This is a genomic window from Paenibacillus gallinarum, from assembly GCF_014836635.1.
In the GTDB taxonomy this organism is placed as follows: domain Bacteria; phylum Bacillota; class Bacilli; order Paenibacillales; family Paenibacillaceae; genus Paenibacillus; species Paenibacillus gallinarum.
Map to the genome: position 1 here is coordinate 288357 of NZ_JACSQL010000002.1, position 112844 is coordinate 401200.

The 112844-nt window shown below is 41.6% G+C and carries 140 protein-coding genes, 3 tRNA genes and 1 other annotated feature (2 of these 144 cut by a window edge); of the genes, 130 read left to right on the forward strand and 13 right to left on the reverse strand.

Annotated features, from left to right (window positions below; translation table 11 throughout):
- From murG to H9647_RS06285, 17 genes are all read left to right on the forward strand, one after another.
- Positions 1-316, forward strand: partial view of an undecaprenyldiphospho-muramoylpentapeptide beta-N-acetylglucosaminyltransferase gene (gene murG / locus H9647_RS06205; RefSeq protein ID WP_191798894.1) — the 3' portion only. Its footprint begins 791 nt before the window's first position; 316 of the gene's 1107 nt are visible here — the last part of the coding sequence; its start codon lies off the left edge, out of view; its stop codon occupies positions 314-316.
- A 337-nt stretch (positions 317-653) separates the two neighbouring features.
- Complete coding sequence (gene murA / locus H9647_RS06210; RefSeq protein WP_191798895.1) at positions 654-1925, forward strand: UDP-N-acetylglucosamine 1-carboxyvinyltransferase; 1272 nt, start codon at positions 654-656, stop codon at positions 1923-1925.
- A gap of 131 nt (positions 1926-2056) precedes the next feature.
- Positions 2057-2821 carry a cell division protein FtsQ/DivIB gene (locus H9647_RS06215; protein WP_191798896.1) on the forward strand — a complete coding sequence of 255 codons (765 nt, stop codon included), beginning with the start codon at positions 2057-2059 and terminating at the stop codon, positions 2819-2821.
- 358 nt (positions 2822-3179) lie between these two features.
- Positions 3180-4451 (forward strand): cell division protein FtsA, encoded by a 1272-nt coding sequence (gene ftsA / locus H9647_RS06220; RefSeq protein WP_191798897.1) that lies wholly within the window; start codon positions 3180-3182, stop codon positions 4449-4451.
- A gap of 152 nt (positions 4452-4603) precedes the next feature.
- Positions 4604-5728, forward strand: coding sequence for a cell division protein FtsZ (ftsZ, locus tag H9647_RS06225; protein WP_191798898.1), 1125 nt, complete (start codon positions 4604-4606; stop codon positions 5726-5728).
- A 207-nt stretch (positions 5729-5935) separates the two neighbouring features.
- On the forward strand, positions 5936-6904 hold the full coding sequence (spoIIGA, locus tag H9647_RS06230) for a sigma-E processing peptidase SpoIIGA (RefSeq protein WP_191799435.1): 969 nt from the start codon (positions 5936-5938) through the stop codon (positions 6902-6904).
- Positions 6905-6916: 12 nt separating this feature from the next.
- Complete coding sequence (gene sigE, locus H9647_RS06235) at positions 6917-7639, forward strand: RNA polymerase sporulation sigma factor SigE (protein WP_160034229.1); 723 nt, start codon at positions 6917-6919, stop codon at positions 7637-7639.
- A 102-nt stretch (positions 7640-7741) separates the two neighbouring features.
- On the forward strand, positions 7742-8524 hold the full coding sequence (gene sigG / locus H9647_RS06240; protein ID WP_191798899.1) for an RNA polymerase sporulation sigma factor SigG: 783 nt from the start codon (positions 7742-7744) through the stop codon (positions 8522-8524).
- Positions 8525-8739: 215 nt separating this feature from the next.
- Entirely contained in the window at positions 8740-9084 is a 345-nt protein-coding gene (locus H9647_RS06245; RefSeq protein ID WP_191798900.1) for a YlmC/YmxH family sporulation protein, read from the forward strand.
- A gap of 106 nt (positions 9085-9190) precedes the next feature.
- Positions 9191-10096, forward strand: coding sequence for a peptidoglycan editing factor PgeF (pgeF, locus tag H9647_RS06250; RefSeq protein WP_191798901.1), 906 nt, complete (start codon positions 9191-9193; stop codon positions 10094-10096).
- 5 nt (positions 10097-10101) lie between these two features.
- Positions 10102-10791, forward strand: coding sequence for a YggS family pyridoxal phosphate-dependent enzyme (locus H9647_RS06255; protein WP_191798902.1), 690 nt, complete (start codon positions 10102-10104; stop codon positions 10789-10791).
- Positions 10792-10795: 4 nt separating this feature from the next.
- A complete protein-coding gene (locus H9647_RS06260) occupies positions 10796-11266 on the forward strand; it encodes a cell division protein SepF (protein WP_191798903.1) in 471 nt (156 codons plus the stop codon).
- Positions 11267-11279: 13 nt separating this feature from the next.
- On the forward strand, positions 11280-11543 hold the full coding sequence (locus H9647_RS06265; protein WP_191799436.1) for a YggT family protein: 264 nt from the start codon (positions 11280-11282) through the stop codon (positions 11541-11543).
- A 61-nt stretch (positions 11544-11604) separates the two neighbouring features.
- On the forward strand, positions 11605-12387 hold the full coding sequence (locus H9647_RS06270) for a YlmH family RNA-binding protein (protein ID WP_191798904.1): 783 nt from the start codon (positions 11605-11607) through the stop codon (positions 12385-12387).
- 217 nt (positions 12388-12604) lie between these two features.
- Positions 12605-13126 carry a DivIVA domain-containing protein gene (locus H9647_RS06275; protein ID WP_191798905.1) on the forward strand — a complete coding sequence of 174 codons (522 nt, stop codon included), beginning with the start codon at positions 12605-12607 and terminating at the stop codon, positions 13124-13126.
- Positions 13127-13244: 118 nt separating this feature from the next.
- Positions 13245-13561 (forward strand) — a binding site (T-box leader).
- A gap of 64 nt (positions 13562-13625) precedes the next feature.
- Entirely contained in the window at positions 13626-16715 is a 3090-nt protein-coding gene (gene ileS, locus H9647_RS06280; RefSeq protein ID WP_191798906.1) for an isoleucine--tRNA ligase, read from the forward strand.
- 215 nt (positions 16716-16930) lie between these two features.
- Complete coding sequence (locus tag H9647_RS06285; protein ID WP_249716865.1) at positions 16931-17206, forward strand: DUF5665 domain-containing protein; 276 nt, start codon at positions 16931-16933, stop codon at positions 17204-17206.
- A gap of 20 nt (positions 17207-17226) precedes the next feature.
- On the opposite strand, the gene H9647_RS06290 is transcribed toward H9647_RS06285, so the two are convergent.
- On the reverse strand, positions 17227-17961 hold the full coding sequence (locus tag H9647_RS06290; RefSeq protein WP_191798908.1) for a TraR/DksA C4-type zinc finger protein: 735 nt from the start codon (positions 17959-17961) through the stop codon (positions 17227-17229).
- A 232-nt stretch (positions 17962-18193) separates the two neighbouring features.
- On the opposite strand from H9647_RS06290, the gene lspA reads away from it, so the two are divergent.
- The 10 genes from lspA (at position 18194) to pyrE (ending at position 30844) form a co-directional block, all read left to right on the forward strand.
- The gene (gene lspA, locus H9647_RS06295) at positions 18194-18682 is read left to right on the forward strand and encodes a signal peptidase II (protein WP_191798909.1); all 489 of its coding nucleotides are present in this window, start codon (positions 18194-18196) and stop codon (positions 18680-18682) included.
- Positions 18683-18684: 2 nt separating this feature from the next.
- Positions 18685-19626 (forward strand): RluA family pseudouridine synthase, encoded by a 942-nt coding sequence (locus H9647_RS06300; RefSeq protein ID WP_191798910.1) that lies wholly within the window; start codon positions 18685-18687, stop codon positions 19624-19626.
- 275 nt (positions 19627-19901) lie between these two features.
- Complete coding sequence (locus tag H9647_RS06305; protein ID WP_191798911.1) at positions 19902-21155, forward strand: LL-diaminopimelate aminotransferase; 1254 nt, start codon at positions 19902-19904, stop codon at positions 21153-21155.
- An 829-nt stretch (positions 21156-21984) separates the two neighbouring features.
- Positions 21985-22539 carry a bifunctional pyr operon transcriptional regulator/uracil phosphoribosyltransferase PyrR gene (gene pyrR, locus H9647_RS06310; RefSeq protein ID WP_191798912.1) on the forward strand — a complete coding sequence of 185 codons (555 nt, stop codon included), beginning with the start codon at positions 21985-21987 and terminating at the stop codon, positions 22537-22539.
- Positions 22536-23450 (forward strand): aspartate carbamoyltransferase catalytic subunit, encoded by a 915-nt coding sequence (locus H9647_RS06315; protein WP_191798913.1) that lies wholly within the window; start codon positions 22536-22538, stop codon positions 23448-23450. The genes pyrR and H9647_RS06315 overlap by 4 nt, the downstream gene beginning before the upstream one ends.
- Before the next feature lie 115 nt (positions 23451-23565).
- Positions 23566-24888, forward strand: a complete 1323-nt coding sequence (locus H9647_RS06320) for a dihydroorotase (RefSeq protein ID WP_191798914.1) — start codon at positions 23566-23568, stop codon at positions 24886-24888.
- A gap of 102 nt (positions 24889-24990) precedes the next feature.
- Positions 24991-26133, forward strand: a complete 1143-nt coding sequence (gene carA, locus H9647_RS06325) for a glutamine-hydrolyzing carbamoyl-phosphate synthase small subunit (RefSeq protein ID WP_191798915.1) — start codon at positions 24991-24993, stop codon at positions 26131-26133.
- Position 26134: 1 nt separating this feature from the next.
- A complete protein-coding gene (gene carB / locus H9647_RS06330; protein WP_191798916.1) occupies positions 26135-29353 on the forward strand; it encodes a carbamoyl-phosphate synthase large subunit in 3219 nt (1072 codons plus the stop codon).
- A 121-nt stretch (positions 29354-29474) separates the two neighbouring features.
- Entirely contained in the window at positions 29475-30209 is a 735-nt protein-coding gene (gene pyrF, locus H9647_RS06335; protein ID WP_191798917.1) for an orotidine-5'-phosphate decarboxylase, read from the forward strand.
- Entirely contained in the window at positions 30206-30844 is a 639-nt protein-coding gene (gene pyrE, locus H9647_RS06340; RefSeq protein ID WP_191798918.1) for an orotate phosphoribosyltransferase, read from the forward strand. Before pyrF ends, pyrE begins: the two co-directional genes overlap by 4 nt.
- 74 nt (positions 30845-30918) lie before the next feature.
- Here the strand turns inward: pyrE and H9647_RS06345 are convergent, their stop codons facing one another.
- The 3 genes from H9647_RS06345 to H9647_RS06355 all read right to left on the reverse strand — a co-directional run bounded on the left by H9647_RS06345 (position 30919) and on the right by H9647_RS06355 (position 33924).
- On the reverse strand, positions 30919-31572 hold the full coding sequence (locus tag H9647_RS06345; RefSeq protein WP_191798919.1) for an ABC transporter ATP-binding protein: 654 nt from the start codon (positions 31570-31572) through the stop codon (positions 30919-30921).
- A gap of 28 nt (positions 31573-31600) precedes the next feature.
- Positions 31601-33040 (reverse strand): hypothetical protein, encoded by a 1440-nt coding sequence (locus H9647_RS06350; RefSeq protein WP_191798920.1) that lies wholly within the window; start codon positions 33038-33040, stop codon positions 31601-31603.
- Between the two features lie 77 nt (positions 33041-33117).
- A complete protein-coding gene (locus tag H9647_RS06355; RefSeq protein ID WP_191798921.1) occupies positions 33118-33924 on the reverse strand; it encodes a hypothetical protein in 807 nt (268 codons plus the stop codon).
- A gap of 457 nt (positions 33925-34381) precedes the next feature.
- On the opposite strand from H9647_RS06355, the gene H9647_RS06360 reads away from it, so the two are divergent.
- The 12 genes from H9647_RS06360 (at position 34382) to H9647_RS06415 (ending at position 45217) form a co-directional block, all read left to right on the forward strand.
- Positions 34382-35062, forward strand: coding sequence for an ABC transporter ATP-binding protein (locus H9647_RS06360; protein WP_318245279.1), 681 nt, complete (start codon positions 34382-34384; stop codon positions 35060-35062).
- Positions 35025-36131: an efflux RND transporter periplasmic adaptor subunit gene (locus tag H9647_RS06365; protein WP_191798922.1), complete on the forward strand. Its 1107-nt coding sequence runs from the start codon at positions 35025-35027 to the stop codon at positions 36129-36131. Before H9647_RS06360 ends, H9647_RS06365 begins: the two co-directional genes overlap by 38 nt.
- A complete protein-coding gene (locus tag H9647_RS06370; RefSeq protein ID WP_191798923.1) occupies positions 36131-39046 on the forward strand; it encodes an ABC transporter permease in 2916 nt (971 codons plus the stop codon). Before H9647_RS06365 ends, H9647_RS06370 begins: the two co-directional genes overlap by 1 nt.
- Position 39047: 1 nt before the next feature.
- Positions 39048-39902 carry an ABC transporter ATP-binding protein gene (locus H9647_RS06375; RefSeq protein WP_191798924.1) on the forward strand — a complete coding sequence of 285 codons (855 nt, stop codon included), beginning with the start codon at positions 39048-39050 and terminating at the stop codon, positions 39900-39902.
- Between the two features lie 22 nt (positions 39903-39924).
- Complete coding sequence (locus H9647_RS06380; RefSeq protein WP_191798925.1) at positions 39925-41394, forward strand: extracellular solute-binding protein; 1470 nt, start codon at positions 39925-39927, stop codon at positions 41392-41394.
- A 26-nt stretch (positions 41395-41420) separates the two neighbouring features.
- Positions 41421-41558: a hypothetical protein gene (locus H9647_RS06385; RefSeq protein ID WP_191798926.1), complete on the forward strand. Its 138-nt coding sequence runs from the start codon at positions 41421-41423 to the stop codon at positions 41556-41558.
- A 179-nt stretch (positions 41559-41737) separates the two neighbouring features.
- Complete coding sequence (locus H9647_RS06390) at positions 41738-41902, forward strand: hypothetical protein (protein ID WP_191798927.1); 165 nt, start codon at positions 41738-41740, stop codon at positions 41900-41902.
- A 68-nt stretch (positions 41903-41970) separates the two neighbouring features.
- Positions 41971-42044: transfer RNA gene (locus H9647_RS06395), tRNA-Met, on the forward strand.
- 56 nt (positions 42045-42100) lie between these two features.
- Positions 42101-42174: transfer RNA gene (locus H9647_RS06400), tRNA-Ile, on the forward strand.
- A 174-nt stretch (positions 42175-42348) separates the two neighbouring features.
- The gene (locus tag H9647_RS06405) at positions 42349-42933 is read left to right on the forward strand and encodes a type IV pilus modification PilV family protein (RefSeq protein WP_191798928.1); all 585 of its coding nucleotides are present in this window, start codon (positions 42349-42351) and stop codon (positions 42931-42933) included.
- On the forward strand, positions 42914-43474 hold the full coding sequence (locus tag H9647_RS06410; RefSeq protein WP_191798929.1) for a type II secretion system protein: 561 nt from the start codon (positions 42914-42916) through the stop codon (positions 43472-43474). Before H9647_RS06405 ends, H9647_RS06410 begins: the two co-directional genes overlap by 20 nt.
- Before the next feature lie 12 nt (positions 43475-43486).
- A complete protein-coding gene (locus H9647_RS06415; protein ID WP_191798930.1) occupies positions 43487-45217 on the forward strand; it encodes a hypothetical protein in 1731 nt (576 codons plus the stop codon).
- 78 nt (positions 45218-45295) lie between these two features.
- Here H9647_RS06415 and H9647_RS06420 read toward each other — a convergent pair whose 3' ends face one another.
- Entirely contained in the window at positions 45296-49885 is a 4590-nt protein-coding gene (locus H9647_RS06420; RefSeq protein WP_191798931.1) for a DUF5057 domain-containing protein, read from the reverse strand.
- A 351-nt stretch (positions 49886-50236) separates the two neighbouring features.
- Between H9647_RS06420 and H9647_RS06425 the strand changes: the two genes are divergently transcribed.
- From H9647_RS06425 to H9647_RS06465, 9 genes are all read left to right on the forward strand, one after another.
- Entirely contained in the window at positions 50237-51904 is a 1668-nt protein-coding gene (locus H9647_RS06425; protein ID WP_191798932.1) for a GspE/PulE family protein, read from the forward strand.
- A gap of 14 nt (positions 51905-51918) precedes the next feature.
- The gene (locus tag H9647_RS06430) at positions 51919-52965 is read left to right on the forward strand and encodes a type IV pilus twitching motility protein PilT (protein ID WP_191798933.1); all 1047 of its coding nucleotides are present in this window, start codon (positions 51919-51921) and stop codon (positions 52963-52965) included.
- On the forward strand, positions 52962-54167 hold the full coding sequence (locus H9647_RS06435) for a type II secretion system F family protein (protein ID WP_191798934.1): 1206 nt from the start codon (positions 52962-52964) through the stop codon (positions 54165-54167). Before H9647_RS06430 ends, H9647_RS06435 begins: the two co-directional genes overlap by 4 nt.
- A gap of 42 nt (positions 54168-54209) precedes the next feature.
- Positions 54210-54659: a prepilin-type N-terminal cleavage/methylation domain-containing protein gene (locus tag H9647_RS06440; RefSeq protein ID WP_191798935.1), complete on the forward strand. Its 450-nt coding sequence runs from the start codon at positions 54210-54212 to the stop codon at positions 54657-54659.
- Between the two features lie 131 nt (positions 54660-54790).
- Complete coding sequence (locus H9647_RS06445) at positions 54791-55525, forward strand: prepilin peptidase (RefSeq protein ID WP_318245271.1); 735 nt, start codon at positions 54791-54793, stop codon at positions 55523-55525.
- A gap of 12 nt (positions 55526-55537) precedes the next feature.
- Positions 55538-57097 carry a pilus assembly protein PilM gene (gene pilM / locus H9647_RS06450; protein ID WP_191798937.1) on the forward strand — a complete coding sequence of 520 codons (1560 nt, stop codon included), beginning with the start codon at positions 55538-55540 and terminating at the stop codon, positions 57095-57097.
- A complete protein-coding gene (pilO, locus tag H9647_RS06455; protein WP_191798938.1) occupies positions 57081-57668 on the forward strand; it encodes a type 4a pilus biogenesis protein PilO in 588 nt (195 codons plus the stop codon). The genes pilM and pilO overlap by 17 nt, the downstream gene beginning before the upstream one ends.
- A 137-nt stretch (positions 57669-57805) precedes the next feature.
- Positions 57806-58009: a hypothetical protein gene (locus H9647_RS06460; protein ID WP_191798939.1), complete on the forward strand. Its 204-nt coding sequence runs from the start codon at positions 57806-57808 to the stop codon at positions 58007-58009.
- A 13-nt stretch (positions 58010-58022) separates the two neighbouring features.
- The gene (locus H9647_RS06465; RefSeq protein WP_191798940.1) at positions 58023-58319 is read left to right on the forward strand and encodes a hypothetical protein; all 297 of its coding nucleotides are present in this window, start codon (positions 58023-58025) and stop codon (positions 58317-58319) included.
- Between the two features lie 14 nt (positions 58320-58333).
- Here the strand turns inward: H9647_RS06465 and H9647_RS06470 are convergent, their stop codons facing one another.
- Both H9647_RS06470 and H9647_RS06475 read right to left on the reverse strand, forming a co-directional pair.
- Positions 58334-58555: a DUF2905 domain-containing protein gene (locus tag H9647_RS06470; RefSeq protein ID WP_191798941.1), complete on the reverse strand. Its 222-nt coding sequence runs from the start codon at positions 58553-58555 to the stop codon at positions 58334-58336.
- A gap of 187 nt (positions 58556-58742) precedes the next feature.
- A complete protein-coding gene (locus tag H9647_RS06475; protein WP_191798942.1) occupies positions 58743-58970 on the reverse strand; it encodes a hypothetical protein in 228 nt (75 codons plus the stop codon).
- A 517-nt stretch (positions 58971-59487) separates the two neighbouring features.
- Here H9647_RS06475 and H9647_RS06480 point away from each other — a divergent pair.
- The 11 genes from H9647_RS06480 (at position 59488) to H9647_RS06525 (ending at position 65909) form a co-directional block, all read left to right on the forward strand.
- Positions 59488-60090, forward strand: a complete 603-nt coding sequence (locus H9647_RS06480) for a hypothetical protein (RefSeq protein ID WP_191798943.1) — start codon at positions 59488-59490, stop codon at positions 60088-60090.
- A gap of 192 nt (positions 60091-60282) precedes the next feature.
- The gene (locus H9647_RS06485) at positions 60283-61173 is read left to right on the forward strand and encodes a GGDEF domain-containing protein (protein WP_225229114.1); all 891 of its coding nucleotides are present in this window, start codon (positions 60283-60285) and stop codon (positions 61171-61173) included.
- Between the two features lie 21 nt (positions 61174-61194).
- Positions 61195-61350 carry a hypothetical protein gene (locus H9647_RS06490; protein WP_191799478.1) on the forward strand — a complete coding sequence of 52 codons (156 nt, stop codon included), beginning with the start codon at positions 61195-61197 and terminating at the stop codon, positions 61348-61350.
- Entirely contained in the window at positions 61343-62641 is a 1299-nt protein-coding gene (locus H9647_RS06495; RefSeq protein ID WP_191798944.1) for a glycosyltransferase family 2 protein, read from the forward strand. The genes H9647_RS06490 and H9647_RS06495 overlap by 8 nt, the downstream gene beginning before the upstream one ends.
- Positions 62642-62689: 48 nt before the next feature.
- Positions 62690-63133, forward strand: coding sequence for a hypothetical protein (locus H9647_RS06500; protein ID WP_191798945.1), 444 nt, complete (start codon positions 62690-62692; stop codon positions 63131-63133).
- Between the two features lie 171 nt (positions 63134-63304).
- Positions 63305-63390 (forward strand) — tRNA-Leu (locus H9647_RS06505).
- An 89-nt stretch (positions 63391-63479) separates the two neighbouring features.
- Positions 63480-64148 carry a uracil-DNA glycosylase gene (locus H9647_RS06510; protein ID WP_191798946.1) on the forward strand — a complete coding sequence of 223 codons (669 nt, stop codon included), beginning with the start codon at positions 63480-63482 and terminating at the stop codon, positions 64146-64148.
- Between the two features lie 12 nt (positions 64149-64160).
- Complete coding sequence (locus tag H9647_RS06515) at positions 64161-64589, forward strand: LSm family protein (RefSeq protein WP_191798947.1); 429 nt, start codon at positions 64161-64163, stop codon at positions 64587-64589.
- 237 nt (positions 64590-64826) lie between these two features.
- The gene (locus H9647_RS06520; RefSeq protein WP_225229115.1) at positions 64827-65222 is read left to right on the forward strand and encodes a WGxxGxxG family protein; all 396 of its coding nucleotides are present in this window, start codon (positions 64827-64829) and stop codon (positions 65220-65222) included.
- Positions 65223-65333: 111 nt separating this feature from the next.
- On the forward strand, positions 65334-65459 hold the full coding sequence (locus H9647_RS25685) for a YjcZ family sporulation protein (protein ID WP_225229116.1): 126 nt from the start codon (positions 65334-65336) through the stop codon (positions 65457-65459).
- A 129-nt stretch (positions 65460-65588) separates the two neighbouring features.
- The gene (locus H9647_RS06525) at positions 65589-65909 is read left to right on the forward strand and encodes a hypothetical protein (protein ID WP_191798948.1); all 321 of its coding nucleotides are present in this window, start codon (positions 65589-65591) and stop codon (positions 65907-65909) included.
- A 122-nt stretch (positions 65910-66031) separates the two neighbouring features.
- Here the strand turns inward: H9647_RS06525 and H9647_RS06530 are convergent, their stop codons facing one another.
- From H9647_RS06530 to H9647_RS06545, 4 genes are all read right to left on the reverse strand, one after another.
- Positions 66032-66553 (reverse strand): DUF3231 family protein, encoded by a 522-nt coding sequence (locus tag H9647_RS06530; protein WP_191798949.1) that lies wholly within the window; start codon positions 66551-66553, stop codon positions 66032-66034.
- Between the two features lie 478 nt (positions 66554-67031).
- Positions 67032-68336 carry a tyrosine-type recombinase/integrase gene (locus H9647_RS06535; protein ID WP_191798950.1) on the reverse strand — a complete coding sequence of 435 codons (1305 nt, stop codon included), beginning with the start codon at positions 68334-68336 and terminating at the stop codon, positions 67032-67034.
- Positions 68337-68350: 14 nt separating this feature from the next.
- Positions 68351-68785, reverse strand: coding sequence for an ImmA/IrrE family metallo-endopeptidase (locus tag H9647_RS06540; protein ID WP_191798951.1), 435 nt, complete (start codon positions 68783-68785; stop codon positions 68351-68353).
- A gap of 22 nt (positions 68786-68807) precedes the next feature.
- Positions 68808-69206 (reverse strand): helix-turn-helix domain-containing protein, encoded by a 399-nt coding sequence (locus H9647_RS06545; protein ID WP_318245272.1) that lies wholly within the window; start codon positions 69204-69206, stop codon positions 68808-68810.
- 113 nt (positions 69207-69319) lie between these two features.
- Between H9647_RS06545 and H9647_RS06550 the strand changes: the two genes are divergently transcribed.
- The 4 genes from H9647_RS06550 to H9647_RS06565 all read left to right on the forward strand — a co-directional run bounded on the left by H9647_RS06550 (position 69320) and on the right by H9647_RS06565 (position 71153).
- Positions 69320-69541 (forward strand): helix-turn-helix transcriptional regulator, encoded by a 222-nt coding sequence (locus H9647_RS06550; RefSeq protein WP_191798952.1) that lies wholly within the window; start codon positions 69320-69322, stop codon positions 69539-69541.
- 142 nt (positions 69542-69683) lie between these two features.
- Positions 69684-70013 (forward strand): helix-turn-helix domain-containing protein, encoded by a 330-nt coding sequence (locus H9647_RS06555; protein WP_191798953.1) that lies wholly within the window; start codon positions 69684-69686, stop codon positions 70011-70013.
- A complete protein-coding gene (locus H9647_RS06560) occupies positions 70010-70669 on the forward strand; it encodes a Rha family transcriptional regulator (protein WP_191798954.1) in 660 nt (219 codons plus the stop codon). Before H9647_RS06555 ends, H9647_RS06560 begins: the two co-directional genes overlap by 4 nt.
- 73 nt (positions 70670-70742) lie before the next feature.
- Positions 70743-71153, forward strand: coding sequence for a hypothetical protein (locus tag H9647_RS06565; protein WP_191798955.1), 411 nt, complete (start codon positions 70743-70745; stop codon positions 71151-71153).
- 29 nt (positions 71154-71182) lie between these two features.
- On the opposite strand, the gene H9647_RS06570 is transcribed toward H9647_RS06565, so the two are convergent.
- On the reverse strand, positions 71183-71368 hold the full coding sequence (locus H9647_RS06570) for a hypothetical protein (protein WP_191798956.1): 186 nt from the start codon (positions 71366-71368) through the stop codon (positions 71183-71185).
- A 70-nt stretch (positions 71369-71438) separates the two neighbouring features.
- Here H9647_RS06570 and H9647_RS06575 point away from each other — a divergent pair, with 70 nt between their 5' ends.
- From H9647_RS06575 to H9647_RS06895, 66 genes are all read left to right on the forward strand, one after another.
- On the forward strand, positions 71439-71669 hold the full coding sequence (locus H9647_RS06575) for a hypothetical protein (protein WP_191798957.1): 231 nt from the start codon (positions 71439-71441) through the stop codon (positions 71667-71669).
- Positions 71670-71716: 47 nt separating this feature from the next.
- Positions 71717-72022 carry a hypothetical protein gene (locus H9647_RS06580; protein WP_191798958.1) on the forward strand — a complete coding sequence of 102 codons (306 nt, stop codon included), beginning with the start codon at positions 71717-71719 and terminating at the stop codon, positions 72020-72022.
- Positions 72007-72243 carry a hypothetical protein gene (locus H9647_RS06585; RefSeq protein ID WP_191798959.1) on the forward strand — a complete coding sequence of 79 codons (237 nt, stop codon included), beginning with the start codon at positions 72007-72009 and terminating at the stop codon, positions 72241-72243. Before H9647_RS06580 ends, H9647_RS06585 begins: the two co-directional genes overlap by 16 nt.
- A 76-nt stretch (positions 72244-72319) precedes the next feature.
- Complete coding sequence (gene ssb / locus H9647_RS06590) at positions 72320-72745, forward strand: single-stranded DNA-binding protein (protein ID WP_191798960.1); 426 nt, start codon at positions 72320-72322, stop codon at positions 72743-72745.
- Positions 72746-72757: 12 nt separating this feature from the next.
- Complete coding sequence (locus tag H9647_RS06595; protein ID WP_191798961.1) at positions 72758-73165, forward strand: hypothetical protein; 408 nt, start codon at positions 72758-72760, stop codon at positions 73163-73165.
- On the forward strand, positions 73158-73547 hold the full coding sequence (locus tag H9647_RS06600) for a hypothetical protein (protein ID WP_191798962.1): 390 nt from the start codon (positions 73158-73160) through the stop codon (positions 73545-73547). Before H9647_RS06595 ends, H9647_RS06600 begins: the two co-directional genes overlap by 8 nt.
- 8 nt (positions 73548-73555) lie before the next feature.
- Positions 73556-74500: a hypothetical protein gene (locus H9647_RS06605; RefSeq protein ID WP_191798963.1), complete on the forward strand. Its 945-nt coding sequence runs from the start codon at positions 73556-73558 to the stop codon at positions 74498-74500.
- A gap of 229 nt (positions 74501-74729) precedes the next feature.
- Positions 74730-75272: a P-loop NTPase family protein gene (locus H9647_RS06610; protein WP_191798964.1), complete on the forward strand. Its 543-nt coding sequence runs from the start codon at positions 74730-74732 to the stop codon at positions 75270-75272.
- 12 nt (positions 75273-75284) lie between these two features.
- Entirely contained in the window at positions 75285-75782 is a 498-nt protein-coding gene (locus H9647_RS06615; RefSeq protein WP_191798965.1) for a hypothetical protein, read from the forward strand.
- Positions 75757-75903, forward strand: a complete 147-nt coding sequence (locus H9647_RS06620; protein ID WP_191798966.1) for a hypothetical protein — start codon at positions 75757-75759, stop codon at positions 75901-75903. The genes H9647_RS06615 and H9647_RS06620 overlap by 26 nt, the downstream gene beginning before the upstream one ends.
- The gene (locus tag H9647_RS06625) at positions 75872-76147 is read left to right on the forward strand and encodes a helix-turn-helix domain-containing protein (RefSeq protein WP_191798967.1); all 276 of its coding nucleotides are present in this window, start codon (positions 75872-75874) and stop codon (positions 76145-76147) included. The genes H9647_RS06620 and H9647_RS06625 overlap by 32 nt, the downstream gene beginning before the upstream one ends.
- Positions 76144-76719 (forward strand): Holliday junction resolvase RecU, encoded by a 576-nt coding sequence (locus H9647_RS06630; RefSeq protein ID WP_191798968.1) that lies wholly within the window; start codon positions 76144-76146, stop codon positions 76717-76719. Before H9647_RS06625 ends, H9647_RS06630 begins: the two co-directional genes overlap by 4 nt.
- Before the next feature lie 11 nt (positions 76720-76730).
- Positions 76731-77120: a hypothetical protein gene (locus H9647_RS06635; protein ID WP_191798969.1), complete on the forward strand. Its 390-nt coding sequence runs from the start codon at positions 76731-76733 to the stop codon at positions 77118-77120.
- On the forward strand, positions 77117-77743 hold the full coding sequence (locus H9647_RS06640; RefSeq protein ID WP_191798970.1) for a dUTP diphosphatase: 627 nt from the start codon (positions 77117-77119) through the stop codon (positions 77741-77743). The genes H9647_RS06635 and H9647_RS06640 overlap by 4 nt, the downstream gene beginning before the upstream one ends.
- A 27-nt stretch (positions 77744-77770) precedes the next feature.
- Complete coding sequence (locus tag H9647_RS06645; protein ID WP_191798971.1) at positions 77771-78013, forward strand: hypothetical protein; 243 nt, start codon at positions 77771-77773, stop codon at positions 78011-78013.
- Between the two features lie 48 nt (positions 78014-78061).
- A complete protein-coding gene (locus H9647_RS06650; protein WP_191798972.1) occupies positions 78062-78373 on the forward strand; it encodes a hypothetical protein in 312 nt (103 codons plus the stop codon).
- Positions 78374-78386: 13 nt separating this feature from the next.
- Positions 78387-78527, forward strand: a complete 141-nt coding sequence (locus tag H9647_RS06655) for a hypothetical protein (protein ID WP_191798973.1) — start codon at positions 78387-78389, stop codon at positions 78525-78527.
- A 5-nt stretch (positions 78528-78532) separates the two neighbouring features.
- Positions 78533-79573 carry a DNA cytosine methyltransferase gene (locus tag H9647_RS06660; RefSeq protein ID WP_191798974.1) on the forward strand — a complete coding sequence of 347 codons (1041 nt, stop codon included), beginning with the start codon at positions 78533-78535 and terminating at the stop codon, positions 79571-79573.
- 36 nt (positions 79574-79609) lie between these two features.
- Positions 79610-79789, forward strand: a complete 180-nt coding sequence (locus tag H9647_RS06665; protein WP_191798975.1) for a hypothetical protein — start codon at positions 79610-79612, stop codon at positions 79787-79789.
- A gap of 36 nt (positions 79790-79825) precedes the next feature.
- Positions 79826-80017, forward strand: a complete 192-nt coding sequence (locus tag H9647_RS06670; RefSeq protein WP_191798976.1) for a hypothetical protein — start codon at positions 79826-79828, stop codon at positions 80015-80017.
- Positions 80018-80106: 89 nt separating this feature from the next.
- A complete protein-coding gene (locus H9647_RS06675; protein ID WP_191798977.1) occupies positions 80107-80598 on the forward strand; it encodes a hypothetical protein in 492 nt (163 codons plus the stop codon).
- Between the two features lie 95 nt (positions 80599-80693).
- Entirely contained in the window at positions 80694-80918 is a 225-nt protein-coding gene (locus H9647_RS06680; protein WP_191798978.1) for a hypothetical protein, read from the forward strand.
- Positions 80915-81361 carry a hypothetical protein gene (locus H9647_RS06685; RefSeq protein WP_191798979.1) on the forward strand — a complete coding sequence of 149 codons (447 nt, stop codon included), beginning with the start codon at positions 80915-80917 and terminating at the stop codon, positions 81359-81361. Before H9647_RS06680 ends, H9647_RS06685 begins: the two co-directional genes overlap by 4 nt.
- Positions 81354-81617, forward strand: a complete 264-nt coding sequence (locus H9647_RS06690; protein WP_191798980.1) for a hypothetical protein — start codon at positions 81354-81356, stop codon at positions 81615-81617. The genes H9647_RS06685 and H9647_RS06690 overlap by 8 nt, the downstream gene beginning before the upstream one ends.
- Positions 81610-82110 (forward strand): hypothetical protein, encoded by a 501-nt coding sequence (locus H9647_RS06695; protein ID WP_191798981.1) that lies wholly within the window; start codon positions 81610-81612, stop codon positions 82108-82110. Before H9647_RS06690 ends, H9647_RS06695 begins: the two co-directional genes overlap by 8 nt.
- Positions 82103-82483 (forward strand): hypothetical protein, encoded by a 381-nt coding sequence (locus tag H9647_RS06700; RefSeq protein WP_191798982.1) that lies wholly within the window; start codon positions 82103-82105, stop codon positions 82481-82483. The genes H9647_RS06695 and H9647_RS06700 overlap by 8 nt, the downstream gene beginning before the upstream one ends.
- A 6-nt stretch (positions 82484-82489) precedes the next feature.
- Positions 82490-82702 (forward strand): hypothetical protein, encoded by a 213-nt coding sequence (locus tag H9647_RS06705; protein WP_191798983.1) that lies wholly within the window; start codon positions 82490-82492, stop codon positions 82700-82702.
- 15 nt (positions 82703-82717) lie between these two features.
- The gene (locus H9647_RS06710; RefSeq protein ID WP_191798984.1) at positions 82718-83122 is read left to right on the forward strand and encodes a hypothetical protein; all 405 of its coding nucleotides are present in this window, start codon (positions 82718-82720) and stop codon (positions 83120-83122) included.
- Between the two features lie 22 nt (positions 83123-83144).
- Positions 83145-83525, forward strand: a complete 381-nt coding sequence (locus tag H9647_RS06715; protein ID WP_191798985.1) for a YopX family protein — start codon at positions 83145-83147, stop codon at positions 83523-83525.
- A 366-nt stretch (positions 83526-83891) separates the two neighbouring features.
- The gene (locus tag H9647_RS06720; RefSeq protein ID WP_191798986.1) at positions 83892-84332 is read left to right on the forward strand and encodes a HEAT repeat domain-containing protein; all 441 of its coding nucleotides are present in this window, start codon (positions 83892-83894) and stop codon (positions 84330-84332) included.
- A gap of 250 nt (positions 84333-84582) precedes the next feature.
- Positions 84583-84816, forward strand: a complete 234-nt coding sequence (locus tag H9647_RS06725) for a hypothetical protein (protein WP_191798987.1) — start codon at positions 84583-84585, stop codon at positions 84814-84816.
- A 337-nt stretch (positions 84817-85153) separates the two neighbouring features.
- Positions 85154-85651 (forward strand): hypothetical protein, encoded by a 498-nt coding sequence (locus H9647_RS06730; protein WP_191798988.1) that lies wholly within the window; start codon positions 85154-85156, stop codon positions 85649-85651.
- Between the two features lie 158 nt (positions 85652-85809).
- Positions 85810-86688: an ATP-dependent DNA ligase gene (locus H9647_RS06735; RefSeq protein ID WP_191798989.1), complete on the forward strand. Its 879-nt coding sequence runs from the start codon at positions 85810-85812 to the stop codon at positions 86686-86688.
- An 81-nt stretch (positions 86689-86769) separates the two neighbouring features.
- Positions 86770-86952, forward strand: a complete 183-nt coding sequence (locus H9647_RS06740) for a hypothetical protein (protein ID WP_191798990.1) — start codon at positions 86770-86772, stop codon at positions 86950-86952.
- Between the two features lie 125 nt (positions 86953-87077).
- Positions 87078-87866 carry a hypothetical protein gene (locus H9647_RS06745; RefSeq protein ID WP_191798991.1) on the forward strand — a complete coding sequence of 263 codons (789 nt, stop codon included), beginning with the start codon at positions 87078-87080 and terminating at the stop codon, positions 87864-87866.
- Entirely contained in the window at positions 87853-88551 is a 699-nt protein-coding gene (locus H9647_RS06750) for a hypothetical protein (RefSeq protein ID WP_191798992.1), read from the forward strand. The genes H9647_RS06745 and H9647_RS06750 overlap by 14 nt, the downstream gene beginning before the upstream one ends.
- The gene (locus H9647_RS06755; protein ID WP_191798993.1) at positions 88548-90785 is read left to right on the forward strand and encodes a golvesin C-terminal-like domain-containing protein; all 2238 of its coding nucleotides are present in this window, start codon (positions 88548-88550) and stop codon (positions 90783-90785) included. The genes H9647_RS06750 and H9647_RS06755 overlap by 4 nt, the downstream gene beginning before the upstream one ends.
- A gap of 13 nt (positions 90786-90798) precedes the next feature.
- Positions 90799-91098 carry a hypothetical protein gene (locus H9647_RS06760; protein ID WP_191798994.1) on the forward strand — a complete coding sequence of 100 codons (300 nt, stop codon included), beginning with the start codon at positions 90799-90801 and terminating at the stop codon, positions 91096-91098.
- Complete coding sequence (locus tag H9647_RS06765) at positions 91085-91444, forward strand: HNH endonuclease (RefSeq protein WP_191798995.1); 360 nt, start codon at positions 91085-91087, stop codon at positions 91442-91444. Before H9647_RS06760 ends, H9647_RS06765 begins: the two co-directional genes overlap by 14 nt.
- Before the next feature lie 142 nt (positions 91445-91586).
- On the forward strand, positions 91587-91907 hold the full coding sequence (locus H9647_RS06770; RefSeq protein ID WP_191798996.1) for a phage terminase small subunit P27 family: 321 nt from the start codon (positions 91587-91589) through the stop codon (positions 91905-91907).
- The gene (locus H9647_RS06775; RefSeq protein ID WP_191798997.1) at positions 91888-93666 is read left to right on the forward strand and encodes a terminase large subunit; all 1779 of its coding nucleotides are present in this window, start codon (positions 91888-91890) and stop codon (positions 93664-93666) included. Before H9647_RS06770 ends, H9647_RS06775 begins: the two co-directional genes overlap by 20 nt.
- Positions 93667-93670: 4 nt before the next feature.
- On the forward strand, positions 93671-94918 hold the full coding sequence (locus H9647_RS06780; protein WP_191798998.1) for a phage portal protein: 1248 nt from the start codon (positions 93671-93673) through the stop codon (positions 94916-94918).
- Positions 94881-95516 carry an HK97 family phage prohead protease gene (locus H9647_RS06785; RefSeq protein ID WP_191798999.1) on the forward strand — a complete coding sequence of 212 codons (636 nt, stop codon included), beginning with the start codon at positions 94881-94883 and terminating at the stop codon, positions 95514-95516. The genes H9647_RS06780 and H9647_RS06785 overlap by 38 nt, the downstream gene beginning before the upstream one ends.
- A gap of 19 nt (positions 95517-95535) precedes the next feature.
- On the forward strand, positions 95536-96696 hold the full coding sequence (locus tag H9647_RS06790) for a phage major capsid protein (RefSeq protein WP_191799000.1): 1161 nt from the start codon (positions 95536-95538) through the stop codon (positions 96694-96696).
- Between the two features lie 75 nt (positions 96697-96771).
- Positions 96772-97224, forward strand: a complete 453-nt coding sequence (locus H9647_RS06795; protein WP_318245273.1) for an Ig-like domain-containing protein — start codon at positions 96772-96774, stop codon at positions 97222-97224.
- Between the two features lie 3 nt (positions 97225-97227).
- Positions 97228-97485: a head-tail connector protein gene (locus tag H9647_RS06800; RefSeq protein WP_191799001.1), complete on the forward strand. Its 258-nt coding sequence runs from the start codon at positions 97228-97230 to the stop codon at positions 97483-97485.
- A 13-nt stretch (positions 97486-97498) separates the two neighbouring features.
- Positions 97499-97777, forward strand: coding sequence for a hypothetical protein (locus H9647_RS06805; protein ID WP_191799002.1), 279 nt, complete (start codon positions 97499-97501; stop codon positions 97775-97777).
- Entirely contained in the window at positions 97755-98093 is a 339-nt protein-coding gene (locus tag H9647_RS06810; protein ID WP_191799003.1) for a phage head closure protein, read from the forward strand. Before H9647_RS06805 ends, H9647_RS06810 begins: the two co-directional genes overlap by 23 nt.
- A complete protein-coding gene (locus H9647_RS06815) occupies positions 98086-98487 on the forward strand; it encodes an HK97-gp10 family putative phage morphogenesis protein (protein ID WP_191799004.1) in 402 nt (133 codons plus the stop codon). The genes H9647_RS06810 and H9647_RS06815 overlap by 8 nt, the downstream gene beginning before the upstream one ends.
- Entirely contained in the window at positions 98484-98864 is a 381-nt protein-coding gene (gene gp17 / locus H9647_RS06820) for a tail completion protein gp17 (RefSeq protein WP_191799005.1), read from the forward strand. Before H9647_RS06815 ends, gp17 begins: the two co-directional genes overlap by 4 nt.
- Before the next feature lie 4 nt (positions 98865-98868).
- Positions 98869-99462, forward strand: coding sequence for a major tail protein (locus H9647_RS06825; protein ID WP_191799006.1), 594 nt, complete (start codon positions 98869-98871; stop codon positions 99460-99462).
- An 82-nt stretch (positions 99463-99544) separates the two neighbouring features.
- Positions 99545-100012 (forward strand): hypothetical protein, encoded by a 468-nt coding sequence (locus H9647_RS06830; protein ID WP_191799007.1) that lies wholly within the window; start codon positions 99545-99547, stop codon positions 100010-100012.
- Positions 100013-100084: 72 nt separating this feature from the next.
- Positions 100085-100399 (forward strand): hypothetical protein, encoded by a 315-nt coding sequence (locus H9647_RS06835; RefSeq protein WP_191799008.1) that lies wholly within the window; start codon positions 100085-100087, stop codon positions 100397-100399.
- Between the two features lie 243 nt (positions 100400-100642).
- On the forward strand, positions 100643-105109 hold the full coding sequence (locus tag H9647_RS06840; RefSeq protein ID WP_191799009.1) for a phage tail tape measure protein: 4467 nt from the start codon (positions 100643-100645) through the stop codon (positions 105107-105109).
- An 11-nt stretch (positions 105110-105120) separates the two neighbouring features.
- Positions 105121-105978 carry a phage tail family protein gene (locus H9647_RS06845; RefSeq protein WP_191799010.1) on the forward strand — a complete coding sequence of 286 codons (858 nt, stop codon included), beginning with the start codon at positions 105121-105123 and terminating at the stop codon, positions 105976-105978.
- Between the two features lie 3 nt (positions 105979-105981).
- The gene (locus H9647_RS06850) at positions 105982-107067 is read left to right on the forward strand and encodes a siphovirus ReqiPepy6 Gp37-like family protein (protein ID WP_191799011.1); all 1086 of its coding nucleotides are present in this window, start codon (positions 105982-105984) and stop codon (positions 107065-107067) included.
- A gap of 2 nt (positions 107068-107069) precedes the next feature.
- Entirely contained in the window at positions 107070-108443 is a 1374-nt protein-coding gene (locus H9647_RS06855) for a hypothetical protein (protein WP_191799012.1), read from the forward strand.
- A gap of 12 nt (positions 108444-108455) precedes the next feature.
- Positions 108456-108854 (forward strand): hypothetical protein, encoded by a 399-nt coding sequence (locus H9647_RS06860; protein WP_191799013.1) that lies wholly within the window; start codon positions 108456-108458, stop codon positions 108852-108854.
- A 1-nt stretch (position 108855) separates the two neighbouring features.
- Positions 108856-108987 (forward strand): CD1375 family protein, encoded by a 132-nt coding sequence (locus H9647_RS25960; protein ID WP_263621312.1) that lies wholly within the window; start codon positions 108856-108858, stop codon positions 108985-108987.
- 60 nt (positions 108988-109047) lie between these two features.
- The gene (locus tag H9647_RS06865; protein ID WP_191799014.1) at positions 109048-109341 is read left to right on the forward strand and encodes a hypothetical protein; all 294 of its coding nucleotides are present in this window, start codon (positions 109048-109050) and stop codon (positions 109339-109341) included.
- Positions 109342-109345: 4 nt separating this feature from the next.
- Complete coding sequence (locus H9647_RS06870) at positions 109346-109525, forward strand: hypothetical protein (protein ID WP_191799015.1); 180 nt, start codon at positions 109346-109348, stop codon at positions 109523-109525.
- Entirely contained in the window at positions 109522-109887 is a 366-nt protein-coding gene (locus H9647_RS06875; RefSeq protein WP_191799016.1) for a hypothetical protein, read from the forward strand. Before H9647_RS06870 ends, H9647_RS06875 begins: the two co-directional genes overlap by 4 nt.
- 5 nt (positions 109888-109892) lie before the next feature.
- Positions 109893-110162, forward strand: a complete 270-nt coding sequence (locus tag H9647_RS06880) for a phage holin family protein (RefSeq protein WP_191799017.1) — start codon at positions 109893-109895, stop codon at positions 110160-110162.
- The gene (locus H9647_RS06885) at positions 110159-110890 is read left to right on the forward strand and encodes an N-acetylmuramoyl-L-alanine amidase family protein (protein WP_191799018.1); all 732 of its coding nucleotides are present in this window, start codon (positions 110159-110161) and stop codon (positions 110888-110890) included. Before H9647_RS06880 ends, H9647_RS06885 begins: the two co-directional genes overlap by 4 nt.
- 182 nt (positions 110891-111072) lie before the next feature.
- Positions 111073-111732, forward strand: coding sequence for a winged helix-turn-helix domain-containing protein (locus H9647_RS06890; RefSeq protein ID WP_191799019.1), 660 nt, complete (start codon positions 111073-111075; stop codon positions 111730-111732).
- Positions 111704-112135, forward strand: a complete 432-nt coding sequence (locus H9647_RS06895; protein WP_225229117.1) for a hypothetical protein — start codon at positions 111704-111706, stop codon at positions 112133-112135. Before H9647_RS06890 ends, H9647_RS06895 begins: the two co-directional genes overlap by 29 nt.
- A gap of 60 nt (positions 112136-112195) precedes the next feature.
- Here H9647_RS06895 and H9647_RS06900 read toward each other — a convergent pair whose 3' ends face one another.
- Positions 112196-112408: a hypothetical protein gene (locus H9647_RS06900; protein WP_225229118.1), complete on the reverse strand. Its 213-nt coding sequence runs from the start codon at positions 112406-112408 to the stop codon at positions 112196-112198.
- 165 nt (positions 112409-112573) lie between these two features.
- Between H9647_RS06900 and H9647_RS06905 the strand changes: the two genes are divergently transcribed.
- Positions 112574-112844, forward strand: partial view of a hypothetical protein gene (locus H9647_RS06905; protein WP_191799020.1) — the 5' portion only. Its footprint extends 11 nt past the window's final position; the window shows 271 of its 282 coding nt (coding positions 1-271); its start codon is at positions 112574-112576; its stop codon lies off the right edge, out of view.

Here is a 112844-nt window from a genome sequence, read left to right on the forward strand (position 1 = left end):
CTCGTTAATCGTTAACCGGGCCGGCGCTTCTTTTCTTGCGGAGATTACATCGCTTGGAATTCCTGCTATTCTCATTCCTTCTCCGAATGTAACCAATAACCATCAAGAAGCGAATGCAAGAACGCTTGAAAAAGCGGGAGCGGCTCGGATGCTGCTTGAGAAGGATCTTACGGGTATTACCTTATTCCAAAATATTGAAGAGGTAATGAAAGACGAAAAAGTTCAGCGTTCCATGATGGAAGCTTCCAAACGTCTGGGAAAACCGGATTCTGCCTCCGTATTAGTAGCTGAAATGAAACGTATTGCGACAAAATAATAATGAAATATAAAAGTCTCCAGGTAACGTAAAACTGTCCTAGGCGATTGTCACACACAAGGTACTCTTTACATAAGATACCTTATCAATTGTGACATTCACCTTTTGGACGAAGTAATTGTCCGGGTGTGTCACAAACAATACTATTATCCGCTGAACTGACTTGAAAGGAATTGCGAAGCAGCGCCAATATCGCGGTGATGCGCATCCTGGAAAGGAACAGCAGAGGACGTTCTACCTTGTGGACGCTTATCGATCAGGCGATGAAATGGACGGTATAAGCCAGGTCGAAGCGATCAAGAACTAGGGTGAACGGGTAAACTCGGAGGTGATACACTTGGACAAATTGGTGATTGAAGGCGGGAAACCCCTATCAGGATCCATACGTATCCATGGAGCTAAAAATGCTGCTTTGCCTATCATGGCAGCAAGTTTACTTGCAGAAGGAAACACGCAGCTCCATAATGTACCTCATTTGCTCGACATTGAGGTGATGTTGCACATTTTAGAACGGCTCGGATGTGGTGCAAAGCATGACTTAGGGAAAGTAACGATTGATACTTCCTTAGTCAGTTCTGCAAGAGTACCGGAAGACTTAATGAGCAAGATGCGCTCCTCTATTTTTTTAATGGGTCCTTTGCTTGCAAGATTTGGAGAAGTGTCCATCTATCAGCCTGGAGGATGTGCAATTGGAGAAAGAAAGATAGATCTGCATTTGAGGGGGCTCGAGGCGCTGGGTGCGGTTATTGAGGAGAAAGATTCTCAGATTACCTGCCGTGCTAAGAAACTTATTGGTGCAGATGTACAACTTGATTTTCCAAGTGTTGGAGCTACGGAGAATATTATGATGGCTGCTGCGACAGCCAAAGGGACGACAACGATTACGAATGCAGCAAGAGAACCCGAAATTCAGGATCTTCAAAATTTCCTGAACGCGATGGGTGCAAACATTATCGGGGCGGGCACAAGTACGATTACGATTCATGGAGTCGAACGTTTAACCTCATGTACCTATGAGATTATACCGGACCGGATTGTGGCAGGAACGGTTCTGATTGCAGCTGCTGCAACAAGGGGAAATGTCACACTTACTCACTGCAATCCTGCACACTTAAATTCTCTTATCCATGTACTGAAGCGCGCCGGTGTTCAAACAAGTGTATGCAATGATATAATAAACGTAAGCTGTTTGGGGCGACCTAAAGCGGTTGATCGTATTGTTACTTCACCATACCCTTCGTTTCCTACAGATCTTCAGTCTCAGGTTATGGTGTTACTCAGTTTGGCAGATGGATTTAGTGTTATGAAAGAGACCGTCTTCGAAGCAAGATTTAAGCATGTTGATGAACTGAATGTAATGGGTGCTGATATTTCTGTCGATATGAACGCAGCTTTTATACGTGGTGTTCCACGGCTTTATGGAGCCACAGTAGAAGCAACAGATTTACGCGCTGGTGCTGCACTTGTTATTGCAGGGCTTGCCGCACAAGGAAGAACAGTCGTTGAACAAGTGCATCATATTGATCGGGGTTATGATCGGATTGAGCAGTTGTTTCAATCACTCGGGGCTTCTGTGGAACGTCAGCCGGTGAGTTTTGTTGCACCGTAATTGTTATCATCCTGGTCAGTGAGAATAACTATGCTTATATATATTCCAATCAGTTTCATTTTAAGCACAAACTTGCCTTGAAAGTCCCCTCTTTTTGAGGGGACAATAGGGCTTTTATGGAGCGGAGATTTATGCCAAAAAATCAATTGCCCGCTCTCAAAAAAGAGAGCATGCCAAAACGTAAAACAAGCCGTAAATTGATCACGATCTTAATCCTTTTATTCATTGCTATACTTGCTGCCATATTTTTCAGATCACCAGTTAGCAAAATTTCTCAGGTTCAGATTGATGGGAATGTGTTTACTACTAAAGATGAGATTTTAGCAAAGAGCGGCCTTCAAGTGGGTAATCCGTTTTTTAGTGATAATGGCAGTGATATAGAGAAGAAGTTGGAAGAGATTGCTTCTGTATCTGAGGCAACAGTGGACAAGCAGTTCCCAGGTACAATAGTAATTCACATTAAAGAATACGATCCAGTAGCTTACGAACTGGCTGCAGACGGACAGCTTCATGCAATTTTATCCAGTGGAGTGAGTGTTACGCTTCCTGGTAGCGGAATGGCAGTAGAAAAACCGATTTTGACACATTGGGAGGATAGCGATCCGCTAAAGACAGAGTTATCTGAGGTACTTAAAAACATACCTAATGAACTCACTACAGATATTTCCGAAATTATGCCATCGCCTACCCCATCGTTTCCAGATCGGATTAAAATCTACACGAAATCACAGTTTGAAGTCATTACTACGGTTTCTTTATTAGAAGAGAAGGTAAGCTACTTGAATCAAGTGATTGAAACGGAAAAGCCAGGGATAATCACCATGCTTGAAGCAGATGCCTATGAACCTTTTATTCCAGACACAGCGGAAGATGAGGAATTAGAGACAGGTGAATAACCTAAATTTTTGCAATTATAATGGAAAACAATGGACATGTGAAGATAGCACTTTCTGATCGTATAAAAAAATGTTACACTTTACACTATATGCATCTTGCTTTTATTTCCTTCTTTTTTCTTTAAAATTTGACTAGAATCGTTTGTGACGGTTAAACTCGTGAACAAACTTAGAGACAATTAGGAGACATGTCTCATTTCAACCTGAGTAAAGGCAGTTGGTATGAGCTTCTTATCTCCATATGAAGGCACCCAAAAAATTTGTTGAAAAAAGAGGGAAAGCCTTAAACGTGTTGAATATGTAGAGAGTGTTTGTTTAAAAGAACGTATATTAATCGGAGTCAGGAGGTGCCACAGACTTGAGCAACAATGACATCATTGTTAGTTTGGACATCGGTACATCCAAAGTTCGGGCTATTATTGGGGAAATTAATAATGGAACCTTTAATATTATTGGAGTTGGATCTGCCGACTCAGAAGGAATTCGTAAAGGTGCAATTGTAGACATTGACCAGACTGTACAATCTATCCGCAATGCAGTAGATCACGCGGAACGTATGGTCGGTATTCAAATATCCGAAGTTTATGTCGGGATCTCTGGAAATCATATCGGGCTTATGACAAGTCACGGTGTTGTGGCAGTATCAAATGAGGACCGCGAGATCGGTGAAGAAGACATGGAACGGGTGTTGAAAGCAGCAGAAGTCATCGCGATCCCGCCGGAACGTGAGATCATAGATGTAGTGGCAAGGCAGTATGTAGTAGATGGTCTTGAAGGAATTCAGGATCCTCGCGGTATGATCGGTGTTAGGCTTGAAGTAGAAGCGACGATCATTACAGGGGCGAAGACTGCCATACATAACTTGTTGCGCTGCGTTGAGAAATCAGGACTGAAAGTTAAAGATCTGGTGCTCATGTCTCTTGGAGCAGGGCTTTTGTCCTTATCCAAAGATGAAAAAGGAATGGGTTCTGTACTGGTTGATATCGGTGCAGGAATGACCACAATTGCTGTGTTTGAAGAAGGATCCATGGTTGCAACTTCGACACTTCCAATTGGTGGTGAGTTTGTTACTAACGATATTGCTTACGGACTGCGAACCTTGACAGAGCAAGCTGAGAAGGTCAAGCTTAAGTATGGTTGTGCTTGGCTGGATGATGCAGCTAGTGATGTAGTATTCAAAGTAACGCGTATTGGCAGTAACGTGGATAAAGAATTTACTCAGGAAGATTTGGCAGCGATCATAGAACCTCGTGTGCAGGAAATCTTCCAATTAATTCATCAAGAAGTGAAGCGACTGGGTTATACAGAGCTACCTGGAGGTTATATACTAACAGGCGGTACTGTAGCGATGCCAGGTGTGTTACAGGTTGCTAGACACGAACTTGCTGCTTCAGTTAGAATCGCAGTGCCGGATTATATCGGTGTAAGGGATCCAGGCTATACGAGCGGTGTGGGGATTTTGCATAACGTCATTCGCGGTATCAAAATAAGACCAGCGAATAATAATCCCGGTGGCGGAAGCAATAACAAGAAACCAACCAATCGAGTTAAGCCGAATCCGGCTCCGGAAGAAGAACAAAAACCGGGGTTTTTCGAACGCATAAAAAATATGTTCAGTGAATTGATATAGCATGTCTGAATCCATTTCATAGATCCTTGAACGATTCGTTTTCGAGTGATCTTTACGAAATGGTATTGTTCGTCGATATATGAAATGGTCTGGATTCATTTTCGGAACGTGGACGAGCCATCCATGCACACATGAGGGGGAGATGGAAAAGTATGTTGGAATTTGATTTCGATATGGAGAGCTTGGCTCAGATAAAAGTAATAGGTGTCGGTGGCGGCGGAAGCAATGCTGTTAACCGAATGATTGAGAATGGTGTGCAAGGAGTCGAATTCATTACGGTGAATACGGATGCTCAAGCACTACATTTAGCCCGCTCAGAACACAAGCTTCAAATCGGTGATAAACTTACAAGAGGACTTGGCGCTGGTGCCAATCCAGAAGTAGGTAAAAAAGCTGCAGAGGAGTCTCGTGATCTGATTGCGAATACCTTAAAAGGTGCGGACATGGTGTTCGTTACTGCTGGTATGGGCGGAGGTACAGGAACAGGTGCTGCTCCTGTTATCGCTGAAATCGCTAAAGAGTGCGGTGCGTTAACGGTTGGTGTGGTTACACGTCCATTTACATTCGAAGGACGTAAACGTTCCAATCAAGCAGAGCACGGTATTGAAGCTCTCAAAGAAAAAGTAGATACACTGATTGTTATTCCAAATGATCGTTTGCTTGAGATCGTAGACAAAAAGACTCCGATGCTTGAAGCTTTCCGCGAAGCAGATAATGTTCTTCGCCAAGCAGTACAAGGTATCTCTGACTTGATCGCAGTTCCGGGTCTAATCAACCTTGACTTTGCCGATGTTAAGACCATTATGACAGAACGCGGTTCTGCACTCATGGGTATCGGTATGGCCACTGGAGAGAATCGTGCTGCAGAAGCTGCACGCAAAGCAATTATGAGTCCGCTTCTTGAGACTTCGATTGAAGGAGCACGCGGTGTGATCATGAACATTACAGGCGGTTCTAACCTGTCCTTGTATGAAGTGAATGAAGCAGCCGAGATTGTGACTTCTGCTTCCGATCCGGAAGTAAATATGATCTTTGGTGCGATCATCGACGAAAACCTGAAAGAGGAAATCAAAGTTACGGTTATTGCGACAGGATTCGAGAATAAGCCGGATCCTAGCCCGCAGCCTACTCGCAAGCCGGTTCAATCTGCTGAACCGCAAGAGAGTCGTCCATCGAACCTGAAACCGTTCAGTAATGGACCGGGTTCGGATCAACTTGATATTCCAACTTTCTTACGTAATCGCTCAAGAAATAATGGCGGCAATCATAACGAATAATAGACTTTCTATGAATAACGAACAGCAGTCCTTTAGAATGCTGTCAGACTGTAGACAAACTAGCCTAAAACTAGTTTGTCTACAGTCTTTTTTATTTTCTTTTACGACAAAAAAAGTACCAATTACTTCCCACGTTTAGACAGACTTTGAGATATCTTCTCCTTATACTGAATGTATTCATGATTTACGTAAGGCAGGTGAGAGGACCTGGTTGTATATATCGACTTGATTTTTCTAACGAACCTGCTTATTGACTGGGTGCTGCTGTTCCTTACCGCTTGGATGCAAAAGAAAAAGCCGAAATGGTGGAGAATGATTATTTCTTCGATCATCGGAGCTATGTACGTAGTAATGATGTTTGTTCCGGAACTAACTTTTTTGTACACCTTCTTAATTAAATTCACATTATCCCTGTTTATGATCTGGACCGCATTTGGATTCCATAGTTTACAAGCATTTGCGAGAACCATAGGGACGTTTTATGTTGTTAATTTTGTGGCAGCGGGCGGCATACTTGGCGTTCATTATTTGCTACAGAGTTCAGCTGATTTATTTAATGGTATTTTATTTACGACGACAGGCGGAGTGTCTTTTGAACTTCAGGTTGGCTTTTGGTTTATGTTTATTACTTTTTTTGCGGTTCTGCTTATTTTTAAAGGAGTGCAGTCAAGCAAAAGAAAAACGGAGCAAATGTCTGTTTATTTTGGAGACATTATCGTCGAGATAGGGGGAGTGGAAGTAACTTGTACGGGGCTCGTCGATACGGGGAATCAGCTTACGGATCCACTTACACGGACTCCGGTAACCGTGATGGAAGCTTCCTTGTGGGAGAACTATCTCCCCCCTTCCTGGAAAGGGAGAATCTCAGAAGTTTCGGCAGATACGTTAATTATGGAGCTGGATGAGGAGTTCATCTGGCAGGATCGTCTCAGGCTGATACCCTACCGGGGGATCAACAAGGGAACGTCGTTTATGCTTGCACTTAAACCAGACTCGGTAAAAGTAATGATGAACGGGACTTGCTATACACCAAAACGTACCCTGATCGGACTCGATGGAGGGAAGTTATCCTCGGAAGGGAAGTATCAGGCCATTATTCACCCGGAATATGTGCAAGAACCTGCTGTAGTCAAAACAACGGCCGGTCAAACAGAAAAGCCGCTGAACGTGGTATAGGAGGAAGCGTACATGCTCGTCAAATGGAAACTTGCCGTACAGCTGCAATATTACAGATTCCTATTTTTATTTGGACTCAAAAGCGAAGAGATTTATTATATTGGTGGAAGTGAAGCACTGCCCCCGCCGCTGACAAGAGAAGAGGAAGAGTTTTTACTGCAAAAATTGCAGACAGGTGATCCTGCGATCCGGGCTATGCTGATTGAACGAAACATCCGGCTTGTCGTTTACATTGCTCGCAAATTCGAGAATACCGGCATTAACATTGAAGATTTAATCTCCATTGGAGCAATTGGTCTAATTAAGGCAGTGAACACGTTTGACCCAGAGAAAAAAATTAAGCTTGCAACCTATGCATCCCGGTGTATCGAGAATGAAATATTAATGTACTTGCGGCGTAACAGTAAGATCCGGTCTGAAGTGTCATTCGATGAACCACTGAATATCGACTGGGACGGAAATGAGTTGCTGCTTTCTGATGTACTTGGTACCGAGAATGATACGATCTATCGAAATATTGAAGAGCAAGTGGATCGGAAACTATTGCATAAAGCATTAGACAAGCTGACAGATCGAGAGCGCATGATCATGGAGCTAAGATTTGGACTTCAAGATGGAGAAGAAAAGACACAAAAAGATGTTGCGGACATGCTCGGCATTTCCCAGTCATATATTTCTCGGCTCGAAAAAAGGATCATTAAGCGGCTGCGCAAGGAGTTCAATAAAATGGTGTAAAATCAAGTCTTGGTTATAACTGGTAAGGTTTTGTTTTTGGAATAAAAACACCGCTCAGGGAGATAATGTACATTAATGTTTCTCCTTGGGAGGTAAATCACGATGACTCGTAATAAAGTCGAGATTTGTGGCGTGGATACCGCGAAACTGCCGGTCCTAACCAACGTAGAGATGCGTGAGTTATTTACAAATCTACAGCAAAATAATGAGCGCTCAGCTAGAGAGAAATTGGTGAATGGCAATCTGCGATTAGTACTCAGTGTCATTCAGCGTTTCAATAACCGGGGAGAATTCGTTGACGATTTGTTTCAGGTCGGTTGTATTGGTTTGATGAAAGCCATCGACAACTTTGATTTGTCTCAAAATGTAAAATTCTCCACGTATGCGGTACCGATGATTATCGGTGAGATTCGCAGATACCTTCGTGATAACAATCCGATTCGTGTATCTAGATCTCTGAGAGACATTGCATACAAAGCACTGCAAGTCAGGGATGCACTAACCAATCTCAATTCGAGGGAACCTACTGTTTTCGAGATTTCTGAGGTGCTGGGCGTTCCAAAAGAAGATGTTGTGTTTGCACTAGATGCGATACAAGATCCTGTGTCCTTGTTTGAACCGATCTACCATGACGGTGGAGATCCAATCTATGTAATGGATCAGATCAGTGATGATAGGAATAAGGATGTTACCTGGATTGAAGAAATTGCACTTAGGGAAGCGATGCACAGGCTCGGTCAGCGAGAAAAAATGATACTGTCCATGCGATTCTTTGAAGGAAAAACGCAAATGGAAGTAGCAGATGAGATCGGTATTTCTCAGGCTCAAGTGTCTCGTCTAGAGAAGTCAGCGATCCAGCAAATGCAAAAACATGTGAAGACCTAGTATTGAAGCAGTACAAGGAAAATGCAATGTATTTGGTAAATTGCATACTGAACTAAATTCCTAAACCTTTATTTTTGCCTTAGGCAGAAATAAAGGTTTTATCTTTTTTTACATGAGTTTTCGAAGCTTATTGAAACGATCTCAAAAATAAGTACATATTAGGCGAATGGATCATATAGTAATTTATAAGCAAAAATAGCGGGATGTGATAAGAAATGAGTTCAGGAGATTTAACGGTAAGAGCGATGAAAATTTCGGATTTTCAAACCAAAGACGTGATTAACATTATCGATGGGAAAAGACTTGGTCAGATTAGTGATCTGGAACTTGACCTTAGGAATGGGCGAATTGATGCAATCGTTGTTCCAAGTTACAGCCGGTTTATGGGTCTATTCGGGGGCGGAGCAGACCTCATCATTCCATGGCGTAATATTGTCAAAATCGGTTCAGATGTGGTTCTTGTTAAGATGGATGAGATCAAGGAGCATTCGGGTGATGGAGAGCAGCCAACTTCAGAACGATGGGAACGAAGTCGGGAAGAACAGCGGCGCAGTTTTTGAAAATAGGAGCGAAAAAGGTGTAGACTTGCTTTTGAGCAAAGGTGAATGAGCAATTTAGCTGTATTTTTGTTACACTGTAAAAAAAGATGAGGTGAATTTTACTTTCATGGAGCCGTTTGTATTCAAAAAGACAGCATCCTCAGGTTCTCCCAGCTTGAACCACTCCGCAGCTGGGAACCCGGGATTGTTTGAAATAGAACCTTGGAAAAGCTATGAGGCAGGTATAGGACTCAAAGTTGGTTATACTAGCCGTTTGGGCGGAGTAGGGAAAGCGCCTTACAGCAGTTTAAATTGTGCTTTTCATGTGGGGGATCATCCGCAGGATGTTATCGAGAACCGAACGCGGATCGCTAAGGAAATCGGTATGAAGCCAGAATCATGGACTTGCGGAGAACAAGTGCATAAGAATGAGGTCGCTATTGTAACCGAGCGAGATAAGGGCAGAGGGTTCCTAGATCGCGAATCTGCTTTTCAGGAAACGGACGGACTACTTACCAACGTAAGAGGTATTTTGTTAACTTCCTTTTATGCCGATTGTGTACCTTTGTATTTCTTCGATCCGGTGAAAGAAGTTGTAGGACTTGCTCATGCGGGCTGGAAAGGCACCGTTGCCGGGATTGCGGAGCGAATGATTACACGAATGGAAGAGTATTATGGGTGTGAACGTCAAGACATTAGGACAGCAATTGGCCCGTCTATAGGTAGCTGCTGCTATGAGGTAGACGACTATGTGATGAATAAGGTGAAGGTTTGGTATGAGGTTTCAGAGGGTAATGACAAACATAAAGGCTTGACTTATGAAGCTTGCCATAAACCAGTTTCAGGTGGAAAAAGTATGCTTGACTTGAAAGAAGTGAATCGACACATTATGATAAAAGCAGGAATATTGCCGGAACATATCGAAATTACTTCATGGTGTACAAGCTGCCATCCTGAATTGTTCTTCAGTTATCGTAAGGAAAACGGGATTACGGGTCGTATGGCAAGCTGGATCGGACTGGAAGAGAGGTGACCTCCTTGCAATTAGAGGAGAGAATTCAGCATGTTGATGAGCGTATAACGGCCGCATGCAAACGAAGCGGACGAAATAGAGAAGAGGTCGGTGTAATTGCCGTCACTAAATATGTATCGACTGCGATGACAAGTAAAGTGCTGGATCACGGACTTATACATATTGGTGAGAATCGCTGGCAAAACGCGGAAGACAAATGGAATGCACTGCATGAACGAGGAATATGGCATTTCATAGGTCATTTGCAGACCAATAAGGTTAAAGATGTCATTGGCAAATTCGCATACATTCATTCACTTGACCGTCTTTCTCTTGCAAAAGAGATTGAGAAAAAGGCAGCACAGAACGAAATTCAAGTGGAGTGCATGCTTCAGGTGAATATATCTGGAGAAGAATCAAAATATGGTCTTCAGCCGGAAGAAGTCGTACCTTTACTCAAGCAAATTCGTGAATTTCCTCATGTTCATATTACCGGACTAATGACAATGGCTCCTTTTGAGGAAGATGCAGAACGTACTCGCCCTGTATTTCGCGGACTTCGTGAACTAAGGGATGATTTGAACAGACAAGCTTTAACGAATCAGCCGCTGACCCATTTGTCGATGGGAATGTCTAATGATTATGAAGTTGCTGTTGAAGAAGGGGCTACCTGGGTAAGACTGGGAAGTGTTCTTGTAGGAAAAGAGGAGGACTAAGGAGATGAGTGTAATGAATAAATTCATGAATTTTTTTGGTTTGCAAGAAGAAGAAGAGATTATTGAGCGCGAACAAGTAAATAATACACGTAATGATGAACAGGAACAAGAAGTTGAAACCCCGAACTTCGATAAACGTAGAAATCAGAAGGGAAATAATGTGGTGAGTATCCATTCCCAAAAAAATGTAAAAGTCGTTCTCTACGAACCACGCAGTTATGATGAAGCTCAAGAAATTGCGGATCATATTCGTGCTCATCGCACAGTTGTGATCAATCTTCAACGTGTCCGTAAGGATCAAGCACTGCGGATTATCGATTTCTTAAGCGGAACGGTATATGCACTGGGTGGGGGTATTTCCAAAATAGGCGGTAATATTTTCTTATGCACACCAGATACGGTGGAAATTCAAGGAACGATTGCGGAGATTTTGGCTGAAAGTGAGAGCGAAGCAGATTACGGCAGAATGAGGTGAATTGTTTTTGGAGATGGTAGTTCAAGCAATCGGAGCTTTAGTAGAAATTTACTACTGGCTGATTATTATTTATATCTTAATGTCTTGGTTGCCTAATGCGCGTGAGAGTAAATTCGGAGAAATTATTGGCAAAATTGTAGAGCCATATCTAGCTCCTTTCCGGCGTTTTATCCCGCCGATCTTCGGTATGATTGATATTTCTCCAATCATTGCGATTATTGCTCTGCGTTATGCAGCAACTGGACTCGTCGCGATTCTTACTAACATATTTACGTAGATTGTACTAATGTCATTAGGGTAAATAGTAAGTATGATATGCAAAGCAGGGTGATCTTGAAATGAAAACAGAAGTTTACGATCATTTTCACCCCGATGAACGGGATTTTGTAGACAAAGCCTGGGAGTGGGTCGAACGTGCGGGACAGTTTCATGAGATGAAACTAACGGACTTTCTCGATCCTCGCCAGGCTTATATTTTGGAATCAATTATGAATCGCCGAAATGATGTGCAAATACATCTGGATGGAGGTTCAGAATCTGCTGAGCGTAAACGTGCACTGGTAGCTCCGGATTATGCTTATCTAGAAGAGGAGAGCATGGAACTAGCTGTGCTATCCATTACCTCAGCAGACCAAAAATTACTACAGCTCGACCACGGGGATTATATGGGTGCACTCTTGAGTCTTGGCCTAAAAAGGGGTAAGATTGGAGACATTCATGTGCTTGATGATGGTTGTCATACGGTAGTAGCCAAAGAAGTTGCGGATTATTTATCGATACATCTGCATCAGGTTCATCGTATGAATGTATTTACAGATATTCTGCCGATCGATCAACTTCGGACGAGTGATGTATCACTTCAGATGATGGATCTGACGGTAGCTTCTTTGCGTCTGGACGGGATTGCAAGTGATGTGTACAGGCTCAGTCGCAGTAAAATTCTTATCCCCATCAAGGCAGGTCGCTGTAAAGTGAACTTCCGAGTAGTAGAAGATCCGTCTAAAGCTCTGCGGGCAGGAGACGTAATTTCTGTTCAAGGACTAGGACGTTTTAAATTACTGGAGATAGATGGGGTTACTAAAAAAGGCCGTTATCGAGTCAAAGTCGGCAAATTTGTCTAAGTATGTTGCAGGATTTCTGCTCTTCTTGTCGAAAAGATATAGGTCTAGGCATTATGACAACGTAGAAATTTGCCGATATAAACTACAAGTTGATATACAATGGTTGAATATTACTATTCCGTAAGTCTTCTGCTCCTTTAAGACCGCAGAAGGATCACCATTAATTTTTGTCATAAATCTCCTTTTTCGGAGGTTAATATTATAGGAGGTGGACAGTATGCCGCTTACACCGCTGGACATACATAATAAAGAGTTCTCTCGCAGAATTCGTGGGTATGATGAGGATGAGGTTAACGAATTCCTGGATCAAGTCATCAAAGATTATGAGGCTGTGATCCGCGAGAATAAGGAACTTAATAACCAGCTGCTGTCCGTGCAGGAGAGGCTGGATCATTTCTCAAACATTGAGGAGACGCTAAGTAAGACGATTATCGTCGCTCAAGAAGCTGCAGATGAAGTGAAGAATAATTCGAAGAAAGAAGCACAGCTTATCGTGAAGGAAGCGGAGAAGAATGCAGACCGCATCATAAACGAAGCTCTGTCGAAGTCTCGCAAGATTTCGATGGAAGTAGAAGAACTGAAGAAACAGGCTTCGATCTATCGAGCACGTTTCCGTACACTGGTGGAAGCACAGCTTGAATTGTTGACACAGGATGGATGGGAAGCGCTGGAGAACCGAGAATATGAGGTTCGTGAGCGTGAACGTGAACGTGAACGTGAAGTGAAAGAAATTTATTAATATTCATTTATTTGGATATGATAAAGATATGAGGGGATCATGAACCATTTGTAGGCTATTGATCCGGTTGACTTTTTTTATAAAAGAGGCTATAAATATTCTTATATGAATTTCATATTTGATTTTGATGATGGGAATCAGTACGTTATGAAGATTGTTCTCAGAGAGTTGGCGGTCGGTGCAAGCCAATGAACAGGTCATGACCGAATATCCTCCCGGAGAAGTGAAGCCGAAAGGATCTGCATACTACTATTGTACATGCGGATACGAATAAGCTGATACCGTAAGCCGAACGTTATATCGGCTCCTTATGGAAGCTTCATAAGGATTAGAGCGCTGTCTCTATGTGTTGACCTTGATAATCATTGAATGATTAGAGTGGGCAGACTAGAGATGGAACTAGGGTGGTAACGCGAGAACAGTCTCGTCCCTTTTGGGGATGAGGCTTTTTTTATTTTCTAAATATAGTAATGCGCCATAAAAGAAAGGGAGTTTGAAGATGAAACGAGTCGATGTCAAAGAAAAAGCTCGCGCTCGCGAGCAGCGAATCCTCAGTAAATGGAATGCAGAAGATACATTCAAAAAATCAATTGAGAATCGTGAAGGTAAGCCTAACTACGTTTTTTATGAAGGACCTCCTACAGCGAACGGTGCTCCGCATATCGGGCACGTGCTGGGCCGCGTTATTAAAGATTTTGTAGGACGCTATCAAACGATGAACGGGTACCGTGTTGTTCGTAAAGCAGGATGGGATACCCACGGCCTTCCGGTAGAGCTTGGTGTTGAGAAACAGCTCGGCATCAACGGTAAACATGAAATTGAGAATTACGGCGTAGAAGCTTTTATCAAGAAGTGTAAAGACAGCGTGTTTGAGTACGAACACAAATGGCGCGAACTAACCGAAGCGATCGGTTATTGGACGGATTTGGATCATCCATACGTTACACTCGATAACAAATACATCGAAAGTGTGTGGAATATTCTTGCAACGATCCATGACAAAGGACTTCTTTACCGCGGACATCGTGTTAGTCCATACTGCCCTTGCTGTCAGACAACGCTTAGTTCTCATGAAGTAGCTCAAGGTTATGAGGATGTTAAGGATCTCAGTGCAACAGCTAAATTCAAACTTAATGATCGTGATGAATACATTTTGGCTTGGACAACAACACCTTGGACGCTTCCTTCTCACGTGGCACTCGCTGTAAATCCAGACATGGAATATGCACGAGTGAAGCAAGAAGACGGCACATACATCGTGGCGAAAAACTTGGTGGAAAAAGTGATGAAAGGCGATTATGAAGTTCTTTCTACGCTGAAAGGTTCGGAGCTGGTGGGTCTTACTTATACACCGCCGTTTAATTATATCAAAGCTGAAAAAACAAACGTGGTGGTTGGAGCAAGCTTTGTAACCGATGCTAGCGGTACAGGTATCGTTCATATGGCTCCTGCTCACGGGGAAGATGACTACAAAACTTGCCGTGAGAATGGAATCAGCTTTGTAAGTGTAGTAAATTCCGAAGGGAAGTACACAGAGGAAGTTACTGATTTTGCAGGACGTTTTGTAAAAGATTGCGACCTTGACATCGTGAAGTACTTGTCCGAACAAGGTACGCTTTACAGCAAAGAAAAAATCGAGCACAGCTATCCGTTCTGCTGGCGTTGTAAATCTCCGCTTCTCTATTATGCAATGGACAGCTGGTTCATCGAAACAACGGCTGTAAAAGATCAACTGATTGCCAATAACAATACCGTAGAGTGGTATCCTGGTCATGTTCGTGAAGGACGTTTCGGTAAGTTCCTTGAAGATCTCGTTGACTGGAACATCAGCCGTAACCGCTACTGGGGTACTCCACTGAACGTATGGGTATGTCAGGACTGCGGCGGACAATTTTCACCGCATAGTCATGAAGAACTTCGTAAACATGCGGTAGGTGAGGTAAGTGCGGATCTGGAACTTCATAAGCCATATGTAGATGAAGTGAAAGTACACTGTACACACTGTGAAAATGGGGTAATGGAAAGAACTTCTGAAGTGATTGATGTATGGTTTGACAGTGGTTCAATGCCATTTGCACAGCATCACTATCCTTTTGAGAATAAAGAAACTTTTGAACAGCAGTTTCCTGCGGACATGATCTGTGAAGGGATTGACCAGACTCGTGGCTGGTTCTACAGCTTGCTTGCGGTATCTACTTTATTCACCGGAAAAGCGCCTTATAAAGCGGTCATGGCAACAGGTCATATCCTAGATGAGAATGGACAAAAAATGTCCAAATCTAAAGGGAATGTAATCGATCCATGGGAAATCATTAATGAATATGGTACAGATGCATTCCGCTGGGCTCTCCTTGCAGACAGTGCGCCTTGGAACAGTAAACGTTTCTCCAAAGGGATCGTAGGCGAAGCAAAATCGAAAGTGATCGACACAATCGTAAATACACATGCGTTCCTTGCGCTGTATGCAGATATTGATGGTTATGATCCAAAAGAGCATCCGTTTAACGGTTCTGAGAACAAGCTGGATCGCTGGGTGCTATCACGTCTGAACTCGCTCATCGCAAAAGTTCGTAAAGGACTTGAAGTGAATGACTTCCTGAATGCTGCGAAATCGATCGAAGTATTCGTTGATGAGCTGAGTAACTGGTATATCCGCCGTTCCCGTGATCGTTTCTGGGGAAGTGGTCTAAGCGCAGACAAACTGGCTGCTTATGGTACGCTGACAGAAGTGCTGCTTACTTTGTCCAAAGTAATGGCTCCATTTACACCGATGTTGGCTGAAGATGTATACGGAAACCTTGGCGGTGAAGGTAGCGTTCACTTGGCTGATTATCCGGTTGCCAATGAATCTCTCATTGACGAAAAGCTCGAGCAAGATATGGAGACAGCACGTAATATTGTTGAACTTGCGCGGAACGTTCGTAATGAGACAGGAATCAAGACACGTCAGCCATTGTCAGCTCTAATTGTATCTCTACACCAAGATTTCGATCTGCCAGGATATGAAGAGATCATCAAAGAAGAGATCAATGTGAAAACAATTGAAGTAGAAACAAGCGACAGCGGCTTTGTTGATTTCTCATTGAAACTCAATCTGAAAGTAGCAGGTAAAAAGTACGGTAAAAATGTAGGCTTCCTGCAAAACCATTTCAAAGGCATGACCGCTGACGAAACTCGTTCGGTTGTAGAATCTGGAGAATTCAACATTGTCTCACCAGAAGGAACTGAACTTCACGTTACTAGTGAGGAGCTTCTGATCGAGAAAAAAGCAAAAGAAGGATTTGCTGCAGCATCGGGCTATGGTCTGACTGTTGCGCTGAACACGGAGATCACACCAGAACTTGAGCAAGAAGGTTTGGTTCGCGAGGTCGTTCGTGCCGTTCAGGATACAAGAAAGAAACTGGATCTTCCGATTGAAAAACGAGTAAATCTTATGCTTGACGTTGATGATGAGCTGAAAGCGGCGATTGAAGCATTTGAAGATGTACTTCGTGAAAATGTGCTCGTAACCGATGTTTCCTTTGGTACTGCGGAGGATATGGAAAAAGTAGAAGCGGGATCTAAAACGATTGGTGTTAAAATCTCGTAAGATATTAAAACGGTAGAGGCTAATTCGGTTTTAAAGCGGATATAATAGCATAAAGAACGATATGCAAAAAACGAGCCTGAGGGAAAATATAATTTTCCCCTGGCTCGTTTCCGCTTTTTTTTAATCCTATGAAGGAAAGGATAAGACCATTAGCGATGACCACAAATCAGAAAGCATCGGATGAAATAAAAGAACTTGAAGAGCAAATTGATGAGATGCACGGGTTGTTACAAAAATTAGCTATGAGCCTGGAGAAGTCACGGATTGCGGATTATACACAGCTCTTGTATAGACCGGCGCGACTCATCTGGCTTAATATTCTTTCAGGTACGGCAAGAGGAGTCGGAATAGCGATTGGTTTTACCTTTTTTGCAGCAACAATCATATATCTCCTTCAGATGCTGGGAGCGTTAAATCTACCTATTGTTGGAGACTACATTGCAGATATTGTGCGTATTGTTCAAAGACAATTAGAACTTGATACGTTGTAATATCATCAGTGTAGCCTTAGCTATTCATCATCTGGAATGACATCAGGTGCGAGGATGTTCATTCCTTCGTCATCCTCAAGGTATTTACGATACTGATTATTACGTAAAACATAAACATTTTCACCATAGATATCAGTTGCTAGAAAGCTTTCGTAAGCTTCCACGCATCCATCAATTTCTTCGGATGCTTCAATGTACATCGCATTGTAATCATCAACATTATTGCTTTCAGCAAGAGCGGGCGTATTGGAGTTACCCCAGCTCTCAACGATTTGCCAGGCATCTTCGCCGTCAAAGCCATTCTGAGTATCCTTTTCGTCTAGACTTGTTCTGCCAAATGGAGGGGTAAGGAACTCTTCTTCCACCGGACGATCATTAGAAACGACCGTTTCGGGGGCATGTTCTCTACAATAAATGGTATAGGGTACAGCTTCTAGCCGTTCATAAGGAATCGGTTTACTACATACGGCACATGTGCCGTAGTCACCTTTTTCCATAAGGGCTAAGGCAGAATCGATGCGTTCAAGCATAAATTCATCATGTTCGTTTAAGGAAATGTCTTTTGCTCGTTCGAACATTTCAGTACCTACATCACCTGGATGATTATCAATCGTGGAAAGTTCTCCTACTTCATAACGCATGGAACCGCTAAGGCCATAGTGATCATTGGTTTTGTCACGGTGTTCAATATCTTGTTTTCGCTCAAGAAGCTGCTTGTGCAAACCTTTCATTTCTTGCTTGCTAAGATGCGTCATGGGCATGAATGCTCCTTTACATGTTACTGACTTGTGTAGTAATAAAATTGGACTGTCTGGTGTCTGTATAGAGTGCTCAAAAAGCAAAGGTTTTAGAGAAGGTGTATTTTGCATAATCGGGAGTGAACTCTCTCTATCACTTCAAATAGACGCTGTTCCAGCGGGTGTGCTACAATAAATAAGGCATTACCCATCGAATGGTAAAAGACAAGAACGGAGTGACAAAAACACAGTGATCTATTACGTTATTGCTTTCATTATTTTCCTAGTGGATCAAGGAACTAAATGGCTCGTCAAAACCAATATGGATTTGGGCCAAGAAATTTCGGTGATCGGAGACTTTTTCTATATTACTTCTCACCGTAACCGAGGAGCGGCATTCGGTATTCTCCAAGATCAGCGTTGGTTTTTTATTGTAGTAACCATTATTGTGGTAATCGCACTCGTTTGGTATATCCAAAAAATTAAATCCCAGCCGGATAAATTGCTCCCACTGGCTTTATCGCTAGTTCTTGCTGGAGCTATTGGTAACTTTTTGGATCGCCTGCTAATGGGTGAAGTCGTTGATTTCTTTAAATTTAATTTTGGAAGCTATACGTTTCCGATCTTTAACGTTGCCGATTCTGCGATTGTAGTGGGTGTAGCTCTTATTATCTTGGACACACTACTTGAAACAAGAAGAGAAAAGCGACGTGAAGGTCAACAAGAAGGGAAGGAATAAAGATGACAGATCGGTCCGAACAAGAATCGGCTCAAGACATCCAGGAGTGGACCGTCACTGCTGATTATGCAAAGGAACGAATTGATAAATATATTACGGAAAGCATGGATGACGTTTCCCGTTCTCAGGTTCAATTGTGGATTGCAGACGGTCATGTTACCGTAAACGGCGCAAAAGTAAAATCGAACTATAAGCTCAGTGAAGGAGACCGCATTACGGTTATCGTTCCAGAGCCGACAGCAGTAGAAATCATTCCTGAAAATATCCCGCTAAATGTGGTATATGAAGATGCAAGCGTCATTGTAGTGAACAAACAAAGAGGACTTGTTGTACACCCGGCGCCTGGTCATACTTCAGGAACTCTGGTGAATGCACTTATGTATCATTGTAAAGATTTGTCCGGTATTAACGGCGAACTTCGTCCCGGAATTGTTCACCGGATTGATAAAGATACATCGGGTCTTCTCATGGCTGCTAAGAATGACAAGGCGCATGCCTCACTTGCTGCTCAGCTGAAAGAGCATAGTGTGAATCGCCGTTATATCGCGCTGGTACATGGTCATGTACAGCATGATCAGGGAACCGTGGATGCTCCTATTGGTCGAGACACAAATGACCGTAAAATGTTTACCGTAACAGATCGCAATAGCAAAGAAGCGATAACACATTTTACTGTATTAGAACGTCTTGGCGACTATACACTGCTTGAATTGAAGCTGGAGACAGGCCGTACACATCAGATCAGAGTACACATGAAGTTTATTGGTCATCCTCTGGTTGGTGATCCAATGTATGGCCGGAATAAAGGGATAAAAATGAATGGCCAAGCACTTCATGCGCAAACGCTTGGTTTTGTGCACCCGGATACAGGGGAACAGATGGAGTTTACCGCTCCTTTGCCGCAAGATATGGAAGATGTGCTTGCTTCTTTGCGAAGCAGGTAGTTAATTTTTAACTTTAAGTTTAAAACCAGTTCATTAAGAGTGTCGCTTTAAGCGGCGCTCTTTTTTTTGTGCTTCATTCATAATTAATGGTGCTTTCGTGCAAACTAAATGAAAAGCTTAAAACGTATAATATTGGGTATATAGTGTTATAAGCGTCACTCAGCATAAAATGATAGTGCAAATGATCGGATGTATAGTCCATGGTTTTAACGAACAGAATCCTTCATATTTATACATGGAGATATTCGTTACACAAGGAGATGAAGATACGCGATATGAGTACTAATAAATATCAAGAAACTTTCATTCAAACAAGTTTTGCCGATCGAATCGGCGGTGCGAACTATGGTAAAGACACAAACATTTATAAATTCGAAAAAATAAAACGAGCAAAACAAGCAGCAAAAAAGGACTTCCCAAATATTGAACTCATTGACCTTGGGGTTGGTGAACCAGATGAGATGGCAGACGCAGGGATTGTTGCGAGGCTTGCTGAAGAAGCTGCAAAGGCCGAAAATCGTGGTTACGCGGATAACGGAATTCCTGAATTTAAAGAAGCTGCCGCTAAATACTTAGAAGAAGTGTTTGGGGTAGAAGGGATTGATCCTGTATCCGAAGTGGTACATTCCATCGGTTCCAAACCAGCGCTAGCTATGATACCATCTGTATTTATTAATCCAGGGGATGTTGCGATCCTGACTGTACCTGGTTACCCTGTTCTCGGAACTCACACCAAATATTTGGGCGGAGAAGTGTACAACGTACAGCTCACCAAAGAAAACAACTTCTTGCCGGATTTAGCATCCATTCCAGAGGAAGTAGCTCACCGAGCGAAGCTGCTTTATTTGAATTATCCGAATAACCCAACAGGGGCAAGTGCGACTACAGAATTTTTTACTGAGGTTGTAGAATGGGCTAAAAAATACAACGTTATCATTGTACATGATGCTCCTTATGCTGCGCTTACGTATGATGGTCTGAAGCCGCTGAGTTTCTTATCCGTGCCCGGAGCGAAGGATGTGGGCGTTGAGCTTCACTCCCTGTCCAAATCCTACAACATGACAGGATGGCGTATTGGCTTTGTTGCGGGTAACCCTCTTATTGTGAAAGCATTCAGCGATGTAAAGGATAACAATGATTCGGGTCAGTTTATAGCGATTCAAAAAGCGGCAGCGTATGGATTGTCTCATCCTGAAATCACAGAAAAGATTGCAGAGAAATATTCTCGTCGTCACGACATGCTGGTGGAAGCTCTTAACGAGCTTGGATTCAGAGCGGAGAAGCCTAAAGGTTCTTTCTTCTTATATGTGGAAGCTCCTAAAGGGATCAAAGGCGGACGTCGTTTCGAATCAGGGGAAGACTTCTCCCAATTCCTAATTCGCGAGAAGTTAATCTCCACTGTACCTTGGGATGATGCAGGTAACTTTGTTCGCTTCTCCGTTACGTTTGAAGCCAAAGGCGAAGCTGAGGAGAGACGTGTGATTGAAGAAATCAAACGCCGCTTAAGCGACGTAGAGTTTGAGTTTTAATACTCATTCTATGAATTCGGTTAATGAAAAGGATGTAACCTTTTAGGTTATGTCCTTTTTCCTTTTGAACAGCTATCTACAGCGGATTAATTGTAAAGAAACACATGTGATACATTTCACAATATTGTCAAAGTTAGGGCGACAAAAGGAAAAATTTCAAGCTACAATAAGGCTATAAAATAAAGAGGGGGACGTTACTAATGGCGTTTATTGCAATGGTTGCGTTGATTATGGTCTTGGGGTTCACTGGAGTTACTATTCTCTTTAAAAGATTGGCGAAAGACGATCACTAATTAAATTAAGAACTGACAATATATATGAACAGAATATAAATTTAGATAAGGACCTGAAGTTGTCAGGTTCTTATTTTTTTGAGAATAGATAAAAAAGATGGATATTTATACATAATTAACGTATAATTATAAAAATAAGAGCAATTAAACTGCATAATGATAGGTGTGGAATGTATAAAACTATGTGCTATAAACCCTTTATATTTATCCAGGTGTTGACAGAGGATAAGCTATCTGTCATAATTCATGTCAATGAAGATTTGTTTGAAACTGGATTAATCCTGAGAGATTAACATTCAGACAAATACATGAATAGCACCTTTAAATCAGTCCCGTGAGACTGGCAAGGTAACGTGATTGGACCCGAGCGAAGCTGCGGCTTTTGTGTCGGATGTCCATGTAGAGCTTAATGACCCGGCGTACGCCTGCCGCGGTTATAAGACTCCTTGCCAAGATTTTACGGCAGGGAGTCTTTTTTTTATCTCTTCACGGGACCACTGGTAAAAAGGGAAATCCAGGGGAGGTTCGTAAAGCACATGAGTAATGAAGCACATGTCATTATGGATGAGATTGGAATCCGCAGGGCACTAACACGGATTGCACATGAAATTTTAGAAAAGAACAAAGGAATTGATGACTGTATTCTTGTTGGAATTCGGACTAGAGGAGTTTACCTTGCTGAACGAATTGCAGTGAAGATCGAAGAGATTGAAGGAAAGAAAGTTCCTTGTATCGATCTGGATGTTACTCCTTATCGGGATGATCGGAGTACTGAAGGTAATAAGAAAAACGAAGTAATTCAAAAGCAGTTAAAAGAAGTAACTCACAATAAAAAAGTAATTTTGTTTGATGATGTATTATACACAGGCCGAACCATAAGAGCAGCAATGGACGCTTTAATGGATAGTGGACGTCCGGAAATGATACAGCTTGCTGTACTGGCAGATCGAGGTCACCGGGAGCTTCCGATAAGGCCCGATTTTATTGGTAAAAACATACCTTCCTCTCGTTCGGAACTCATCGATGTAGCTCTGAAAGAAGTTGACGGCGTAGATCAAGTCACCATTCAGAACCGGAGGGAAGAAGGATGACGGTAACAGCAAAAAGTATTAAAGAACGTAGTTTGCTCGGTCTAAAGGATCTAAGCGCAAGTGAAATCGAATCCATTCTGAACCGGGCAGCCTACTTCGATGCACAGGCTGAGAAGCTGAATCCCATTCTAGCTTCTAAATTTGTAGCTAACATGTTTTTTGAGAACAGCACACGAACTCGTTTTTCATTCGAAATGGCAGAGAAAAGACTGGGAGCTGAAGTGCTAAACTTTGCGGCTGCAGCGTCAAGCGTCGAAAAAGGTGAATCCATCTATGATACAGTACGCACACTCGAATCTATGGGAATCGATGCAGGTGTGATTCGCTTAAAACCACATGGTATGCTGCAAGTGCTTGCTGAGAAGGTGAAAGTGCCTCTTATTAATGCAGGGGACGGGAATAATGAACATCCAACACAAGCACTTCTTGATCTCTACACGATGCGACAAACCTTCAGCGAGCTTCGCGGCCTGAACGTATCCATCATTGGGGACATCAAGCATAGTAGAGTAGCACGTTCAAATCTATACGCACTGCAAAAATTCGGAGCAAAAGTCAGTTTCTGCGCACCAGAAAGTATGCAAGCTCCTGAGCTTGCAGCGCTTGCTCCTTATATCACTCTTGATGAAGCTTTAAAGGCTGACGTTGTGATGATGCTGCGTGTCCAGTTAGAACGTCACGACAAAGGAATTGATATGAAAGCGGATGAATATCGCGAGAAATACGGACTCACAGAAGAGCGAGCTGCTAAACTGAGTCCAAAAACGATCATCATGCATCCTGCTCCGGTTAACCGAAATGTAGAGATTGACGATGCGGTTGTAGAAAGTCCGGCATCCCGAATTTTCCCGCAAATGTCGAATGGGGTTCCGATCCGCATGGCAGTTATGGAAAGAGCTTTGATTCTATAGTAAAAGATTATAAAAAAATATAGGCATTTGATAACCCTTGCAACAGTCAAAACATACAATTTAAACATAATGTCCGTTGTTACGATAAAACGGTACCGGAGCGGAGGATATATACATGTTACAAATGATTAAAAATGCAAGTGTATTAAATAAAGCAGGGGCACTCGAACAAAAGAACATTCTCATTTCCGAAGGAAAGATTTTAAGTATATACGATGCAGAGGAAGGGTTTGTATTAACCTTTGATAATGGAACGAACCCTAGCGATGTAAACATAGAAGAGATTGATGTAGAAGGTAAATTAGTAGTCTCGGGTCTTATTGATATGCACGTACATTTAAGAGAACCAGGATTTGAACATAAAGAAACAATTGAGTCCGGCAGCCGTTCTGCTGTAAAAGGTGGATTTACAACGATTGCTTGTATGCCGAATACAAGACCAGTAACGGACGATCCGGAGACAGTAGAGCTCGTACTTAATAAAGCAAAAGAAGCAGGACTTGCCAAAGTACTTCCTTACGCAGCGATTACGATAAATGAACTTGGTCGCGAGCTGACGGATTTTGATGCACTTAAAGCAGCGGGTGCGATCGGATTTACCGACGACGGTGTTGGTGTACAAAGCGCTCAAATGATGAAAGATGCAATGAAGAAAGCGGCAGCGATGGATATGCCTGTGATTGCTCACTGTGAGGACAATTCCTTGGTGGAAGGTGCTTGCGTAGCAGAAGGCGCTTTTGCTGAGAAACATGGTCTGAAAGGCATCCCGAATGAGTCAGAAGCCATCCACGTTGGACGCGATATTCTACTCGCTGAAGCAACGGGCGTACATTATCATGTCTGTCATGTGAGTACAGAGCAATCAGTTCGACTCATCCGTGAAGCTAAAAAGATCGGTATTAAAGTAACAGCTGAGGTTTGTCCTCACCATCTGATTTTGGCAGATGAAGACATTCCGGGTCTGGATGCGAACTGGAAAATGAACCCTCCGCTGCGCTCACGTCGTGATGTAGAAGCATGTATCGAAGGGCTTGAGGACGGAACAATCGATATCATCGTTACAGATCATGCACCGCATAGCGAAGAAGAGAAAGCAAAAGGAATGGAGCTTGCACCATTTGGTATTGTTGGTTTTGAAACAGCATTCCCACTGCTCTATACAAAGTTTGTGGCAACAGGAAAATGGAGTCTTTCCTTCCTGGTAGAGAAAATGACGACTGAACCGGCACGGGTATTCCGCCTGGATACGGGGCGTTTGGAAGAAGGAGCACCAGCGGATATCACGGTCATTGACCTTACTACTGAGCGCGCTGTTGACCCAACCGAGTTTGCTACAAAAGGACGTAATACACCATTTACAGGATGGGAACTTACTGGCTGGCCTGTAATGACTTTTGTAGACGGGAAAAAGGTATATACTGATCCAACGTTAAGCTAAGCAATAAAAGATTACGACTAACAACGGTTTATTGAACTTTTATATAGAAGCTTATTGATAAAACCAAAATTGAGGCAAGACAACATTAAGGAGTGAAATTGGATGCAGGCACAAGCAAGATTGTTACTAGAAGACGGCACATTGTTCACCGGAAGAGCTTTCGGGGCAGAAGGAGAAACAACAGGTGAAGTCGTTTTTAATACAGGTATCACAGGCTACCAAGAGGTGCTGTCTGATCCTTCTTACTGCGGGCAAATCGTAACGATGACTTATCCGCTGATCGGAAACTACGGGATCACACGTGATGATTTTGAATCCATTCGTCCTTATGTACATGGCTTTGTCACTCGCCGCCATGAACCAGTACCAAGTAACTGGCGTGCAGAATGTAGTGTTGATGATCTTTTGAAAGAGTATGGAATCTTAGGAATCAGCGATATTGATACACGGATGTTGACGCGCCGCATTCGTCATCACGGAACAATGAAAGGGATTCTTACAACAGGTTCGAAGCCGGTTGAGGAACTTCTGGAAATGATGAAAGATACGACGATTGATGAACTTCGCAATCAGGTGCCTCTGACTTCAACCAAACACGTATACAGCAGCCCGGGTACGGGAGAGCGGATCGTAGTTGTAGACTACGGGGCGAAAACAGGTATCTTGCGCGAACTGAATAAACGTGGCTGTGACGTTGTAGTGGTACCGCACGACACAACAGCTGATGAAATTCGAAAACTGAATCCGGACGGCATTCAGCTGTCCAACGGTCCTGGGGACCCCAAAGATGTTCCTTATGCAGTAGATATGATTTCCGAATTGCTTGGTGAATATCCAATCTTCGGTATCTGCCTTGGTCACCAACTGTTTGCACTGGCAGCCGGTGCGGATACAGAGAGACTAAAATTCGGTCACCGCGGAGGTAACCATCCGGTCAAAGATCTAGAAACAGGTCGATGCTATATTACATCTCAGAACCATGGATATACCGTTAACGAGGAGTCAATTAAAGGAACGGACCTGGTCGTTACACATATCAACAACAATGATAAATCCATTGAAGGATTAAAACATAAGGAATATCCGGTATTTACCGTACAATATCATCCAGAGGCAGCACCAGGACCTGAAGATAATTCCTACTTGTTCGACCGCTTTATTGATATGATTCGTGAGCACAAACTTAACCATCCGAAAAAAGCGCGCCAAGCCGTACTTGCCGCAGCAGTGAAGGGAGCACGTTAACATGCCGAAAAATACAGACCTCAAGAAAATTCTTGTTATTGGCTCCGGTCCGATCGTAATCGGTCAGGCAGCAGAGTTTGATTATGCAGGAACGCAAGCATGTCAAGCACTTAAAGAAGAAGGCGTGGAAGTTGTTCTCATCAATAGTAACCCTGCAACGATCATGACAGACAGCAATATGGCTGACAAAGTATATATCGAGCCGATTACACTTGATTTTGTAACACAAATCATTCGTCAGGAGCGTCCAGATGGACTGCTTCCAACGCTTGGCGGTCAAACGGGTCTTAATATGGCGGTTGAATTGGCGCGCGCTGGAGTGCTAGAAAGCGAAAATGTAAAACTTCTGGGTACACAGCTAACTTCCATCGAAAAAGCAGAAGACCGTGACTTGTTCCGTGATCTGATGCGTGAACTAGAACAGCCGGTTCCTGAGAGTGTAATCGTAACGACGCTTAATGAAGCTATCGATTTTGCTAATGAGATTGGTTATCCAATTATTGTCCGTCCTGCTTATACCCTCGGCGGAACAGGCGGCGGAATTTGTGCAACCGAAGAAGAACTTCGTGAGATCGTTGCTTCCGGACTCCGCTATAGCCCAATTGGACAATGTTTGGTTGAGAAAAGTATTGCCGGTATGAAAGAAGTAGAATATGAAGTTATGCGCGATGCGAATGACAACTGTATCGTTGTATGTAACATGGAGAACTTTGACCCAGTGGGTGTACATACGGGAGACAGTATCGTTGTGGCACCGAGCCAGACGCTGTCAGATCGTGAGTACCAGATGCTGCGTACAGCATCAATCAAAATCATCCGCGCTCTTAATATCGAAGGTGGTTGTAACGTTCAGTTTGCTCTGGATCCACAAAGCTTCCAGTACTATGTAATTGAAGTAAATCCACGTGTAAGCCGCTCTTCAGCTCTTGCATCCAAAGCAACAGGTTATCCAATTGCGAAGATGGCAGCTAAAATAGCAATGGGCTACACACTTGACGAAATTATTAACCCGGTAACGGGCCAAACTTATGCATTCTTCGAGCCGACACTGGATTATATCGTAAGCAAGATTCCGCGCTGGCCATTTGATAAATTTGTATCTGCAAACCGTAAACTGGGTACACAGATGAAAGCAACGGGCGAAGTAATGGCCATTGGCCGTACTTTTGAAGAATCAATTCACAAAGCAGTTCGCTCACTTGAAATCGGAGCACACCGTATTCATTTGAAAGATGCGGCTCAGCTTGAAGACGAAGTGCTGAGAACACGTCTTATCAAACCGGACGATGAGCGTATGTTCCTCGTAGCGGAAGCATTCCGCCGCGGTTACACTCTGCAAGAGATTCAGGATCTTACCAAAATTGATTGGTGGTTCCTTGATAAAATCGAAGGAATTATCAAATTCGAAGATCAGATACGTTCCGAAAAAGAACTGAGCAAAGAAATGCTCTACCAAGCAAAACGGTTGGGCTTCACAGACCGTTCGATTGCAGAAATTCGCGCTGAGGGACAGCCGGGTGAAGCATTCACAACAGAGAAGGAAGTTCGCGAGATGCGTGAAAGAATGCAGCTGCGCCCTGTATACAAAATGGTAGATACATGTGCGGCTGAATTTGAAGCGATCACACCTTATTACTACTCTAGTTATGAAACAGAGAATGAAGTCATTCCATCTGCAAAAGAGAAAATCGTGGTACTGGGTTCGGGTCCAATTCGTATCGGACAAGGAATTGAGTTCGACTACTCTACCGTACATGCGGTATGGGCGATTCAGAATGCTGGGTACGAAGCCGTTATTATTAACAATAACCCGGAGACAGTATCTACGGACTTCAATACATCAGATCGTCTCTACTTTGAGCCTTTGTTCTTTGAAGATGTAATGAACGTGATTGAACAAGAGAAACCGATCGGTGTCATTGTACAGTTCGGTGGTCAGACGGCAATTAACCTGGCTGCACCGCTTGCAGCGGCAGGCGTTAAAATTCTGGGAACAGATCTTGCCAGCATTGATGAAGCAGAAGATCGTAAGAAATTCGAAGCGCTTCTCTCCAGACTTGATATTGCACAGCCTCTTGGCAAAACAGTAACGACTGTAGATGATGCAGTAGTCACTGCACAAAGTATAGGCTACCCTGTACTGGTTCGTCCTTCGTATGTCCTTGGGGGACGTGCAATGGAAATCGTCTACTCTGACAGTGAACTGCTGAGCTATATGGAACAAGCGGTGAAAATCAATCCTGACCATCCGGTACTGATTGACCGCTATATGCTTGGTAAAGAGGTAGAAGTAGATGCAATCTGTGATGGAGAAACCGTACTGATTCCAGGGATTATGGAGCACATCGAACGCGCAGGGGTCCACTCCGGTGACTCAATTGCAGTATACCCTCCGCAGCATCTGGAAGCACATTTGAAAGAAAAAGTCGTTAACATCACGATCAATATTGCAAAAGAACTGAATACCATTGGACTTGTAAATATCCAGTTCGTTATCTACAAAGATGATGTGTACGTGATTGAAGTGAATCCTAGATCTTCTAGAACGGTACCATTCCTGAGCAAAGTAACAGGCATTCCAATGGCTAACCTAGCAACACAAGCCATCCTTGGTAAAAAGCTAGCTGATCAAGGTTATGTAGATGGACTGTGGCCAGAAAGCGAGCATGTATCGGTAAAAGTGCCGGTGTTCTCTTTTGCGAAACTCCGCCGAGTAGAACCTACGCTTGGTCCTGAGATGAAATCAACCGGTGAAGTAATGGGCCGTGATGTTCAGTATGCTAAGGCACTCTATAAAGGATTGATTGGTGCAGGAATGAAGATTCCTTCTTCCGGCGCAATCATTGCAACGGTAGCTGATAAGGATAAAGACGAGGCAGTTTCACTGCTTGGCGGATTCTTTAAACTGGGTTATAAAATTATCGCTACAGGCGGTACAGCAGCAGCCCTTGAGGAAGCAGGTATCCCTGTCCAAACCGTGAATAAGCTTAGCGAAGGTACGCCAAACATTCTCGATATGATCCGTACGGGCGAAGCAAACTTTGTCTTTAATACACTGACTAAGGGTAAAACGCCGCAACGTGATGGATTCCGGATCCGCCGTGAAGCGGTAGAGAACGGTGTGGTATGTATGACTTCCTTGGATACAGTTCGTGCACTCCTGCAAATGCTGGAGACGATTAACTTCTCCTCGGAATCCATGCCGACTTTTAGCCGCTAATTACGCATAGACTCAAGTGAACTTTACAGTAGGACATCGGTCAGCCCATAATTTTTGGGCTGGACTTGATGTCCTTTATCACGGATAGGAACGAAATTACGTTAGTGAAGGAGCATGACACATGACACCTGAATATAAACAAATGGCTGGACGCTTGATGGTTGCTCTGGATTATCCTAACGCAAACGCAGCAAGAGAGCTGGTAGAGAAACTGAACGGGATTCCTTGCTACATGAAAGTAGGGATGCAGCTGTTTTACACAGCAGGACCTGAATTTGTTAGCGAACTCAAAGAAAAAGGATATTCAGTATTCCTGGATGTGAAAATGCATGATATTCCTAACACGGTTCGCGGAGGCTCCCACAGTGTAACTAGGCTGGGTGTAGATATGTTTAACGTGCATGCCGGAGGCGGCGCTGCTATGATGCGTGCTGCGCTCGAAGGAGCAAAGCAGGCAGCAGAAGAGGAAGGTATACTACTTCCTACCATTATTGCGGTGACGCAGCTGACGAGCACAGATCAGCAGACGATGAATGATGAGATCGGTATCCCTGGACAAGTTCAGGATACCGTTGTAAGGTATGCACAGCTTGCTAAGGAAGCAGGACTGAATGGAGTTGTGGCATCTCCCCTGGAAGCGGGAAGTATTCACGAAGCGTGTGGAACCAATTTTATTACGGTAACCCCGGGAATTAGACCACGCGGCAGTGCAGCAGGTGATCAGTCCCGAGTAACTACACCGCAAGAAGCCATTGCAGGCGGAACTCAGTTTATTGTTGTCGGAAGACCGATTACGGCAGCAACTGATCCAAGAGCAGCAGCAGAACAAATTATTGAGGAGATGATGAACGCATGACAACCACGACAATCGCAGAAAAAATAGCATCCGCTCTACTAAGTATTAAGGCTGTAGCTTTACGCCCAAATGATCCTTTTACTTGGACTTCCGGTATTAAATCTCCCATCTATTGCGACAATCGTCTGACCATGTCTTATCCGGAAATCCGTGATCTCATTGCTGAATCCTTCGCCTCTATCATCCGTGAGCAGTATCCGGAAACAGAAGTGATTGCAGGAACGGCAACAGCAGGTATTCCTCATGCAGCTTTTGTTGCTCAGAAACTAGGCCTGCCTATGATCTATATTCGCGATAAAGCGAAAGGACATGGCAAAGAGAATCAGATCGAAGGACTTGTTAAAGAAGGTCAAAAAGTGATTGTCATTGAGGATCTTATCTCAACAGGTGGAAGTTCCATCAAAGCTGCGCAAGCAGTTCAGCAATCCGGCGCTGAGGTTCTGGCTGTACTTGCGATCTTCAGCTACCAGCTGGATCGTGCAGTGAATGGCTTTGAGGAAGCAGGAATTGCACTTCAAACCTTGTCTAACTATTCTGCACTTCTTGATGTAGCGCTTCGTGAAGGAGCGATTGCGGAGGAAGATATCGCTCTTCTTCGTTCTTGGAGAGAGAACCCTGCGGCGTTTGGTGTATAAAAGTTTTAAAATGTATACAAAAAGAGAGTGTTCCTATTATGGGACACTCTCTTTTTATGTGAAGATAACTATACTCAAACAGTAACCTGACTTTTTACATGAGACAGCTTCTGATTATCAATCCGGTAAACTTCATCGCATAGCAGATTAATGTCTTCCTGATTATGACTTGTGAGCAAAACAGTTTTTCCTTCTTGTCTAAAACGAAGGAGTAACTGACGTATGTTGTCCACGCTATCACTATCAAGTGCATTAAACGGTTCGTCTAGTAATAAGACTTTCTGATTCTCCATAATGGCTTGGGCAATCGCAATCTTTTGTTTCATGCCAAGCGAGTAATTTCTCATTTTTTGTTTTGTGTCTGGATCAAGTCCGACGAGGCGCATCACGTCTTTTATATCTTGATCCGTAATTTTATTTTGGATTTCAGCCCAGCGCTGTAAATTTTCAAAGCCCGTTTTATTGCCCATATATCCAGGACGATCAATAATAATGCCAAAATTACGTGGGAATTGTCCGCCATTGTCCATGTAATTCGGGTGAATTTTTACTTCTCCTTGATCTGGATGAATAAAGCCGCATATACATTTAAATAACACAGATTTACCTGATCCGTTGGCTCCAGTGATACCATATATTTTCCCTTGTTCAAAAGTCGCATTGACTTGATTAAATAATAGGTTCCCTTTGTATGATTTGCTGACATTCACAAGTTCTATAATATTCATCGTAATACCCTCCATTTTCTCACCGTAATTAATGAAAAGCGATATCCTTTTTTCTAAAAAGAATTAACATTATACTAATCTCGATGATTAGATAAGTGAGCAGCAAAGCTGAGATTCGCAGCGTATTACTCCAGTCCGCAGTCACATACCCCATACTATTAAGACCAAGAGGCAGAAAAGTCCCAATATTAAAGGTAGGAAGGGTAAATAGCACCATTGCTCCTATCACGATGACATTCCACGATCCTTCGGGCAAAATCCATGCGCAGATCAGAACAATCATCATCCCGTTCATGAGCTGCAGCCATCCATTAATCAGAAAATGATATAGAATCTGAGGGAGCGTCACTCCTTCGAGTACGTTCATCATCGGAGCAAGACTTTTATTAAACACAAGACTGAGCACGGTGGTTACGAAGAGTAGCATGATAAGAAATACAAACGCTGTAAAAGCAAACTTTATAATGACACGTGAGAACCAATGGAATATCGATTTGTAGCGAATAGCCATGTAATAAAATCTGCCTGTTAAATAATCAATGATATAGACCTGGAAGAAATAAACGAATCCATAGAAAGTAATAATATAAAACAAGTAAGTGACTAAACTAAATCTACGATCTAGATCTACTCCAAAGAAACTCAGGTACAGGGCATCCCATACTGTATGAATTGTATCTTTCATTCTCAAAAGTGTGGTTATGATTCCGAATAAGATAAGCACGCCATAGATGATGATAGGATAGTTGCCTTTTAACCATGCTTTTATAGAGCTAAAGCGCTTGCTTCGTAATATAGGGACGATCAATACTAATAAACCCATCAATAGGAATAACAATACAAATCCAGTAATAGGTGAACCCATCGACCCTGAGGAATACGGTAAAGACATGTAATCAAGCGTAATAAGGTATGGATTAGTCATATAACGAAATGATGCCATCGAATAGACAATAAAAATGAAAATTGCCATTCCCATATATATAAGTTTGGGTACAAACATATACAGCGTAATTAGGAGCAGATGCATACATTGAAAAAAGAAAACCAGCAGGCCCATTTGTAACAAAATAAACAGAATGGGAGTTAGCCCTGATTCTTGAGCATGTACACTCACAGCATTAAACGTAGTATAATCGCTGCTGCTGAATGTACTCCAAGTGGAGTTCCACGGAAACCCTAGAGTAAAAATGAAAGAAATCATGAGAAACAGCAGGATGCTTCCCATGACGGATGTAAAGTACAGTTTAAAACTATAAAGCATCCATTTTCGCCAACTGTGAAGCCGACTGAAATAGGAAGTATTCCATAATTCTTGAATCAGCAGGATGGACTTTATCATTAGAAACGGAAGCAGTAAATAAATAAGTGTGAATGGACTCCCGAATATACCGATGACAATATCCCATTGATTTAATTGCTGATGAAGCTGCTGAGACGATTGAACGATACTCCTTCGCTGGCTCATGCTAAAAATAAACAACAGGATGGAAAGGAAGATCCACTCTTTTCCGAAAAATCCCTGAAATAATCTGGATGCATATTTCATGTTAAATTACCTGCTGTTTTAAGGCTCCTACGGAGCAGAATGAATAATAGAATATTGATACAGACAATAACGAAAAACGGAATGAAGGCATATCCTATGCTATTTTGAATCCGATTGAACGGAAAGATGGAATGGATGAAGGTATATTTATCTAATTTCAGCGAGTAAAAAGTGAAGGTTCCGACTACATATAAGACAAACGGGAAAGAGAACGCTAAGAAACGATTTTTGAGCAGCAGGACTAGAAAAAAAGCGATAGAAGCATACAATGCACCATTAATAGCCACCCATAAGGAATAGAAAAATCCATAGAACATATCTCCGTAACGAAGAAGCCGGGAGAAAGTGTCCCGAGTATATCGGTCTTCTGCCACAGTTTCTTGGGAGAGTCCGTAGCCTTCCAAGTTATAGTTTGCAATTCCAAGTGATGGCTCAACATAACGTGTAATCAAGAAAATGGAAAACATGACGAAAAATAAGAATAGGGTAGTTAGTATAAAGTTAGTAATCCATCTTCTGCGAATCGTCTCATTTATATCTCTTCGCATACGAGTATATACAAGAAAACGATGATTTACTTCACTGGAAAAAGGTGCAACATAAACGAGCACGGCAACAACAGGGAATATGATCAGCATAGAATTTTCGATGATTAAAGTATACAAATCAAGCCAATCTCGCAATTCATAATTTCGAATTATAAAATACGAAGAGAACAGAATACCAGATACCAATAAAATACAATAAATGAGGAGTTGCCAAGCTTTTTTCATCCAAGGATTACTATTTGTTCGGGCTTTCATAAGACTCATCCTTTCTTGATCATACTTACGTAAATATAAACAGAATCTATCTATTATACATATTCATATATAAAAATGTAAAAAAATATCAAATATTAGGTTGATATAAATAGATGATAGTAGTAATAGGGACCAACCACTAAGGGATGGTCTATTTTTATATCTCAAATAAAAAATATCTTTAAAAGGTTGTAACTTCTTCCGTATTCATGTCGTTTATAATGCGAGATAGAAATATTTGTAAGTAAAGTATATTAATTTCCTTATTGATACAGGGGGGGAGCTAGTGATTCGAATACCCTTTCGAAAAGCCAGAGAACAACATAATTCAACAGTGGATGAGACAGAGAGGATTGCTCAAGAGGAGCAGGTTCATATAGAAGATGAGCCGGAATTGACACAAGAAGTAGAACAAGAGGTAGTACAAGAAAAAGAACAAGAAGCAGATCAAGAAGTAATCCCTAAAGGTCCTGTTCTCCAGGTACAAGAGGTACACCGTAGTTTTGAAACAGGCGGAAGGGCCATTCATGTACTGAAAGGAATTAATATGGAAGTGCAGCCCCAGCAGCTCGTTATGCTGAAAGGTCGCTCAGGCTCAGGAAAGACAACCCTTCTTAATATGCTTGGAGGACTGGACCAGCCGACGAGCGGGGAGATTTATTTTGACGGAAGAGCTTTTCATGAAGCAGGAGATGCTGCTCGGACCCGGATGAGAAGGCAGGAGATTGGTTTTATCTTCCAGGCGTATGCCCTCATGCCCCTGTTGTCTGCTTGGGAGAATGTAGAGCTGTCACTTCGTATGGCAGGTGTTCCTAAGGGGGAATGGAACCAGCGTGTCGCTTACTGTCTTGAAATGGTAGGTCTTACGAAACGAGCGAAGCATAGACCCTTTGAACTGTCAGGCGGGGAACAACAACGTGTTGCCATTGCAAAAGCGATTGCTCACAGACCTAAGCTGCTGTTGGCTGATGAACCGACTGCTGAACTGGATTCCAAAATGGGAGCTCAGATTATGGCAGTATTTCGGAATATTATTGCGACAGAAGAGGTCAGCATCTGTATGACGACACATGATCCTACGATTTTGGAGGTTGCAGACCATGTTTACGAGATGGTGGACGGCAAATTTATTACATAAAAAGCACCTGCCTATGGCGGGTAAACGATGGACCCAGTATATTTTGATCGGAACACTCAGCCTGTCATTGACCGGATGTTCCTTACTTCCAGCTGAGCCAGAAGAGGAAGTGCTTCCGCCGATTACACCGCCGACGATCTCCAAAAAACCGGAATATGAAGTGAGAACCGAAACCATTGAGACGAAAGTGTCGGGTTCTGGCAAGCTGATGAGTCAGCGAGAGGAGAAGGCGTATTTTACACTCGATGGCATGCATGTGAAGGAACTCTATGTGAAGCCCGGGGATAAGGTAAAGGCAGGACAGCAAATTGCGGTGCTCGATGTAGAAGAGCTGAATAAACAAATTCGTCAAAAGAAATTGCAGATCCGCAAATCCGAAGTGCAAATGAAAGAGACCCTTCGTAAAAAAGAGGAAATGGATCCTGTGGAGTACGAAGAAGCGGTCATTACTTTTGAAGAGCAAAGACAGGAACTTTCAGATCTTGAGGAACAAGTCGGTAAGTCTACACTTGGCTCCCCTTTTAGCGGTACTGTACTTAGCGTTGAAGTTGAAAAGGGAGCAGCGGTAAAGGCATATGATCCGATTGCTATCATTGCGGATACAGCTAATCTGGTTGTTGCAGCCACCTTTGCGAAGCAAGACCTGGAGGTTATTGCTGCAGGTATGAAGGCTGAGGTGGATATTAACGGAGCAGGTGTGCATCAGGGTACGATTAAAGTGATGCCGGTGAATCTGGGATCGGATTCGAATGGAGGAAATAATGGAGGGGAAGGTACACCTCCTGCACAAGAGTCGCTAGATACATATGTTATTGTTGAGATGGATAAATGGCCTAAGGGACTAAACAGAGGTACACCGCTAACGGTGAGTGTTGTAACGAAGCGCAAAGAGGATGCTGTACTGATTCCGATTTCTGCTCTTCGCTCTATTGGTTCAAGAACGTATGTCCAAGTGGTAGAAGCAGATGGGAGTAAACGAGAAGTGGATGTAGAAGCAGGTCAGCAGACATCCACCGATGTGGAGATTCTCAAAGGGCTTACACCAGGGCAGAAGGTGGTTGGAAGGTAATGAAAGGTATCCCCCTGTTACGATTATTGTCTCGCAAAATGTGGAATACACGCTGGCTGACATTAAGTACCTTGATTGGTCTTATTGTGGCCGTTGGCTTCACGGTGAGTATTCCTATGTATGCTGATGGTGCACTAAAGCGAGTTGTTGCGGATTCCCTTGAGGATGAAAGCAGCGGTATGCCAGCCGGTTCATTGCTCATGAGTTATCAAGCTCCCGGCGGGACCAAAACGGATCTAAGGGCACTTGAGGATGTAGATCGATTCATTCAGCAGGATATTCCTGCAAAGATCGGATTTGATTACAATACGTATGTTAATATCAGATCCATTCGAAGTACAGAAGTCAGCCCAGAAGATCCGGAAAAAGTAGATGCAAGCCGAATTCGTACCATGACACTAGGGTCAATGAATGATCTCAAAAATCATGTCACGATGAATCAAGGCGTGCTTCCCGGAAATCAGGCTCAGGGTGATCTTATTGAAGCCGTCATGCTGGAGGAAGGAATGTACCGAAATGATCTGCATGTGGGAGACATCATGGAGTATCCCGTATACAGCGGTCTAGATCTTACTCTTCGAGTCAAGATTGTTGGTGCATTTACACCGGATGATACAGCTGATCCATACTGGGTTCAGGGTTTTGAAGGAATGATGAATGGATTTTATGTAGACCCTGGCTTATTTGATACGTATCTTCTTGCAGATCAAAACGTGCCTATACAAACATCAAAGTGGTACTACGTTTTTGATCTTAGTCAGATTAAAACGAGTCAGCTTCCTTCCTTAAGCAGTACACTCGAGCGTCTTGATATTGAACTTTATCAGAAGCTAAAGGACACAAAAGTGGATATTTCTTTCGGAGATTTACTTGCTAATTTTCGAAAACAAAGCTTACAGCTTCAAACGATGCTTTTTACACTAGCGGTGCCGATGATTGCGATGGTGTTTTATTTTATCGTGATGAATGCTAGACAGTCTCTGCAAAAGCAGGAAAGTGATATCGCCGTTCTTCGCAGCCGCGGGGCTTCTGCCAGACAGATCGTCATTCTATATTTACTGGAGGGCATTGTCCTAGGAGCAATTGCGATGGTTGCAGGACCTTTTCTCGGCTGGTTTATGGCGAAAAGCATCGGCTCAGCAAGTGGGTTTCTGTCCTTTGTTGATCGTAAATCGATCCCAATCGGAATCACACAAGATGCAATTCTACTCGGTGTCGTTGCTGTACTTGCTTCGATTATCGCTTCTGTAATTCCCGCGATGGGGTATGCCAGATCGACGATTGTTGATGCCAAACGCAGGCAAGCAAGAAGTGATAGAAAACCTTTTTGGCAGCGTTGGTATATGGATATTTTATTGCTAGGCCTTGCTGGTTACGGTTACTATCTGTTCTATGAAAGGCAGATGCTGACGTTTCAAACCGGGATGACCACTGATCAGCTTCAAGTACAACCATTTTTATTCTTTGTCCCTGCACTATTCATTTTTGCAGCAGGATTATTCTTCTTACGTATCTTTCCTTGGATTCTCAGGTTCTTCAGCTGGATGGGACGTAAAATCTTTCCGGTACCTATCTACCTTACGCTAACACAGCTTTCTCGCTCTTCTTCTTCTTATTACCCGCTCATGATCTTGCTCGTACTTACTTTGGGTCTTGGTGTATATAATGCATCTGCTGCGAGGACAATTGACCTGAATTCAACTGAACGTACTCTGTATCGGTATGGAACGGATGTAGTGATGCAGACGGTATGGGAAGGAACCGCAGAGATGTTACCGAGCACAGGCGGAAATGCAGGTAACGGAGGAGGTTCTGGATCACCAGGTACAGGAGGAGGTAACCCAGGTGCTGGAGGCGGGGGGAACCCTGGCGGTGGAGCTGGAGGCGGCGGTTCGGGTTCGCCTGCTCCAAGTAAAATAATATATTCTGAACCACCTTTTGAAGTTTTTCGCCAGCTACCTGGTGTAGAACATGCTGCTAGAGTATTGCAGACCAAGGGAAATGTAGTCATATCAGGTAAATCGGCAGGCCAAGGGATGGTAGTGGGCATCGATAACGTTGATTTTGCCGAGGTTGCCTGGTTCCGTAATGATTTGTTCCCCGCGCATCCCAATAAATATCTTGACCTGCTGGGTCATTATGAGGGAGCAGTCATCATTCCGTCTGGGTTTGCTGAGAAATATCAGCTGGAAAGTGGAGATGTACTATCGATTGCCTTGCAGGAACAGATGATGGATTTTGTTGTTTTTGGCATTCTGCCGTACTGGCCAGCTCAGTACCCGGATGAGACGCCCTTTTTTATAACCAATCTGGATTATATCTACGATCAAGTTCCTATGACTCCATACGAAGTGTGGCTCAAAATGGAACCTGATGCGCTGGTTGCACCGCTTATTGAGCGGCTTGGGCGAGATAGTATCGAGCTGTCTTCTGTAAAAGATGTGCGAACTGAACTCGTCGCTGAAGGCAAGCATCCTTCAAGGGGAGGGGTATTTGGTATCCTCAGTCTCGGATTTCTGGTATCCATCTTGATCTCACTTATTGGATATGTGCTGTATTGGTTCTTTAACTTATCTGGACGTGTTGTTCAGTTCGGGGTACTTCGCGCAATGGGTCTGCCTCGCGCACAGCTCAGCGGGATGTTGTTACTGGAACAGATTTTTACCGCAGGATTATCGATTGTACTTGGAATTGGGATCGGTGAACTCGCAAGCAGGTTATTTTTACCCTTCCTCCAGACTACAGATAATGTAAAACAGCAAGTACCTCCATTTCGGATTGTTTTTGAACAAAGTGACACGCTTCAGTTGTATGCAGTGACGCTTGTAATGCTGCTGATTGGTGCAGGAATGCTGCTGTGGCAAATCCGGAGACTGAAGGTGCATCAAGCCGTCAAAATGGGAGAGGAGCGGTAAGATGATCCACTGTGAAGGTCTGGTCAAAATTTATAAATCAAGTGAAGTCGAAGTGGTTGCCCTCCAAGGACTCAACCTCACGGTTGAGGACGGAGAAATGATGGCGATCATTGGGAACAGCGGAAGTGGGAAATCTACGCTTCTAAATATTTTAGGCGGGCTAGATCGCCCGTCTGCAGGAACTGCTGTCGTTGGTGATTGGGATCTGCTCAAGATGACAGAACCTCAGCTCGTCGAATATAAACGTCATACCGTCGGATTTATATGGCAGAATAACGGTCGCAACTTACTTCCATATATGACAGCGCTCGAGAATGTGGAGACACCGATGATGCTTGGCGGTAAATATGATCGCGGATATGCCAAACAGCTGCTGGAGTGGGTAGGTCTTAAAGATCGCATGCATTCAAGACTTTATCAACTATCTGGCGGGGAACAGCAGAGGGTCGCGATCGCGATCTCCTTATCTAATAAGCCAAAGTTGCTGCTTGCGGATGAACCTACCGGCTCGGTAGACAGCGAGACTAGTGACCGTATTATGGATATTTTTCGCAAAATGAATCGGGAACTCGGAATTAGTATTGTCATTGTTACACATGATCTAGAGCTCGCGAATAAAGTGGACCGGATTGTTGCTATTCGGGATGGACTGACGAGTACTGAGTTTGTGAAACGAAATGATAGTCTCGATACGGAACGCGTTCCAGGCAGTAAAGAAGTGCATGAGGCGTTTGTTATCATTGATCGTGCTGGAAGACTTCAGGTACCAAGAGAATACTTAGAGGCACTATCCATCGATGAGCGGGCTACGCTCGAATTTGATGGGGAGCGCATCGTCATTACGCAGCCGAAGTAACCATAGAGAGGGAGATTATCTAATGAAAAAGAGGTCTTTGTTAGCTCGTCCTGTTGTGACATTGCTTACTTGTATGACACTGGTTGCACCGGCGATTGCGGGCTGTACAGCAGCTGAACCATCACAGGAGCAAGAGCGGGTATTGCGAGTGGGGACGCTATATGGAAGTAATGATGATTCCTACTTCCGTCAGCAGTATACGGATGTGTTTGAAGTGCTAAACGATAATATAACGATTGAGATTGTACCTGCCATTGATCAGAGCGAGTATCAGTACTATGATTACACCCAAAAGGAACAACCTGAACAGCCGGATCAACTTGAATCAGTGAAGAAGATGCTGACCGGGGATAATCCAGTGGACGTTATTATTGGCGATGTAAGTACTATGAGGTCTTTGATCCAGGAAAATATGCTCAAGCAGCTAGATCCTCTCATTGCCGAAGATAAATTTGATACAAGTGATATTGTACCGACAGTACTAGACGGAATTAAAGACATAGGTGATAACAGTATCTATGCGTTAACTCCGACATTCTCTTCTTCTGCTTTATTTTATAACAAGGCAATCTTTCAAAAAGCAGGCGTAGAACCGCCGGTTGATGGATCAACGTGGGATGACATTTTTGACAAAGCGCGCCGTGTTACGAGTGGAGAAGGGAAAGACCAAATTTATGGCATATCCTTAAATCAATGGGGAAGTGATGCGTTCTATGATGCGCAGACCTATGCAGCCCCTCTTCAATTGCGTACTTATGACGAAAAGGCAGAGAAGATGACGGTGGATAATGATTCATGGGAAAAAGTATGGTCTACTATTTCTAAGCTAGCTCGTGACAAAGTTCTGGCGGGGCAAGATGCGATGAACAATAACTCAGGGGCACCTGAGGTGTTTAATCCATTCCAAGGCAACTTGTTTATGGAAGGCCGTGCCGCGATGGTCATCGCTGATTATGGTTATGTAACCCGTCTGATCAATGACAATAAGTATGCAGAGAAGAACGAGAAATTTAATCCTGTTGAATGGGATGTCGTGACTCCGCCCGTGCATCAAGAGAAACCTGGTGTTGGCGGCAATGTCTATCTCAGCAATTTAATGGCCATTAACAGCAGCGCCCAGAATTCAGATGATGCATGGGAATTTATTAAATTCCTAAACGGTGAAGAATGGGCAAAGATAAGAGCCAGAAGCAGTTACGAACTTGTGTCTCGGAAGAGTTATATTAAGCCAAAAGAAGGTTTGGATTATAATATCGGTGCATTCTATGCACTAAAGCCAATTCCACCGATGAATATGAATCAGTACCAGCTGTATCAAAAAATGCCGAATCTGTGGCAAGTCGATCAAGTAGGACAGAAATATTTTAAACAAGTACTGGATAACAAAAAGACACCAAAAGAAGCACTGGCAGAATGGCAAAAAGAAGGGGACGAAATGTTGCTTAAACTTCAAAAAGATCCTAAAGCCTCTTTTGAAGATAAATTGCAATAGGGAGCATCTAGGAGAGATTACTTATCATGCTTATCATGAAATGGGTTCGGAAATTGCTGGTTTGGCTATTGTGGGTTGTATTAATTTTGTTATTCCTTTTTGGTCTCGTTTCCTTGATTGCGATCGTGTTGTTGGCCATTGCAGATTTTACGGAACCGTCATAGATGGGCAAGAAACGTATTATTGATAATATGTGTTTGAATATTTGATCTGTAACTCTGAGTAACAGCGATTTGGCTGCTGCTCAGAGTTTTTTTATAGAGAGGGGGTTATTTCATATGAAAGAAGGGTATCCTGCTAAAGCAGCTTTAAAATAGAGTAGAGTTAAAGGAAGATGACTCGATTGAACTGGATCTATTATGCTAGACTATATGTTTCAAAGTTCCAGGCAGGATGTCTGGCTAAACGGATGGAGCAAGACGGATGGATTTACGGTCATGACGATCCTAAGCAGGTTGAAGTATATCAATCTCGTAAAGGCAAATATGGCGTTCGATTTATTCCGTAAAAAGGCCTTGACATTTCTATTGCATATCGTGTATATTATTAGAGGTCGCTGTTTTGATTAACTAATGACGCGGGGTGGAGCAGCTCGGTAGCTCGTCGGGCTCATAACCCGAAGGTCGCAGGTTCAAATCCTGCCCCCGCAATTGAAGTACCTACAGCGCTTCATCAACAATTACTAGATGTGTAATTGAAATGATCAGGGCCCTTAGCTCAGTTGGTTAGAGCGGTCGGCTCATAACCGATTGGTCGGGGGTTCGAGTCCCTCAGGGCCCATTATGAAGAAAAAACCCTCTTGCAGAAATGCAAGAGGGTTTTTTCATTTTTATTTTAATACAGTGCAAATGATTCTATTGAAATATGTCTTTAGTAGCAGGAGTTTAGACCTATATATCGAATATATATCTAGATTCAAGAAAGATTGCTAAAGATCGTGAGGGATATTCGTCCTTGAAAGTACAAATCCAGAAAGAAGAGGGATTCACATTGGTGGAAGTACTTGCAGCCACCATTATTTTATCTATTGTTTCTCTAGTCGTTGTCTCCTATTTTATGAACGCACATTCCTATGCCAAATCGAATCAGAACAAGACAGTCATGGTGAATTTAGCACGGAATGCGTTGGTTTATTTGGAAAAGCAGGATTTTACGAAGATGGAAGAATACTTCAAAGCAGATAAAGAAGTATCGCCGATAATAAAAGGGAGTTCCTGCACCCAGGTAACGGAGTGTAAGTATGATTCTTTATTCATGAATGCTCACTCTCTTCCAGAGGTACTTAATCCGAAGGTGAATAATGTGCAGTATGAGCTTGTTATTTCGTATCAGTCGAAGCTTCATCAGCAATTACAGGATGGTACTAAACTTAAAAGCTTGGAAGTCAACAGTGGTATAGATTCTGCGCAAGACCGTGAATCATCAGCCGGTTATTTACTGCCAGTGAAAGTTACCGTTATTGGGCCTGGTGGACCAAGGGGACATAGAAGCGAAGCCGTAGTGGAGGGTTATATTACAGATGAAAAAATCAGAAGATAACCTGCATCAGGATGCGGGTTTTACCCTTGTTGAATTAATCGCGTCTATTACGATTTTTACAATCCTTGTTGGACTAATCTCGGTTATTACGTTCTCTGGATTTCGTGAGTACAACCGCATAACTATAGAGAATGCACTGCGGGATGAGGGTGATCTCATCATGTCGTCCATTATGACGGAACTATATACCTTTGCTCCAGAATCTATCGAAAATAGTAAGGAAGGTATCGTTCTTAGCAGAGAACAAGCAGGTAAACCGGAACATCGAGAAATAGCCATCCGAGAAGGAGCTCTAGTGATAGGAGAATTTATATCTACAACAGCTTTAGCTGAAGAGGAAGAATACATATCTAGCACAGCTACTACTTCGATACAAGCCGCACTTGATCAGTCCATCATTGTGGCAAAAACGGCAGATGAAAGGCTTTGTCAGAACGATGCTTACTGTGAGACTGGACTTATCTATATCAAACTTGTACTTCAAAGACAGGATAATGATCGTGAGTATTCGCTTGAACTAGAGAGTAAATTCGGATTTTAGGAGAACAAGCACATGTTTAATTTTAATAAAATAGCTCGGATTTTTTCAGTGCGGGTAAAGAAAATAGCGGTAAAGGCTTCTGCTGCGGAACACGGTTCTGCGCTTGTGCTCGTTATGTTTATTGCCCTCTTGCTTACCATCCTTGGGGCTGCTGTATTAAGTGCCGCAGTCGGAGGTGCTCAGCGGGCAGAGACTCGGGAGAATGATGTACAAAGCTTGCATCTTGCCGAAAAAACACTGGAAGAAGTCATCGCTGGTATGACCTCAAACCTGCAATCCATTGTCACTAAAAGTATAGATGGTACTCAAGAAGAATTAGAACACGAGGTAGACCTCTATCTATCTGGTTTAGAGCAAGGAGCCTATAAGGACCTTATAACGAGTACAGAGCTGACAAATGCAACAGGTAAGCTGCTTCAACTGGATTATAAAAAAATAAGTTATAAACAACAGGCAGCGGCCTATAATGTTACGCTAACCGTTGAAGCAGAGGTAAATGGAGTTCAGCGTGAACTCACGCAAGAAGTCATTTTTGATACCTATCCTGACTTTTTGAAATACACATTAGGTTCAGAAAGCGATTTAACTATTAATGGTTCTCCTTATATCCAGGGGAATATTTATGCAGGGAATAAACTGAGGATCGGGGATAAGGCGAAATACTATTATCAGTCGAAGAATGTACATACGTTGTTCTCGTCTCCTCTTCAGCTGGATGGAGAAGCGCATATTCAATCACTTAGACAAGTCTTATACACTTTGAACGACTCTACGAAAAGCGCCGAAGAATGGCTTGGCGAAGAATCGAGTAGTGAATTCATTATCCCGGAGAAACAACTGCGTGTTCGAAATCATCGCAAGTTTGTACAGTTGAACGTAAGAGAGTCCTTTATAGATAAAGTTATAGAGTCTTTAAAAGACTCAGCAATTGACAGATCACTTATTAGAAATCACATGAGTAATCGTACGTTAGGCGAGTTTCTACGAAATTATCCTGTATTTTATGATGCGCCAGATCAAATCCCGATAAAACCGAATGTTCCTGAACAATCAGATAAACCGGAAGACCAGAATGCCTGGGCTTATTACAGGAGCCAAATCGAACGTTTTACAAAACCGGAGAAGTCTTTTATCTACCGTGGCGATCTAACCTATGATGGTGTGGAGCTAACAGGAATTGAATACGGGTCTAAGAGTGGTAAGTGGTTTGTTGTAGACGGAGATTTCACCATTAATAATTACAAGGACACGCCTATAGTGATTCAGGCAAATATATTGGTTACAGGAAAATTGCAGATTAGAGGTAATGTCCAGCTTGATTCAACCATATTCGTTTTAGGTCCATCAGGAGGAGAGGGATATGCTACTCTTGTGGAAGATGCTGCGATCAGTGGTTCTGGGGTAGTGATGTCAGAAGGTGCGGTACTTATTAACCGGCTGGATGCTTTTCAGAGTAATACGGAAGTAATACAGGCTTTCTTCTATACTGATTCAACAGCAGAGCTCTATGGGGTAGGTTCGATCCTTTCTTTAAGCGGCGGCTTCTTTGCCAAAGGAGATCTTACGGTCAATGCAGTGCGTGGAGAGACATTTGCTGGAAATGGGGCCATTCAAATTACGCCAGGGACCGATTTGGTTCGGTTCTCGGCTAGGTATAATGAGGAGGTGTACAGGCAGCAGCAGGAGGGTCTTCCAAGGGTTAATCAGATGAGTGTCCAAGTGGGGGCAATCAAATTGAATTAATATATTTGTAATTAAGCGAAAAAATAACCCGTGCAGGGTGTGAATGTGGTTCTCCCTGCACAGGTTATTTGTTTTGGTCTAGTATCGATCATCGCTGATCTTTGCGTTAACTTTTACGGTGCCTTTGGCTGTAACTTTACTCTGTCCGGCTTGGGGGCTGTTGTAAGTAACCGTAATAGTCGCAGCGCCTCTTTTTATTCCAGTGACAATACCCATATCATTTATCGAAACAACAGAAGGAGCACTGCTGGACCAAGTGAGTCTATCTTTTAGCAGGTAGGGATCAAAATCAACTGGGAAAGGTGTAAGTTTATTCAGTAACAAATTTTCAGAACCCCCAATATCAAGTGTCGTATCTGATAAATGCAGACCTTCGAGCCTCGGATCAATGCTCACCCATTTAACAGCGGTTAATGGAGGAGATCCTTCGTCATCACTTAGTGAGAGTTTTACTTCAACCTTATCCTTTGATTTAACTCCCGTTAGTACTGCACTTCTTCCATTCTCTGAAGGGGTTAGCGTAGCGTATGTTTTACCATCTCCGGTTAAGTACCATATAAAATGCTTTACATCCGGGTTATAGGGGATGGTACCAGCATGTAGGGTTATTGGATCTCCAACCATTACTTGGCTTGGTCCATCTATGAAAATCTCCTTGATCGGCTCGCTGATTGTGATCGTGTGTTCGCTTGATAGAGAACCGTTTGGAGCCCGATCTGTCAAAGCAGTGACCACGACGGTGACAGTTCCCTTCTTAATCGCCAAGATATCGATTTTACTTGGGTCATTTAGATTTGGATGCAAGGCAACCTGATCGGAATGACTCTGTCCGTTAGCGGTTTTTACCTCCCACCGATACCCGGTTACATTTTCGCTAGCTGTGATATAGATCGCTTCAAGCGAGAGTGTTTCTTGTGTTTTTGCTGTAGCAGGTCCCAAAATGGTTAAGCTTCGGTTGATAACCTTGATAGTCACGATTGAAGTAACCTCGCTTCCGTCTATTGCAGAAACTTCTAGTTTTGCGATCCCGCCCTTCAGACCACGAACCACTCCTTCATTAGATACTGCAGCTATATCAGGGTTCAGACTTCTCCATTGCAACATTTTATTATCCGCATCTTCTGGAAGTACAGTTGGCGTGATCTTATGCTCCGTACCAACTAGAATCGTTGTACCTTCGGCCTCAATTTTCTCTACTTTGACTACAGCTTTGAGTAACAATGTCGGGAACAAAGAAGTAACGCGTGAAATGGGCGCGGATGGCTCTGATGGCTCTGATGGCTCTGATGGTTCTGGTAGATCTGGTGGAACTGATGGATCTGATGGACCTGGTTCGGTTGGAGGCAGATCAATGTCGCCTTGAAACGGGCTAGACTGGATCAAGAAACCTCCGCCGGGTTCCATATTTCGGACGATTACGGTACCGATAACATTACCTTTTAGATCATAATTGGCTTTTGGGGCCAGAATTGAACCGTATATTTTAATTCCCGTTGTAGAAACCGAAGAAGCGTTATAAAAATTATACAGTACGTGATTTGAATCCACATCCCTAAGGGTGAGTCCACCGCTCATGGATGCTGATGCACCGTCCACATTCACGATCACAGTAGAACCAGCAGGAGCATAGATACAAGTGGAACTGGATGAAGCTAGCATTTTCTCTGTTACATGAAAAATATTTACGGCATCATTTTTCCCATCCAATATGAGTTGACAACCATTTTGATCTTGATTCGTGATCACAGGCTCAGCTGTAGCTGGAAGCTGTGAAAGTTGTTCTGATAAAGAGAGAAGGCTTCGATTGAGATTATCTGCGTATAAATTAGGTTCACGGACAACTTTTGAAAGATGGTAATCACGTGTAGTCAGCTTAGTACCGTAGGCTGCTCTCCCATGGAATTCTCCATCACCCAACTTTAATTCTTTTCCGGCAACAATCGAATAGGTGGGGGAAGGAGCATTCGTTTCCGTCCTCAACATTTCACCTACATTAAAGTTGTACAAGGTGATGCTTCCGCCTGTAATAACCCTCCCATGGAAAGTGAATCCAGAGTTTTGAACATCATTTAATGCATACAAGGAAAGATCAGCCGGAAGTCCAAACGGTGATAAAGGACCCATGTCTGGGAAAAGCTCAGATATATCCCTGTATTTTTGTTGCCCATCTATTTGTTCCTCTTCTAACTGTACTGCTGCACGAAGATCATCATATTCCAGTTGGGACTGATCCAGTAAATACACCCCTTTGCTTAGAGGTCTGACTGTTATGGTATAAGTTATGGGTTCCTGAGTCTTTGGAACATACATCTTAACTCCGTTCTGCTCTTTGAATTCATAGAAAATATCTCCAAGTGGTAAACGAAGCTGATAACCCGAAGATATGTCCCCAACCGTTATTGCACCATCAGGTGTATTATCGATGTTCAGCTGAGCAGGGAACGTTTCTGTATACTCAAGATTGGATAAAACCAAATTATTTATGTCTTGTATGCCTTTATCCACCTCACTGTATGGAATGGATTTGGGTGTAATTTGATAGGTAATGCTCACAGGTTCATTTTTCTTAAGTTCATTGTTAATGACATGATCAGAAAGATGCCGGGTTGTTTCGAGCATTACTGATTTTTTCTCAAAGTTTAATACAAGGGATTGAACAGCTTTTGCTCCTTGTTTATCCTCGGCTGTAATTTCGATCTCCAGTTTTCCTCCCTCGGGGAGCGGGTTCTTGAACGTCTGTGTAATTGTCTGTCCTGTGGTAACGGATTTATTTCCCACTGACATATTAGGTAAGGCAATGCCATCCGCTTTAAACTGGATGCTGGTCATTATATTTCGATCTTTAAAGTCCCAGTCGTCCACCGTAAAACTAACTGTAAAATCCTTCTGATACGATGGTCTGCTGCTATTATTCTCTGGCGATAGAATCGTAATTTCAGGAGCATGGTTTGCCCCTGCAAAAGCACGGTACATGGTATTTACAAACAATTTTTGTTCCCAGACTGGAAACTGAGCAGAGAGGTTACTCTGGAAAATATGTCCTGTACCTGAGTAGGTGATATTTCCTTTGGAATAGGTATAGTAATGATTCCAACTGTCACTTGTATCTCGGCTGCCTCCTGAAATATTGTACCAAGGCACAACAGAGTCATCTTCAAGATCAAGTGTAAAATACTGGTTATGCGTAGTAGCTACGCGGTATAATGGCTCACCTATATTATTTGTCTTATCCAGTTGGAATGGATAATCTGTTAGCAGCCCGCTGTTTACCGCAGCAACGGTATTGGATTTTTCTGGACCCCTAAGACCTAAATTTGTCTCCGGCTTTATTTGTCCCGTCATCTTCTGGAATTTGCTTATCCACTCTGCTGTACTTGCATAGATCGTGTCGTGTGTAAACATAATGCTTTGTTTTGTTTTTTCGCCAAATTCTACAACACCATCCGCTGCTAATGAACTGATATCTGCTTTCGTATTATAGATGTCAGCAAATCCAAAGATCAGCATGTCATATATTCCGTTTAATCCATACCCTTGTTTGGAATTGTAATTTGCTTTTATATACTCGTTGAACTCGGTTATTGTTTTCGTTTGGATACTCAGTTCATAATCTTCGTTTTTCAAAAAGCTTTGATTCATATTTTCTGTATATAACAGACTGCTCGTCCGGACGGATTCTTTTGCAGGAAGGACCTGTAGAATGGATACCTGGGTCTTTTTACCGCGAAACCGGATGGTACCTGTATCATAATCTTTGAGCTGATTGGGATTCAGCTGATCTATAATTTCGATTTTCCAGTAGAGCAGACCAGAATAAGTCTTAGGAAGTTTGTAAGCGATTTTCCCGGTTGGACCTGTTTTTAATGTGGTAGTTGCTACGATCTGTTCTTTGCTTAGCTTTGAAGACTTATCAACAGTTAAATATAGATTTGCAGTTATGGGCCGCTTTGCAAAATCTTGCCGATTGGACACTTCAAACTCAAAACTCAGTTCATCACCAATGTTATAAATGTGACCGGGGTTCACTACGTAATCAATAATGGAGTCTTTATTCGTTATCTGTAGCCGGGGTCTCTGTTTAAGTTTTGATAAATAAGGTGAGCTACCTTCATTAAGTTCTGTTAGTAACTGTACGGACGAGGCATTGTCTACAAATATAACATTAGGCTGAGCGGCCGTGGATCGGTATGAATTAAAATAGTTATACAGATTCCCTGGTTTTCCCCCTTGTTGCTCATCAAAGGGTTGCGTATGTAAAAAAACATATAATCCTCTATTAATATAGTTATCTATTATTTCCTTTGCCTTCAATTTGGTTATATCGTTCATCACTGTTTTTGTATTATGGTCATTCCCTTGCACAGGTTTGGTGCTATACACCCCGGAGCCAATATAAATTGCATCGTATAAACCATCAAGTTCATTTCGTAGAGATACGAATTTTTTCATGCTCATTGTTTCCACAGTGATCCCTAGTTTATCTTTTTGAAGAGAAGATAGGTCAGTTGTACCAGAATCCGTTATTTCGAGTAGTCGGATTTTGTAGGCGGATGAATTCGCTTCTGCTGTAGTAAAAAAGTCCTTGATTTGCATGGTGAAAAAACAAGCGATAAATAATATTAATATAAATAGTCCGAGTATTTTATTCTTCTGAATATATTCCTTCATAATCATGAACTCCCCTCTCTTCATTGGAAAAAGACTGATGCATCATAGGAATAATTCATTATTTCTTCATCCCCATGTTTATTTATTAATCGTTGTAAACTCAAATATGATGTTTCTAAATACATTGTTTCAGGAATTTCTACATTGTAAATATTCCCAAAATATGATATATATCATTCTAGGACAAAATACATATCTAATCAATATATTAGTAGGTTTAAAGTATTATTATTTTGGTGTAATAGAGAAATGTATTTGGAATCGAGTGAGTAATTAGACTTGTTTCTACAGCCAAGTGATTGTTTTCATTGTTATTCAGAATTATAGCCAGGGTACTCGAGGTGATCTGTTATGACCGTTATTAAAAAAAGGCTGGGGGATTTGCTGGTCGAGAACGGAATTATCTCACAGCAACAATTACAAGAAGCGCTTGTAAAGCAGCGGGATCTAAAAATGAAACTTGGGGATTTACTTATCTCTCATGGTTACATTACAGAACAGCAGCTGATCGAAGTATTGGAATTCCAGCTAGGTATCCCTCATGTCAGTCTATTTAAATATCATATTGATCCTGCAATCACTCAGATTATTCCCGAAAGTATGGCTAAACGTCATCAAGTGCTGCCTTTTATGAAAGAAGGCGGGAAGCTTATGGTGGCTATGGTCGATCCACTCGACTATTTCGCAATTGAAGATTTGCGGATGACGACGGGATTTCGAATTGAACCCGCTATTTCAACACGGGATGATTTGCAGCGAGCGATTGCGAGGCATTATGGACTTCGCGACTCCATGAGTCAGATGATGGTGGAACTTCCCACTCAGGAAGAGTTTCAAGAAACAGAGATAACGGACGAAGCTTCTCCCATTGTCAGACTCGTCAATCAAATGATACAGCAAGCTGTGCAGTTAAAAGCCTCGGATATTCATATGGACCCGAGTGAAGATTATTTAGCAATCAGATACCGTATTGATGGGACACTGCGAACAGAACGTCAGGTTCCAAAACAGATGCAAGGATATATTACGGCGAGAATTAAAATCATGGCAGAGCTTAATATAGCGGAGCGAAGATTACCTCAAGATGGGCGGATGAAAATACAGCTGGATTATCGAATGATCGATATTCGGGTTTCCACACTTCCGACGATGCATGGCGAGAAGATTGTGCTTCGTCTTTTGGACCAATCATCAGGTGTAGAATCCCTTGATCAACTCGGGTTTAGTGAGAAGAATAGTGAGTTATTCAGACAGATGATTGAACGTCCATACGGTATTCTCCTTATTACAGGACCGACAGGAAGCGGGAAGACAACGACTCTTTATTCCGCTTTGAATCATCTGAACAAAGAAGACGTCAACATCATTACTATTGAGGACCCCGTGGAATATCAGCTTGAAGGAATTAATCAGGTGAATGTGAATTCAGGGGTTGGACTTACTTTTGCTGCGGGTCTTCGTTCCATTCTGAGACAAGATCCAAATGTCGTTATGGTCGGTGAAATTCGGGATACGGAGACAGCAGAGATTGCAGTTAGGGCCTCGTTAACCGGGCATCTTGTATTATCAACGCTTCATACAAACGATGCGATAAGTACCATCATGCGGCTTCGAGATATGGGAACTGAACCTTATCTTATTGCTTCTTCCTTGCTAGGGGTTGTCGCTCAGCGCCTTGTTCGAAAGATCTGTACTGAATGTAAAGAAGTGTATGTTCCTTCTGTGCAGGAATCGATTATTCTGCAAAATCACGGGATTAAAACAGGTCAATTATATGCAGGTAAAGGTTGTGGATACTGTAATAATACCGGTTATCGTGGGCGTGTAGCGATTCATGAAGTTCTGAAAATTGATGATGCGCTTGCTTCCCTGATTGCTTCCTCCGCATCGGTAGAAGAAGTGCGCTACATGGCTCAGCAGAAAGGGCTTGTTCACTTGATGACGGACGGCCTTATGAAAGTAGGAAGTGGAATTACGACGATTCAGGAGATCATGAGAGAGTCTGTTTCACATAGCTAGGAGGAACAAGGGAAATGCACAATCATAGTATCATCCATCTGCTCAGACTAGCTTATGAATCGGGTGCCTCTGATCTTCATATATCGCTTGATTCCCCACCTATCCTGCGTATTGATGGATTGCTGAAACCCGTGGAAGGTGAGTTTATTTCTTCAGAAGAGGCATGGGGAATGGCAGAATTCCTTCTTGGCACGAAAGGATATGAAGAATTTCAAGAACGGGGAGAACTGGATTTTGCTTATTCTCTCGAAGATGGACACCGGTTTCGCATCAATGTTTATAAACAGCGTGGTGAAGTTAGTATTGCCGCTCGCCTCATTTCTTCACAAGTAAAAGGGCTGGATGAACTGGGTTTACCCTCGGTGGTGCGCACGGTGGCTGAAAAATCACAAGGTCTCATTCTAGTAACAGGGAGAGCTGGAAGCGGTAAATCTTCTACGCTGGCTTCCATTATCGATTATATTAATCGCAATGAACGTAAGCATATTATTACGCTGGAAGATCCGATCGAGTACATACATACCAAAGGATCAAGTCTTGTGGAACAGAGAGAAGTAGGAACGGATACGTTGAGCTTTGCGAGTGGTCTAAGAGCAGCGCTTCGTCAAGATCCTGACGTTATTTTAGTAGGAGAAATGAGAGATTTAGAGACAATCACCGCAGCGGTTACCGCGGCAGAAACAGGACATTTGGTTCTTTCAACACTTCATACCACAGATGCACCGCAGACGATTGATCGGATCATGGATGCTTTTCCAGGACACCAGCAAGCCCAGATTCGTGCACAATTATCATCTGTTCTCGTTGCTGTCATATCACAGCGTCTGTTTCCAAAAGCGGAGGGGAAAGGCCGAGTATGTGCTGCTGAAGTGATGATTAATACGCCTGCCGTAGCCAATCTCATTCGCAGTGACAAAACGCATCAGATTAAAAGTGTGATGCAAACGTCAAAAGCATTTGGCATGCAGACGATGGAAATGGCTGTACGTGATCTTGTGAAAGAGGGACAAGTACTTGCTTCGAGTGCAAGGTCATATATGGCAGAGGTGAGTTCTGGATGAAACAATTTGAATATGTAATCAAGACAAACCGTGGGAAACAGATCCGCGGCAAACTGGGTGCTGCAGATAAAAAGACGGCAATGGAAGAACTTCGTAAACGAGATGTGACGGTATTCTCGCTAGAGGAAACGAAGCAAACCATTTTACAAATGGATATTTACATTGGAAATCCGGTAAAGCCGATTCATTTCATTATCTATTGCAGACAATTTGCCACTTTGATTCGGGCGGGTGTATCTATTGTTGATGCCAATCAGATTCTTACGGAACAGACGGAGAGCAAACCGCTGAAAAAAGCATTGTTTGATGTAAATTCGAGTCTGCTGAGAGGGATATCGTTTTCTCAAGCAGTGCAGGATCACAAGCGGATATTCCCACCTTTATTTGTCAGTATGATTCGGGCGGGTGAAGAAGCAGGTGATTTAGAAGGAACGCTTGATCGGCTTGCACTCTATTACGAGAAACAGCACAGTACAACCGAAAAGATCAAATCTGCACTCACCTATCCACTTACAGTGGGGATTATGGCGATTGCAGCCGTTGTATATTTACTGTGGGCGATTGTTCCTCAGTTTGTCACGATGTTCGAGTCCATGGATGCGGAGCTTCCGATCATTACACAGATGGTTCTTATGCTCAGTAACAGCATACAGCGTCAGTGGTACTTCTGGTTACTGGGTGTTCTGCTGATGATTATACTTTACCAGGTATGTAAGCGTACCGAGCGAGGGGCTTATCTGCTGGATTACCTCAAATTGAAGGTGCCTGTATTCGGTAAGTTGAATCAAAAAGGTTCCATTGCTCAGTTCACAAGAACGTTTGCTTCCTTGTATGCAAGTTCCGTGCCTGTGCTGCAGGCTTTGGCTATTGTTGAAGATATTTCAGGGAATAAAGTCATCGGTAAATACATTCACAGCGCAGGGGATTCACTTCGTCAAGGGAAGCCTTTATCTGAACCGTTAAAGAAAGCGTGGGTATTCCCGCCACTCGTTACGCAGATGATTGCGATTGGAGAAGAGACAGGGTCACTAGATCAAATGCTAGAAAAGGTAGCTGATTTTTACGAGATGGATATAGAGAATACAGTCGATCGGATGAAGTCTTTGCTGGAACCCCTGCTTATCGCTTTTTTAGCGGGTGTTGTTGGTATTATTGTAGCGTCAATTATGCTGCCGATGTTCAGTATCTACGGCAATATGTAGATTTTATATAACAAATAATAAGAGTGTGAAAGGGGATTTACCATGTTAACACAAGCACTGAAAGCAAGAAAAGCAAGACTCGCAGATGAGAAAGGTTTTACGTTGATTGAGTTGCTCGCTGTTATTGTTATTTTGGCTATTATCGCGGTTATTGCTATTCCGCTTATTGGTAATGTGATTGATAACTCGAAGGAAGATGGTGATATTGCTACTGCACGTCAAATTTATGATGCGGCAAGATTGTATGTTATAGGAGAAGAGGATGGGGTATTCGTTGATGCTGAAGTTCGATTACAAGATCTACAAACAAATGGATACATTGAAAATGGAATAGTTCTTCCTAGTTCTAAGGTGCCACTCGTTGGAGATACGACCATTGTCCTTTTTGACGCTGATGGTGCACTAAATAGTGTTACGCTTTCTGAGCCTCCTCATGGGAGAGATAATGGTCTGATTAATGCTCCTGAAATTATTGGAAACGAGACAGAATAGTAGATTCTAGATATATATTTAATAGATAATTAACTCCAACCTCAACATCCTACAGGAACCACGGGCAACATCCCTGGTTCCTGTTTCAAATTTAATGCGAAAGTGAACCGATTCCCATGACCCTTTTTATTGTGATATACGTATCAGTTCTTGGTCTCGTATTAGGCTCGTTTTTTAATGTAGTTGCACTCCGGGTACCTGTCGGAAAATCAATCATCAATCCGCCTTCTTGCTGCGGTAATTGCGGAACAAAACTATCAGCAGTTGATCTTATCCCTGTTGTCAGTTATCTCATTTCTCGTGGGAAATGTAGATATTGTGGTGATTCCTTATCTCTCTTATATCCAGCGGGAGAAGCACTTACGGGTTTACTTTATTTATGGATCATCTTGCGTTTTGGGGTTACGTCTGAGGGAATGATCGGCCTTCTGCTTGTTAGTCTGACTGTCATTGTTAGTCTATCTGATCTCAAATATATGAGAATTCCGAACAAAGTTTTGCTTTTCTTTGCGCCGTTACTATTACTGGGGGTTTTACTTTTTCCTACTCAGCCTTGGTGGGAGCATGTACTTAGCGGTTTGCTTGGAGGGGGAATCATCCTGCTATTCGCTCTACGGGGCGGAATGGGGATGGGGGATGTGAAATTATTTGCGATATGCGGATTCGTCCTTGGGGTTCCCGAGCTGATCCTTGCTTTTCTGATTGCCTGTTTACTAGGAACGGTCATTGGAGGAGGGATGATGCTGATCGGGCGAGTATCGCGCAAGCAACCCATACCTTTTGGTCCATGGCTGATGATCGGGACCTTAATCTCTTATGGCTATGGTTCCGAGATCATTCAGGGATACCTTTCACTTATCTTATAGGAGGATGCAACTATGCTGGGCAGAACGCAGAAATTAACCGGTCTTTCCATTGAACAATCCGGAATTCGCTATGTCCGTCTTGCGAAAAAAACAAAGGACATTGAGAAACATTTTTTTCTTCCTTTAGAACCGGGTGTCATGGAAGAGAATCAAATTCGGGATCGTGACACTCTATATACACAACTAAAAACAGCAGTTACAAATGAGAAGCTAAAAGGGACAGAAGTTTTCTTGTCTGTTCCGCCTTCACAGATGGTGATTCGTAAACTCTCTGTGCCAATCACGAATGGGAAACAGCTACAACAATTCATTCAATTAGAAGTGGAAACCGGCTTGCATCTGCCTTTTGAACATCCGGTCTATGATTCTATGGTAACGAGTACCGGAGATGAAGAGACGGAAATCCTTGTTTTTGCAACGCCGCGTGAAGTGATTCAAATGTATGTAGATGTGGTGGAGGAAGCGGGATTAAAAGTGGCTGGCGTAGAAATTTCGGGGACAGCACTCTCCCGGCTGATTACCTTCGGCACGACTAGAGAGTTTGGAGAGACAATGCTCATTCAGCTAGAGGCTTCCTATTTAGATGTATACATGTTTCGAAAAGGTCACTTGGTATTCATGCGTACTTTGAGTCTATATGATCTGGCTGAAGACGGGGGAGAAATATCCTCCTTAAAACTAGATGAGATTTCTGCTGAAATTGCTCGTATGCTTAATTTTTATCAATACAGTCTTCATGATGGCGAAGCACGTATTGAGGAAATCATCGTAACAGGGCAGGATCAATTAAGACAAACATTAACTTTTGAGCTGAGTACTTCTCTTCCAGAGATTCTTGTTACAGAAGAAGCATTCCTTCGGACGGGCACACAGTTACCTGTGGATGCAGATTATAATGAGTATCGATTAGCAGCAGGTGCTGCCCTTAAACCGATCGGAAGTTATAACATTAATATTTTTCCGCGAGAAGATAAAGAAGCACTTTACTTTCCTTACGTCGCTATGATTTTAGTCGGGGTCTGGATTATAGGAGTAGCAGCTACCGGAAGTTTTTATATCGTGAATAAAGGGGAAATAAGTAATCAGGAGCAGCGGATCACAACACTTCAAGAGCAGAGACAAAGTATAGAGGATGAGCTTCGGTTAGTAAATGTATCGGGTCTTAGTCCATTAGACCGTAAAGAAGTGATCCAGGAGATAAGGGAGTATCGAGATAGTCCGGTATCCATGCTAAAAGAACTTGAGCATCATCTGCCGCAGGGTGCGTTACTTAGAAATGTTGGATATACATATGGTTCGGCTATGGAAATCACGTTATATACACCGCAGATGGAACAGGCTTCTGAATATCTGAGTTCACTAAGAGAGATGTCTTTCGTTAAGGACGCAATGATTGCTAACCTGGCTAGACGTCAAACGAACCTTTCAGATGCAGCTCAAGAAAACGGGCAGTACACTGCCGTATATCAAGTTTCTTTAGACAGAGAAGTACAACCATCTGAAGAGTCAGTAGCAGGTGGATCGATGCCGGAAGATCAGGAGGAGGTGATCGGTGATGGAGCGGATAAATAAGTATAGATCTGTCATCGTACTTGCTTTACTTCTTGGTTTTGTTCTCGTATTTGCTTTTTATTGGTTAGGTCTTTCACCGACCATCGACAAGTTGGACGAACAGGGTCAGGAACTGGTTCAGCTCGAAGGAGAGAAGCAGCTGCTGCAAAACAAGCTTGACGAGATGAAAGGAAATGTGGAAGGACAGAATTCCATAGATCCAGAATGGGATGCATTACCGCAAAATGACATGGCAGATCAGTTGATATTAGATATCCGTGCTGTTAACGCACGATCGGAAGCTACGCTCAAAGCGATTGATTTCAATCTTACCCAATCTAATGAACTCCATCTTATGCTTAATGAAGAAGAGACGATGTATCCTCATATTCACGAAATAAAGATGAATGCAGATCTGGAGGGCACCTTATCACAGATTGAAAGCTGGATGAAAGAATTGGAATCCCTTCCGAGACTCATGAAGGTGGATTCATTTGCTTTACAGCACCGAAGCGAGTCGGGCAGTATGGCAGATCCTATTTTGACTGCTACTTTAGTTTTTACTAGCTATTACGAATCAGCCCCAAAGTAAAAGGAATATAAATAAAGCCCGCCTAATCTTCAATAACGGAAGAATGGCGGGTATTTTTATGTAAAATAAGGAGATTGCAAAGGAACATTTGTTCTTATATAATAAATGCAAACAAGTGTTCTGGTGAGGTGAAACATATGCCACGTAAATATATTGGCAGACAAGTGGAAATTGTATATTTAGATCGCCATGGGAAGGTAAGCCAGCGGAATATCGAGATTCACCAAATTCGTAATGGGAATATTTATTCGATATGTCTTTTTACAGGTGGGCCTCGTACATTTAATGAAGAGAACGTGCTGGCTTATCGGCCTGTAAGAACGGCAGCAAGAACAGCCTAAGGAGTTGAAGAGGATGTTACCTGATTTTGAGCGTAAACTATTACGGATTTTAGTTAATTTTAGTGGGCAGCGTGGCCGAATGCCTGCGATCTCAGAATTAGAAATAAAGACGGGAAAATCATGGACTCAAATTCGTGAGGCACTTGCGGAACTGGAGAGGAATCAGTTTATTGTATGGAAAGATAAGTCGAGTACTCGTGGAATTCTTATTATTGAGGGTTGGGAACCGCTAGAGGAAAGCAATCATCTTGCACCGAGTATTCGGCCGATTACAAGTGGAAATGGGCTCGACTACTGGACTCTATACTAGAGGTGATCTAAGTGTCATTTCATGAAATAACGAACAATCCAGGATATGACACTAAGAAGTACGCTGATTACGATACATGTAATCACTGGAAAATAGAATGTGAAATTCCCTTTCTCCACATGAATATCACCTGGTAGTCGTCCAATCGAAATAAATCTACCTACAAACATCCAAATGACACCTGCTGCAATGAGTGCGATGCCTGCTAAGATGAGCAGTTTCGGGATATTATTCATTACGAGTGTACCCTCCCTAACTTTACTTATTTGATTCCTGTCATTTGCTTAACATATCCATCAGTATCTATAGGATATTCAGAGATTTCCTAGTTTTTAATCTTAATAAATGTATACAAATAAATAAAGCCGGAAGAGTAACCTCCCGACTTTATCCTATGATTTCGTTCAAATAATTGCATTTAGATTAGCGAGTACAAGTTTGAAAGGTTTTTTTAGATCTTTTTATGCTTAGAATTCTCGTGACCTGTTCTACTTCCTCATACGGAATCCACACAGGTCCAAATGTTGTACGAAGGATAAGACGAGAAGGGTGGTCGGTTTCCACCGGAAAGCCCGAGATCGTTTCCCCATTTTTACTTTTCACTATGATTTCTTGATTTCGTTTGATGGCAATCGCCGCTTCTTTGTTCATAAGCCTATTCTCCTATGCAGATCGTAATAAGTACATAATACAGGTCTTCGTGCATCTAAAAAAAGATACTTTGTACACATGCAGTTTACTTTTCGTCTCTACAAGTAGTCTAACAGAACTAGTTCCATATTTCTACAAATATCCAAAAAAGAATCTTAATTTAAATTAAACCGCTTTCATTATTTCTAAACAAGGGTCAGAATAAATGTTTTGCGTATAGTTTACAAAAGAGAAGAAAGTTTAAGAATAGGATATAGATGGTTATAAGAAACGAAGAGGAGGTAAGGATGGATGAATATACACGGGTGGTATATTATTTTCTTGGCGGTTATAATAGCACTTGGTATTGGCGGGATGGCTTGGTGGATTCATTTAATAAGTAAAAAGAAAAGTTACAAAGAGGAATAATAGCCAAAATGTCATCTTCTTAAGTGCAAGGGTCCAAACTACATAATTTTCAATGGTATGAACCCTTAATTACGATCGATACTAACAAACAACATGAAGGGAAGATAGAATGAATACTTTTAAATTATTTAAAATGACTGCTGTTTTGAGTTTTATGCTGATGATTGCTGCTTGTGGAACAAATGAGGTGCAGGATACTTCAAGTACTAATAAGACGAATCCTCAAGAAAATCAAGTAGAAGAAACGAACGATAAGGCTATCGAAGAAACTAGTGATGAGGCTGTAGAAGAAGAGAAAGTAAATGATGATGTAGTAAAAGAAGAAAAAGTAAATGATGAGGTTGGAGAAGAAAAAGTTGTGAAAGAAGATTTAGCTAGTGCGGAATCCAACAATGAAGCGAATGAGCAAATCTCTGCCTATCCTTTTCTTGTATGGGCTGACGGAGGTACATTCAAAATTCTTACCGAAGAAAACCTTCCTGATAAGTTAAAAGGAAAAAAACTAGGTGAAGTGTCTTCCACACTAACAGACGAAGAAGTAGGTAATTTAGAACAGGGACAAACCTATGAAAAGCTGGATCGTGCGGATGGACAAAGTAATTATTTGAAAAAAGGTGCTGCTATTTATCAGCTTAAAAAAGCGGATGCGAGTGAAGTAGTCCTTGTGGAAAATAACGGACTAGTCTATAAGGCAGTTCGGATTGGTAATTAACGTAATCTAATAGTAAAAGTGCATGAACGAAGAATTTTTTAACGTCCACTATTTTAGTGGGCGTTTTTTCATTGCTTACTTCCAGATATCTTTTATTGTATAAATTCGAATTGGAATGATATAATCTTGTAGAAATTTGTTGTTTTTTAAATTTATGTCTGCAACAATTGCGTTAATATGAAAATATATTAAATGGTGTTGAAGAAAATGATGAATCTATTCGTTCGTTACAAAGCAGCATTTGGTTATACCTTGCTAATACTTCTTTTGATATTACAGCAAGTCGGAATTTTTATGCATGTTTCTCAGGAACAAGGTTTTACAACAATGGAACTTCTTGTTAGTAGCCTGTCGCTGATTGCTTTGTTACTTGGTTTTTTGGTTTCGGGAGGCATTACGGCGGTATGTGTCTTCGTCTTTATGGTAGCTTATTTTGTATGGCTGGTAACGCTAGCAGATGCGAATTGGATCACCTTGCAGTCTTTTCTATGGATTCCAGGAAGCATGGTAGTAGCATCCGTTATTCGAGAGGGATTAATACAGCAGAAACAACTAGCCAAGCGAATCGAAGACCTGCGTTTACGAAATCCAGAGGTGGATGTTGATACATCGTTGGGAAACACAGAGGCTTTCAAGGATACGCTGATAAAACAGACAAATCTAGCGAATCGATATTCAGATCAATATCATTTTTGTATTGCGATATTTAAGATTGAATTCCTGCCTTTAGTTCGTGAAACCCTTGGTTCAGGGGGATATGCAGAACTGCTCTTAGAACTATCAGACACAATACAAACGCATATAAGATATGAAGATTATAAGTTCTATGTGGGTAAAGGACGATTTATTGTTATCTTCCCTCTTACAAAGAAAGAACACTTAAGATCGCTAACCGAGCGAATTAAAAATGCGCTCATGGATGTTAAACTTCTCAGCCGAAAAGATAAGGAGCTTAATCTCATTATTCGCTCCGGAGCACTTGTTTTCTCAAAAGATCAATTTAACGATTATGAAGATTTTGAAGCAGTGATTGCTGCTTTGGAACGGAATGCGGAAACTGATTTGATAGGTGAGTATATCTAATTTGTTAATTCTATAGAAAGAATGGTGATGAATATGTCTTATAACAGCTGGTTTGTCCCATTGTGCATCTTTATAAGTATCGTTTTCGGAGTTGCTATTTTCTTTATTACGATTAATACGCTGATCTTGCGCAGAAAAACGACGAATAAGTATAACCGGAGGAAAATCAGTGGGTGATTTTTTGCTCATTCCAGCGATAATTAGTATCTGGATTTCGGTCTTTATATCTATTCTTATGATGATTGGCGCACAGCGTTTTATAATACGACAAAGTAAGAAAGAGCTCGTCATTCCTTCCATTTCAGAACAGGCTCCAAAAGTTACGGTGATGGTTCCCGCCCATAATGAAGAGTTAGTTATTCAAATGACGGTTGAACATATTTTAAGAATGAATTATCCGCATGATAAACTACAAGTCATTGTAATAGCGGACAACTGTACAGATAACACGGCTAAGAAGCTCTATGATCTTAGAAATCATCCCGATTATCAGTCAAGGGATTTTATGATTATGGAGAGAAAGGGTACGGGAGGAAAATCGGGAGCTCTAAATGATGCACTTTCGCATGCTAAAGGGGAGTGGATTTGTATTTATGATGCAGATGCGGCTCCAGAGCGCAATGCACTCTTGTTTTTGGTCGATAAAGCATTAGAGGATCCGGAAACCTATGGAGCAGTATTTGGTCGTAATAAGGCTCGGAACAGAGCTCAGAACTTTCTGTCTAGATGTATAAATCTCGAACTTGTCACTGCGCAGCGAATTTATCACACAGGAATGTGGGAGTTATTTAAGCTCGGTACCATTCCAGGAACCAATTTTATTATAAAAACAGAATTGATTCGTGAAATCGGCGGTTGGGATGAAGACGCAATTACCGAAGACACAGCAATATCTTTTGATATTTTATCACGAGGTCAGCTCATAGCGCTGGCACCACAGGCAGAAGCATATCAACAAGAGCCTGAAGATTTACGAGTTTACATGAAACAGCGCGAACGATGGGCTAAAGGAAATTACAGTGTTGTGATGGATCATATTCTCGAACTTTTTAAACCGTCGTCCAGCTGGCGGGTTAAAGTTCAGATCCTTTATTATGGAACCAGTTATTTTTGGTTTTTACTTGCGATCCTTGTATCCGATATTCTTTTTGTTATTAATGTGGTGTATCAGGTCTTATTTTTGTTTGGGATGGACGTCGTCATGCCGTTTCAGTTCTCCTCTGATGTGTATATCTTCTTAATGATTGCATGGGCACTGATGTATTATTTGTATGTACTTCAAATTAACTTGGCGCTCGCTACAGACTATGGGCAAAGTAACACACGGAATTTTGTGCTTGCTTGTATTTCTTACTTTACGTATGCACAGCTATTTCTTATTATTTCCCTTAAAGCATTCTTCTCCATTTTGCTGGATAAAGTGTTTAAGCGGAAATCCAAATGGTATAAAACAGAGCGGTTTGGTTGATCGATCCGTAAGAGATAAGCTAAAAATCTGATATAAAGAGAGAGTGGTATGGGGATTTTAATTGAATTATATTTTTCGGGCAACGGCAATAGTGATGATATGAAGACGTTTGGCCTCATTTTCATATACTACGCCGTTGTCACTATGCTGCTCCTTCACGTTATATTGAAAAGAACGCATGAACAAGTATCTAAAATACGATTTATATCTGGAACCTTACTTTTATATATCATGGCAATTATTCTGTTAGACCCTGTTCTTATCATGATAAGCGGGCTCGATACGGTGGTGCAGAGTCCTGGAGCCGGTTTGCTGGCGATATTCCTTGTCATGCTGCCTATTGTGGTCTTTTTCTTCTATCTTATTAATGTCTTTGTATATCGGACAAAAGATAAGCAGAAAGTATTGTACTTGTTTATGGCTGCTCAGCCCATAGTAGCTATTCTCTTTCTGATTCTATTAACGGTAGGGAGTTTTTTTTGTTTAATCTAATTATTTTAGAGTTGCGAATTCGTAGGTTTTAGTATGATGAATATTTTTTTAGAAAAGTGTTGTATATTATTAATAAGCATGTTATAATAAATTTCGCAGGATTTTTGAAGTATATTAGCACTTCGATAACTCAAAAAATCGGTGTATATGCGCAAGATAAGCGCTATATATGCCGGGGTGGCGGAATTGGCAGACGCACAGGACTTAAAATCCTGCGGTAGGTGACTACCGTACCGGTTCGATCCCGGTCCTCGGCATCTTATATGAATGAGCTGGCTCCTTAGTGGAGACCAGCTTATTTTTTTACAAGTTTCCATTTATTCTTACTGCGAAAGGAAGATACTCCATGTTCAATAATGACTGGGATTCTATTTTACAAGATGAGATGAACAAGGAATATATACAAGAGCTTCGCACCGCACTTACTGTAGAATATAAAACGGAGCATGTATTTCCACCAAAAGAGGAAATTTTCAATGCATTAAAGTTTACTTCTTATTCCAATACCCGAGTGGTTATCCTTGGACAAGATCCTTATCATGGACAAGGTCAGGCAGAAGGACTGAGTTTTTCTGTTAAAAAAGGGGTGAAGATTCCTCCTTCGTTACGGAATATATATAAAGAATTACATGCGGATCTAGGAATAACGATTCCTTCCCATGGTTCACTCAAACATTGGGCAAAAGAAGGGGTATTATTATTAAATAATGTACTAACCGTACGAGAAGGTCAGCCTAATTCGCATAAGGGTCTCGGATGGGAACAATTCACAGATGCTGTCATTGGAAAAATAAATGAGCGCAATCAGCCGGCTGTATTTATGCTCTGGGGAAATCATGCTCAGAAAAAAGGAGCCTTTATTGATCGTTCTCGTCATTTGGTGATTGAATCTTCGCATCCTAGCCCGCTTGCTGCTCGGCATGGTTTTATAGGAAGCAGACCTTTTTCAAAAGCAAATCAGTTTCTAGAATCAAAAGGGATGAAGCCCGTCGATTGGGTAATTCCAGAAGGTTAGAAAGGAGGGTGAATGATGCAACACTGGATTGGTCGCAGGGTTATCGTAGACCGAATGGATGGTCGCAAAGACCCTGTACAAGGAATACTGCTCAAATGGGATGACGAAGCTCAATTAGTGGTTGTGGGTGCTAAGCGGATCAAGATTCCTTTTGCTCAGATTGCAAGAATTCACGCTCTTCCTGAGGATGCGCACGGACGTGGGAAAAGGAAAGCACGTTCATCTTTACACTCGGTAGGTTATATTATGAGACAACCACTCCAATTTGATAATGCCATTTATTTCAGATCGGCAGTTACCATTTGGAAAGGGCCCAAACTGATTGCTTATCGGGCTGTCATTATATCCCATGATCAAACTTATGTAGAGCTGGAAGATGGAGAGAAATTTGAGAAAGAGCTTTATACCTTTGTCGTTCGGTCCCGGCGTGGCCATCGGTAATTGTGCACTTTTAATGTTATTTTTAGGTTGTTATCATCTTATTTTAAGGATGGGGTTTTATGATAATAACAGTATTCCCCCCCTTTAAATACGGTATATACGAAAAACTCACCGGCTGCAAACGGTGAGTTTTTTTTTGTGCCACCTTTATCCTCCAGTAGCTTTGTCGAATAAGTTTTTTTGCTGAAGGGGAATCTATAATCGCAACCAAAACTTATATGGAGGTGTATGACTGTTATGAAAAAGAAAATGGCAACCATGCTCGCAGCAGCAAGTATCTCTATGGTTATTGCAGTCCCAGCTATGGCTGAAAGCAGTCACATGAAAACTAATTCTACAACGAATCAGGGTAATGAGACGAAGGGCCACTATGATTCAAAAAGCTACAATGATTCTCTTCCGGGTGGATACTCCAACATGTCTCGTACCCGTAACCTGAATGACAACATGAATAACACAAACGGCTACAATGGATATGGTACAGGTACAGGAACGTACGGTACAAATAGTGTAAATGCAAATTCTGCAGACGACAACAATGGCAACTGGGGCTGGCTTGGATTGCTCGGTCTGCTCGGTTTAGCTGGTATGCGCCGAGAGAAGCATGAAGGCAAACCACAACACGCGAAATAACGAAGGACATGATCTGGAGAAAGTTTTAGAACCAAAATAGACTTCTGCCCTGCCACATTCCGGCTTTGATCATATATTATCTCATACCTTAGTGATAAGGAGGAGACGACAATGAGCGAAGTATCTGGATACGGATATGGTTACGGTGGAGGATACGGCGGTGGATGGACTTCAATTGGAGCAATCCTTGTTCTTTTCATCCTGTTGGTTATCATTTCTAAAACAATTCTTTACTAAGCAATAGAAAGAGGGCACCGGCTAAAAACGGGTGCTCTTCTTTTTTTTGTGGAAACCGTGATTTGACCGTACGTTTTGGTTTATATATACATAGCAAGATGGATGAATGAAAGGGAAGGATGAATAAGAGTGGAACAAGAAGACTTAGAAGTATGGGAAAGAGAAATTAGCAGCCGTGTTGAATATCTGGAACAGGAAGCCGAAAAACTGGAACAACGAATTAAAAAAGCGGAATATAAGGACTACATTATGAGCAGTGCGATGAACAAATTTACTGATGATGAAGCACAGGTCGATTTTATCAAACACAATTATCTGAATGAATCTAATGAAACCGTAAAATCGCTGAACGAAGAATATGAAGTAATCATAAAAGAGTTGAAATTTCAAAATGCGGTGCTCCAGCAAATTGAACGAGCGAATGCAGCATTGAAGGAGGAAGAAGACTAACTGTTCGGCTTTTTTTATACTCTTCCCATAGATTAAAAATAAAAAAGACTGTAGGCACTAGTCTAGGCTAGTTATCTACAGTCTTAGTTACATCATGAAGTTAAAGCTTCTTACATAAAAGACTATTCTACAACAGCATCATCAGGACGTTTATATTGAAGCGGCGGAGGGATCAGCCAGCCTTTTTTCTTCGTTAATTCGAGTATACGTACACCGAAAGCTGTTTTCGTTACATGATACTTCGCGAATAGAGCACCTATATCTTCTCTAATCGATTGTCCAATTGCTTGGCTGCATGCAACCAGTCCAATGGAATTATCAGCAGCGATTTTGGCGGCGATCTCTGGATCGGTAAATCTTGCACCTGGAGGAATATCTTCGAGTTTTACCTGTGGTCTTTCCGGTAAAATGGGGGCGGTAGGAATCCCGTTTTTCACTAGAAGTTGGTCACATTCCTTCATTTCTAATCTGGCTTGATCAATTAAATCCTCTAATACTTTTTTAAGTTCTTTATCTCCTGCATGATTAAGAAAAGCTTGATAGCAAGATACAGCTCCTCTAGCTGTCAAAGCACTTTGCCAAGTGCTAAAAATCTCTCCAAAATGCATTGGTTCTTCTTTAGGATTCCCACTGAGAATACCCATTGAATAGATCACTCCCCTGTATAAATTTCATTTTCCTACAGGAATAGTATGCCGTTATAAAAAGCTTAATATGAATAAATAGGGTTGCAATGTTATGGAAGTTTTTTTGATGATACTAGAGAAGTTTGCAGAAAGACAGAAGGAAGTCCTTACATAAAGGTTGTCTTTACAGTATGGTCAAGCAAAAGGTATCCTGTGTTTTACGAGAAGACGAAGATGATTCTGTTACGAATGGAGCTGGAACGAGCAGGGGGAGTTAAACAGATGCTTTTTCATATAAAAAAACCATGAAACAATTACTGCTTCATGGTTTTTTTTGTGAAAGTAATATCATTATTAAAAAGTATGATCTGTAGTGGGCTCGAACCACTGACCCCTACCCTGTCAAAGTAAATGCGTACGTCAGTTATAAACAGGTGATACCCTTCAAAAGCCATTAAATCAATGTTTTTTAGAATTGTTGTCAGGTGTAAAACGATTATTTAATGAGCCTTAGTTTTGTTTTCTCCCCCAATTCTCCCCCGAATTCCTCCCCCGGGGGATTATCGAACTGTGGAGCAAATTTATCATACTTACCTGCTGTTTTCTTTTTCACTTTTTTAGTTAAGTGAACATAGATATCTGCAGTTGTTGATAATCGAGAGTGGCCAAGTCTTTCTTGGATTGCTTTCAGTATTGAATCAAAATTGTTCTCATCTTCATCTTCGAGAAGTAGTGTACCTGAACTATGTCTTAGTCCATGGAATTTTATAAACCTAATGTCGTGTCTTTTGCAAAATCTCTTCCACCACTTATAGGGGTGCTGATAATAATATGGGGAACCTGTTCCATTATGGAAAACAAACATTCTGTCTTCTCCAGTCCATTTCGTCCCCAATTTTTCTTTTTCGCGCAACCATTCATCATGGTATTTTTTCATCTCATCCATATACCATGTGGGCATGTCCACTGATCGGTAAGAGGCGATTGATTTAGGGCTTTTTTCTATTGCTGATCCCTTTATTGTAATTGGAATGTTATTCTCGACGGTAAGTGTTTGCTCTGTAAAATTTACATTATGCCATTCAAGAGCAAGGAGCTCCCCTCTTCGAAAGCCGCCAAACATAGATCCAAAGATCAATAACCTCCATTTTCTTGATTCCTTATATAGTGCATTCACAACTATTTGCGCTTCTGCTTCATCGTAGAATTGTGGATTACTTTTCTTTTCCATGAGTTTTTCTTTAGCTTTTTTCTCTTTAGGTTTAGCTACTCCATCCATAGGATTATCAGTAAGAACCTTCCATTCGGTTGCGCGTGTAAAAATATTTTTTAATACTCGATAAATATAATTAACGGTACCGACATCTAATGGTTTGTCTAATCCATCCTTGCGAGCTCCGTTTTTCTCCAGTTCTTTTATAAAACTTAAGAGATGGAGAGGTTTAATTTGATCAATTCTCATGTGACCAAAGTAAGGTAAAATTCTTGCTTTAATATGATTTTCATAGACGCTCAATGTAGATGGAGATAGAGCATCAGCAGCATATTTTTCTCGCCACTCATCAATGAACTGTGAGAACAACATTTTTTCGGGTGTTGAGTAATTACCGGAGAAAACTAAGTTTTCGAAAGACACTAGTTCCCTTTGCAGATACTTCTCTATTTTTTTTGTTGACTTCAATATCTCTGGATCATCAATTGTAATGTTTTTTCGTTCCCTAATTTGAGTATTATCAGGGTTGTACCCAGTTACAACAACTAATCTCCATTTATTGTTACCTCGTTTTTCTATATATCCCATAGATAAAACACTCCTTATTTTATCAAAGCGTTGTTATATGTTTTCAAATATTCTGTCATTTCAACGGGGATATTATTTCGTTTTAGAAAATCGTAAATTGATTCCTCTGGCTCTAATTTTTCGTTCTTCAAAAGCAATAATACTGCAAATTCATTTGCTTGCCTCTCGAATTTGCCAGGTGAGAAAAAAGAATTCTCGTCTATACAAAAACGACTGACTCCTTTATGCAACCTATCATGTGCGAGTTCGTGTGCACAAACAAATCTTTTCCATTCATCAGACAGATCACGATGTATACATATATATCTTCGTCTGAGTTTCCGATAGTAAAAACCTCTGGTCCTTTCGCCTAGATCTTCAAACACAATAGTAATGTTCAGGTTTTTAGCAATCACAAACGGATCGTTAGTTTTATGCTTTTTAATCAAATTTGAAACAACCGTGTCCATGCGAAGTGACCCCCAGGTGTCTTTACTTATCGATAGATTTTCTTTTGTTTTTCTTTTTGGCATCCCAAAACATTGCTTCCATCACTCTTATTATTTTTTCTTTGTCGTCTTCTGTAATCGGTACTCCATCAAACATAATTTCTGAATCTTCTTCAAGCATTTTTTTAAAATCCCGTTTATCTTTGGATGTTGCCCACTCAGGTATGACATTGTCAGAATTGACTTCCCCTAGAAGTAAGTAATCAGTAGTTACTTTGTGGTAAGCTGCCAGTTTTCTAATCATATCTATGTCAGGTTTGGAAATGTTGTTTTCCCAAGCGTTGTACCTAGCTCTTTTAACATTGAGCGCATCGGACATTTGGTCCTGGGTGAGATTCTTTTTGTTTCTTAACTGAGTTAATCTTTCGCCAATTGTTATCACTAATACTGCCTCCTGACAAAAATAAAAAAAGATAAATAAATTATCAAAATATGGGTTGACGATAATTAAATTATCAATTAGAATCAGAAGTAACAAAAGGAGGTGACACTTGAATGAAGAGTGCAAGAAGAGAAATATTTCAAACTTGCCGCAAATCAAAAGGCACTCAGTCTAAAGTTGCTTCTGATCTTAATATTTCAACTGTTTACGTTAGGAAGATTGAGAATGGACTCTGTACTCCTGGCAGGGATTTGATGTTCAAATTCTCAACTTACTTTAATAAACCGATTGAAGATTTATTTCCGGATTACTTTGATAATGTGCGGGTTCTTTAACTATGCCCTAAGCGATAATTTAATTATCTGTGATGATTATAAATGATAATCATATTATCGTCAATAAAATGTAAGTTAATTACCATATTTTTTTATTCTAATTGATAATTTAATTATCAAATAAAACAAAGGTGGTGTCTAAATGATCCAGTCTAAGGTCGGTTCGGATTTTTTAGAAGCTGTTGTAGAAAGAGTTGCTGAGAAATTACTACCTCAAATTATTGAAAGTCTTAATTCCAAATTAGTCACTCAAAAGGATATAACGATGGATCCTGAGGAAGTCGCTCGATATATAGGAGTTTCAAAGGATACTATCTATAAAATGTGTGCGGATGGTTCAATTCCACATTTAAAAGTAGGGGCTGCTAATTCTAGGAAAAAGAAGTATTTATTTAGTTCCTTGAGCATCGACAAATGGAGAAAGGAACAAGAAGAAGTGAACTACACAAAGAAAGGAACGGTGGTAGTATGAACAATTTGGTATTTATCGAAAACGGACGAACAGTAACTGATAGTTTGACCGTAGCGGAGGTTTTTGGAAAGGAACATAAACACGTTCTTCGGGATATTAGATATTTGGAATGTAGCGAAGAATTTATTGAGTCCAATTTTGGACTCATTGAATATACAGATCCTAGGAATAGAACACAACAGAAATACATTATTACTCAAGATGGATTTTCGTTTCTTGCAATGGGTTACACAGGAAAGGAAGCTGCTCAATTCAAAGAAATGTACATTAATGAATTTAAACGGATGCGTGAAGAACTTAGGAATCAGGTTCCAGTGTTGGATTCTAACGCAGCTATCGCAATAGCCTTAAGACAAACAGCAGATGTGATGGACAAGCTACCCCAGATCGAAAGCAAGTTAGAAACGATTGGCCGTAAGCTTGAAACTCAAATCACTTTAGACAGTGGACAACAACGGAGACTACAGCAAGCGGTAAGTAAAAAGGTTTGTTCCATCGAACCAGACAAAGATGAGCGAGGAGAATTATTCCGTCAGCTCTACAAGGAAATTAAGGACCGCTGGGAAGTACCGAGTTACAAAGATGTTTTACGTCAGGATCTTCAAGCAGTACTGAACTATGTAGAAGCATGGCGACCAGTAAGACGAGCTGGATAGGAGGGAAGGCATTCAGTCGAGCTTTTTGATGAGATGTTTTATTTAACAACTAATTTAGGAGGAATGAAGAAACATGAGTAACGAGCTATCGCAAGAAAAGTTAGATTGGATGAACGAAGTAGGAATGAAAGAGTTTGAAGAACCAATGAAGTATTGCTTAGGTGCTAATTATGTTTACTCGGAGAGATATATAAAGAACACTCCTCTTGCGGTTCTTAAAGAGAATTACGAAAAATCCAAACCGGTAGATACCGAAGAAAATGACTCTGCTGTGGTTCAAATAAAAAGGTTGTTAGAACAATTCGATAAGGCTGTTAATGAAGTTGTCCAGAGCGTAATCGCTAAATCGGAAACTTACAAAGAAGCTCAAGACTTACTCAGAGAGGGTTACTACTCGGAACGCGGGAAACTTGAATCACTGGTATGGACAGAAGCTAAGAACCGACTTACTAAAGGAGCAGAACTTCAAGTAATAAAAAAGTGAACCAAGCTGCAACTTGGCTCACTAGAAAGTCATTTGTCCAAATTTTCTATAACATTGGAGAATTCATTAAAGGTGTACCAAACCTGTTTGAACATGAAGCGCAAATCTTCTTTCTGTTCATCAGTGAACGAAGAATTTTCAAGACTTGCTTCAAGCTCGTACATTAGGACTTGTTTTGAATTATCAAGAGCATTTTTAACTTCGGTTTTTGTCAAAGCATTGACCTCCTTCCTAATTCGATAATTCAACAGGAAGGGACAAATTTCCTACAAAGGAGATATAACAATGAATCTTGATCTTCAACAATTAAGAAATATTTGCTTGTTTTTTCAACAACTTGAGGAGCGGATGAAAGCAGACTGTTACCACAATATCGCAGTACATGCACGGCGGCAGTTTCTCAAATACAACGATCGGCTGGAACTATTGAAATACGAGAATCAAATTCAAGAAGCTAACTTTGAAAGGGTGAAGGTAAACAATGTGGTGCCTTTTAGCGGCATGGTTGCTGTTTAACATATGGTTTCCCTTCTGTATATCCCTTAAAGAAAGGAACTGATCTCATGGTAAGTCAAACTCGTAGGAAAGCGCGAAATGATTTGAATGAACTGTATCGCAAGATGGAGTTGGAGAAAGACCCAAGAAACATCGCGTTTCTAAGAGCGGAGGTGCGGAGGATCAAGAAACAAAAAATATTACGCAAAGTGAATTGCTGTGACAACGAGAAATGCCAAGAAGCTATCTACGAGGGTCAACAAGTAATTAAGGTCGGATCAGACGGTATCTATTGCAACATGAGATGTTGGGCTGAATCGATCGGAGCCATAACCATTGAGATGGGGGAGGAACAAACATGCAGCTCCAGGTAAGAATCAAAGCCAGCGATAAAGAGGAAGACCTTATTGCACTGGAACAGGTAGGTGGGAAACTAAACTTATCTGGACCGAGACCAAAGTTCACCTTTGATAATGAAGCTCAGCGCAATGAATATGACAGGGCGCGTCGCAAGTTAAGAGAAACGAAAAACGACTCCAGCTGTGGGGCAGCTGAAGCCATTCACTCTCAAAAAAACAATTTAATTAGGGACTAATATATCAATATTCATCACAAATGTAAATATGCCTCCATTTTATGGACAAGCATTCAAATATAAGGGGGAAACACATTTGCTTAATCGAGTTATTCTAATCGGACGTTTAACTAAGGATCCGGAGTTGAGATATACCCCTGCTGGGGTAGCGGTAACACAATTTACTTTAGCTGTGGACCGTCCTTTTACTACTCAAGGTGGAGAAAGAGAAGCTGATTTCCTACCAGTTGTGACATGGAGACAACTTGCTGAGACATGCGCGAATTACTTACGTAAAGGCAGACTTACGGCGGTTGAAGGCAGAATCCAGATAAGGAACTACGAAAACAATGATGGCAAACGTGTTTACGTAACAGAGATCATTGCGGATAACGTGCGCTTTTTGGAGAGCGGCAATAACAGAAATCAAAGCAGTCCCCCTCCTAGTGAGCCAAGCAATAAAGACCCTTTCTCTGGTGATGGAAAGCCAATAGATATCTCAGACGACGATCTACCGTTTTAAGGCGGTGTCTCTATGGAGGACCAGACAGCAGCGTATATCAAAGAAATCAAACAGTATAGGGCTATTGCTAAGGAATACGATGACGATAACCCTGGCGGTATTGTAAAGAAGATACAGTATCTGACTAAGGCTCATATGCTTATGGGCCGAGTGTCAGCGCACAAAGATGGCGATTACAAGCGGATCTACAATCTTAGAAAACGAGTGTATGCCGAAGCCAAGCGCGATGCCCTTAAGGGGGATAAAACAAACGCTGCTGAGCTGGCAGTACTTAATCTAAGAGTTGTGGAAGCAGAAGCATATGAATCCATGCATCTATGGCGTAATGAGTTTGCTTCTATGACAGAGCATTTACACGAATTGCGTCTTAGGCTGCGTGTCGATCTAAACACATATATAGGAGGCGGACCGGATGTTTGATTTTAGACCAGCACCAAAGGTCCAACACCGTCGCAACAAGCCCAAGAGAGGGCGTCATACGGCAATAACGGATAAATGCAGTGAAGAAGTAAAACGGAGAGCATCCGAACTTAGCATTGAAGGCTACACAGTCTGTGAGCATTGTGGGTGCAGCATACCGAGAGTTCGTTTCGAACGAGCTCATTTGATTAACGCAAGCCAGTATGGTGAAGGCGGTCAACCTTGGAATATAGCTCTTCTCTGCGGTCCTAAGACAGAAACAGGTACTTGTCATCAGTGGGCTGATGAAACAGCAGAGGGCAAGGAATGGAAGCTCCAGAAGCGTGCGGATCTGATTGAATACTACACAACCGGCGAAGGCCGGCAATGGTGGACTAAGTAGGTGGTGACATGGCCGGTAAAGGCTGGATAAAGCTGCATAGAAAAATAAAAGAAAGTTCAATATTCAATGATCACAAGTTGTTCCGTTTATGGATCATTTGTCTGACAGAAGCGACTCACAAAGAACGTGATCAAATTGTTGGTAAGAGGACAGTTCATTTAATGCCTGGAGAGTTTGTTACCGGTAGGTTTGATATCACTGAATTATATAACCAAGGGCTTAAACCCAAAGAAAAAGTACAAGGAGAAAAAACAGTTTTTCGTTGGCTCGAAACATTAGAATCAGGCGGTTTTCTGACCATCAAAAAGACCAACAAATACAGCATTGTAAGTATTGATAACTGGGGGGTTTACCAGTGTGATGACCAACAGAGCGACCATGAAAATGACCAACAAATGACCAACAAAAGACCATCAAATGACCAACAAATGACCACAAACAAGAATGTAAAGAATGATGAGAATGAAAAGAATGATAAAGAAGAAGAGAAAGATCCTTCTTCACCGAAAAGTCTAAGGACTTATTCGGAGGACGATATAAATTATCGACTAGCTAAAAGGTTTCATGAACTTGCTTATCAGAATGCTGTTGAAGCAGGAACCTCTCATTTAATCAAAACACCTAACTTGCAGAAATGGGCTAACACTTTCAGGTTGATGTTCGAAAGAGACAAGGTGAAAGATGATGAGATCGGAGAGGTTGTGAAGTTCGCCTTATCAGATACTTTCTACCGAACAATTATTTTCAGCCCTGATAATCTTCGAAAACATTATAAAGCGATCTTAACCAGAATGAATACGGGAGGCGGTGGACGTGGAGAGTTTAGGAAAGGCACTCAAAGAAACACTCCAAAGGATCGAAAGAATGCGAGCCGAAACGAAGAACTCTTCCTCGGAAGTCCAGGTAACGCAGAAGTCGCAGCAACAGCCGAACTCATTAACAGCTTCGAATGAAGGCTGTAGTAAATGCGATTATACCGGAACCATAAATACTTTTCGGTGGGTCGAAGATGAATCTTACCCGATCCCCCGACAAGTTGTAAGCCTAGAGTTATGTTCATGCGTTAGAGAAAGACAGTTCCTCAAGTTTGATGCAACCTCATCATTTACTTTTAAACAGAAGCAGCACACCTTCAGAAATGCAATCATTGACGATTATAATCGAGCACACTTTACCGAAGTGATGGAATTCATTAAAAATATCGACTCAAACTTAGAGCAGGGTACTTGGATATACATTTTTGGGGATGAGGTTAGAGCCGAAGAAGAAGCAGTCACGGATCCTAAGATTACCGCTTATGGTACTGGTAAATCATTTCTTCTGGATTGTATAGCAAACGCCTTATCCCATAGACGTATTCCAGGTCTATACGTGACAGAGGAAGCATTGTACTTGGATATCAAGTCAACGTATAGCCGAGGTAGCGAAGAATCGGAAACAGAGGCCCTGGATCGTTACTACAATGTACCGGTTCTGCTGATAGACGACTTGTTCACCGCTCCTTACAAAGATTGGGCAGAGGGTAAATTGTATAGCATCTTAGATGAGCGTCAGAAGAAAGGGAAAATAACAATCATGACGAGTAACTATGCTACAGGCCGTATCCGAAACAGATTGCCTGTGAACGGGGCTAAAATTGCCAGTCGAATTGTCGGACAAGCCATTTTGATAGAGATGATCGGTCCTGATCGTCGAGAAGAGGAAGCCAAAAAACGAAAAATGTGAGGTGTAACCTAAATGGGTAAAACAACAAGTCAATTTAAACAATGGCAAGAACAGGCACTTAAAAATGGTATCGGTTATCACACGTTCCGTAATCGAGTCTATAAGAGTAATTGGTCTATGGAAGCAGCAGCCACTATTCCACCGGGGGAAAGAAAAGCTAATTTCAAAGCAATTGATGATTACGATCTTATGGAAAAGAACTTTGATCTGTTCCTTCAAAAAGGTATAGAGGAACAAGCATGGGAGAAACAACAAGAAAGAAAAGCCCCAGTCCCCCGAGAGTGGAAACTTCAGGACCTGGTGTACTTGGTGAAGTATCTTCACGTTGATGGTTTAGGAGGAATGGCCTTCCACTTCACACGTAGAGTTAAGGAAATCAGGGATAAAGTTAATGAGTTACAACAAAACGGCGACTGGGATCTATACGCGGGTCTTTCTGATGAAGAGTATGAAAAAATCATTCTATCCAAGGAGCGGAAAAGCCGTGCTAAACAACTTATCGGTTGCTGAACTTGAAGAGATTGCTGCGGATGAACTCTTGGATTATGACATTCGTATAGAAGCAACTAAGGAACTAATGCAAAGGGGGAGGAACAACGGTGGTCCAAATAAGACAATTTGCAAGAAATGAACACTTCTTTAAACAACGTAATAACATCTATCTTGCTTGTGAGGAAATGGACTTCACATGGAATGAGAAAGAAATCAAACAAGTCGAAATAATGTGGAACAAAGGTGTAGAAGTGCATTCTATCGCAACTGAAATGAAGCGTGATCCGGACGAGGTTGTCATTTTAATCATTGATCGGGCTAAGAAAGGATGTATTGGCAATCGACCTGGAGGATTAATCGGAACAGAGGTGTTGCAGAAATGAGTACAGCTAATCGCGGTATGGCCTTTGAAAGATTACTGGACTATTCCAACCAAATGTATGAATCAAAAGGAATCGCGGTCATAAACAAGCGACCTACTCCAGTCAAAGTGATTAGAAAAACTTACGGTAAAGTTACTGAAGGTTATTTTGAAAAGTCGTCAACTGTTGACTATGACGGAGTATATGAGGGTAGAGCGGTTATGTTCGAAGCTAAGTCAACAAATGAAAAACTGCGTTTTGATTTATCAAATCTTCACAGCCATCAGTACGATTACCTAAAGAAATGTCATCAGGCTGGCGGAATCGCCTTTCTTATGGTCGATTTTAGACAACAGCGGAAAATATACCTCCTTCCTTTCCTAACGCTTAAAAGCTATGTAGAATCCTCTAAAAAAGGTGGCAGAAAAAGTATTCGAATTGAAGACTTCGACGTTCACGCATATGAAGTTTCGAGTGGTAGAGTTCCGGTAGATTATCTCAAGGTAATCGACAATATATGGTTCACAAAGGAAGCAATTGATGCTTTCCAGGATACCGTACTGCCTTTTAACCAAACACCAGTTCTTAAATAGGGGGATTTAAATTGGATTCAAGAGAAAAAAGCAGGTTGTTTCAGCGAGTTAAATCTTTATCAGTAGAAAACTTTTTCAATTATTTAAATGGTCAGCAAACACAGGCCTATGGGCTGGGCATTACACATATGGAACAGGCTATGAGCTGTCATCAACGTATTAGCCGGCCAATGATCGAACAGGTCCTGAAGAAGGCAGAACAAATCCGGATTGAATGGGATGGAATCGAGGAAGTAACAATCGAATCAGCTGCTATCGGACAATACCGAACTCCAGAAGAAATGATGTTAAATATGAGCCCAACGGAAGCGGCCATATACAAGTTAGAAAGTGATTCTTATGTAGAGATCGGCGGGAAGACGTTTTATGTGAAACCAGTTGAATTGGGGGAGACAGTATGAATATCAGTAAGTTATTTGAAATGCAACGGGTACTAGATGAGCGGATTGTAAAGGAAAAAGGATTAGAAGGACAGGATATGTTGCCACAAAAGATACTGGCTCTTCAAGTTGAACTTGGCGAATGTGCAAACGAGTGGCGAGGATTCAAGTTCTGGAGTGTTGAATGGGAGCCGCGGACATCAAAACACACCGAGTGTAAAAAATGCTATGAGGGCTATGTGATAACAAAGGATACACGTAAGAAACTAACAATTTCTAATGAAAAATGTCCGCATTGTATGGGAAAAGGTTATCGAAAATCAAACCCGCTCCTTGAAGAATACATCGACTGCTTACACTTCATTTTATCAATTGGGATTAGTTTAGATTACCTCGACAGCGTACCAGCTCTTAATCGCAATATATACACTTTTAAATATGAAACGGTAACTAAACAATTCACTAAGATATTTGCGCTTGTTGGGAAATTCGGATGCTGGGAGCAACTTGGTTCAAATTACTTGAGAATTGTCATGTTGTTCGGGGGTCTTGGTGAAATGCTCGGCTTTACATGGGAACAAATCGAAGAAGCCTATCTTGCAAAGAATCAAGTCAATCATGAACGTCAATCGACCGGCTATTAAGATACAGCCTAAAAGGAGTGCTGGACTTTGAATCTTAATCTATTCAATCCATTCCAAGAAACACAAAGATATGAGAAACAACAACGAAAAGAGTTTTTGGAAGCGGCCAACCGGAGGAAATATGGGAAATACAACGGATATTGGAAATGGGATCTAGCTTGTACATGGTTCCGAGTCACTAATGATGATTTCTTTCGGATGTATGGATTTAATTTTGTACCCAAAGGAAAGTTGTACGAAGAAGCTCGGGAATTTGCATGGGATGATTGAGGTTTCGACCTCTTTCTCAGATAAAGCCTAATAAGGGAGAGATAAACAATGAGTGATAAAAAAGAAGAGCTAAGCAATCTTCAAGTAGTCGGTGGTCAAATGAGTTTTAAGAACCTTACACATAAAGTCGATGGCAAGACGTATGCACAAGCGAAAGCGCGGATCTGGCTCGGCATGATTAACGACCGGATGCAACCTAAGAAATGGCTAAAACCTAACAGCAAAGGTACAAAGGTAAATTTCAACACTATCCCAAACGATGATGCGATGAAATTGGCACTGGCTGAGTATGAAATCTATCTAAATCAGATCAATAAAGAGTATGGATTGGATTATAAATTGCGAGTCACAACTTCTTAAAGGAGGAACGACCATGGAATATTGGATCAAGCATGAATGTGAGGATTGTGGCCGGAAGTTTTATGTAGAAGATGATCTGGAAGAACCGGGTTGCAATGAATGTCGAAGTACAAATTGCAAGGATATCGGAATTGAGATAGTAAAGGCGGTCTGATTACCTTGATTAAAATACTTGAACTGTTTGGGGGGATCGGGGCACCAAGGAAAGCCCTGATCAATCTAGGTGTTGATCATAAAGCAATTGATTATGTAGAGATCAAAGAAAATAGAGTAAGGGCTTATAACGCTCTGTATGATCACAGGCACAAACCACAAAACATTGTTGGTTGGAACCTTAAACCTGATATTTTGGTGCATGGTAGCCCTTGTCAGGATAACTCAGTAGCCCAATATTCCTCTCACACAGCCAAGGAAAATAAAAAGCGTGGAGCAGAGGAAGGCAGCGGAACGAGAAGTTCCTTAATGCACGAAACTGTTAAGATCGTCAGAACCATGGGAGAGTGGAAACCAAGAGCGGTTATTTGGGAGAACGTTGTCGGGGTACTCGAAAAGCAAGCGGTAGGATCTTTTAATGATTATTTATTAAATCTTTCTAACATGGGCTATACAAACAGCTTTCAGGTTCTTGACGCAAGAGAGTTCGGTATCCCTCAAGCAAGGGAAAGGGTCTTTTGCGTATCAACCTTAGATGGAAATCCATTCGATTTTAATAAATTAAGAAAAAGAAAGATGAGATCGATTGAGGAATTCCTTGAAAATAATGTGACGGATCCGCGCTACTTAATAAATGTTCCATCGATGCTGAATAAAATTGAAGAGTTTAATCCAGTTAAGCCAACTGATTCATATAAAAGGCGACTAGGTGTAATTGATGAATTTTGTTGGACGATTACTGAAAGGCAAGACAGATGCCCGAATGCAGGAATCATCAGAGCTGCTGATAAACCGGAATACCGGTATCTAACGGAAAGAGAAGTTTGGCGCTTAATGGGCTTTGATGATGATGATTTTGATCTGATGTTGAATGAGTTTCCAATGAAAAAGGGTTTAAGAAACGCCACATTATATGCGTTAGCAGGTAACAGCATTGTTGTACCAGTTCTAGAAGCAATCTTTGAAGTATTGCTGGCAGAAGATTTCATTGAGCAGCCGAATGACTTGAGATCACTTCCAAACGGCCAGCTTGAATTGATCTGCTAATTAACAGGCTATACAGCCTTAAAGGAGAGATAACAGATGAAGGCGACGGTAAACAAACCATTGAAACACATGTTTATGGGGATCGAAATTGCTCCTGGAACAGAAATAGAAGTTGAGGACGAAATTACGCCAAGAGGCATGACACAGATTATAAGTCCTGAAGAGTATGCAGAGATTTTCATATCAGTTGAAGATATTGATTATGTTAGGGTCTGAGGCATAGCCTCTTTCCCTGGGAGGGGAGATAGACAGATGAAGAGGATTCATAGGACATACTCAGACACCGAAGTAACTATTCTTTCAACTAATGTGAAATGTCCATATTGCGGCCAAGAGTGGCTTGAAGAAGATAAAAACGAATGTGGAGAGACATACACTCTTCATTGTGATGAAGATGATGATGGTTGTGGCAAAGATTTTGAAATGTACTTTGATGCCAGCTAAACCCTCTATACGGCCGCCACTACGTTAAGCGGATTCGGTCGAGACGATGGCGGCTGTGCCGCAAAAACCAAAACTAAGGAGCTAATACGATGGAAAAATACTACACAGTAACTGAAGAATGCAGCTTGCATAAAGACTGGTTTGATTACAAAGAAAATGCTGATCAAGTCAATGAAGTATACAAGGAGTTTAAGGATCAAGTTGGAGTTGAATCTAAAGAATATTATGTTACCGACAGAGAGGTTTACATTGTTCCGACTGAAAAAGATAACGAAATGTTTGGTTCAGTGCTATGCACTCCAATGAATGGTTTGAGGAAGTTCAGAACGACTTCTAAGGTTGGAAAGGCTTGGGTCAAGGCTTTGAAAGATGCTGGTTTAGAAGTTAAACGGAGACCGATGCCCATTATATATTTCAGATCATTTGGCGGAGGTAGCTATAAAACTCGATTATTCGAGCAAGATGGCAAGTTGTTTTGTTCGATTGACCCAGCAGACGGAAAAGCGCCAGAAGGCTTCGTGGAAATGAAGGCTAGTGAGTTTTTTAGAATTATTGAAGAATCGGAGAAAGCATCAGCTTAAATCAATGGACGAAGGCCTCCGAATCGACCGCAATACTTAGGCGACAGCCGGAGGCCGTATAGATCCATAATCCAAGTAAGGGAGAGATAACAGGGATGAAGAATATAGAAAGCAAAGTCATCAACGGACAAATTGTTTCTCGCAGAGTTATAGCTTCAGAAGAAAGCAAACTTCGTGAGGAAAATAATCGACTACGTAAGGCGCTGGAAGAAACACAAAAAGCATTGCAATGGGGAGAACCTGAGAACGCTATAAGCCGTGCATTTGAAATTATTCATCAGGCCCTGGAACCAGCTAAAGGGGAGGATGAAAGGGAATGAGAGAATACAAATTCCGTGGTATAAGCATAGAGCCTCTTGTGGGCGATGATCAATGGGTGCATGGGTTGGGTGTCCACGTAGTCGAACTAACAGATGGTGGCAAGGAATACTGGTTGTACACAGCTAACGGTACGTACCAAGTCGACCCAGAATCAGTAGGTCAATACACCGGAGTACATGACGATACTGATGAGCAGGAAGAGTTATATGACGGAGATATTGCCGAGCTTGAGTATGACTGGCATAAGCACACTTGTAAAGTACAATATTGCGGCAGTGGCTATATGTTTGTTGCCGATACTTTGCCCGATGGATACCTATGGTTTTCGGAATTTATTGATTTTGATCGGAGATATTGTTGGGCAGAGGGAACAAGAAAGCTAGGCAACATATACGATCATAAACACCTATTAAACCTTCCTGGGGAGGTAGACCATGAGTAAACAAGAGATAACAAAAGAGTTTCTAGAACATATAAAGCATGGAATTGTGGAGTATTGGGCAAATCTTTCTGACAAAACTGATCTTGAGAAATGTGATGGAGTAGCATTCAGCATTTTAACACTCTTGGACGGATATAGCGGCGGCATGTCACCATTTGAGGTTAAACCCTTGGACGAGGAAGGAATAGCAGGTGAGGATATAGCTGGATCGTTACATGAGCAATATGCTGCTCTAGGAGGGTCAGGGAATGAGTAAACAAGATCACCTTATAGATGTGAAGTGGCGAGAAGTGCCATTTGAAATAATGCTGAAATGTGATGGCGATATAAAGTGTGAGTGTTGGTTGTTAAGTAACAGCATTAACAAGTACGGCGTGGATCTTAGACAACCTATGGCGTTAAATAAGTTTTTAAAATTGATCGGCACACACCTTACATCGATGAACTGTAGTTCTTTATTCGAGCAAGCAAAATGGTATGTGATAGATGATGGAGTGCAGCCTGACTTTTACTTAGTCAATACTTTACCGCCAGTACCCACCATTAAGCTGGGAGATACAAGCTATAAATGTGGAAAATGCAATGAATCATCTAGTGGAGATGCGTGGAATCATGCAACGAGAATATTTTTTGGCGGAGACGATATTACTCTGATTGAAGAACCAAATGCAAAAGATGCTTTCTTTTTCTGTCCTAAGTGTGGAAGAGAGTCCGGTTATGATAGGTTGGAGGTAGTAAAGGATGAATAGAGACTGGCAGCAGGATATGGATGATTGCGAACAAGCCTTAATAGCTTATAACCGTTTAGGGTTGGATGATCACAAAGAGCCAATTGAAGCAATGAAATACTGGCTCCAAAAATATGTTGAAGAGAAAGAACGTGCGATCATAGCTGAATTAGCTTACAAGGGGCTTGCAGGTGACTGTGTAACCAGTGGTGAGTACAAATCTTTACATGATAAATATAAAGCTATGAGAGAGGCGCAGAAAGCCGAGAAAGAACGTGCAGACAGACTGGAAAAGGCAATTAAAGAAGCATTGGAGTGGACATGGGGTTGTGGTCCTCAAAATGTTGGAGAGATTGAAGCGATATTAAGAGAAGCGGTTGGCGGTAAGGAGTGAGTCAATATGTCATCTAACAACGAGATGGTAAAAGCGAAAACATATTGGGTTTGGAGTAAGAAAGCTGAGGCAAAGAACCCAGCTCATACAAGATCAGGAGAACCCATATGGCAAGACAAGCTTTATGAAGCACCAGCAAAGTGGTTAGAAGAAGGTCTCATACAAGATGCCAGTCAGGTAGGTAATGAAGGGCAGCTGGACTTATTCGATATTTTATAAGCGGGGGGATGGAGAATGGAGGCGGTGTTACAAATGGAATTGTTCCCAAAGGCTAATAAGCGTGACATCCAACAAGCAAAAGAGCATCTCGAAAATTACCGTCTAATGCATCGGAATCTCCAAATTTATTCAGAAAAACTGATTCTGAGTTCGGAAGAAAGAGCATTGTTAGAATATGCAAAAAGGTTATTGCCTGAAATTGACACGGCATTTAAACTTATAATGGATGAGGAAGTAAACAAAATACTTACCCATAGATATATAACAGTAGGGAAACATAAATACACTATCGCTAAATATGTATCAAACACCAGCATATCAACAATAAACAGACGTATAGATGCTGGAATAAGAACGATTGCAAATTGTTTGAAATTGTCTGGTGTACTCTATATAGAACTGAAAGAATTTCGGAGGTAAATTCATTTTTGGAGGAATGGTCATGCGAGAAATCAAGTTTCGAGGAAAAAGAAAAGATACTTTTGAATGGATTATAGGATATTATGGCCACAAAGACTTATCTGAGGAACATTTTATTATTGTCCCAACTTTTGATCCGCAGGGAAGCACAAGACTTCAGTATTTCACGGATCACTTAGTAGATCCTAACACCGTTGGACAATACACTGGATTAGTTGATCAGAACAATGTAGAGATTTGCGAAGGCGATATCCTGCAACACAAAAAACACGGTAAGAAAATAGTGGAGTTCATCAATGGTAAGTATGTGTGTGAATCATTAGATCTTAGCGAAATCAACGAATGGGCTGAAATCATTGGAAACATTCACGATAATACGGAGCTTTTCACGGAATTAACATGATGGTAAACATTTTTTAGAGTTTGATGCCACTTACGAGTGGCTTCTTTTTTTTGACACTAAAGTGAGACTAACACGGGACTAAAGTGACACAAATACCGTTCTAAAGTAGGAGCATAGGGCTAACAACCCGGGTGCTCCTACAAACCCTTATCACAGTAGGTACTCGGCCATGCTGTGGGAAGGTAAGATTACTTCCTTAGACGTTAATCGTCAAGGGTATGGTGTGAGGTGGGGTTTGATGCCCTACTTTTTTATTATGGCCTTCATGGTATAGGCAGGTTCGAATCCTGTCAAGGTCTTTATAAGCACTGTATTTAATGGTAAATTGTTCCTAGTAAATAGTTTATTAGGAGGATAAATTGTTGTATGAATAACAAATACACAGAGGGAAAACCTAACAATTACGAAGAATTAAAAAATGATGCGAACAATCGATCAAGTTGGAGGACTAGACTTGAAGCGGTAAAAGAATTGAGCAAATGGAAGTGTCAAGAGTCAAAAGATATTTTATGGCGCCGTATGAACAGTGATGATGTATATAGTGTGAAGCATGCTGCTTTTTTAGGGCTCCAGTCTTTTGGTGAGAATGTAAAGTTGCCGAAGAAAAAGAGTGGAAATCTAATTAAGGATATTAATAAAAATCTCGCAAAAATTAAAAACAGTTTACCGGAAGGCCATGATTTTTCTGAATTTAAAGAGAAATTCAAACAAACTAAACCGGTTGAATATGATACTTATGATGGAGATAAAGGAAACAAGCTAGATAGTTGGCTTGAAAATGTTTGGAAATCGTTACCTAAAAAATAGGATAGACGAGGTATATTGGTCGCTGATAATTCAGCGGCTTTTTTTATTTTGGAAGGGGATATAACAATGCCTCTAAGTTATTACAGTGACGAGATACATTATGAGCAACCAAAGAAATGTAAAGGTTGCGTATATGGCAGATGGGAAGGCACTAAGCAAGTATGCATGATGCCCAACTGTTGGAAGAAAGGCAAAAAACAGGAATAAACTCTTCTCCTAGCGAATGATTTTGTGGGAGGGGGGTGAAAGCGTGAATAATAAATTGACTAATGCTGCTTTAGAAAAGCAGGTTTGCTTATCGAATATTGCCCAATTTGAGGCCAGAATCGCGGGCCTTGAACAAACGAAAGCTGAATTAAAAAATTATGGTCACGTTCAAGGGTGGATCACTGAAGAGGAACTTAATAAGTCGATTGATAGTGACAAAGCCGCTATAGAAGGAATTAAAAAAATAATGGCGGAAATAGATGAAAGTTTAATGTAACACCCTTCGGGGTGTTTTTTCTTTGCCGAAGGCCATCGAGACGACCGAATTACTTAGCGTAGCGGCGGCCGCATAACATATTCCCTTAACTCAATGGTAGAGTACCGAAAGGAAGACCTTGGTTCGATTCCAAGAGGGAAAAGATAAAATTTTCTTGATAACCTTTATACTCCGTTCCTGCAAAGCCTCCTCAAAATGAGCCGTGATCTCAGCGGTTAAGGGATGGATCGAGAGCGCAGCCGGCAGCGTCAATAATGTCGGGATATAAAACTACTTGAAAAGCTTTGCAGGAATGATCACTCTAAAGTTGAATTTATTGCATGAGGAGTGATCGAAATTGGAGAAGTCGAAAGAGTATTTTATTTTTCAACAAGCTGAATTGTTTTTTCGTGCGACAAATCTTATTAGTAGTGAACTTACGAAGGATATCGGTGAATCTTTAGAGGGAAAGGAACTTGATCTGAGTATAGGAATCCCTGAAATGGTAAACGGAGTATTCTCCATAGAGCTTTATTTAAAATGTCTTAATTATATTCGGAATAATGAAATAAAGAGATTGCATAATATTATTGACCTTTATAATTCACTGCCCGAAGAAGATCAAGCAGCAATAAGGTCGCGTTATAGAAGTACTAAAAGTAGCGATCCAAACCGGCAAGAATTTTTAGATAGGAACTTCGATGATTTATTAAGTGCAGTGGATAGAGCTTTTACAGAGTGGAGATATATCTATGAATATCCTAATCATGGAAAGAAAACCAGCGATATGAATCGTTTGATTTTGGCAGTTCGAGATTACCTTCTAGCTATTAGACCTGATTTAAAGAATGATTGAGTGGAATATTAATATAGAACTACAAAAGCATCCAATACGGTACGCATCCAGTCTATAACACAGGCTTGGGTGCTTTTTTAATTTTATATAGGAGGCTTCCATGACTTACCTCAGATCTAGTCGAAACTAAACGGTATAATTGATTCTGAGGTGTTTTTATGTTCATTAATCCGATGTTATTGGAAACGGCACAATCGCCTTTCTCAGACAATCAATATATATTTGAACCAAAGATTGACGGTCACCGCTTGATTTATTCGAACCAGGCAGGAAAGACCAAATTATATACAAGGCACCGTACAGAATGCCTAAGACAGTATCCAGAACTTCTAGAGAATCCATTTGATAAGGACATTGTTTTAGATGGAGAGATAGCATGTGTGGATCCAGAGACAGGAAGGGTAGACTTCGAACTTATTATGAAGAGATTCCTAGCGAGGAAAGAAGATAAGATCAATCTATACACACGGACTTTACCGGTTACTTACGTTGTATTCGATATCCTTCACTATGATGGACAGGATACTCGTAAGCTTCCACTACATGAACGAAAGGCTCTGCTGCAGGAGATCCCCTTCAACAATCCAAGGATGGGAAAGACTCCGTATGTACAAGGAGCAGGAGAATCCTTATTCAAACAAATGGAACTTACTCAGATGGAAGGCATGGTTGCGAAGCGATTGGATAGTACCTATGTAGGGAGACGATCTGCTGACTGGCTAAAAGTGATTAACTGGACTTACGTAGATGTCATTATTATGGGATATCGCAAAAGTGAGTTTGGATGGATAGCTGGAGTAAAGCAGCCGGACGGTGAAGTTAAACCTGCAGGGATGATAAGATTCGGTGTATCCCCCAAAGCAAAGCAAGAGTTATACAAGATCAGCAGTAAGTTGAAGACCGGAGAAACAGATGATTATGTTTATCTAGAACCGATTATAGGAGCTCAGGTAAAGATAAGGAACTGGACTAGAGCTGGAAAGCTTAGAGATCCGGTGTTTGTGAAATTTCTATATCAAGTAGAGAAGCTGGCGTAAGCTGGCTTGTTTTTCACGCGCCTCTTTTAAAGGAGTTGGACCCCTTCCGTAGAATCAAACAAAGTGAGGGGGGATATGTCGATGGTAAAACAACAATATAAAGTTGAAGCATATGGATTTATTGGAGATGCAGCTGATTTCCAACAATTCTTAAACAAGAATTACCTTGATGGATGGGAACTTCATTCGGTTACTCCACAGGCAGTGTCAGGAATTAATCAAAACATAATTACATTTGTAAGGAATGAAAAACATCCTAATTAAAATCGATAAAAAAGAAGCGCCTCGAATGGGTGCTTTTTTTTATTATGGAGAGGGGGGAGAAAAATGCGGATTATGTAGGGTCATAGAAAAAGACGAACTAACCTAATATCAGGAGGATGATTATTATGCCAGCAGTAAATAAAGCATTAAAGAAAGCAGCAAACAATCAATTAGCACCACAACATTTCAACTCTAAGACAGATGAATACGAGTATTCTCAAGGGGAGAACGGCGCTTCTTTTGTGACAATTAAGAATTCGGTTAGCGATGTGACTCTACAAAATGCAATCACAACAGTAGGTAACGGTAATGATTTTGTAGCAGTAGATGGGAATTGCACACTAACCTTTGAGGTTGTCGGAACAAGTGCGAGTCGCACGATCGTATTTGAGTTAGCAGGCCCAAGTGGGGTTTACATGCCACATACCGCATTCAATATATTGGAGCCAACTAAGTTTGGTACCCAAACCATCGGTGGCAGCAACACAGCGCCGGAAATTTGGAAAGTTGAAGTTCCAGCAGGGTTTTCTTTCCGGGCGCGAGTTAGTGCTATCGCAGGCGGTAATGTCACAATTAAAGGTAAGGCACAGTCTTCGCAACCTTCGGGAATAACTTCTTTGAGTTCTGGAGGAGGAACATCCTCAAGTGGGTCTAATGTAAAAGGAGCTGTACAAAACGTAGTGACTGCCGGGAGTAAGGTACAACTTCCAGCTTTTCCAAGCCGAATAGTAACTGTGATCGCCAAGGACACAAATGTAGGTTATATCTACGCAGGCGGATCAGACGTGTCATCGACAGTGTATGGCGTAAAGCTTAAGCCTGGTGCGTCGTATGACTTCGAGGTAACAAATACAAATCTGATCTGGATTGACGCATCGTTAAGTGGAGAAGGTGTATCTTATGTCGCGGTATAGAAATCCAGCGGTAACTATCCCTCAAAATCTCGGAGCAGGAACATATTTAGTAAAAAAGTCGAGTGGAGATGATATTTTATTCACCGCTAGCGAACCAATAACCCTGCTTAAGCCCATAGTTTATGATTCGGCTAAACGAGCTAATAGTACAACAACTGTAGGCAATGCAGATCTTGGCTTTTCATGGGATTCCGTAACCGGAACACATGGGATAATTGAAAATAAGCTATACAGTGTTACAGACACAAGTGGAGACTTGTTGTTGATGGACTGCGGCAGGTCAGATTTGGTTGTATCCTGTATTTTTAGTGGGCAATTATTAGGAACAAATCAAAGGCATTTCAATTTAATATTCCATGCCGCAGATGCCCAAAATTTTCATATGGCCCGAATTTCTAAAACAGAGGTTCAATTGATGCGGAGTGTCGGGGGGACTATCAGTTACTTAAACACATCCTCTTCACCTTCTGCAGTTGCCGATAATGAAGAATATGAGATCAAGATTTTCTCTGCTGATAACATATGTCGCGTGTATATCAACGGAAGATTGTTTATTAATTATACTTTTACTGCGGGCGACGTTACATTGATGAGAAACACAAAGGTCGGCATACGACTCAGCAAAACCGGGACGCCTACTGGAACGGCACGAGCGCATAGATTCTTAGTGGAGCCAATAGTATGAGTGAGACAATAATTAACGTTGGTGACGTAGCATATTCTGAAATCGGTACTTGGGCAGTCAGTGGACTTGCAGGGTATAATGCAGTCCCTTCTAGATATTCCAGTACTATGGGGGATGTAGCGAAGTGGAGTGGATACGCGCCTGAAACGAGCAACTATGAAATATACGTATGGTATCCGGCGAGCACATCTAATACAGATGCGGCAAAATACACAATAAAAACGTTAAATGGTTCATGGGTTAAGACTATCGACCAAAAAAACAATGCAGATAAATGGGTTAAGGTTTGCACAGTCAGTGCAATAGCTGATACAGCAATTGTCGTTTCTTTGACGGTTAGTTATTCTATTAATCGAACAAGTGCCATCAAGTATGTTTCGACAGCGAATGCAGCCGACCCTATCACGATCCAACCGCCGACCACAGACACTGATTCCGTAGTTGTTTTAACGAACCAAAGTGGATTTGATACAGGTAAACCGAAACGCGCAACTATAACAAACGTTGCTGATGGAACTGCGTTCACGGTGAATAAATCAGCGGATGACAGTATTGTTTTTACAGGGTCAGTTACAGGAAACATTGCTGACTTTTCAACATTTAACACAGAAGGTGCTTATTACGTTGCATGTGAGGGTTCAAAGTCAACAAATTTCAACATAGGTAAGTACTGGATGCAAAGAGTATCCATTGGACCTGCTTTGCGGTTTATGGATGAGTCACGAAGCGATACATTTTTACTGGGCAGAAACTCCATTGGTTGGAGAGACAGCCATCAGTTCTCTTTTGAATTAAACACATTAGCGTTACAATACATGGCTAATCCAAGCGCATATGAGCGAATGCCTTATGGCATATCCAATTTAAGCACTTGCGAGTATCCTGAGCTACGTGTGCAAAACGAACCCGATATCATATGGCTCATGAAGTTCGGAGCGTTGCGGTACTACGACCTAGCAGTCAACAAAGGGCACAGTCACCACGCCTTAACAAAAGCTCAATTAGCTCACTTCTTATATTTGTATCCGTTTATCAGCAAATATGTGAGCCGTGAATTTTATCTGAAAATTCGGGATTATACCCTGAAAGAATGGTCGAACCCAATTTGTGATCTGCAATGGTACGATGATACGGGACTAAAGAGTAACAACTTGTTTCACACTCAGAAAGTCATAGGTGGTATCAAAGGAGAAAAACCGCCAGGATACTCAATCCAGCCGAATCTGCTCATGTATGAAGTAGCGAAGAGGGATGGGATTGCAAACTATCAGCAGTTCTTTGATGCTGCATATAACAATGCAGATTGGTTGATTAATAAGATTGATCTTAACGATCCGAGGTATACAAAAGGACAGCGTATGAGCGAACATGCAACCATCACAGGATTGGCATACTTTCTAGAAAAATATCCAAACAAAGCGCCGGCGGGCATCCGAAAAAAGATCGAAGTATGGGCTGACACAATGATTAAGCGTTCAAGAAATCTGTGGGATTTGCGAAAGTACGCTGATCCTAACGATGGTGGGGCATTAGATCAATGGACAGGCGGGCTGAACAGTTATAATGAGCCGGGTAACGTTGCAGGGTTCATGGCTTCTGCTTATGCTGCCTTGCGAGTAATTAAGAACACCAGTGTTAATAATCGTCTACACGAGATCGCCATTTCCCAAATTGACAACGTGTTCGGACGGAATCCAATGGGCAGACATTACAGTTATGACGGTCCTAAAGAAATAGAGGGAGTTGACGTTGGTTGGCCTGAGTTTTTCGAGGGTGGCGCGGGTATGTTGATGGCAGTTAAGGGAGTCCTTGACGGAGCGCCTAAAGAGAGTGCGTACCCTTTTGACCCTAACGCAGACGCAGGTTATACCGAGGGTTGGATCGCCTTTAATACAGCTTGGAATGCTTCTCTAGCATACTCAGCAGCTCAAGATGTAGAGTTGAAGGTGTTTGATAAAACGTTCACGACAGAAGTGAGTTCTTCTGTATCACCGGGGAGTACGATAGGCATAAGATTAAGAGCTCCTCTAAACTTTGACTCAAATAAAATTGAGACTGGTCAGGTTTTGGTGACAGATAACAATGGTGAGAAAACTGAGGTGACAGTAACTGAAGCGAGTGCTGATGACTATTACTTCACATCCTTATTTACAATACCTAGCGATACGACCTATCTGGATGTTTCTTACGGGCACGATCTTTTTAAGAAAAGTATAAGAGTCTCTTGTGTTTAGTGGAGGGGATTTAATGAAGGCAATTTGTAATAAAGGATGTCAATTAGAATTCAATATCAATGGATTCATAACAGTAGACATTAGCGATAAAGTAGAGAAGACATACTTCGAGTGTGAACATTGCAAGCATGAGTATATTGTCTTCTATACAGACCCAGAGATCAGGGATCTACAGGAGCAGATTCGCCAAGTACACAGGGGGATACTAGTACCTGATGGACAAGCTGCTGCTATAAAGAAGGAAGAAGAGATCAAGACACTGATCAAAGAGAAGATGGAAGTACTAAGGACTCAATACAATGAGCAACGATAACAAAATGTTAAGTAACAAAGCGTATGATAAATATAAAAGAAATCCAGAAGCAAGAGCATTCTATAGGAGTGCAGCATGGCAGAAGGTTAGGTTAATCATTCTACAGCGTGACAATTACTTATGTCAGGAATGCTTTAAGAAAGACAGACTAACCATTGCTAACATAGTCCATCACATTGAACCACTGTTAGACAACTGGGACAAAGGACTTGAAGAAGATAACCTTGAGTCCATCTGCGAATCATGCCACAACAAAGAACATCCCGAGAAAGGAAGTCGTAAAAAGGAAGTAAAACAATCGAAGGTAAGGATCCATAAGCCGAAGACGAACAGGGCAATCGTCTAGCGGTTTATTTGTGTTGGGGGAAGAAAAAATTTTGAGACATCCCCCCCTCCCTTCGAAGATAAAAAGCAAGTGGCTCTAGGACCGGCGTGTGCCCTTCGTTCACACCGCGGGGAAAATTTTCATGAAAGGGGGGTAACAGGGGATGGCGGTACCGACTGCAAAAAAAATCAAAGAATATTTAAGTGATTCTTATCAAGAATCTGACGATCAAATTATTCAACTTTATGTTGAAACTCATGCGTTTTACCGAAGGCTAAAAAAGGAGATTGATAAGAATCCTTTGATGCAGGAACACACAAATAAAATCGGGGCAACGAACCTGGTAAAAAACCCTCTTTCCATTGAATTGACTAAGACTGTCCAGACTTTGAACAACCTGCTAAAGTCACTTGGTCTAACGCCGGCACAGCGAAAAAAGATAGCTGGCGAAGATGATGAAGACGATGATTTCAACGACTATTAATGCCGTAGATTTTGAAGAATGGTACAGCGGTTGGAAGGGTGAACAGGTTGCAGCAGGTCATATTTTGTTTGCTCCTTCAGATCGGCTTTTAACCACAGAATACGCAAAAAAGGTCATAAATGGGCAAATAATTGCTAGCAAAAAGGTCGTTTTAGCTGCAAAAAGGCATCTAAAAGACCTCGAAAAACAGGGTACAAAACACTTCCCATGGGTCTTTATAGAGGATACTGGACATAAACCAATCCGGTTCATCGAAAAGTTTTGTAAGCCATCACAGGGTGATTTCGATCAATTAGTGTTCCAACCATGGCAACATTTTTGTATCGGGTCCTTGTTCGGGTGGGTCCATAAAGATACTGGAATAAGACGATTCCGTGAAGGGCTCATCTTTATCGGCCGGAAAAATGGTAAAACAACAATGATTTCTGGTGTATCTAACTATGCGGTATCGCAAGATGGGGAATCAGGAGCAAGGGTATACCTACTTTCTAATGCTAAGGATCAGGCTAAACTCTTATTCGATGAATCAAAGGCGATGGTGGAAGCTTCACCAACACTGAGGAAAAACTTTGTTGCTTTGAGGGATTCCATAAAATACAACAAGACAAAATCCAAGATAGAAGCTCGGGCCAGTGATAGTAAAAAACTTGATGGTCTAAACACTCACCTTGGGGTATTTGATGAGATCCATGAATTTAAGGATTATAAGCTCATCAACGTTATTAAAAAGTCTCGGGGAGCTCGGAAGCAGCCGCTAATACTGTACATAACAACAGCAGGCTATCAGTTAGATGGTCCACTGATTAACTATTATGAACAGGCAGCTGACGTTCTTGAGGGAGCGAATGAAGACGAAAGAACATTTTACTTCATGGCTGAGTTGGATTCGGATGAAGAATTTGACCGTCCAGATCTATGGATTAAGGCGAATCCGAGCATGGGTGTTTCTTTACATCTTCCTACACTTCGAGAAGACTGGGAAAAGGACAAGCGTACACCAGCTGAGAGATCAGACTTTATCACAAAACAGTTCAATATCTTTGTTGATAATGCAGATGAGTCATTCTTGGATTTTGCTACTCTTAAAAAGAACGATAAAGAGCGGGATCCGGAAGACTTTAGGCATATTCCTTGTATCGGGGGATTCGACTTATCTGATTCTGAAGACTTTACAAGTGCTTGTTTGGAATTCCCGATTATTGAGACTGGAGAGGTTTTCGTACTATCTCATACCTGGGTACCGATTAAGAAAGTTACTTTAGACAACGAGAAGCTTCCTTTTAGGGAATATGAAGAGATGGGGCTTTTGACCATCGTTCATGAGGAATACATTCGTAAAGAGCTTGTATACGAATGGTTTGTAGAGCAATCAAAGAAGTATATTATTGAATTGATAACGTATGACCCAGCTAAGGCGTTCGGCTTGGTGGAGTCCTTAAATAACTACGGATTTAAGACAGAGGTTGTTCGACAAGGGCATCTCACTTTAGGTCCAGCGGTTGATGATGTGAAGGAACGCTTTATTGATGGAAATGTCATCTTTAACAACAATCGATTATTCCGCTGGTATGTTAACAACGTGAAGATGGTTGAAGATAGAAATCGAAATAAGTTGCCATCAAAGATAGGTCGCTACCGTAAAATAGACGGTTTTGCGGCCTTTTTGAATGCTCATACAGAAGTAATGAAGAAGCTGCTTGTTGCACAGCCTTCAGGCAACGTCGAGTTCATATCGATCAGCAACCTGCTAGGGAGGTGAGAATTTGGGATTTTGGAGAAGAGTCTCTAGCTTAATAGGTAAAGATGAAAAGCGATCATACAGTGGTGTGGGCTACGATTTCAAACGATGGTTTTCACCGAGAAACATATTTGCAACTAAGACAAGTCAAACATTAGCTACAAATGAAACGATATTTTCAGCTATATCGAGGCTTTCTAACTCAATGGGTGGTCTTCCGCTGAAGTTATATAAAGATTTCACTCCAGTGTACACTCCTATATCTGATCTTATTGCTAATGCGCCTAATCCAAACATGACTAGCTTTGACTTTATTCGAACACTAGAGGTTCATCGAGACAGTAATGGTAATGGATATGCAATGAAACAGTATGATGCAAAAGCTCAGTTAAAGGCCCTTATAATCTTAGATCCTACAAGAGTTAATCCAGTAATTGAGGAAGATACACAAGAACTCTGGTACGAGATAGACGGTGATAAGGGACGATATTATGTTCACAACATGGATATCATCCACGTTAAACATATTCATACAACTGGTTACAAAGGGATCAGCCCTATCGATGTATTGAGAAATACAGTGGACTTTGATGGGAAGGTTAGGGAATTCAGTTTAGATCAAATGGATACCCGGATCGCCGCTTCATTCCTTTTAAAAATGGCTGGCCATCTTGACGAAAAAAGAAAGATAGCAATACTGGAAAACTTTCGTAATTTCTATAAGGATAACGGCGGTGTACTCATCCAGGAACAAGGGATGGAAATAGAGCCGATTAAACGTGAATTTATGGATACGAAGGTATTCGAAGTTGAAAAGATAACAAGATCAAGAGTAGCAACCGTATATAATCTTCCTGTACAGATGTTGGGGGAGATAAGCGGCACCAGCTATTCGAGCATGGAACAACAAGCGATGGATTACGTACAAAACACGTTAATCCCTATTGTGCGACAGTATGAGCAAGAATTTAATAGAAAATTACTTACCGAAACAGAGCGTTTACGTGGACTGAGTTTTAAGTTCAACGTGAACGCTCTTTTGCGTGGAGATATCAAAACTCGTGCAGAGTTCTATTTCAAAATGATCCGATCAGGCATTTTCAAACCAAACGAGGTCAGGGCTTGGGAAGAGTTGCCTCCTGAAGAAGGTGGAAACGTGCTTCTCATAAGTGGGGATCTCTATCCGATCGATATGCCGCTTAATCAGAGAACGGGAAAGGGGGTGAGTAAAACAGATGAGTCTAAAACCGCAGACGGTGCTGGATCAGAATAATAACGAAGTAAGAACAATAGTGGTGAGGGATCTAGAAGAAAGATCGAAGGGTGATGGAGCTAATAAAATCACCGGGTTTGCTGCTGTTTATGAAGAATTCACTGAAATAAGAGACATGTGGGGCGATAAGTTCCATGAAAGAATCGCCAAGAATGCGTTTCGCGATACTCTTTCAGATGGCCATGATATTTTCGCTCTTAAAAACCATAACTGGAATCAGGTCATTGGAAGAACTGGAGCCAACCTTACCTTAGAGGATAGGGACACCGGGCTTTATTTTGATCTTGTTCCTAATCAAACCTCTCTTGGAAAAGACATGCTGGAAGATGTTCGAAGCGGTCTTATAAAAGGCTGTAGCTTTGGATTCCGAATTGTTGACCAAGATTGGGAAGAACGAGATGGAGAATGGTTCAGAACGATCAATAAAGCTGAACTAAGTGAAATCACCCTTACCCCTATTCCGGCTTATAGTCAAACCAGCGCCGAGGTCCGTAGCCTTGCTCCTAACGGAACCAATAAACCAAATGTTGATACCGAGCAAGAAGAACGTAATGCAATTCTTGCTGAAGCAAATAGAATTCAAAAAAAATTAAAATAAAAAGAAGAGGTGCATCTTAATGCCGACTATCTACCAAATGAAACAAAATCTCGCTGAATTGGGCGCTGAACTTCGCTCTGTAAGTGAAGAGATTCGTTCTAAATCAGGAGATCCTTCCTTTAAAATCGAAGAGCTGCGTAATTTGAAAGTGCAACAAAAAGAAACAGAAGAAAGATTTGATCTGCTTAAAGAAGAAATAGACACAATGGAAAAAGAAGCGCGGTCAAAACTTGAAATGCAGGACAAGCAGCGGAATCCACTTAGTGGGAAAACAGGGGATGAACAACGTATGGTTGCTGCCAAGGCAGATATGATTCGCTCTATTGTTCTTGGTAAGCAAATGTCTGAGGAAGCAAGAAACCTGCTTGCAGCCATTCCAGCAAATCATGCTTCTGGTGGATCTAAATTCATGCCAACAAATATGAGTAACGAACTCATCTCAGAGCCTCTCACAACGAACCCATTACGGGGGCTTATCAAAATGACGAACATTACTGGTCTTGAAGTACCAAAGATCTCTTACACTTTGGATGATGATGATTTCATCACTGACGAGCAAACAGCCAAAGAAATTAAACTTACGGGTGACAAAGTTACTTTTGGAAGAAATAAGTTCAAAGTTAAGGCTCGTATCTCAGATACTGTGCTGCATGGATCGGACCTTGCCCTTACTGCTTACGTTGAGAATGCATTACGTTCCGGACTTGCTGCCAAGGAAAAGAAAGTTGCTCTGACTGCTTCTCCAAAAACTGGTGAAGAACACATGAGCTTCTATAGCACGGCTAATGCCATTACTGAGGTAACTGGAGCAGATACGTATAAAGCAATTAAAGCAGCAATCGCAACACTTCATGAGGATTACCGTGAAAATGCCAAGATCATGATGACCTACTCCGCATACTCCGACATCATTGAGACATTGGCTAATGGAAATGCAGCCTTGTATACAGCGCCTCCAGAAACAGTACTTGGCAAACCTGTTATCTTTAGTGACTCGGCTGTCAAACCGATCGTGGGCGACTTTAATTACGCTCAGTTCAACTATGATATTGATATGGTTTACGATTCTGACAAGGACGTAGACAAGGGTGAGTACCTGTTTGTCTTGACTGCTTGGTTTGATATGCAAATCTTACTCAAATCCGCATTCCGTATTGCAAAAGTAGTTGCTACACCCTAATCAGCCCCAAAACTTAAGATCATCCAGTCTAACTGATAAGTCTGTCAGATTAGACTGGGATACTTAAAGGGGGCGGTGATCATCGCGACAACATACAATTTGTATCGAGATGGCCAAAAAGTTAGAGAAGGTTTAACAACTACGAACGTTACGGAATCCGGCCTTATACCGAACAAGTCATATTCCTATCAAGTATCAGCTTTGAATGAAGCAGGGGAAAGTATATTATCTGCTGCGTTAGTTGTAAAAACACCATATTCTGCGCCAACCGGTGTAACGTTAAGTTCTTCTACATTAGCACTCACTACTGGCGGTAATCGCACATTAACAGCTACGATTGCTCCGTCAACTGCACAGCAACAAGTAAACTGGAAAACAGGCGATGCTGCTACTGCAACGGTTGATACTAATGGGAAAGTGATAGCTGTCAAAGCTGGCACGGTGACCATAACAGCTGAAAGTAAAACAGACACATCTAAGAAAGCAACTTGTACTGTCACGATAACGGATCCTGCCGGGGGTGGATAATCCATGGAGGATTTAGAACTTTTAAAAAAATATCTGCGAATTGATGGGAGTGAGGATGATGTTATCCTCACTCTTCTTATGAATGCAGCAGAAGAATATTTGGCAGATGCAGGCGTGCCGGTAACGGAAAAAGCCAGTGCCAAATATAAACTTGCGGTTATGCTCCATACAGCGATGAACTACGAAAACCGGAATCCAGCTGTAAAGATGCAAGAATTCAACAAAGCATTTGAAAGTATCATTTGGCAACTTAAATCATAGGGGAGGAATGAACATGAAGACATATACAGTACTGAAGGATTTCTTGGACCGTTACGATAACGATCGTCATTGTAAACCAGGTGAAGATCACACTCCACACGATCAAGAACGTGCTGATCTACTTTTGAGTCAAGGTTTCATTGGTCCAGTCCTCGAACCTCCAGAGCAAGAAAAAGAAGCAACCGGCAAAGAGGATGAGAAGAAAGAACGCAAGCCTCGAGGACGCAAGGGTAAAAATGAAAACAAAACTGATGATGTGAGTGATTCCGATGAACCCGGCGAAGCTGAATAAACGGATTACCCTTCAAAAGAAGGTTACTGGTGAAGATAATAGCGGTTATCCTACTCCTGGTGCTGGTGAATGGGAAGAAGTAATTAGTATTTATGCATCCAGAAAGCCGATTAGGGGTAGAGAATTCTTTGCGGCAGCGGCTGCCCAAGCTGAGAACACGGTTCGATTTGAAATTCGTTATAGATCGGGAATTACACCTGATATGAGACTTGTCTGTGAAGGGCGCATATATAACATCACTGCTGTACTGGACGATGTGTATGGAGACCGAACAGAAACCCATTTGATGACGACAGAGGTGTTACAGAATGGGTAGAAAAAAAACTGGCGTAGATCTCGATGGTAGTGAAGCAATGATGGCTCGAATCCGTTTGAAGATGGAAGCAGCTAGGAGCCGATTGGAGAATTCTTCGTTAAGAGCTGGGGGAGAAATATTCGCACAAGCTCAACGAGAAACCGTTATTAGAAGTGATGCGAGGCATTTGCATATTCAAGACAACATCAAAGTAAGTGGGGTCCGTAGTGCAGATGGCATGAAGTTTGTTCTTATCGGTCCTGGTAAAAAGACTGGATGGAGGACTCACTTTCTCGAATTTGGCACAAAGAAAATGAATCCAAGACCATTTATCTATCCATCATTTCATGAGAATAAGGATCGTGTAGCTCAGTTTATGGCCTCTGAAATGAAGAAGGGGTTGAGTGAAGGTTGATTGATTTAAAACAAGAAATACTTACCGCTTTGCGATCTGATCCTGGACTAGCTTCTGTTCTAGGAAAGGACACATCAGGAAAGGTAAAGGTTTATCCCGAAACTTCTCCCGAAGCCGTAGCAGATCCGTACATTACCTTTTTTGAGTTAACCAATTTTGATAAGAGCTTCGCGGACAACATTGCCTTGAAAAGTGAGATCCACTTTCAGGTTGATGTTTGGTCTAAATCAAATACGAGTCCAATTGCACTCCATGCCAACAGGGTTATGGAGTCTTTGGGTTTTTATCGTTCAGGCGCAGCGGATCAATTTGAAAATGCAACAAGGACTTATCACAAGGTCCTGAGATATAAAACAACACAACTATTAGGAGGTTAGAGGGATGCCAGAAAACAAAAAGATTGCGGTGCCCGTAGGTTTAAAAGACCTGTACTACGCTGTATTAACAAAAGATGACGAAACAGGTGTAACGTATGGAACACCGAAAAAGATTGCTCCTGCAATCACCGCTAATGTTACACCAACAGTAAACACAGCTACTCTTTATGCAGATAATGGTCCGATCGTAACAGCGAACGCACTGGGTGAAATTGCAGTTGAACTAAACGTTGCTGATATACCGTTTGACGTGCAGGTTGAATTGCTTGGCCTGTCCGTAAATGCAGATGGAGTCGTTATTGATAATGCAGAAGATCAGGCACCGGAAGTAGCTATTGGTTTCCGCAGAACAACAAGTGCTAATACGTCTCGTTTAACATGGCTTCTGAAAGGTAAATTCAGTTTGCCGGCAGAAGAAGGTGCTACTCAAGGGGATACACCTGAATTCCAAACACCAACGATTACAGCAACGTTCTTGAAGCGGATTTATGACGGCAACTGGAGATATCGTCTTGATACTGGTTCTGCAACTGCCAGTGAAGAAGTAGCTGCTGCATGGTTCTCTGCGGTTTATGATCCAACAATCCCAAAGCCCTAACGGCCTTTTTGTCTCCTTGGCAACCGGTCATCACTAACTAGAGCAGAGGGGCCGCATTAAATTAAATGGAGGTGTATCCAAGATGCCAGCAATAACACCAGGTAATAAACCGTTGAAAACGGCAAGCGGTGGATTAGTAGCACCGCAAATGTACGATATTGATAAGGATGAATTCTCCGTTGTAGGTGGACGAAACAACGCTATGTTGGTCGAACCGCAGCCTGGTCCAGTGGAGACGGTAACGCTATTAAATGGTGTCAGTGTAGCAGGGGGAGTTGAATATACCGCTACAACCTCCAAGTACATCACACTAGAATTTGAATCCGATGGGACAGCAACTGCTACTTTCACCAGCTATTTAGTCGGACCGTCCGGTAAAAAGAAAGTGTTTGAAGGTTTCCGTAAGACTGGCGGTATGCAAGCTGTGTCTGTCGCTAATGTTGGCGATGTAGTTTCCTACTCAATACCGGCCGGTTACAAGTTGCGTATCGAAAACACCGCTCCTACACCATCAACGGCAAAACTTATCGTAAAAGGTTTTGCTGAGTAATACAGTCAACACCTTAACTCGCAACAAGGGTTAGGGTGTTTTTTATTTCAATAAAATGAGGGGGATTCATTGATGAGTAATAACATTCGCGTTGTTAAATTGCCGGTTAATTTAGATAAACCAAGAAATTTAATTTACGACTTAAACGCAATGATCGAACTGGAAGAGAAGTATGGTACTCAGCGAAAAGCTATAGAAGCAATTACTTCTAAAAAGCTTAAAGCAATTCGGACATGGCTTTGGGCTGGATTAGTTCATGAAGACGAATTTTTAACTGAAAAGCAAGTCGGTAGCATGCTTTCAGGTGCCGATCCTGAAGTGCTGTTAGATATGGTCAATAAGATCATGGAAGCTTTGAGTGTAAATCTGCCTGACCCAAAAAACTAGATACCCAGTCCTCCGCAGCAACCAATGAAGATAGTGGGTGGGACTGGGATTGGTTTTATTATATCGGAACCGTTCTCCTAGGCATGGATGAAACGGTTTTTTGGCGTTGCACTCCAAGAAGGTTTTTCGCCTTATATGAAGTTCATTCGAAATTCAACGGTTGGACTAAGGAAGATAGCAAGCAGGTTACACCACAATCTACAGCATTTATAGATCAGTACATATGACGGGAGGTGAGGGGGAATGGCCGAAGAATCAATGGAGGTTGCTAACCTAGTCACGAGGTTAAGCCTCGAGGACTCAGGTGTTAATAAATCAATAGCCGCGTTAGACCGGCAAATGAAATTGGTTCAAACCACATTTGAAGCGGCTTCCACAAAACTTGAGGGATTCGGTGATGCTGAGGGACAATTAAAAGTCAAAACAGATGCTCTTAACGCTCAGATGAAGATACAGCAACAGCGTATTGATCAGCTTAAACAGAAGCATGAAGAACTGGCCAAAGCAAAAGGTCTTGATGCCAGGGAAACTCAGAATCTTGAGGTCAAGCTAAACAAAGCCATTACAGCGTACAACAAAATGGGTAACGAGCTCAGCTCCATGGAAAAGAAAGTAGAGTCGCAGACTACGGTTTGGAACAAGCTTTCATCTAATCTGGACAGCATTCAAAAGAAGTTTGAGACCATTGGACAAAACATGTCGCAAGCTGGACAAGCAATGTCTCTTATGATTACTGCTCCGCTTGTTGGGGTTGGAGCAGCATCAACAAAGGCTTCCATAGACTTCGAAACCGCTTTCGCCGGAGTGAAAAAGACTGTGGATGCTACCGAAGAAGAGCTTGCTGACTTTGAACAAGGTATTCTTGACATGTCTAGAGAAATACCGACAGCAGCAACCGCTATTGCTGCGATTGCAGAGAGCGCTGGACAGCTAGGTATTAAGAATGAAGCACTGATGGACTTTACCCGAATTATGGCTGATGTAGGCGTTGCGACGAATATGAGCAGCGATCAAGCAGCCACAGCCTTGGCTCGATTAGCCAATATTACCCAAATGCCACAAGATAACTTTGATCGACTCGCTTCTACAATTGTAGCCCTTGGTAATACATTGGCTGCTACGGAAAGCGAAATAACGGATATGGCTTTACGACTTGCCGGTGCCGGGAATCAAATCGGCATGACAGAAGATCAAATCGTATCTTTTGCTGGAGCGTTATCATCAGTTGGTATTCAGGCAGAGATGGGTGGATCTGCTTTTTCTCGAGTCATGGTTGATATGGCACAGGCTGTTCAAACAGGCGGGGCCCAATTAAATAACTTCTCAATGGTTGCTGGGATGACTGCTGATCAATTTAAGGAGCAGTTTAAGAACGATGCAGCTGGTGCGCTTGTAACATTTATAGAAGGGCTAGGTCGCATGTCCAAAGCAGGGGAGAACACCTTTGCTGTACTGGATGCTATGAAACTTTCAGAGGTACAAGTACGTGATGCTTTACTGCGTGCATCTGGTGCTGGTGATTTGTTCAGGACAAGTCTTGAACAAGGGTCCAAGGCATGGGAAGAAAACACAGCATTAACGAACGAGGCAAATGCCAAATATGAAATATCTGCTTCTCAGTTACAGATATTAAAGAATAACCTGACTTATACGGCAATTACGTTGGGTGGTTCTTTGGTTCCTGCATTATTGGCAGCTCTGGAAGCAGCTCAACCTTTATTCGATGCGTTACAAAAGGGAGCTGAGAGTTTCGCCGCATTAGATTCTTCAACTCAGACAACAATTATTGGAATCACTGCCTTTGCAGCAATATTAGGACCGGCATTAATTCTAGTTGGTCAGATGATGACAGGGATAGCTTCTTTAATTCCCCTTGTCCAAGGGTTAGGAGTCGCGCTCCGATTCATAGCAACTAACCCTATTGCGTTAGCGTTAACTGCGGCGGCGGCAGGGTTTGCGTTGGTCACAAATGCTATTAGAGAGTCAAAGCAAGCCGCTGAGGAGTTAAAGCAAGCGCAAGAAGAATTACAAGCTGTACAGCGTAACGGAATTGATCGAAGTGAAATTGCTGCAACAGAAGAAAAAATTCAAAAAATCAATGAATTGATTGAGTCATATGAAAAGTTAATTGAGGTGGCTTCCTCTTCCGACAGTGCCAAAATGGGGAACAACATAGGCGCTTTAGATGGAGCTGCAGAAGATCTAAATATCAGCCTTAAAGATCTTCAAAAAACTGCTGATGAATTCGGTATTACATTGGAATTCATTGATGAAAACGGGAAAATAGCAACACGATCCATGAAAGAATTGAAAAATGCTTATAACATTTTATCTGGAGCAATCCATGATGCCCAAAGATTAACTACGACAGAGATAAATGATCAAGCGAGAAAAATCGCGGTTAGAAAGCAAGAAGTTAACAGCATTTCAGGATTAATAAAGACATACCAAAGTGCTGCAAAAGGCTCTGATCAATGGACCCTGGCCCAAAATGAATTAATAAATCAGTTTCCCCAATTTGTTACTGCAACCGGTATAAATGTAAAGGCAATTGAAGGTCTTATTTTGGTCAAAGAAAGAGAAATCGAACTTGAATGGGCTAATATACAAATGAAGGCTCAAGAGGCCCTGCAGGAAAAAAATACCGCGGTCGTGAAACAACAAGCTGCCATAGCAGTAGCAGAATCCATAAATAAAATTACTGGAGCAAGCGGGTTAGCTGAATCAGCTTTGGCAGGAATGAATGCTCAACTAGAAAGACTAAGAGGGGAAGCGGCGGCGCTTCAGTCTCTCGTGGATATGAAGCCTACAGACTTTAAACTGTCAGCTGTTCCAAAAATCAGCACAGGTAGTGCTTCGCAAATTGATTTTGGTAAGGGAGCGGGCGTGCCTAAAGTGCCGGCTGCTACCAAGAAGAAAAGTACAGGTAAGAAATCATCGTCAAGTGGGGCGACGAAGGCATATGAAAACAAAGGTCTTGATGAGGCTTATAAACAACTCGAACATAAAAAACATCTTGATCAACTCACTCTCGCAAGTGAATTAAGCACACTCGAAGCCATAAAGTCAAAACACGTTAAAACAGCAGATGAACGGATGGAGATAGAAGAACGCATATATGATGTCAAAAAAGCTTTGGGTGATAAGTCGCTTGATTCTGCTTTGAAGGATTACGAAAGAGCCAAGGATATGGGCAAGCTCTCCGAAAATGATGAGATTAACCGATTGAAACGTATCCGCAGTAAATATGCTGATTCAGCCGAGGAACGTGAACGTATTGATGACATGATCTATGAGGCGACAAAGCGAAAAGTTGAGGCTGAGAAAGAACTTCGTAAATCAACAACTGAGTATGTATCCCAACAACTTCAGGCTGCCTATGAAGATCGTTTGGCTCGTGAAGAGCTCACTGCAGAACAACGGTATAAGCTTGAGGATAAGCTGATTAATGACCAAATGTACCTGAACAATAATTATCTGCAAAAGGTTCTTAAGGATAACAGGTACTCAGCAGCGGAAAAGAAAGAAATCGAACGTGAAATTACAGAAGAAATAAGAAAACAGAAGAACGAAAGATTATTGTTACAACGAGAGTATAACGAGGAGGTCAAGAAACTCCTTGAAGAAGAGAAGAAAGCGCGAATTGACAGTGTGAACAATCTTTCCAAAGGGGTACAGGATGCTCTTAAAGCACAGTACCAAGAGGAAAAACGAATCAATGAAGACCGCATCAAAGAATCAATCAGCGCAAATGACACTTGGAAGAACAATCAACTGGAGTCGATTAAAACTGTTTATGATGCTCGGGTAGCAGCTGCACAAAAGGCTGCCGATCAAGAGATAGAACGAATCAACAGTGTATACAATGCTCAGATTGAAGCTATACAGGCTCAACTGGAAGCAATGGATCAGGCGGAAAAGCAGAAGAGCCGTGAAGAACTCGATGCAGATGATGCGAAAAAGATTTCCAAACTTACAGCTATGATTGAGTATGAACATGATGATCAGAATAAAGCGCAGTTAGAAAAAGAACTGAACAAAGTGATTGCTGATCAGAATGAACGGCACCGGCAGGAACAACTGCAGGATACAAAAGATTCTTTGAAAGCTGAGCAACAGTCGCTGAAAGATAAGATGGCAGAAGAAGCGCAGCTGATCAAAGATAATTTGGCATGGAAAAAAGAAGTCATGCAAGCGAATTATGAATCCGAAGTAGCCAGTATCAATGCAGTTTATGAGCAACAAAAAAATGTTTTAAACCAGCAGTTACTTGATACGCAGGCACATTACGATAAACTCCTGGAATCGAAGAATATTCAAGCCGAAGCCGAGAAGATGATTGTCCAAAATCAGCAGAAGGAGATCATTAAGCTTCTTGAAAAATTCGGTGACTCCTATGCTATCACTGGTCAAACCCTTGGTGAGAAAATGTACGATGCCTTTGCAGAAAAAGTATCTAAAATCAGTACACTCATTGCCCAGGTGAATAGCCAAATTGACGCTGCAAGAAATGCGGCTCTTGCGGTCGTAGCATCAGCTTCAACTGTTAACAGTAAGCCTTCTTCCGGAACAACCCAAACCAGTGGGAAGGTCACAGAGGTTGCTGGAACAGTCGTAAGGGTAACAAATAACTTCAATTCCCCTGTCACATCGCCAAGCGATGTATCAAGAGCAAGTCAAAGAGTTGCACAAGCTCTATCACCAGTATAGGAGGTGGCGTTTTGCAGAGGGTCACATATGTTAATTCGCGCGGTGAGAGCCTGGTATTCGGCAACTCGCCGCCTTTTATTTTAAATAAGATCGAAGGGGTTGATGGTCCTCCTGGAGATATGCTTTCAACTAAATCGCCATATCAAGATGGATCCTCATTTGATTCCATTAGGTTATCCGAACGACCCATAATAATAACAGGCTACATCATCCCCAAAACCATGCAAGAGATGTACCAGCAGCGGCGTAATATTCTGCGGATCTTAAACCCTAAACTGGGATTAGGGAGACTGGTTTACAGTAATGATGCTCAGAGTTATGCAATCGGTGCAGTAATCGAGGGCAGCCCAACATTCCAAGAACGTTTCACGCATAATCAGTCTTTCGTATTGAATTTTATTTGTCCGGATCCATACTTTACAGACGAAAACAAAACCTCAAAGGTATTGCGTTTTGAATCGGGAGGAATGACATTTCCTCTGCGCTTGCCTACAACGTTTGCATACAGCGCATACAGAGGTACCTTCACAAACAGTGGGGATGTGGAAACGCCTGTAGAGATTCATTATAGAGGTCCAGCGCTGAATCCAATCATCACGAATGAGACTACCGGCGAGTTTATCAAAGTGAACTATGATTTGTCAGAAAATGATGTACTGGTTATTAATACTGCTTTTGGTCAAAAACGTGTTGAAGTCATGAATTCAGATGGATCTAGAACGAATGTGTTCCATTGGATTGACTTAGATAGCACGTTTTTTCAGTTGAATATTGGTCAGAACATCTTGAGATACAATAGCGATCGTGAGGGCGATAGGTCGGTAGCAACGGTAACGGTCTATTGGTATAACCGCTATATAGGAGGGTGATGAATGAAAAAGCCTTCGATTCGGATTTTTGATGTTGCCTTTAATCTTCTTGCGGAAATAGATAATTATGAGAGCTTACAGTTTACCCAGCGTTTCTACCGAGCTGGGGAATTTGAGATGCACATTTCTCTTGATAAAGCGCATGTAGATAAGTTACAGAAAGACAATTTCATTCTCATAAATAACCAAGCTCATAAAAACGGCATTATCCAATCTCGACAGATCGAACAAGACGCTAAAGGAATAGACGTCCTTGTAATAAAAGGCCCCACTCTAGGCGGTGTTCTGGATAGGAGAGTAACTGTTACGGACTCTTATGATCGGGTCCGGGGCCCAGCAGAGACAGTGCTGAAACACTATATAAATAACCATATGATTAATCCGGTTGACGCTAATCGTAAGATTCCTTTTGTAAAGAATGCACCTAATATGGGGCGTGGCCGGGAAACACCATGGCAAACCAGGTATGAACCGTTAAATAAGATAACACAAGAAATTGCAGAGTTTTGTGACATTGGATGGCGGTTTGATCTATCCACAAAAGAAAAGAAGGCCATTTTTGATGTTATCCAGGGACGGAATTTAAGCGTTGATCAAGATGGGCCAAGGGTTATCTTCTCCAGGGAGTATGACAACATCGAGTCACAGTCTTATGTAGATTCAGACAATAACTATAAGAATGTTGGTTATGCTGGGGGCAAAGGTGAAGATGAGGACCGCCTGGTACTTTCTGTAGGTACCGGAACTGGGTTTAATCGCAGAGAAGTATTTATAGATTGCTCGAGTGCTGCAGATGCAGCTGAACTCGTTGAATTAGGAAATCAAAAGCTTTCTGACCATAAAATAATTCGAACATTTAATGGAATGATGCTTAATACCGGCAGTTTTATTTTTGAAAGGGATTGGGACCTTGGAGACATTGTAACGACCCAAGACCCAAAATGGAGTTTAACTATGAACAGCCGGATTACAGAAGTTAAAGAGATATACGAGCCTGCCTCCAGGATTGAAATTGCTTTGGGTGATGAAATTCCTACGATTACCCAGTTTGTAAAAAATCTTAGAATAGATGTAAAAAGGAGTGGGTAGATTTGCCAGAAAAATCAGGTTTTTTCGATCATACCGAGGATGATCCGCGTGAATACCCAGCCCGTGAATGGGCTGAATACTTTGGTACATTGATCACAAATGGTGTACTTAATGGCGGGTTAAATCTAAACGTGAGCGCTACGGGAACAGATGCAAACGTAAGTATCTCAACAGGTATAGCTTGGATTAAAGGTTATAGGTACAGTATTTATGATTCACCTTTGGTTTTACCAATTCAACCGGCAACAACACAGGATAGGATTGACCGTATTATATTAAGACTAGACACTTCCATTACTGTAAAACGCATTAGAGCATTGGTTGTACAAGGAACACCATCAGCAAATCCAGTGGCACCGAATATTGTTAGATCAGGTGATGTATTCGATTTGAGTATAGCGCAAGTAAGAGTTAAGGCTAATTCCACAATTATACTACCTGCAAACATTACAGATGAACGATTGAATCAGAGTGTATGCGGACTGATGAACTCATTAATTAAAGTTGACACAGCTACTTTTCAACAACAATGGGATGCGTTTATAGCTTCTGTACAGAATCAAGGTTTTGCTACACCGAGTTATGTAAATGCGAAAGCGTTAGAAGCTGAGACGAATGCAAAGAATGCAAGCTTACCTAAAACAGGCGGAACGATTTCAGGTGCGTTAAGAGTCAATGGAGAATTTACTTTTGCGGATGGAGGTACTTACACGAGTTTAAAGCAATCTGTAGGTGATGGTAAGGCTATGTTAAAAGGGACGATCATCACTGAAAAGGGCGGTACAGTCTCTCAAGCCGGAAGTACACCCACATTCGTGGAATTGGATAACGGTATAAGAAGTATTCAGCAAGGAAGATATGCCAGTCAAATCATAACAAGGAATGTAGGTAGCGAAGAAACCTGGCCCATAGCAGCAAGTCAAAGCGGAGTTGTCGGGCCTACTATAGCGACATTTGTGGGAGGAACAAAACTGATCACAGCATCAGCTCAGAGTTACTCATCGTTCTCTAGTTCGATTTATTGGTCGGCAAGGACAAACACTAACAACTCTTTGTGGATACAATTATGCTTGTTAGATGATGCGGGCAGAGTTTGGAACCTCATGAAAGAGAGTTATGGCAACGAAGTGATTAACGAAATCACTATGTATATACTTTCTCTTTCAATAGATTTGGAAGAAGGTTTATCAAGATTGATTCTAGCCCACGGGCTTAATGAGAATGTCGATGGACTATCTCGATATAACTCCCCTATGCCCGCAGGGTTTAATAGAAACGGAACCACAAGCCTGCGTTACGTGATAACAAGTCCGTTGAACAACATAAACATGACTATGATGACTCGGCACTTAAATATTCCGTTCAAATCAATGTAAAGGAGAAATGTAATGAAACGATATATCACGTATGAGCCTTACACTGAGGGTGTTGGCAATGTAACAGGAATCTTCGTCGGAGCCATCCCAGAATCAATCACCGGGGGCATTGAATCGGAGTCACTCGATCCAGTTTATGTACAGCTTCCTGGCATGACGGCCGCACTCCGTATCAATATAGAAACAGGTGAGTTGTATTACGACTATATAAAATTGGAATCAACCGAAACTCGATTAGTCTCAACCCAAACAGAACTAACACAAGTACAGCAAGCGTTAGCAGATGCTTATGAACAACTAATGATTGCACAAATCGAAAGCACAACTACTCAGCAGGCATTATCTGATCTATACGAACAAATGCTGCAACTCCAGGAAGAACTTGCAGCATTAAAGGGAGGGGGTGAATAACATGCTATCTATGGTCCCTATATATGTATCCTTAATCAAGAAAAATGTACGATCGCTTGAAAGCATCCCACATGTGGTTGTAGACGAGACAGGCACTACACTTCGTGATTTGGTTGAAGAAAAATTGATTTAGGGCACACTTCAGGAGAGTGTGTCTTTTATTTGTAAGTAGAGAGAAAGGGGAGGGTCCATTTTGTTTCAGCTAACTGGGGGAGTAACATCGCAAGAAGTCGCTGAATGGGCGCAACTTGTTGATAAGTATGGAGTCTCCATCATACTTGCCATTGTGTTTACAACAGTTATCATCACCATATTGTATTGGCTTATGACAGGACGAATTGTGCCGAGAATATATCTAGACCGCTCCGAGGAAGACAGAGATCGAATGCAATTAATTATGGAAGAAGAGCGTAGAGCCTTCCTAGAAACTCAAACCGACATGATACGAAGGCTCAAAAAAGATGAAGGCGCGAGCAGGGGAGGTTAAAACCGTGTGGAATCGATTATTCAAACGTCAGCGCGAGATCGAGGAGCGCCTAGAAAAAAGGACACGCAGTGAAAAAATAACGGTAACGCGCTATATAAATGCATCAGAAGAGTTTCAAAAAGAGATAAAGAGGAATCATTTCTTTCCTTATTTGGTCGTTGAAAGGGGGAACAATGACCGATGAGAATTATTGATTATGTACTTATCACAGAGTATCTTGTATCCATTGTGTGTTCGTTGTATATCATCATAGCGCATGCATCTTATTTCAAAGAGCGATTTGCTAAAGGAGCTGTCAGCCTATTTATGTTGGCGATGCTCTTTTTTTTATGTGCTTACACGATAAAAATGGTTACTGCAGTATGGATCCGTGTTGGAAGTGCTGCTGGAGATACTACGGCAATAACAATCGAAACGTACACCTGGACTATTGCTCAAGCCGGTACAACACTGGGTTTATTTATACTGGCGATTTTAACATTTACCAAGCGATATGATCTTTTTATTAAATTGAGAAAATTTGATAAACAAGTAGAGGAGAGTTGATGGAATTGGAATGGAACGCTATTTATGAACTTATTGATCCAAGGCTTATTGTAGTTGTGGCATTGTGTTGGGTAGTGGGCTTTATCCTAAAACAAACACCGAAAGTACCTAACTGGACTATTGTATATGGAGTGACTTTATTCGCAGTGATCCTAACTGTATGGATGCTTGGTTGGGGTCCTGATGCTCTTATTCAAGGCGTATTAGCTGGTGCCTTTGCTGTTTATGGAAATCAACTGTTTCAACAGACTAAACAGGGAGTTGATCAGAAATGATTAAACTTGAGATAGACCCGGGGCATGGAGGAAAAGACGGAGGGGCAGCTGGGAACGGGTTAAAGGAAAAAGATATTGCGCTCATTATCTCTAAAGGGATTAAAAAGAAGCTTGAGGATGAATATGAGGGCGTCAAAGTAACATTAACTCGTAACACAGACATATTCTTAGAACTGAAAGAGCGGACAAATAAAGCTAATGCAGCAGGTGTGGACGCTCTTATTTCTGTTCATTGCAATGCCGGTGGGGGTTCTGGTGGGTTTGAAAGCTTCCGGCATACAAATGCTAGTGCAAAGTCAAAAGAGCTTCAGGAGGCATTGCACACTGCTATAATGGCTGAACTAAATCCGTTTAATGTGATTGATCGCAAACAAAAGACAGGTAATTTGCATATGGTCCGTGAAAGTAAGATGCCGGCCGTATTGACCGAGAATCTTTTTATTGATGTTGCAGCTGATGCTAATCGGCTCAAAAACGATAAGGTGATCGAAGCACTTATTAATGGACATGTGATCGGAGTGGCTAAATACTTTGGTCTTAAGAAGAAGAAGGTAGCAAAAGTGGCAAATGAAAGAGATATCAATGTAGTAAGCCCATGGGCAAAAACAGTGTGGGAAGAGATGACCAAGGAGGGTTATTTTGATGGGAAACGTCCAGGTGCTCCAATCACTCGCGAAGAGATGGCCGTTGTAGTTTCGAGGTTACTAAACAATAACCAACAAAAGTAAAATGCACCCCCACTATTTTAGACTGGTGGGGGTCTTTTTTTATTTTATAAGGAAAAAGGAGGAAAATAACGATGTTTAGTCGAAAACTTATATTAAAGCAAAAATTATTAGTACTTAAAGAATAAGACTTCATCAGAAACTTTTTAGATTTGTGCTAGTGTGTTGAGGAGGTACATAGAATAATGGAAAATCTAAAGAATCTTCTTGTATACTTTATGAAAAACTCACCGAGAATACTTGGTAGAACAGATTTGATGAAGTACGTATATTCATTTGAGTATTATTATTTTCAAATGAAGAAGGAACAATTTACTGAAACTCAATTCATCCGATATCATTATGGACCGAATGATCAAGCGGTAATTGATGCTACTTTATCATTGGAAGCGGAAGGTGTCTTACTTATATCGGAGACACTTAATTACTTTGGAAAAACAACATATCAGCATAAACTGACTGATTTTTCCAATTTGAAGTATTGTCATGATCTACCCGAAGAAGCTGAAATGGTTGCTTGTTTTATAATTGATCGTTTGGGTAAAGAACCTTATCAAGGTGTGATTGATTTTGCATACGATACACCACCCATGAGAATTATTCTTCAAGAAGAGGCTAGAATAGGGGAAAAAATTAATGGAAGGGTGTTGAACATGGACCAAAATGAACCGGTCTTCAAGTCCACTCGCCAACAAAAAAAAGAAGCTCGTGATAGATTAAGATCAAGAACACTTCCGTCAACGTCCGATGAAGAATATTACAAACATATGATAGAGCAGTTTAATAATTACGAGGACGTAAGAAGGAGGGCATACCTTGGCGATAACCCAACGTTATGCAGGTAAGAGAGCTCTCTTTGATGATAGAAAATTTAATTTTGGTGATGTATGGATTTTATCGGATGAGCTTATTACCATCCCACAAGCAGACGGCACAAATACAAGAAAATTACATTCAGAAAGATGGGTAGTTATAACTTCAAACAACGTAGAAAATTACCATCCTTTGTGCCCTATTGTAACAGTCTCTCCCTTGTCTCATGTGGTCGAACTAGCTAAAGAATTTGATCTAGAGTTGCTTCCTAATACAGACAATGTAAAAGATAAAAGTTTATTGCAGATAAAATTAATGCAGCCTATTCTAAAGAAAGATCTAGCAACATGTAAGGGACCGATATCTGAAATTAAGAAAGTTGAACTTCAAGTTCTGTTGGAAGATTTCCTGGGGCTTGCTGAGGCAGATGTGTAAAAAGAACAAGTTAGAAGAAGTTGTAAAAAAGGGCAGCCCTATTATAGCTGCCTTTTTTATTTACCCTGCATATCTAAACTCGCAAACTCCACGCATGTAATGCTCATCCTTCACTTTAACAGTAGTCTCTGTGATCCCCTCGATCACACCACTTCCAACGAGTTCCTGATCAATGAATATCACAATCGGCGTCTTGTCCATTTTTGCTGTGTATAGATGAATATCTGAGGACAGCAACTCCATGTGGCGCTTTGAATATTTTATATGTTTCATGTAATACCCTTCCTTCTTTCGCGTTTATGTGGTCTAATTCGACAAAATGCTATCATTCTCCTTCTAAAAATTACCAAATACTTAAATCCTATTATTGTTATTGATATAAGAACGCATGTTTGGTTATACTATACAAACAAATGTTCTTATAGGAGTGTGATAAATGTGTTACCTGACTATGAGCGGAAAGTGCATAGAATCTTGTATAACTACATAAGCCAACGTGGACGGACACCAACTATACGTGAACTAGAGATTAAAACAGGACAGAGTTCTAGTCGTATAAAAGAAGCACTGCTTCTTCTTGAATCAGAGGAATTTATAGCCTGGGAAGATAAATCGACTCTCCAAGATATTGTCTTACTTAAAGAATGGGAAGATGAAAGTAATAGGCCAAGAGTCTATACATCTCCTCACGGAACTATTGATTACTGGA

What these genes read in the sequence shown, in the direction of transcription:
- H9647_RS06690 (WP_191798980.1), top strand. Translation starts at nt 81,354, where the DNA reads ATGAGTAAACAAGAGATAACAAAAGAGTTTCTAGAACATATAAAGCAT.
- H9647_RS06755 (WP_191798993.1), top strand. Translation starts at nt 88,548, where the DNA reads ATGAGTGAGACAATAATTAACGTTGGTGACGTAGCATATTCTGAAATC.
- H9647_RS06530 (WP_191798949.1), bottom strand. Translation starts at nt 66,553, where the DNA reads ATGGGTATTCTCAGTGGGAATCCTAAAGAAGAACCAATGCATTTTGGA.
- H9647_RS06665 (WP_191798975.1), top strand. Translation starts at nt 79,610, where the DNA reads ATGAAGGCGACGGTAAACAAACCATTGAAACACATGTTTATGGGGATC.
- H9647_RS06245 (WP_191798900.1), top strand. Translation starts at nt 8,740, where the DNA reads ATGAGTTCAGGAGATTTAACGGTAAGAGCGATGAAAATTTCGGATTTT.
- H9647_RS06750 (WP_191798992.1), top strand. Translation starts at nt 87,853, where the DNA reads ATGTCGCGGTATAGAAATCCAGCGGTAACTATCCCTCAAAATCTCGGA.
- H9647_RS06705 (WP_191798983.1), top strand. Translation starts at nt 82,490, where the DNA reads ATGTCATCTAACAACGAGATGGTAAAAGCGAAAACATATTGGGTTTGG.
- H9647_RS06860 (WP_191799013.1), top strand. Translation starts at nt 108,456, where the DNA reads ATGAAACGATATATCACGTATGAGCCTTACACTGAGGGTGTTGGCAAT.
- H9647_RS06265 (WP_191799436.1), top strand. Translation starts at nt 11,280, where the DNA reads ATGGTAGTTCAAGCAATCGGAGCTTTAGTAGAAATTTACTACTGGCTG.
- H9647_RS06365 (WP_191798922.1), top strand. Translation starts at nt 35,025, where the DNA reads ATGTTTACGAGATGGTGGACGGCAAATTTATTACATAAAAAGCACCTG.
- H9647_RS06685 (WP_191798979.1), top strand. Translation starts at nt 80,915, where the DNA reads ATGAGAGAATACAAATTCCGTGGTATAAGCATAGAGCCTCTTGTGGGC.
- sigE (WP_160034229.1), top strand. Translation starts at nt 6,917, where the DNA reads ATGCTCGTCAAATGGAAACTTGCCGTACAGCTGCAATATTACAGATTC.
- H9647_RS06420 (WP_191798931.1), bottom strand. Translation starts at nt 49,885, where the DNA reads ATGAAGGAATATATTCAGAAGAATAAAATACTCGGACTATTTATATTA.
- H9647_RS06700 (WP_191798982.1), top strand. Translation starts at nt 82,103, where the DNA reads ATGAATAGAGACTGGCAGCAGGATATGGATGATTGCGAACAAGCCTTA.
- H9647_RS06805 (WP_191799002.1), top strand. Translation starts at nt 97,499, where the DNA reads ATGAAGACATATACAGTACTGAAGGATTTCTTGGACCGTTACGATAAC.
- H9647_RS06765 (WP_191798995.1), top strand. Translation starts at nt 91,085, where the DNA reads ATGAGCAACGATAACAAAATGTTAAGTAACAAAGCGTATGATAAATAT.
- sigG (WP_191798899.1), top strand. Translation starts at nt 7,742, where the DNA reads ATGACTCGTAATAAAGTCGAGATTTGTGGCGTGGATACCGCGAAACTG.
- H9647_RS06560 (WP_191798954.1), top strand. Translation starts at nt 70,010, where the DNA reads ATGAACAATTTGGTATTTATCGAAAACGGACGAACAGTAACTGATAGT.
- H9647_RS06540 (WP_191798951.1), bottom strand. Translation starts at nt 68,785, where the DNA reads ATGGACACGGTTGTTTCAAATTTGATTAAAAAGCATAAAACTAACGAT.
- H9647_RS06510 (WP_191798946.1), top strand. Translation starts at nt 63,480, where the DNA reads ATGTTCAATAATGACTGGGATTCTATTTTACAAGATGAGATGAACAAG.
- H9647_RS06380 (WP_191798925.1), top strand. Translation starts at nt 39,925, where the DNA reads ATGAAAAAGAGGTCTTTGTTAGCTCGTCCTGTTGTGACATTGCTTACT.
- H9647_RS06580 (WP_191798958.1), top strand. Translation starts at nt 71,717, where the DNA reads ATGGTAAGTCAAACTCGTAGGAAAGCGCGAAATGATTTGAATGAACTG.
- H9647_RS06710 (WP_191798984.1), top strand. Translation starts at nt 82,718, where the DNA reads ATGGAGGCGGTGTTACAAATGGAATTGTTCCCAAAGGCTAATAAGCGT.
- H9647_RS06680 (WP_191798978.1), top strand. Translation starts at nt 80,694, where the DNA reads ATGAAGAATATAGAAAGCAAAGTCATCAACGGACAAATTGTTTCTCGC.
- H9647_RS06835 (WP_191799008.1), top strand. Translation starts at nt 100,085, where the DNA reads ATGAGTAATAACATTCGCGTTGTTAAATTGCCGGTTAATTTAGATAAA.
- H9647_RS06890 (WP_191799019.1), top strand. Translation starts at nt 111,073, where the DNA reads ATGGAAAATCTAAAGAATCTTCTTGTATACTTTATGAAAAACTCACCG.
- H9647_RS06735 (WP_191798989.1), top strand. Translation starts at nt 85,810, where the DNA reads ATGTTCATTAATCCGATGTTATTGGAAACGGCACAATCGCCTTTCTCA.
- H9647_RS06655 (WP_191798973.1), top strand. Translation starts at nt 78,387, where the DNA reads ATGGAATATTGGATCAAGCATGAATGTGAGGATTGTGGCCGGAAGTTT.
- pyrF (WP_191798917.1), top strand. Translation starts at nt 29,475, where the DNA reads ATGACACCTGAATATAAACAAATGGCTGGACGCTTGATGGTTGCTCTG.
- H9647_RS06440 (WP_191798935.1), top strand. Translation starts at nt 54,210, where the DNA reads ATGTTAACACAAGCACTGAAAGCAAGAAAAGCAAGACTCGCAGATGAG.
- H9647_RS06715 (WP_191798985.1), top strand. Translation starts at nt 83,145, where the DNA reads ATGCGAGAAATCAAGTTTCGAGGAAAAAGAAAAGATACTTTTGAATGG.
- H9647_RS06435 (WP_191798934.1), top strand. Translation starts at nt 52,962, where the DNA reads ATGAAACAATTTGAATATGTAATCAAGACAAACCGTGGGAAACAGATC.
- H9647_RS06650 (WP_191798972.1), top strand. Translation starts at nt 78,062, where the DNA reads ATGAGTGATAAAAAAGAAGAGCTAAGCAATCTTCAAGTAGTCGGTGGT.
- H9647_RS06885 (WP_191799018.1), top strand. Translation starts at nt 110,159, where the DNA reads ATGATTAAACTTGAGATAGACCCGGGGCATGGAGGAAAAGACGGAGGG.
- H9647_RS25960 (WP_263621312.1), top strand. Translation starts at nt 108,856, where the DNA reads ATGCTATCTATGGTCCCTATATATGTATCCTTAATCAAGAAAAATGTA.
- H9647_RS06670 (WP_191798976.1), top strand. Translation starts at nt 79,826, where the DNA reads ATGAAGAGGATTCATAGGACATACTCAGACACCGAAGTAACTATTCTT.
- carA (WP_191798915.1), top strand. Translation starts at nt 24,991, where the DNA reads ATGCAGGCACAAGCAAGATTGTTACTAGAAGACGGCACATTGTTCACC.
- ftsZ (WP_191798898.1), top strand. Translation starts at nt 4,604, where the DNA reads ATGTTGGAATTTGATTTCGATATGGAGAGCTTGGCTCAGATAAAAGTA.
- H9647_RS06480 (WP_191798943.1), top strand. Translation starts at nt 59,488, where the DNA reads ATGAATACTTTTAAATTATTTAAAATGACTGCTGTTTTGAGTTTTATG.
- H9647_RS06355 (WP_191798921.1), bottom strand. Translation starts at nt 33,924, where the DNA reads ATGAAAGCCCGAACAAATAGTAATCCTTGGATGAAAAAAGCTTGGCAA.
- H9647_RS06770 (WP_191798996.1), top strand. Translation starts at nt 91,587, where the DNA reads ATGGCGGTACCGACTGCAAAAAAAATCAAAGAATATTTAAGTGATTCT.
- H9647_RS06375 (WP_191798924.1), top strand. Translation starts at nt 39,048, where the DNA reads ATGATCCACTGTGAAGGTCTGGTCAAAATTTATAAATCAAGTGAAGTC.
- H9647_RS06565 (WP_191798955.1), top strand. Translation starts at nt 70,743, where the DNA reads ATGAGTAACGAGCTATCGCAAGAAAAGTTAGATTGGATGAACGAAGTA.
- H9647_RS06290 (WP_191798908.1), bottom strand. Translation starts at nt 17,961, where the DNA reads ATGACGCATCTTAGCAAGCAAGAAATGAAAGGTTTGCACAAGCAGCTT.
- H9647_RS06815 (WP_191799004.1), top strand. Translation starts at nt 98,086, where the DNA reads ATGGGTAGAAAAAAAACTGGCGTAGATCTCGATGGTAGTGAAGCAATG.
- H9647_RS06415 (WP_191798930.1), top strand. Translation starts at nt 43,487, where the DNA reads ATGTTTAATTTTAATAAAATAGCTCGGATTTTTTCAGTGCGGGTAAAG.
- H9647_RS06305 (WP_191798911.1), top strand. Translation starts at nt 19,902, where the DNA reads ATGAGTACTAATAAATATCAAGAAACTTTCATTCAAACAAGTTTTGCC.
- H9647_RS06370 (WP_191798923.1), top strand. Translation starts at nt 36,131, where the DNA reads ATGAAAGGTATCCCCCTGTTACGATTATTGTCTCGCAAAATGTGGAAT.
- H9647_RS06640 (WP_191798970.1), top strand. Translation starts at nt 77,117, where the DNA reads ATGAATATCAGTAAGTTATTTGAAATGCAACGGGTACTAGATGAGCGG.
- H9647_RS06600 (WP_191798962.1), top strand. Translation starts at nt 73,158, where the DNA reads ATGTTTGATTTTAGACCAGCACCAAAGGTCCAACACCGTCGCAACAAG.
- H9647_RS06500 (WP_191798945.1), top strand. Translation starts at nt 62,690, where the DNA reads ATGGGGATTTTAATTGAATTATATTTTTCGGGCAACGGCAATAGTGAT.
- ileS (WP_191798906.1), top strand. Translation starts at nt 13,626, where the DNA reads ATGAAACGAGTCGATGTCAAAGAAAAAGCTCGCGCTCGCGAGCAGCGA.
- pilM (WP_191798937.1), top strand. Translation starts at nt 55,538, where the DNA reads ATGCTGGGCAGAACGCAGAAATTAACCGGTCTTTCCATTGAACAATCC.
- H9647_RS06260 (WP_191798903.1), top strand. Translation starts at nt 10,796, where the DNA reads ATGAGTGTAATGAATAAATTCATGAATTTTTTTGGTTTGCAAGAAGAA.
- H9647_RS06790 (WP_191799000.1), top strand. Translation starts at nt 95,536, where the DNA reads ATGCCGACTATCTACCAAATGAAACAAAATCTCGCTGAATTGGGCGCT.
- H9647_RS06550 (WP_191798952.1), top strand. Translation starts at nt 69,320, where the DNA reads ATGAAGAGTGCAAGAAGAGAAATATTTCAAACTTGCCGCAAATCAAAA.
- H9647_RS06675 (WP_191798977.1), top strand. Translation starts at nt 80,107, where the DNA reads ATGGAAAAATACTACACAGTAACTGAAGAATGCAGCTTGCATAAAGAC.
- H9647_RS06810 (WP_191799003.1), top strand. Translation starts at nt 97,755, where the DNA reads ATGAACCCGGCGAAGCTGAATAAACGGATTACCCTTCAAAAGAAGGTT.
- pyrE (WP_191798918.1), top strand. Translation starts at nt 30,206, where the DNA reads ATGACAACCACGACAATCGCAGAAAAAATAGCATCCGCTCTACTAAGT.
- H9647_RS06410 (WP_191798929.1), top strand. Translation starts at nt 42,914, where the DNA reads ATGAAAAAATCAGAAGATAACCTGCATCAGGATGCGGGTTTTACCCTT.
- H9647_RS06900 (WP_225229118.1), bottom strand. Translation starts at nt 112,408, where the DNA reads ATGAAACATATAAAATATTCAAAGCGCCACATGGAGTTGCTGTCCTCA.
- pilO (WP_191798938.1), top strand. Translation starts at nt 57,081, where the DNA reads ATGGAGCGGATAAATAAGTATAGATCTGTCATCGTACTTGCTTTACTT.
- H9647_RS06470 (WP_191798941.1), bottom strand. Translation starts at nt 58,555, where the DNA reads ATGAATAATATCCCGAAACTGCTCATCTTAGCAGGCATCGCACTCATT.
- H9647_RS06350 (WP_191798920.1), bottom strand. Translation starts at nt 33,040, where the DNA reads ATGAGCCAGCGAAGGAGTATCGTTCAATCGTCTCAGCAGCTTCATCAG.
- H9647_RS06740 (WP_191798990.1), top strand. Translation starts at nt 86,770, where the DNA reads ATGGTAAAACAACAATATAAAGTTGAAGCATATGGATTTATTGGAGAT.
- H9647_RS06760 (WP_191798994.1), top strand. Translation starts at nt 90,799, where the DNA reads ATGAAGGCAATTTGTAATAAAGGATGTCAATTAGAATTCAATATCAAT.
- H9647_RS06775 (WP_191798997.1), top strand. Translation starts at nt 91,888, where the DNA reads ATGATTTCAACGACTATTAATGCCGTAGATTTTGAAGAATGGTACAGC.
- H9647_RS06825 (WP_191799006.1), top strand. Translation starts at nt 98,869, where the DNA reads ATGCCAGAAAACAAAAAGATTGCGGTGCCCGTAGGTTTAAAAGACCTG.
- H9647_RS06270 (WP_191798904.1), top strand. Translation starts at nt 11,605, where the DNA reads ATGAAAACAGAAGTTTACGATCATTTTCACCCCGATGAACGGGATTTT.
- H9647_RS06285 (WP_249716865.1), top strand. Translation starts at nt 16,931, where the DNA reads ATGCACGGGTTGTTACAAAAATTAGCTATGAGCCTGGAGAAGTCACGG.
- H9647_RS06605 (WP_191798963.1), top strand. Translation starts at nt 73,556, where the DNA reads ATGGCCGGTAAAGGCTGGATAAAGCTGCATAGAAAAATAAAAGAAAGT.
- H9647_RS06520 (WP_225229115.1), top strand. Translation starts at nt 64,827, where the DNA reads ATGAAAAAGAAAATGGCAACCATGCTCGCAGCAGCAAGTATCTCTATG.
- H9647_RS06490 (WP_191799478.1), top strand. Translation starts at nt 61,195, where the DNA reads ATGGTGATGAATATGTCTTATAACAGCTGGTTTGTCCCATTGTGCATC.
- H9647_RS06465 (WP_191798940.1), top strand. Translation starts at nt 58,023, where the DNA reads ATGTTACCTGATTTTGAGCGTAAACTATTACGGATTTTAGTTAATTTT.
- H9647_RS06475 (WP_191798942.1), bottom strand. Translation starts at nt 58,970, where the DNA reads ATGAACAAAGAAGCGGCGATTGCCATCAAACGAAATCAAGAAATCATA.
- H9647_RS06555 (WP_191798953.1), top strand. Translation starts at nt 69,684, where the DNA reads ATGATCCAGTCTAAGGTCGGTTCGGATTTTTTAGAAGCTGTTGTAGAA.
- H9647_RS06515 (WP_191798947.1), top strand. Translation starts at nt 64,161, where the DNA reads ATGATGCAACACTGGATTGGTCGCAGGGTTATCGTAGACCGAATGGAT.
- H9647_RS06215 (WP_191798896.1), top strand. Translation starts at nt 2,057, where the DNA reads ATGCCAAAAAATCAATTGCCCGCTCTCAAAAAAGAGAGCATGCCAAAA.
- H9647_RS06300 (WP_191798910.1), top strand. Translation starts at nt 18,685, where the DNA reads ATGACAGATCGGTCCGAACAAGAATCGGCTCAAGACATCCAGGAGTGG.
- H9647_RS06275 (WP_191798905.1), top strand. Translation starts at nt 12,605, where the DNA reads ATGCCGCTTACACCGCTGGACATACATAATAAAGAGTTCTCTCGCAGA.
- H9647_RS06575 (WP_191798957.1), top strand. Translation starts at nt 71,439, where the DNA reads ATGAATCTTGATCTTCAACAATTAAGAAATATTTGCTTGTTTTTTCAA.
- H9647_RS06595 (WP_191798961.1), top strand. Translation starts at nt 72,758, where the DNA reads ATGGAGGACCAGACAGCAGCGTATATCAAAGAAATCAAACAGTATAGG.
- H9647_RS06830 (WP_191799007.1), top strand. Translation starts at nt 99,545, where the DNA reads ATGCCAGCAATAACACCAGGTAATAAACCGTTGAAAACGGCAAGCGGT.
- H9647_RS06720 (WP_191798986.1), top strand. Translation starts at nt 83,892, where the DNA reads ATGAATAACAAATACACAGAGGGAAAACCTAACAATTACGAAGAATTA.
- H9647_RS06615 (WP_191798965.1), top strand. Translation starts at nt 75,285, where the DNA reads ATGGGTAAAACAACAAGTCAATTTAAACAATGGCAAGAACAGGCACTT.
- pgeF (WP_191798901.1), top strand. Translation starts at nt 9,191, where the DNA reads ATGGAGCCGTTTGTATTCAAAAAGACAGCATCCTCAGGTTCTCCCAGC.
- H9647_RS06320 (WP_191798914.1), top strand. Translation starts at nt 23,566, where the DNA reads ATGTTACAAATGATTAAAAATGCAAGTGTATTAAATAAAGCAGGGGCA.
- H9647_RS06485 (WP_225229114.1), top strand. Translation starts at nt 60,283, where the DNA reads ATGGTGTTGAAGAAAATGATGAATCTATTCGTTCGTTACAAAGCAGCA.
- H9647_RS06630 (WP_191798968.1), top strand. Translation starts at nt 76,144, where the DNA reads ATGAGTACAGCTAATCGCGGTATGGCCTTTGAAAGATTACTGGACTAT.
- H9647_RS06460 (WP_191798939.1), top strand. Translation starts at nt 57,806, where the DNA reads ATGCCACGTAAATATATTGGCAGACAAGTGGAAATTGTATATTTAGAT.
- H9647_RS06875 (WP_191799016.1), top strand. Translation starts at nt 109,522, where the DNA reads ATGAGAATTATTGATTATGTACTTATCACAGAGTATCTTGTATCCATT.
- H9647_RS06745 (WP_191798991.1), top strand. Translation starts at nt 87,078, where the DNA reads ATGCCAGCAGTAAATAAAGCATTAAAGAAAGCAGCAAACAATCAATTA.
- H9647_RS06800 (WP_191799001.1), top strand. Translation starts at nt 97,228, where the DNA reads ATGGAGGATTTAGAACTTTTAAAAAAATATCTGCGAATTGATGGGAGT.
- H9647_RS06430 (WP_191798933.1), top strand. Translation starts at nt 51,919, where the DNA reads ATGCACAATCATAGTATCATCCATCTGCTCAGACTAGCTTATGAATCG.
- H9647_RS06850 (WP_191799011.1), top strand. Translation starts at nt 105,982, where the DNA reads ATGAAAAAGCCTTCGATTCGGATTTTTGATGTTGCCTTTAATCTTCTT.
- H9647_RS06425 (WP_191798932.1), top strand. Translation starts at nt 50,237, where the DNA reads ATGACCGTTATTAAAAAAAGGCTGGGGGATTTGCTGGTCGAGAACGGA.
- H9647_RS06695 (WP_191798981.1), top strand. Translation starts at nt 81,610, where the DNA reads ATGAGTAAACAAGATCACCTTATAGATGTGAAGTGGCGAGAAGTGCCA.
- H9647_RS06840 (WP_191799009.1), top strand. Translation starts at nt 100,643, where the DNA reads ATGGCCGAAGAATCAATGGAGGTTGCTAACCTAGTCACGAGGTTAAGC.
- H9647_RS06535 (WP_191798950.1), bottom strand. Translation starts at nt 68,336, where the DNA reads ATGGGATATATAGAAAAACGAGGTAACAATAAATGGAGATTAGTTGTT.
- H9647_RS06585 (WP_191798959.1), top strand. Translation starts at nt 72,007, where the DNA reads ATGCAGCTCCAGGTAAGAATCAAAGCCAGCGATAAAGAGGAAGACCTT.
- H9647_RS06315 (WP_191798913.1), top strand. Translation starts at nt 22,536, where the DNA reads ATGACGGTAACAGCAAAAAGTATTAAAGAACGTAGTTTGCTCGGTCTA.
- H9647_RS25685 (WP_225229116.1), top strand. Translation starts at nt 65,334, where the DNA reads ATGAGCGAAGTATCTGGATACGGATATGGTTACGGTGGAGGATACGGC.
- carB (WP_191798916.1), top strand. Translation starts at nt 26,135, where the DNA reads ATGCCGAAAAATACAGACCTCAAGAAAATTCTTGTTATTGGCTCCGGT.
- pyrR (WP_191798912.1), top strand. Translation starts at nt 21,985, where the DNA reads ATGAGTAATGAAGCACATGTCATTATGGATGAGATTGGAATCCGCAGG.
- H9647_RS06385 (WP_191798926.1), top strand. Translation starts at nt 41,421, where the DNA reads ATGCTTATCATGAAATGGGTTCGGAAATTGCTGGTTTGGCTATTGTGG.
- H9647_RS06785 (WP_191798999.1), top strand. Translation starts at nt 94,881, where the DNA reads ATGAGTCTAAAACCGCAGACGGTGCTGGATCAGAATAATAACGAAGTA.
- H9647_RS06345 (WP_191798919.1), bottom strand. Translation starts at nt 31,572, where the DNA reads ATGAATATTATAGAACTTGTGAATGTCAGCAAATCATACAAAGGGAAC.
- H9647_RS06610 (WP_191798964.1), top strand. Translation starts at nt 74,730, where the DNA reads ATGGAATTCATTAAAAATATCGACTCAAACTTAGAGCAGGGTACTTGG.